The 95,490-nt window shown below is 70.7% G+C and carries 88 protein-coding genes and 1 pseudogene (1 of these 89 cut by a window edge); 47 read left to right on the top strand and 42 right to left on the bottom strand.

Translation table 11 applies throughout. The features are described 5' to 3' along the window. Positions 1–91: 91 nt before the first annotated feature. Together ACFWHU_RS28180 and ACFWHU_RS28175 are read right to left on the bottom strand one after the other, a co-directional pair. Complete coding sequence (locus ACFWHU_RS28180; RefSeq protein WP_387228202.1) at positions 92–2,368, bottom strand: tetratricopeptide repeat protein; 2,277 nt, start codon at positions 2,366–2,368, stop codon at positions 92–94. After that, positions 2,350–3,246 carry an oxygenase MpaB family protein gene (locus ACFWHU_RS28175; RefSeq protein ID WP_387228214.1) on the bottom strand — a complete coding sequence of 299 codons (897 nt, stop codon included), beginning with the start codon at positions 3,244–3,246 and terminating at the stop codon, positions 2,350–2,352. The genes ACFWHU_RS28180 and ACFWHU_RS28175 overlap by 19 nt, the downstream gene beginning before the upstream one ends. A 287-nt stretch (positions 3,247–3,533) precedes the next feature. Here ACFWHU_RS28175 and ACFWHU_RS28170 point away from each other — a divergent pair, with 287 nt between their 5' ends. Beyond that, the gene (locus ACFWHU_RS28170; RefSeq protein ID WP_387228200.1) at positions 3,534–5,087 is read left to right on the top strand and encodes an ATP-dependent DNA ligase; all 1,554 of its coding nucleotides are present in this window, start codon (positions 3,534–3,536) and stop codon (positions 5,085–5,087) included. Positions 5,088–5,136: 49 nt separating this feature from the next. Here ACFWHU_RS28170 and ACFWHU_RS28165 read toward each other — a convergent pair. The 6 genes and pseudogenes from ACFWHU_RS28165 to ACFWHU_RS28140 form a co-directional block, all read right to left on the bottom strand. Beyond that, positions 5,137–5,346: pseudogene (locus tag ACFWHU_RS28165) on the bottom strand (helix-turn-helix transcriptional regulator); the annotation flags it as partial. A gap of 31 nt (positions 5,347–5,377) precedes the next feature. Beyond that, the gene (locus tag ACFWHU_RS28160; protein WP_387228198.1) at positions 5,378–6,430 is read right to left on the bottom strand and encodes a phosphatidylinositol-specific phospholipase C domain-containing protein; all 1,053 of its coding nucleotides are present in this window, start codon (positions 6,428–6,430) and stop codon (positions 5,378–5,380) included. A gap of 184 nt (positions 6,431–6,614) precedes the next feature. Further along, entirely contained in the window at positions 6,615–8,549 is a 1,935-nt protein-coding gene (locus tag ACFWHU_RS28155) for an NAD-binding protein (protein WP_387228212.1), read from the bottom strand. Positions 8,550–8,701: 152 nt separating this feature from the next. Next, on the bottom strand, positions 8,702–9,922 hold the full coding sequence (locus ACFWHU_RS28150) for a methyltransferase (protein WP_387228196.1): 1,221 nt from the start codon (positions 9,920–9,922) through the stop codon (positions 8,702–8,704). Between the two features lie 65 nt (positions 9,923–9,987). Then, the gene (locus ACFWHU_RS28145) at positions 9,988–10,278 is read right to left on the bottom strand and encodes a hypothetical protein (protein WP_385799130.1); all 291 of its coding nucleotides are present in this window, start codon (positions 10,276–10,278) and stop codon (positions 9,988–9,990) included. 4 nt (positions 10,279–10,282) lie between these two features. After that, positions 10,283–11,020: a TetR/AcrR family transcriptional regulator gene (locus tag ACFWHU_RS28140; RefSeq protein WP_387228194.1), complete on the bottom strand. Its 738-nt coding sequence runs from the start codon at positions 11,018–11,020 to the stop codon at positions 10,283–10,285. A gap of 303 nt (positions 11,021–11,323) precedes the next feature. Between ACFWHU_RS28140 and ACFWHU_RS28135 the strand changes: the two genes are divergently transcribed. From ACFWHU_RS28135 to ACFWHU_RS28125, 3 genes are all read left to right on the top strand, one after another. After that, positions 11,324–11,977 (top strand): hypothetical protein, encoded by a 654-nt coding sequence (locus ACFWHU_RS28135; RefSeq protein ID WP_387228192.1) that lies wholly within the window; start codon positions 11,324–11,326, stop codon positions 11,975–11,977. A gap of 82 nt (positions 11,978–12,059) precedes the next feature. Then, positions 12,060–12,767: a class F sortase gene (locus ACFWHU_RS28130; protein WP_385799136.1), complete on the top strand. Its 708-nt coding sequence runs from the start codon at positions 12,060–12,062 to the stop codon at positions 12,765–12,767. A 59-nt stretch (positions 12,768–12,826) separates the two neighbouring features. Next, entirely contained in the window at positions 12,827–13,639 is an 813-nt protein-coding gene (locus ACFWHU_RS28125) for a GNAT family N-acetyltransferase (RefSeq protein ID WP_387228190.1), read from the top strand. A gap of 18 nt (positions 13,640–13,657) precedes the next feature. On the opposite strand, the gene ACFWHU_RS28120 is transcribed toward ACFWHU_RS28125, so the two are convergent. The 4 genes from ACFWHU_RS28120 to ACFWHU_RS28105 form a co-directional block, all read right to left on the bottom strand. Continuing rightward, positions 13,658–14,425 carry an ABC transporter permease subunit gene (locus ACFWHU_RS28120; protein WP_387228188.1) on the bottom strand — a complete coding sequence of 256 codons (768 nt, stop codon included), beginning with the start codon at positions 14,423–14,425 and terminating at the stop codon, positions 13,658–13,660. Next, positions 14,422–15,363 carry an ATP-binding cassette domain-containing protein gene (locus tag ACFWHU_RS28115; protein ID WP_387228185.1) on the bottom strand — a complete coding sequence of 314 codons (942 nt, stop codon included), beginning with the start codon at positions 15,361–15,363 and terminating at the stop codon, positions 14,422–14,424. Before ACFWHU_RS28115 ends, ACFWHU_RS28120 begins: the two co-directional genes overlap by 4 nt. Positions 15,364–15,459: 96 nt before the next feature. After that, positions 15,460–16,128 (bottom strand): response regulator, encoded by a 669-nt coding sequence (locus ACFWHU_RS28110; RefSeq protein WP_385799144.1) that lies wholly within the window; start codon positions 16,126–16,128, stop codon positions 15,460–15,462. After that, positions 16,125–17,345: a sensor histidine kinase gene (locus ACFWHU_RS28105; RefSeq protein WP_387228182.1), complete on the bottom strand. Its 1,221-nt coding sequence runs from the start codon at positions 17,343–17,345 to the stop codon at positions 16,125–16,127. The genes ACFWHU_RS28110 and ACFWHU_RS28105 overlap by 4 nt, the downstream gene beginning before the upstream one ends. A gap of 373 nt (positions 17,346–17,718) precedes the next feature. On the opposite strand from ACFWHU_RS28105, the gene ACFWHU_RS28100 reads away from it, so the two are divergent. Beyond that, positions 17,719–17,922: a cold-shock protein gene (locus tag ACFWHU_RS28100; protein WP_023543603.1), complete on the top strand. Its 204-nt coding sequence runs from the start codon at positions 17,719–17,721 to the stop codon at positions 17,920–17,922. Between the two features lie 377 nt (positions 17,923–18,299). Further along, entirely contained in the window at positions 18,300–19,829 is a 1,530-nt protein-coding gene (locus ACFWHU_RS28095; RefSeq protein WP_387228179.1) for a DEAD/DEAH box helicase, read from the top strand. Positions 19,830–19,920: 91 nt separating this feature from the next. Here the strand turns inward: ACFWHU_RS28095 and ACFWHU_RS28090 are convergent, their stop codons facing one another. Then, on the bottom strand, positions 19,921–20,223 hold the full coding sequence (locus ACFWHU_RS28090; RefSeq protein WP_385799150.1) for an SCO5918 family protein: 303 nt from the start codon (positions 20,221–20,223) through the stop codon (positions 19,921–19,923). A gap of 296 nt (positions 20,224–20,519) precedes the next feature. Between ACFWHU_RS28090 and ACFWHU_RS28085 the strand changes: the two genes are divergently transcribed. Next, positions 20,520–20,837 (top strand): hypothetical protein, encoded by a 318-nt coding sequence (locus ACFWHU_RS28085; RefSeq protein WP_359804935.1) that lies wholly within the window; start codon positions 20,520–20,522, stop codon positions 20,835–20,837. A 42-nt stretch (positions 20,838–20,879) separates the two neighbouring features. On the opposite strand, the gene ACFWHU_RS28080 is transcribed toward ACFWHU_RS28085, so the two are convergent. The 3 genes from ACFWHU_RS28080 to ACFWHU_RS28070 all read right to left on the bottom strand — a co-directional run bounded on the left by ACFWHU_RS28080 (position 20,880) and on the right by ACFWHU_RS28070 (position 24,916). Then, positions 20,880–21,524 carry an endonuclease gene (locus tag ACFWHU_RS28080; RefSeq protein WP_387228176.1) on the bottom strand — a complete coding sequence of 215 codons (645 nt, stop codon included), beginning with the start codon at positions 21,522–21,524 and terminating at the stop codon, positions 20,880–20,882. Beyond that, the gene (locus ACFWHU_RS28075) at positions 21,521–21,940 is read right to left on the bottom strand and encodes a hypothetical protein (RefSeq protein ID WP_387228174.1); all 420 of its coding nucleotides are present in this window, start codon (positions 21,938–21,940) and stop codon (positions 21,521–21,523) included. Before ACFWHU_RS28075 ends, ACFWHU_RS28080 begins: the two co-directional genes overlap by 4 nt. A gap of 288 nt (positions 21,941–22,228) precedes the next feature. Next, on the bottom strand, positions 22,229–24,916 hold the full coding sequence (locus tag ACFWHU_RS28070; RefSeq protein WP_387228172.1) for a SpoIIE family protein phosphatase: 2,688 nt from the start codon (positions 24,914–24,916) through the stop codon (positions 22,229–22,231). A gap of 234 nt (positions 24,917–25,150) precedes the next feature. On the opposite strand from ACFWHU_RS28070, the gene ACFWHU_RS28065 reads away from it, so the two are divergent. From ACFWHU_RS28065 to ACFWHU_RS28015, 11 genes are all read left to right on the top strand, one after another. Continuing rightward, positions 25,151–27,337, top strand: a complete 2,187-nt coding sequence (locus ACFWHU_RS28065; RefSeq protein ID WP_387228169.1) for a DUF6351 family protein — start codon at positions 25,151–25,153, stop codon at positions 27,335–27,337. After that, positions 27,334–28,221, top strand: a complete 888-nt coding sequence (locus tag ACFWHU_RS28060; RefSeq protein ID WP_385799158.1) for an SMP-30/gluconolactonase/LRE family protein — start codon at positions 27,334–27,336, stop codon at positions 28,219–28,221. Before ACFWHU_RS28065 ends, ACFWHU_RS28060 begins: the two co-directional genes overlap by 4 nt. Before the next feature lie 98 nt (positions 28,222–28,319). After that, positions 28,320–30,107 carry an ABC transporter ATP-binding protein gene (locus tag ACFWHU_RS28055; protein ID WP_387228166.1) on the top strand — a complete coding sequence of 596 codons (1,788 nt, stop codon included), beginning with the start codon at positions 28,320–28,322 and terminating at the stop codon, positions 30,105–30,107. 332 nt (positions 30,108–30,439) lie between these two features. Continuing rightward, positions 30,440–31,576, top strand: a complete 1,137-nt coding sequence (locus tag ACFWHU_RS28050; protein WP_385799162.1) for a substrate-binding domain-containing protein — start codon at positions 30,440–30,442, stop codon at positions 31,574–31,576. Then, positions 31,577–32,545 (top strand): ROK family protein, encoded by a 969-nt coding sequence (locus ACFWHU_RS28045; RefSeq protein ID WP_387228163.1) that lies wholly within the window; start codon positions 31,577–31,579, stop codon positions 32,543–32,545. Continuing rightward, entirely contained in the window at positions 32,542–33,360 is an 819-nt protein-coding gene (locus tag ACFWHU_RS28040) for an ATP-binding cassette domain-containing protein (protein WP_385799166.1), read from the top strand. Before ACFWHU_RS28045 ends, ACFWHU_RS28040 begins: the two co-directional genes overlap by 4 nt. Beyond that, positions 33,357–34,592: a sugar ABC transporter permease gene (locus ACFWHU_RS28035; RefSeq protein ID WP_387228160.1), complete on the top strand. Its 1,236-nt coding sequence runs from the start codon at positions 33,357–33,359 to the stop codon at positions 34,590–34,592. The genes ACFWHU_RS28040 and ACFWHU_RS28035 overlap by 4 nt, the downstream gene beginning before the upstream one ends. Then, positions 34,589–35,614, top strand: coding sequence for an SIS domain-containing protein (locus ACFWHU_RS28030; RefSeq protein WP_387228158.1), 1,026 nt, complete (start codon positions 34,589–34,591; stop codon positions 35,612–35,614). The genes ACFWHU_RS28035 and ACFWHU_RS28030 overlap by 4 nt, the downstream gene beginning before the upstream one ends. A gap of 100 nt (positions 35,615–35,714) precedes the next feature. Then, positions 35,715–36,557 carry a GntR family transcriptional regulator gene (locus ACFWHU_RS28025; protein WP_385799172.1) on the top strand — a complete coding sequence of 281 codons (843 nt, stop codon included), beginning with the start codon at positions 35,715–35,717 and terminating at the stop codon, positions 36,555–36,557. Further along, positions 36,554–37,651, top strand: a complete 1,098-nt coding sequence (gene nagA / locus ACFWHU_RS28020; RefSeq protein ID WP_387228155.1) for an N-acetylglucosamine-6-phosphate deacetylase — start codon at positions 36,554–36,556, stop codon at positions 37,649–37,651. Before ACFWHU_RS28025 ends, nagA begins: the two co-directional genes overlap by 4 nt. After that, a complete protein-coding gene (locus tag ACFWHU_RS28015; protein ID WP_387228153.1) occupies positions 37,648–38,328 on the top strand; it encodes an N-acetylmannosamine-6-phosphate 2-epimerase in 681 nt (226 codons plus the stop codon). The genes nagA and ACFWHU_RS28015 overlap by 4 nt, the downstream gene beginning before the upstream one ends. A gap of 68 nt (positions 38,329–38,396) precedes the next feature. On the opposite strand, the gene ACFWHU_RS28010 is transcribed toward ACFWHU_RS28015, so the two are convergent. Both ACFWHU_RS28010 and ACFWHU_RS28005 read right to left on the bottom strand, forming a co-directional pair. Further along, positions 38,397–39,275, bottom strand: a complete 879-nt coding sequence (locus ACFWHU_RS28010; protein WP_387228151.1) for an ABC transporter permease — start codon at positions 39,273–39,275, stop codon at positions 38,397–38,399. Then, positions 39,272–40,195: an ABC transporter ATP-binding protein gene (locus ACFWHU_RS28005; protein ID WP_385799180.1), complete on the bottom strand. Its 924-nt coding sequence runs from the start codon at positions 40,193–40,195 to the stop codon at positions 39,272–39,274. Before ACFWHU_RS28005 ends, ACFWHU_RS28010 begins: the two co-directional genes overlap by 4 nt. 133 nt (positions 40,196–40,328) lie before the next feature. On the opposite strand from ACFWHU_RS28005, the gene ACFWHU_RS28000 reads away from it, so the two are divergent. Together ACFWHU_RS28000 and ACFWHU_RS27995 are read left to right on the top strand one after the other, a co-directional pair. Further along, the gene (locus ACFWHU_RS28000; protein WP_385799182.1) at positions 40,329–41,552 is read left to right on the top strand and encodes a sensor histidine kinase; all 1,224 of its coding nucleotides are present in this window, start codon (positions 40,329–40,331) and stop codon (positions 41,550–41,552) included. A 53-nt stretch (positions 41,553–41,605) separates the two neighbouring features. Beyond that, entirely contained in the window at positions 41,606–42,280 is a 675-nt protein-coding gene (locus ACFWHU_RS27995) for a response regulator (RefSeq protein WP_385799184.1), read from the top strand. Here the strand turns inward: ACFWHU_RS27995 and ACFWHU_RS27990 are convergent. Continuing rightward, positions 42,240–42,860, bottom strand: a complete 621-nt coding sequence (locus ACFWHU_RS27990; protein WP_387228148.1) for a CGNR zinc finger domain-containing protein — start codon at positions 42,858–42,860, stop codon at positions 42,240–42,242. The two genes, ACFWHU_RS27995 and ACFWHU_RS27990, sit on opposite strands and share 41 nt — an antisense overlap. A gap of 38 nt (positions 42,861–42,898) precedes the next feature. On the opposite strand from ACFWHU_RS27990, the gene ACFWHU_RS27985 reads away from it, so the two are divergent. Next, the gene (locus ACFWHU_RS27985; protein ID WP_387228146.1) at positions 42,899–44,185 is read left to right on the top strand and encodes an MFS transporter; all 1,287 of its coding nucleotides are present in this window, start codon (positions 42,899–42,901) and stop codon (positions 44,183–44,185) included. Here the strand turns inward: ACFWHU_RS27985 and ACFWHU_RS27980 are convergent. Next, entirely contained in the window at positions 44,112–44,633 is a 522-nt protein-coding gene (locus tag ACFWHU_RS27980) for a hypothetical protein (RefSeq protein ID WP_387228144.1), read from the bottom strand. The two genes, ACFWHU_RS27985 and ACFWHU_RS27980, sit on opposite strands and share 74 nt — an antisense overlap. Before the next feature lie 121 nt (positions 44,634–44,754). Here ACFWHU_RS27980 and ACFWHU_RS27975 point away from each other — a divergent pair, with 121 nt between their 5' ends. The 3 genes from ACFWHU_RS27975 to ACFWHU_RS27965 all read left to right on the top strand — a co-directional run bounded on the left by ACFWHU_RS27975 (position 44,755) and on the right by ACFWHU_RS27965 (position 47,848). Continuing rightward, entirely contained in the window at positions 44,755–46,113 is a 1,359-nt protein-coding gene (locus ACFWHU_RS27975) for a BTAD domain-containing putative transcriptional regulator (RefSeq protein WP_387228142.1), read from the top strand. A 162-nt stretch (positions 46,114–46,275) separates the two neighbouring features. Beyond that, a complete protein-coding gene (gene ligD, locus ACFWHU_RS27970) occupies positions 46,276–47,283 on the top strand; it encodes a non-homologous end-joining DNA ligase (RefSeq protein ID WP_387228140.1) in 1,008 nt (335 codons plus the stop codon). 133 nt (positions 47,284–47,416) lie between these two features. Continuing rightward, positions 47,417–47,848: a VOC family protein gene (locus tag ACFWHU_RS27965; RefSeq protein WP_385799344.1), complete on the top strand. Its 432-nt coding sequence runs from the start codon at positions 47,417–47,419 to the stop codon at positions 47,846–47,848. Positions 47,849–47,900: 52 nt separating this feature from the next. Here the strand turns inward: ACFWHU_RS27965 and msrA are convergent, their stop codons facing one another. Continuing rightward, complete coding sequence (msrA, locus tag ACFWHU_RS27960; RefSeq protein WP_385799195.1) at positions 47,901–48,419, bottom strand: peptide-methionine (S)-S-oxide reductase MsrA; 519 nt, start codon at positions 48,417–48,419, stop codon at positions 47,901–47,903. A gap of 315 nt (positions 48,420–48,734) precedes the next feature. Continuing rightward, positions 48,735–49,553: an NADPH-dependent F420 reductase gene (locus ACFWHU_RS27955; protein ID WP_387228137.1), complete on the bottom strand. Its 819-nt coding sequence runs from the start codon at positions 49,551–49,553 to the stop codon at positions 48,735–48,737. 127 nt (positions 49,554–49,680) lie between these two features. On the opposite strand from ACFWHU_RS27955, the gene ACFWHU_RS27950 reads away from it, so the two are divergent. Next, positions 49,681–50,805, top strand: coding sequence for an acetate/propionate family kinase (locus ACFWHU_RS27950; protein WP_387228134.1), 1,125 nt, complete (start codon positions 49,681–49,683; stop codon positions 50,803–50,805). A 44-nt stretch (positions 50,806–50,849) separates the two neighbouring features. Here the strand turns inward: ACFWHU_RS27950 and aztA are convergent, their stop codons facing one another. After that, positions 50,850–51,551, bottom strand: coding sequence for a zinc ABC transporter ATP-binding protein AztA (gene aztA / locus ACFWHU_RS27945; protein WP_387228132.1), 702 nt, complete (start codon positions 51,549–51,551; stop codon positions 50,850–50,852). A 63-nt stretch (positions 51,552–51,614) separates the two neighbouring features. On the opposite strand from aztA, the gene aztB reads away from it, so the two are divergent. The 4 genes from aztB to aztD are packed head-to-tail and all read left to right on the top strand — an operon-like array spanning position 51,615 to position 55,958. Then, the gene (gene aztB / locus ACFWHU_RS27940) at positions 51,615–52,493 is read left to right on the top strand and encodes a zinc ABC transporter permease AztB (RefSeq protein ID WP_387228130.1); all 879 of its coding nucleotides are present in this window, start codon (positions 51,615–51,617) and stop codon (positions 52,491–52,493) included. Then, positions 52,490–53,734: a hypothetical protein gene (locus tag ACFWHU_RS27935; RefSeq protein WP_387228127.1), complete on the top strand. Its 1,245-nt coding sequence runs from the start codon at positions 52,490–52,492 to the stop codon at positions 53,732–53,734. The genes aztB and ACFWHU_RS27935 overlap by 4 nt, the downstream gene beginning before the upstream one ends. After that, positions 53,731–54,699, top strand: coding sequence for a zinc ABC transporter substrate-binding protein AztC (gene aztC / locus ACFWHU_RS27930; protein ID WP_387228125.1), 969 nt, complete (start codon positions 53,731–53,733; stop codon positions 54,697–54,699). The genes ACFWHU_RS27935 and aztC overlap by 4 nt, the downstream gene beginning before the upstream one ends. A gap of 50 nt (positions 54,700–54,749) precedes the next feature. Then, the gene (gene aztD, locus ACFWHU_RS27925) at positions 54,750–55,958 is read left to right on the top strand and encodes a zinc metallochaperone AztD (protein WP_387228123.1); all 1,209 of its coding nucleotides are present in this window, start codon (positions 54,750–54,752) and stop codon (positions 55,956–55,958) included. Between the two features lie 22 nt (positions 55,959–55,980). Here aztD and ACFWHU_RS27920 read toward each other — a convergent pair whose 3' ends face one another. From ACFWHU_RS27920 to ACFWHU_RS27905, 4 genes are all read right to left on the bottom strand, one after another. Then, complete coding sequence (locus ACFWHU_RS27920) at positions 55,981–56,478, bottom strand: hypothetical protein (protein ID WP_387228120.1); 498 nt, start codon at positions 56,476–56,478, stop codon at positions 55,981–55,983. Further along, positions 56,462–56,953 (bottom strand): RNA polymerase sigma factor, encoded by a 492-nt coding sequence (locus tag ACFWHU_RS27915; protein ID WP_385799211.1) that lies wholly within the window; start codon positions 56,951–56,953, stop codon positions 56,462–56,464. Before ACFWHU_RS27915 ends, ACFWHU_RS27920 begins: the two co-directional genes overlap by 17 nt. 107 nt (positions 56,954–57,060) lie before the next feature. Beyond that, on the bottom strand, positions 57,061–57,681 hold the full coding sequence (locus ACFWHU_RS27910; protein WP_387228117.1) for a class F sortase: 621 nt from the start codon (positions 57,679–57,681) through the stop codon (positions 57,061–57,063). Then, a complete protein-coding gene (locus ACFWHU_RS27905) occupies positions 57,678–58,040 on the bottom strand; it encodes a sortase-dependent protein (protein WP_387228115.1) in 363 nt (120 codons plus the stop codon). The genes ACFWHU_RS27910 and ACFWHU_RS27905 overlap by 4 nt, the downstream gene beginning before the upstream one ends. Before the next feature lie 163 nt (positions 58,041–58,203). Here ACFWHU_RS27905 and ACFWHU_RS27900 point away from each other — a divergent pair, with 163 nt between their 5' ends. From ACFWHU_RS27900 to ACFWHU_RS27890, 3 genes are all read left to right on the top strand, one after another. After that, positions 58,204–59,115 carry a hypothetical protein gene (locus ACFWHU_RS27900; RefSeq protein WP_385799217.1) on the top strand — a complete coding sequence of 304 codons (912 nt, stop codon included), beginning with the start codon at positions 58,204–58,206 and terminating at the stop codon, positions 59,113–59,115. Continuing rightward, complete coding sequence (locus ACFWHU_RS27895; RefSeq protein WP_387228113.1) at positions 59,112–59,873, top strand: hypothetical protein; 762 nt, start codon at positions 59,112–59,114, stop codon at positions 59,871–59,873. The genes ACFWHU_RS27900 and ACFWHU_RS27895 overlap by 4 nt, the downstream gene beginning before the upstream one ends. 171 nt (positions 59,874–60,044) lie before the next feature. Next, a complete protein-coding gene (locus ACFWHU_RS27890; protein WP_387228111.1) occupies positions 60,045–60,701 on the top strand; it encodes a maleylpyruvate isomerase family mycothiol-dependent enzyme in 657 nt (218 codons plus the stop codon). A 57-nt stretch (positions 60,702–60,758) separates the two neighbouring features. Here ACFWHU_RS27890 and dhaK read toward each other — a convergent pair whose 3' ends face one another. From dhaK to ACFWHU_RS27870, 4 genes are all read right to left on the bottom strand, one after another. Continuing rightward, positions 60,759–61,754, bottom strand: a complete 996-nt coding sequence (gene dhaK / locus ACFWHU_RS27885; RefSeq protein WP_385799223.1) for a dihydroxyacetone kinase subunit DhaK — start codon at positions 61,752–61,754, stop codon at positions 60,759–60,761. Positions 61,755–61,834: 80 nt separating this feature from the next. Next, positions 61,835–62,497 (bottom strand): dihydroxyacetone kinase subunit DhaL, encoded by a 663-nt coding sequence (gene dhaL, locus ACFWHU_RS27880; RefSeq protein ID WP_385799225.1) that lies wholly within the window; start codon positions 62,495–62,497, stop codon positions 61,835–61,837. A gap of 22 nt (positions 62,498–62,519) precedes the next feature. Further along, positions 62,520–63,359 carry an HAD-IA family hydrolase gene (locus ACFWHU_RS27875; protein WP_387228108.1) on the bottom strand — a complete coding sequence of 280 codons (840 nt, stop codon included), beginning with the start codon at positions 63,357–63,359 and terminating at the stop codon, positions 62,520–62,522. A 2-nt stretch (positions 63,360–63,361) separates the two neighbouring features. After that, a complete protein-coding gene (locus ACFWHU_RS27870; protein WP_385799229.1) occupies positions 63,362–64,222 on the bottom strand; it encodes a class II fructose-bisphosphate aldolase in 861 nt (286 codons plus the stop codon). A gap of 187 nt (positions 64,223–64,409) precedes the next feature. On the opposite strand from ACFWHU_RS27870, the gene ACFWHU_RS27865 reads away from it, so the two are divergent. Then, a complete protein-coding gene (locus ACFWHU_RS27865; RefSeq protein ID WP_387228106.1) occupies positions 64,410–64,997 on the top strand; it encodes a DUF4240 domain-containing protein in 588 nt (195 codons plus the stop codon). A gap of 203 nt (positions 64,998–65,200) precedes the next feature. Then, positions 65,201–65,530: a hypothetical protein gene (locus ACFWHU_RS27860; protein WP_385799231.1), complete on the top strand. Its 330-nt coding sequence runs from the start codon at positions 65,201–65,203 to the stop codon at positions 65,528–65,530. Positions 65,531–65,656: 126 nt separating this feature from the next. Here the strand turns inward: ACFWHU_RS27860 and ACFWHU_RS27855 are convergent, their stop codons facing one another. Continuing rightward, positions 65,657–66,676, bottom strand: a complete 1,020-nt coding sequence (locus ACFWHU_RS27855; protein WP_387228104.1) for a DUF4331 family protein — start codon at positions 66,674–66,676, stop codon at positions 65,657–65,659. A gap of 221 nt (positions 66,677–66,897) precedes the next feature. Here ACFWHU_RS27855 and ACFWHU_RS27850 point away from each other — a divergent pair, with 221 nt between their 5' ends. From ACFWHU_RS27850 to ACFWHU_RS27840, 3 genes are all read left to right on the top strand, one after another. Beyond that, entirely contained in the window at positions 66,898–67,446 is a 549-nt protein-coding gene (locus ACFWHU_RS27850) for a GNAT family N-acetyltransferase (RefSeq protein ID WP_387228102.1), read from the top strand. A 420-nt stretch (positions 67,447–67,866) separates the two neighbouring features. Further along, positions 67,867–68,298 (top strand): MerR family transcriptional regulator, encoded by a 432-nt coding sequence (locus tag ACFWHU_RS27845; protein ID WP_387228100.1) that lies wholly within the window; start codon positions 67,867–67,869, stop codon positions 68,296–68,298. A gap of 203 nt (positions 68,299–68,501) precedes the next feature. After that, positions 68,502–68,726, top strand: a complete 225-nt coding sequence (locus tag ACFWHU_RS27840; protein WP_385799238.1) for a hypothetical protein — start codon at positions 68,502–68,504, stop codon at positions 68,724–68,726. A 78-nt stretch (positions 68,727–68,804) separates the two neighbouring features. On the opposite strand, the gene ACFWHU_RS27835 is transcribed toward ACFWHU_RS27840, so the two are convergent. From ACFWHU_RS27835 to ACFWHU_RS27800, 8 genes are all read right to left on the bottom strand, one after another. Further along, the gene (locus tag ACFWHU_RS27835) at positions 68,805–69,899 is read right to left on the bottom strand and encodes a Gfo/Idh/MocA family oxidoreductase (protein ID WP_387228098.1); all 1,095 of its coding nucleotides are present in this window, start codon (positions 69,897–69,899) and stop codon (positions 68,805–68,807) included. Between the two features lie 15 nt (positions 69,900–69,914). Beyond that, positions 69,915–70,868, bottom strand: a complete 954-nt coding sequence (locus ACFWHU_RS27830) for an aldo/keto reductase (protein WP_385799242.1) — start codon at positions 70,866–70,868, stop codon at positions 69,915–69,917. Then, positions 70,865–72,076: a mandelate racemase/muconate lactonizing enzyme family protein gene (locus ACFWHU_RS27825; protein WP_387228095.1), complete on the bottom strand. Its 1,212-nt coding sequence runs from the start codon at positions 72,074–72,076 to the stop codon at positions 70,865–70,867. The genes ACFWHU_RS27830 and ACFWHU_RS27825 overlap by 4 nt, the downstream gene beginning before the upstream one ends. Beyond that, on the bottom strand, positions 72,073–72,915 hold the full coding sequence (locus ACFWHU_RS27820) for a carbohydrate ABC transporter permease (RefSeq protein WP_385799246.1): 843 nt from the start codon (positions 72,913–72,915) through the stop codon (positions 72,073–72,075). The genes ACFWHU_RS27825 and ACFWHU_RS27820 overlap by 4 nt, the downstream gene beginning before the upstream one ends. Further along, positions 72,912–73,796 (bottom strand): carbohydrate ABC transporter permease, encoded by an 885-nt coding sequence (locus ACFWHU_RS27815; protein ID WP_387228093.1) that lies wholly within the window; start codon positions 73,794–73,796, stop codon positions 72,912–72,914. Before ACFWHU_RS27815 ends, ACFWHU_RS27820 begins: the two co-directional genes overlap by 4 nt. Positions 73,797–73,816: 20 nt before the next feature. Continuing rightward, on the bottom strand, positions 73,817–75,109 hold the full coding sequence (locus ACFWHU_RS27810; protein ID WP_387228091.1) for an ABC transporter substrate-binding protein: 1,293 nt from the start codon (positions 75,107–75,109) through the stop codon (positions 73,817–73,819). 245 nt (positions 75,110–75,354) lie between these two features. Further along, positions 75,355–76,107 (bottom strand): GntR family transcriptional regulator, encoded by a 753-nt coding sequence (locus ACFWHU_RS27805; protein ID WP_385799252.1) that lies wholly within the window; start codon positions 76,105–76,107, stop codon positions 75,355–75,357. Positions 76,108–76,292: 185 nt separating this feature from the next. Beyond that, the gene (locus ACFWHU_RS27800) at positions 76,293–77,324 is read right to left on the bottom strand and encodes a LacI family DNA-binding transcriptional regulator (protein WP_387228089.1); all 1,032 of its coding nucleotides are present in this window, start codon (positions 77,322–77,324) and stop codon (positions 76,293–76,295) included. Between the two features lie 214 nt (positions 77,325–77,538). Between ACFWHU_RS27800 and ACFWHU_RS27795 the strand changes: the two genes are divergently transcribed. From ACFWHU_RS27795 to ACFWHU_RS27775, 5 genes are all read left to right on the top strand, one after another. Continuing rightward, entirely contained in the window at positions 77,539–78,489 is a 951-nt protein-coding gene (locus ACFWHU_RS27795) for a carbohydrate ABC transporter permease (RefSeq protein ID WP_387228087.1), read from the top strand. Next, entirely contained in the window at positions 78,486–79,307 is an 822-nt protein-coding gene (locus tag ACFWHU_RS27790) for a carbohydrate ABC transporter permease (RefSeq protein ID WP_385799258.1), read from the top strand. The genes ACFWHU_RS27795 and ACFWHU_RS27790 overlap by 4 nt, the downstream gene beginning before the upstream one ends. Continuing rightward, positions 79,304–82,069, top strand: coding sequence for a family 78 glycoside hydrolase catalytic domain (locus ACFWHU_RS27785; RefSeq protein ID WP_387228084.1), 2,766 nt, complete (start codon positions 79,304–79,306; stop codon positions 82,067–82,069). Before ACFWHU_RS27790 ends, ACFWHU_RS27785 begins: the two co-directional genes overlap by 4 nt. Continuing rightward, positions 82,066–83,325 (top strand): ABC transporter substrate-binding protein, encoded by a 1,260-nt coding sequence (locus ACFWHU_RS27780; protein ID WP_387228081.1) that lies wholly within the window; start codon positions 82,066–82,068, stop codon positions 83,323–83,325. The genes ACFWHU_RS27785 and ACFWHU_RS27780 overlap by 4 nt, the downstream gene beginning before the upstream one ends. Positions 83,326–83,439: 114 nt before the next feature. Beyond that, a complete protein-coding gene (locus ACFWHU_RS27775) occupies positions 83,440–86,649 on the top strand; it encodes a family 78 glycoside hydrolase catalytic domain (protein WP_387228079.1) in 3,210 nt (1,069 codons plus the stop codon). Between the two features lie 313 nt (positions 86,650–86,962). On the opposite strand, the gene ACFWHU_RS27770 is transcribed toward ACFWHU_RS27775, so the two are convergent. Then, complete coding sequence (locus ACFWHU_RS27770) at positions 86,963–87,823, bottom strand: SDR family NAD(P)-dependent oxidoreductase (RefSeq protein ID WP_387228077.1); 861 nt, start codon at positions 87,821–87,823, stop codon at positions 86,963–86,965. Between the two features lie 292 nt (positions 87,824–88,115). After that, positions 88,116–88,730 (bottom strand): TetR/AcrR family transcriptional regulator, encoded by a 615-nt coding sequence (locus ACFWHU_RS27765; RefSeq protein ID WP_385799268.1) that lies wholly within the window; start codon positions 88,728–88,730, stop codon positions 88,116–88,118. A gap of 282 nt (positions 88,731–89,012) precedes the next feature. Between ACFWHU_RS27765 and ACFWHU_RS27760 the strand changes: the two genes are divergently transcribed. The 5 genes from ACFWHU_RS27760 to ACFWHU_RS27740 form a co-directional block, all read left to right on the top strand. After that, a complete protein-coding gene (locus ACFWHU_RS27760; protein ID WP_387228073.1) occupies positions 89,013–90,035 on the top strand; it encodes an ArsR/SmtB family transcription factor in 1,023 nt (340 codons plus the stop codon). A gap of 141 nt (positions 90,036–90,176) precedes the next feature. After that, the gene (locus ACFWHU_RS27755) at positions 90,177–90,890 is read left to right on the top strand and encodes a C39 family peptidase (RefSeq protein ID WP_387228071.1); all 714 of its coding nucleotides are present in this window, start codon (positions 90,177–90,179) and stop codon (positions 90,888–90,890) included. 74 nt (positions 90,891–90,964) lie between these two features. Next, positions 90,965–91,954, top strand: a complete 990-nt coding sequence (locus tag ACFWHU_RS27750) for an alpha/beta hydrolase (protein ID WP_387228069.1) — start codon at positions 90,965–90,967, stop codon at positions 91,952–91,954. A gap of 33 nt (positions 91,955–91,987) precedes the next feature. After that, complete coding sequence (locus ACFWHU_RS27745; protein WP_387228067.1) at positions 91,988–93,112, top strand: DUF4185 domain-containing protein; 1,125 nt, start codon at positions 91,988–91,990, stop codon at positions 93,110–93,112. A gap of 287 nt (positions 93,113–93,399) precedes the next feature. Then, positions 93,400–95,490, top strand: the 5' portion of a protein-coding gene (locus tag ACFWHU_RS27740) for a tetratricopeptide repeat protein (RefSeq protein ID WP_387228065.1). 207 nt of this gene lie beyond the right edge of the window; only the first 2,091 of its 2,298 coding nucleotides appear in the window; it begins with the start codon at positions 93,400–93,402; its stop codon lies off the right edge, out of view.

Genomic DNA, 95,490 nt, shown 5'->3' with positions numbered 1-95,490 from the left:
CAGCAACGGCTCGATCACCGCCCAGGCGGCATCACAAATCTCCCCATCCCTCATGACCGGACCAACGATCCGATGATCGAAAAGACACCCCCTAGTGCCGCCCCGCCTCGCGACGTTGGCGCAGGGCCGCGACCCGGCGGTAGAGCTCGACCGCCTCGCCGCCCCTGCCGAGCTGTTCGAGGCAGTGCGCCTCGTCGTTGCGGCTCGCGAGCGCGTCGGGGTGGTCCTGGCCCAGGACGTGTTCGCGGGACTCCGCCACCCTGCGGTAGACCATGAGGGCGTCGGCCCAGCGACCCAGCCAGCCCAGGGCGACGGCGACCTCGCGGCGGCTGACGAGGGTGTCCGGGTGGTCGGGGCCCAGGACCCGCTCGCGGATCGCGCACACGTCGCGGGACTCCGCGAGGGCCTCCTCCCAGCGGGCGAGCCGGCCGAGGTTCACCCCCAGTCCGTGCCGGGCGCGCAGCGTCTCGGGGTCGGTGGGGCCCTGCACGCGGGCACGGTCGTCGACGAGACTCCGGTACAGCTCCAGGGCCTCGGCGCTGCGGCCGAGCCGCCCGAGGCTTATGCCGACCTCGTAGCGTGCCGCGAGGCTGTCGGGGTGGTCGCCGCCGAGCGCGTGGGCGCGGCCGACCGCGACGTCTCGGTACGTCTGGAGCGCTTCCGTCCAGCGGCCCAGCATGCCGAGCGCGTAGGCGACCTCGTAGAGCGTGACCAGCGTGTCGGGGTGAGTGGCGCCGAGGACCCTGGTGCGTGCCGTCGCCACCTCGTGCGCCATCCGGTACGAGTCCTCGATCCGCCCGAGGCGGCTGAGGTTGAAGGCGAGGTTGTGGCGGCAGCGCAGGGTGTCGGGGTGGTCGGGGCCCATGGTGCGCTCGCGGGAGGCGAGGACCGCCGCGTACACCTCGTGCGCCTCGAAGTGCCGGCCGAGCTGCCCCAGTACGTACGCCGTCTCCTGACGTGCCGCCAGGGTCTCCGGGTGGTCGGGCCCCAGCGCCCGTTCGCGGCCTTCCGTGACGCGGACGAACTCCCGCAGCGCGTCCGCCGTGCGGCCGGTCCGGCTGAGCGTGAAGCCGACCTCGTAACGGCTGCCGAGGGTGTCGGGGTGGTCGGGCCCCAGCGCGTGCTCGCGCTCGGCCGCGACCGCCCGGTGCACCTCACCCGCCTCGTCCCAGCGGCCGAGCCTGCCCAGACTGAGGCCGGCGCTGTGCCTGCTGTTGAGCACGGCGATCTGTTCCGGCGAGGGCGTCGGGCGCTCGGGGCGGGCGTACCCGCCTGAGACGGGCCCCGCCGGCCCCGACGGCGTGGTCCACTCGCCGGTGAGTCCCGCCGTGTGGTCCGGAGGTGTGGTCCGCAGGGCGGAGGAGCCGGTCGCCTTGTGGCCGATGGTCATGCCGTACGTCCACGAGGGCAGCCGCGAGCCCGGACCGCCGTGCGACGTCGAGCCGTCGACGGCCGGCGGGTGCGCGAGCACCGGCGGCAGCGCCGGCGGCCGGCCGTCCCTGCCCTCCCGGCCCGACATCGAACGGGCGGCGATGATCTGGTGCCGGAGCGCGGTGGCGTCCGACGGCCGCTCCTCCGGCGTCTTGGCGAGCAGATCGAGGACGATCCGGTCCAGGAATTCGGGCAGTTCGGAGCGGTGGCTCCGCAGCGGTGTGGGGATGGTGTCCCGGTGCCCGACCAGGACGGCCCACGCGTCGTCCTGGTCGAAGGGCGGCACGCCGGTGGCGATCTCGTAGAGCACACAGCCCAGCGAGTACAGATCGCTGCGGTGGTCTATCGGCCCGCCGCCGATCTGCTCGGGCGACATGTAGTGCGGCGTGCCCATGGCGATGCCCGTGCCGGTGAGCTTGGAGGTGAAGCCGATGTCGTGGCCGAGCCGGGCGATGCCGAAGTCGCAGATCTTCACCGCGCCGTCGGTCAGCCGCATGATGTTGGCGGGCTTCAAGTCCCGGTGCACGATGCCCTGTTCGTGCGTGTACGCGAGCGCGTCCGAGACCTGCTCGGCGATGTCGACGATGTCCGGCACCGCGAGCGGGCCCTGTCTGTTGTCCTCCAGGAGCTGGCTGAGGTTACGACCTTCGAGCAGCTCCATCACCAGATACAGCACGCCGTCGTGTTCGCCGAAGTCGTGGACGACGGTGACGCCCCGGTGCTGGAGGGCGGCGGCGACGCGCGCCTCGCGGCGGAACCGTTCGCGCAGCACCCGGGTGAAGGACTGATCCTGCTGCGGGCCGAGCGGCTTGAGGCATTTGACGGCGACGTGCCGGCCGAGCGACTCGTCCTGGGCCCGCCACACCTCGCCCATGCCACCGCGCCCGATCAGATCGAGCAGCCGGTACCGGCCCTGGATCAGACTCGTTTCCGCCATTGCCCGCTGTCGCCCCCGTCGCCTCGCTGCGCCCTCCCCGGCCCGTCCAGTATGGCCGCCCGTCTGCGGAGTTTGGCAGCCTGTCTCCTGAGTTTGCGTGGGGTGGGCCGGGTGTCGGGTCCGAGTCTGGCCATGGCGCCCCTGATGTGGCCCGGTGGGATGCGTCTGCGCAGCCGGCCGGGGACGGCGCGCAGAAGCCCTCCGGTGGCGACGAGCCGGCGGGTCACGCGCCGTGGGGCGGGGGCGTCCCTGCCGTACAACTCGTGGGCGTACGCGGGCAGTGAGTCGTACGCGAGGGCTGAGACGTGCCGCCACAGCACGGCGCGGGCCGGGACGAGCAGGGGGTGCACGGGCGGGCGGCGCAGGAAGTCGTCCACCTCCCGTGCCTCGGGCCCGGCGGCCAGCTCGGGCCTTACCCGTTCGAAGTACGCGGCGAGTTGGGCTCTGTTCGCGGGCACGCGCGCCGGGTCGAGGCCTACGAGGCGGGCGCCTTCGCGGTGTTCGTCGATGTAGAGATCGGCCTGGGCGTCGGTGATCGGGAAGCCGGAGCGGCGCAGGACGTGCAGGTAGGAGTCGACCTCGGCGCAGTGCACCCAGAGCAGCAGGTCCGGTTCGTCGACGCCGTAACGCTCCCCGGTCGCCGGGTCGGTGACCTTGATGCGGGTGTGGATGCGGCGGACGCGGGCGCCGGCCTTCTCGGCGGCTTCGGTGGTGCCGTAGCTGATGGTGGCGACGAAGTTCGCGGTCCTCCTCAGCCGTCCCCAGGCGTTCTTCTTGAAGTCGCTGTTCTGTATGACGCCGCGCACGGCGCGCGGGTGCAGGGCCTGGAGGTAGAGGGCGCGGACTCCGGCGATCCACATCATCGGGTCGCCGTGCATCTGCCAGGTGACGGAGTCGGGGCCGAAGAGGCCGGGGTCCGCGTGAGCGCGGGCGTCTCCTTGGGAGCGTGCTTCGGCCCGCACGTGGGCCTGGGCGCGGGCGTCGGCCTGGGTTCGGGCGTCGCGCTCCCCGTGGCTCACCGTGACTCACCCCTCCGCTGTCGACCCGACTGCCCAGGTTAGCCGCGTGCCCGCCGCCATCTGTCGGAGGGCGCGGCGTCGGCGCCCGGCACGGCGCCGGGCGCCGACGAGGGGCGCGCGGGCGCGAGGCGTTGCAGGATGGCCGCATGCTGCTGGCCACGCTCGCCCATGTCTCACGGGAGGTCGCCGCGACGTCGGCGCGCTCCCGCAAGATCGCCCTGCTGGCCGAACTGTTCGGCGCGGCCGAGCCCGCCGACGTACCGGTCGTCATCCCGTGGCTGGCGGGCCGGCTGCCCCAGGGACGGATCGGTGTCGGCCGCCACGCGCTGAAGGACCCCGCGCCGCCGGCGGAAACGGCCACGCTGACCGTCCGCGAGGCGGACGACGTGGTCACCGCGCTCGCCGCCCTCACCGGCCCCGGCTCGCAGAGCGAACGCAGAAGACTCGTCCAGGACCTGCTGGGCGCGGCGACCGAGGAGGAACAGCGGTTCCTGATCGCGCTGCTGTTCGGTGAGGTGCGCCAGGGCGCCCTGGACGCCGTCGCCGGGGAGGCGCTCGCGCAGGCGACACAGGCTCCTCCCGCCGCCGTACGGCGGGCCGTGATGCTGGCCGGGTCGCTCCAGAGCGTCGCAGAGCGGCTGCTGGCAGACGGCCCCGACGCGCTCGCCGAGTTCCGGCTGACGGTGGGCCGCCCCGTACTGCCGATGCTCGCGCAGACGGCGGGTGGCGTCACCGAGGCCGTGGTGCGGCTCGCGCCGTGCGGCGTGGAGGAGAAGCTGGACGGGATTCGCGTCCAGGTCCATCGGACGGGTGATGTCGTACGGGTCTACACCCGCACCCTCGACGACATCACCGACCGGCTGCCCGAGGTGACGGCCGCCGCGCTGGCGCTGGACGGTGACCGCTTCATCCTGGACGGCGAGGTCATCGCACTGGACACGGACGGCAGGCCCCGGGCGTTCCAGGAGGTCGCGGGGCGGGTCGGCTCCCGTACCGATGTCGGAGCGGCCGCCGCCGCCCTGCCTCTGTCGCCGGTCTTCTTCGACGTGCTCGCCGCCGACGGCGAGGACCTGCTCGACCTGTCGTACGCGGAGCGCCGTACGACGCTGGACCGGCTGGTCCCGGAGCCGATGCGGGTCCGGCGGGTGGTGGTGTCCGCGCCGGAGGGGGACGCCGCGCCCGACACCGAGGAGGCGGAGGCGTTCTGGCGCGCCACGCTGGACCGGGGCCACGAGGGTGTCGTGATCAAGGCGCTCGACACGCCGTACAGCGCGGGCCGGCGCGGCGCCGGATGGGTGAAGGTCAAACCGGTCCACACGCTGGATCTCGTGGTGCTGGCGGCCGAGTGGGGCCACGGCAGGCGCACGGGCAGGCTGTCCAATCTGCATCTGGGGGCCAGGCAGCCGGACGGGTCGTTCGTGATGCTCGGCAAGACCTTCAAGGGCCTGACGGACGTGATGCTGGAGTGGCAGACGGCGCGTCTGCGGGAGCTGGCCGTGGGCGACGACGGCTTCACGGTGCGGGTGCGTCCGGAGCTGGTGGTGGAGATCGCCTACGACGGGCTCCAGCGCTCGTCCCGCTACCCGGCGGGGGTGACGCTGCGGTTCGCGCGGGTGCTGCGTCACCGCGAGGACAAGCCGGCGTCACAGGCGGACACGCTGGAGACGGTGCTCGGCGGTCACCTCACGTCCGGCGGCTGAGGCCGGTCCCGGCCACCGGCCGCCGTGAATCGGCGCGTGCCGCGTCGGCTCACCCCGCGAGGTCCCTCGCCACCAGCGCGGCCTGTACGCGGTTGGAGACGCCCCACTCCGTGAGGATCCGGCTCACCTGCGCCTTCACCGTCGCCTCGCGCACCTGGAGCAGGTCCCCGATGTCCGCGTCGGTCATGCCGTCGGCGAGCGCCGCCAATACCTGGCGCTCCCTCGGGGTGAGCCGCTCCGCCGCCGCCCGCGCGGCCCGGGGGACCGCGCGGCCGGGCCCTCGGCCCCGTCTACTGCCCCGCGCCGCGCTCCACGACGGTGGCGAGCACGGACGGCAGCGGGTGCCAGTCCGACGACACGATGCTCGCGTGCCGCCCCGCCAGCAGCGTGACGCGGTCACGCGCCTGCGCCTCGGTCGGATTCGTGCCGTCGATGGCGGGCGCCACGGCGTGCGCGTCCGTCATGACCACCAGATAGTGCCGCTGGTCGTACCAGGCGGTGTCGAAGCCCTCGGCGGCGTAGGTGGACGCGGAGCCGTCGAAGACGACGAACCACGGCCGGAGCGAGGCGTCGGCGTACCGGGTGCGGGGGTCCCCGGCGGCGGCGCCGAGCACGGCGGGGAAGGCCGCCGCGTCGCCGAGCCGGCCGGCGGCGGCGAGGTCCCGCAGATGGGTGGCGTACTCGCGGTCGGTCCACAGGGTGTCGAGGGGGTTCTGCTGCTCGACGGTGCCGGGGATCAGCTCGAATATGAACTTCCCAGCGAGCGCGGAGCGCGCCGGCCAGCCGCGCTCGCGCACGGCGGTGTCGAGGTCCCCACTGCCGCCCACGAGGTCGGCGGGGCGGTAGACCGCGTCGCCGAGCGTGGAGGTCAGGAGCGCGTCGAGTGCGGCGGGGCCGCGTCCGCCCTTGCCCTGGAAACCGTCCTTCAGCTCGACCTTGACGAGGATCGGCCGGTGGCCGGGGTTGGCGTCGTGCCAGACCTTCATGTCCGCGAGACAGCCGGGCAGGCCCTGGTCGCGGGCCTTGGCGCGCAGTTCACCGGCGTTGGCGGCGTTCACGCAGTTGCTGTTGCTGCCGAGCGGGTTGCTGTGCGAGACCCGCCACGACGCGCCGAACACATTGGTCCACACGTCGAGTTCGAGCATCCCGGCACCGGAGTCCAGCACGTCGGCGAGATACGGGAAGGTCGTCTTCTCGTACGCGTTGTGGACCCCGACCCCGGTGGAAGAGGAGTACGGCAGTTGTTCGTCGGCGGCGGCGGTACTCGCCTGGCTCAGCGCGCCCACCAGGGCCAGCGTCCCGGCCGCGCCCGCGGCCACTGTCGTACGCATGAGTCTTCCCATGTTCCCGGCCTTCCCGTCATTCGAGTGAAGTGACGGGAACAGTAAGGCAGTTGGGTGACCGGCGGGGGGACGGAGGCTTACGTGACCCGGCACCGTCCGCAGTACGGCGGGAACAGACACATCCGGTGGCCGATATCCGCGCGAGCCCCGGTCGGGCGGGCACCGCGGATCCGCGAGACACGCCCTACGGCGCCGGGGGCCCGGGCCGGGTGGTGGCCTGGCGGCCCATCAGCTCGGCCAGTCCCCGCCGGGTGGCGGCCAGTACGACACGGTCCTGGGCGCGCAGCACATAGCCGGGGTCCAGATCCCACACCAGTCCGGCGGTCCGGTCCTCGTCGTGGTCGCGCCGGGTGTCCGCGAGATCGGGCAGCCGGTCCCCCGGCGCCGCCGTGTCCAGCGCGATGACCCGCCACGAGCCCGGCCTGAACACCTCGGCGACGGTGCGCCCCTGGAGCCTCGGGTGGCCGGCCACGTCGATGGCCGCGACCAGCAGCACCTTGCGCTCGACCGGGATCGCGCCGAGAATCTGACGCCCCATCATGGCGATGGCGAAGGCCGGGGCCGCGAGCGTGGAGACGCTGCGGCTGCGGGTCAGGGCGCGGGGGTGGGCGGCGCGCAGCGTCCGGTAGACGGCGGTGGCGAACTCGTCGTCGTACAGCCGCAGGGCGACCCGCAGGTCCGGTTTGACGGACCGTGCGTACAGGGCGGCTTCGAGGTTGGTGACGTCGATGCTGGTGAGGGCGAGCAGCGCGTGCGCCCGGTGCACCTTGGCCGCCTCCAGGACCCCCTCCTGCGTCACGTCGCCGACCACCGTCGGCACCCGCAGACTCCGGGCGAGGGCGATGCCACGGGCCTCGGGGTCCTCCTCCACGCAGACCACCGGGATGTCCAGTTCGCGCAGCCGTACCAGCACCCTGCTCCCGATCTTGCCGAGGCCGAGCAGCACGATGTGACCGGACAGTCCGCGGGGCGGCCTGCGCAGCGCCGACGCGTTGCGGAACGTGCCGAGCCCTTCGAGCACGGCGGCGAGCAGCACCGGCAGCAGCAGCAACCCGGCGACGCCCGACAGGAGTTGGATCAGCTGACGGTCCAGGTCCTCGCCGGTGGCGGGGTCTCCGATGGCGAACAGGTCGAGCAGGACGATGTACGTCGCGTGCAGCGGGTGGTCGTCGGTGGTGATCGCGGAGGCGACGGCCAGGGCCAGTACGGCGACGGCGATCCCCGCGAACGACCAGCGCAGCCGCCGGGAGAAGAGCGACCCCAGCGGGGCTCCGCGCCCGGTGGTCCGGCGGCGTGACAGCGGCTCACCCTCGTGGGAGACGGCCTCCAGGACCACGGTGCCCCGGCCGGTGGCCGCCGCCGTGGTGTCGTCGTCGGGCAGCAGCCGGGGGCCGTCGTTGCCGCTGCTGTCCGAACCCTCCGTGCCCGCAGGGTCGTTGGTCGTGGACGACAGCAGGGCGAGGGTGCACAGACCGGGGTCGGCGACCTCGCCGGGGCCCGGCGGATTGCGCTCCACGGCCCGCAGCATCAGCCCGTCGGCCCGGACGATCTTGCTGGTGCCGGCCACGGCGGTGGCCGCCAGCGCGGGAGCGGCGGTGTCGGCGTCGGAGAGCACGGTGGTGGACGCGTCGAGGGCGGCGATGTCCAGACCGGGGACGGCGACGGCCGCCGCCTGGTCGAGCAGTTCTTCGAGATGCTGGCCGAGTTTGCGGTTGTAGAGCCGGATGACGAGGCGCAGTTGGGGATTGAGCCGCCGGGCGGCGAGGGCTGTCCTGATGTTGACCTCGTCGTCGTCGTGGACGAGCGCGAGGGCCGCCGCCTCGGTCACTCCCGCTTCCACGAGGACATCAGTGTCTAGTTCCGCGGCCTCGATGAGCTGCGGGAGTCCGGGGTCGCCGGGCCGGCCGTCGGGACCGCCGGTGGTGGGGCCGTACGTCCGGGCCATGACCGCCGACATCCGGCCGATGAGGGCGGAGGCTCTGCCACGGCCGGTGAGCGGCGCGGGGTCCCTGCGTTCCGCGCGCACGGGCGGGACGACGAGGGTCACCTGCTCCCCGTAGACGTCACGCAGTTCACCGGCCAGCCGGTGGCCGAGCGCGTCGTCGCCGCACACGATCATGTGGCCGGGCTGCGAGCCGTGTTGTACCTGGGACGGAAGTTGCGGCAGTGACGTCACGGGCCCCAGTGTGCCGAACAGGCGGGCGGAAAAGGCAAGTTCCGGCCGGTCAGCCCCGGTGAGCCCGCATGATCTTCACCGGATCCGACGACCGGTCAGCGCCGGACCGCCCGCAGGACCACGAACTTCGGATCGCTCGCCACGACGTCGCAGTTGCCGAACAGCCGCCGCAGCTTGGTGTGGTAACCGAGATGTCTGTTGCCGACGACCCACAGCTCGCCGCCGGGCCGCAGCGCCTCGCGCGATCCGGTGAACATCCGGAAGGCCGTCGCGTCGGTGGTCGCCTGGTGGCTGTGGAACGGCGGATTGTTGAGTACGAGGTCGGCCGATCCGGCCGCCACGCTGGCCAGGCCGTCCCCGACGACGAACTCCGCCGGATTGCCGGTGCCGACGTTCTTGGCGTAGGTCGCCTCGGCGGACGCCACGGCCGAGAAGGACTCGTCGATGAACGTCACCCGGGCCTCCGGATTGGCCACGGCGACGGCCGTGCCGACGACGCCGTTCCCGCAGCCGAGGTCGACGACGTGCTGAGGACCACGGCGCGCGGGCAGATTGCGCAGGAAGAACCTCGTACCGATGTCGAGGCGTTCCGCGCAGAAGATCCCGGCGTGGTTGACGACGGTCAGACCCGAGCCGGTGCCGGCGCCTTCGGGGACGGTGTACGAGATCGGCCAGGGACCCGGCGTCGCGCGGAAGCGGGCGTGTTCGGCGGCCGGCGCGCAGAAGATCAGACGCGCCTTCTTCACCGCGAGCGAGGTGCGGGTCGGGCCGAGGATCTGCTCGAAGAGTTTCAGCGTGGAGGTGTGGATCTCGGTGACCTTGCCGGTGCCGACCACGACGGTCCCCCGGTGCACGGCCGGCGCCAGCCGGTGCAGTTGGTCCTCCAGGAGCGAGAGGCTCTTGGGCACCCGGACCAGCAGGACGTCGATCCGCTCGGGCGGTGTCTCCCGCGCCGACAGCAGCCGTACGGCGTCGGTGTCGATGCCGTTGCGGAGCAGGTTGGCGTGGGTCGCCCGCTGTGTGAGGTAGGAGTCGGTGATCTGTACGGGGCGGTGCGGGGCGAGCGCGGTGGCGAGCGCGCCCCACCGGTCCCCGACGACGACCACGTTGCCGGACAGATCCACGCCGGCGCCCACAGCCACGGCGGCCGCGGCGTCGTCCCCGTCAGCGGATCCGGCTTCGGCCTCGGCTTCGGCCTCGGCGAGATGCCGCAGCAGGTACTCGTCGGCCGCGTCCCAGGCCCGCAGCGTGTCGCGGGGCTGCTCGGGAAAGCGAGCAAGGTCGAGATCGCCCCAGGGCGTCGTCAAACGGTTCATCGTCCACCCAGGCTAACCGAGCGGCCGGAGCGCCCCGTCGGGGACGTAACCCGCTGAGCTGCCGTTCAGCCCTTCCCGCCGTCCCCGCGGTCCCGGTCCCCGTCTCCGGCCCGCGCGTCCCGCGCGTGCTCCCTGGCCATCTCGCGGGCCCGCTGTAGCGCGATCCTGGCCTGCCGCACGGTCAGCACGGCGGCGAACTCGGACCGTGCGATGTCGAGGACGACTTCGGCGTCGGCGGGCGGTTCCGGGTGGTTGCGCAGGGCGATGTCCGCGGCGGCCAGCGCGAGGATGTCGTCGTCGGGCGACGCGCCCGGCTGCGACATGGTCCGCATGACCTGGTGCCAGAGACCGCTCATGCTGTCACGCTCCCTCGTCCGCGCGGCCGGCACCGGCTCCCGGTGCCGTGGGGTGGCCGATCGTGCCGAGCACGTGCTGGGTCATCTCGTCCGCCACGAGCTCCCGTGGCACCGCTCCCCCGCTGCGGGCCCAGTGCGCCATCAGCTCGTTGATGGCGCCGATCAGGGCGACCATCGCCAGGGTGTAGTCGCGTGGCACCGCCTCGCCCCGGCCGACCGCACGGTCCGCCTCACCGATCAGGAAGTCCGTCCACAGGCTGCGCCAGACGACCCGGTGGTCCTCCACGGCGCGATTGACACCGATCACCTCGACGAAGGCGACCTGCGCGGAGGCGAGGTCGGCGGTCACCGCTCCGACGTACGCGCGGATCAGCGCGCCGATCCTGGTCCGGGTGTCGGCCGTCTCGATCGCGGGATCTCCCAGGACCGCGAGTGTCGCCTCCATGCCGGCCCGCGCGACCTGGTTGTGGAGAGCGATCAGCAGGGCTTCGCGTCCCTCGAACTCCTGGTAGAACGCGCGGATCGACACATGCGCGGTGGCGCAGATCCGTTCGATCGAGGTGCCCACGTAGCCGCGTGTCGTGAAGAGGTCGGTCGCGGTCGTCAGCAGCCGTTCACGGCGCTGTGCCTTGCGTATGTGTCCGGTGTCGAGTCCGGCCCCAGGGGCACCACCCGACCCGTCGCTGCCGTCCGTACCGTCCGTACCGTCCGTACCGCCCGCGGGGTCACCTGTTGGCTCCATCCGCTCTCCCCGAATCACGCAATGCCTGGCTCACGCCATGCGCCCATGGCGGAGTCACCGGTAAGAGTGCTTATCGAGCATGGCACGCGCGGTGCGCCCGCCGGCCGGGTTTCCGTGAATTTCCGGGGATCGTACGGCGCGTGACCCGCTGCCCGTCCGGTAGCCCAAGTGGCGGCGGCGACGGTCTCCCGGCGTGCGCTGACAAATCATCACTTCTAGCGTCGGGACAACTGTGCGGTGCGTCGGGCTTTCCCCGGCGTGCCGCATCCGACGATCACGGGACGATCAGGAGTGGGAGATCCGATGCGCAGGATAGCTACGGCCTCGGCGGCGATCGTGGGCGCCGCGGCTCTCGTTCTCGGGGCGGGGTGGCCCGCGGTCGCGGGCGACGAGGCCGAATTCGACTACAGCGTCTCCCCCGAGGCGATCGAACCCGGTGGCGAGGTGCAGATCCGGACCAAGGGTTGCCAGGTACCGACCGTGACCGTGTCGTCGGGGGTGTTCGCAACCGTCACCCTCAAGGAGGGCGAGGCGAAGTCGGCCAGGATCTTCGACGACGTGAAGGCGGAGGCGGAGTACGAGATCACCTTCGACTGCGGCGGTGCGATCCGCTCGTTGCCACTGATGATCAAACCGGGCAAGCCCGGTAAGCCGAGTAAACCCGGTAAGCCCGAGAAACCGGCCGAGTCGGGCAAGCCGCCGGGACCGTGGGAGTCGCCCCGGCCGGAGCACACGAAGCGCCCGGAGCACTCGCAACGCCCGGAACACCCTGAACAGCGGCCTCATGAGCCTCAGCCGCATGAGACCACCGCGCACAAGGGTGTGAAGGCCGGCATCGGCGGGAGGACCGACGGTGAACCGAACACGGCCGGGCTGGCGGTCGGAGCCGGGGTCATCGCGGTCGCGCTCGGCGGCGCTGTCCAGCTGGTCCGCCGCCGGTCGGTGAACGGCTCCTGACCACGTCCCCGCCCATGGATCCGGCCGTGCCTCGTCGCGCGGCCGGATGCACGGGCCCATCCCCGGCGCCGGACGGTGCGTGATGACGGAAACGGAAAGGCTCCGGGCCTCCCGGTGGTCCACGGTCGTACTGCTCCTGCTCGTCGGCATCTTCGTGGTGCGGATCAGCGCCGAGGGGCAGCTCGTGCTCCCGCCGCAGCCCGCCGCGGCGGGGTCCGTGGTGGCCGACGACGGGAGGGACGCCGGGCGGGACACGGGGAGGGAGAAGGACGCGGACGCGATGCCCCGGCCCGCCGGAGCGGCGGCGAGGGCCGCGCCTGCGCTGCCGGGCTCCACCGCGACCCGGATCCGCATCCCCTCGGTAAAGGTCGACGCGCCAATGACCCGGGTGTCGCTGGACGCCGCCGGCTGGATCGACGCGCCACCGACCGGCCGGCCCGAACTGGCGGGCCACTTCCAGGGATCGGTGACACCCGGCGAGCAGGGCACCTCGGTGATCGTGGGCCATGTCGACACCGCCCAAGGCCCCGCCGTCTTCTACGACTTGGGCCGACTCGCCAAGGACAGCCGCGTCGAGGTGACACGCGCCGACGGCACCACGGCCGTGTTCACCGTCTACGGCGTCGAGGCCTTCACCAAGCACGGCTTCCCGGCCGAGAGCGTCTACCGCGCGACGGGGGCGCCCGAACTGCGCCTGATCACCTGCGGCGGCCCGTTCAGCGAGAAGACCGGGTACCAGGGCAACGTGGTCGCCTTCGCCCGTCTCACCGAGACCCGTAAGGCGGCCTGACCGGCGACTGCGCGGCAAACCCTGTTGCGGCGCGGGCGGCGCCCCGCTGAAGTGGGCGGATGGACACTGAAGCGGTACGCGCGCTGTTCGACCGCCAGATGCGCAGGCAGGCCCCGGCCGACGGTCCCGGGGCCGTGGTCGAACGGGTGGGCGCCGTGGTCCGCCAGACGGCCACCGGACCCGACAGCGGCGCCGGATCCGGGGCGGAACCGGACGGCGGCTGGAACGGTGTCCTGTGGTCGGATCTGGACACGGAATCCGCGGATGCCGAGATCGCCCGGCAGATACGTCATTTCACGTCCCTCGGCCTCGAGTTCGAGTGGAAGGTCTACTCCCACGACGCGCCTCACGACCTGCCCCGACGGCTGGCGGCGGCCGGGTTCACGCCCGAGCCCCCGGAGACACTGATGGTCGCCGAGGCCGCCGGCCTGCCGCGTGATGTCGCGCTGCCCGAGGGGGTGCGGCTGATCGCGGTGACCGACGCGGCGGGTGTGGAGCTGATGGCCGAGGTCCACGAGCAGGCCTTCGGCACGGACCGTAGCCACACCCGTGAACGGCTGCTGGCCCAACTCGCCGCGGCGCCCGGCAGCGTCGCGGCAGGTGTCGCCATGGCCGGTGACGTGCCGGTGAGCGCGGCGCGGATGGAGCTGCCGCCGGGCACGGAGTTCGCCGGCCTGTGGGGCGGCGGCACCGTCCCCGCCTGGCGCGGCCGGGGTCTCTACCGCGCGCTGGTCGCCTTCCGTACGAGCCTGGCCGCCGAGCGGGGCTACCGCTACATGCAGGTCGACGCGTCGAGCCGGAGCCGCCCGATCCTGCGGCGGCTCGGCTTCGAGGAGCTGAGCACGACCACGCCGTACGTCTACACCCCCTGACCACGTTTGCCCCGGGTCTCAGACATCGCGCCGACGCAGCGCCCCGATCCCGATGAGCAGCAGCGCGAGCGTCGAGCCGGTGACCAGCCAGAGCGACGGCCAGGCCCCCAGACTGCCGACCGTCTCGGCCGTCGCGTCCGAGGTCTGCGTCAGTTTCTCCAGTGCGGCCGTCGGCGAGAGGCCCGCGATCCAGCGCCGCGCGTCGCCGAAGAGCGGGCCGAACAGGGACGGCAGGAGCAGCAGTCCGATGACGGTGGTGACGGCGCCGGCCGAGTGCCGTACGAGCGTGCCGACCGCCAGGCCCAGCAGACCGGCGACGGCGAAGGAGGCCGCGATCCCGAAGAGGGCCGGCAGCGGCTCGCCGGCCGCGTACCGGTCGGGGAGCAGCGCGTCTCCGACGAGGACGGCGAGCAAGCAGGAGACCAGAGCGGTCACGTACATCACGGCCGCGACGACGGCCGCCTTGGCGGCCATGACCGTGCCCCGGCGCGGGTTGGCGGCGAAGGTCGTACGGATGGTGCCACTGGCGTACTCGCCGGTGACGGTCGTCGCGCCGACGACGGCGGCGAGCATCTGCGCGACGACGGCCAGGGTGAGGCTGCCGCCGATGACCGTGTCGTCGTCCTGAAGACTGCCCGTGGCCGCGACGAACACCGCCCCGGCGACGGGGACGACGGCGGTCGCGAGCGTCGTCCACACCGTGGAACGCACGCTGCGGAATTTGATCCACTCGGCGGCGAGGGCCTGCCTAAATCCGGCCCGCGCGGTCGTCGTGTCCCCCGTCATCGGCCGGCCCCCGCCCCCGCCGTGGGCCCGCCGGCGCGGTACTCGGCGGAATCGCCCGCCAGCGCCGTGTAGACCTCTTCCAGCGTGGAGTGCGCCGGGGTGAGTTCATGGACGGCGAGTGCGTGGTCACGCACCAGATCACCGATGGCCGTCGCCGTCGCGTCGGCCCCCTCGACCCGCCAGCCGCCGCCGGGGTCGAGCCGGACGTCCCAGCCCCTTCTCTCCAGCAGCGCCCGCAGCTTCTCGGGTTCGGGTGAGCGTACGAGTGTGTGGGCCCGGGAGTTGGTGCGGATGAAGTCGCGCATCGTGGTGTCGGCGATGAGTCTGCCCCGGCCGATCACGATGAGATGGTCGGCGGTCAGCTCCATCTCGCTCATCAGATGGCTGGACAGGAAAACCGTACGGCCCTGCGCGGCAAGGGATTTCATCAGCCCGCGGATCCACCGGATGCCCTCGGTGTCAAGGCCGTTGACGGGTTCGTCGAGGATCAGCACCTCGGGATCACCGATCAGCGCGGCGGCGATCCCGAGCCGCTGGCCCATGCCGAGCGAGAAGCCCTTGGCGCGGGTGCGGGCCGTGTCGTCGGGCAGGCCGACGAGGTCGAGGACGTCGTCGACGCGGCTGTCCGGGATGCCGTTGCTCGCCGCGAGCGCGGCGAGGTGCCGGTGGGCGGAGCGCCCGCCGTGCACACCCTTGGCGTCCAGCAGCGAGCCGACGGTGCGCAGGGGCGCGGTGAGGTCCGCGTAGCGTCTGCCGCCGACGGTGACGCGGCCGCCGGTCGGTGTGTCGAGCCCGAGGATCAGCCGCATGGTGGTCGACTTGCCGGCTCCGTTCGGGCCGAGAAACCCGGTCACCCTGCCGGGCCGCACGGTGAACGACAGCCGGTCGACGACGTTCCTGCCGCCGTAGCGCTTGGTGAGTTCCGTTGCTTCGATCATGCCGTCGACGCTAGGGAGTGCGCTGCCCGTGGACATCCGCCGACCGGAGTCGGCCGCTACTCCGGCCGGAGTAGCGCGGCGCCACGGGCGGGGGTGTCAGCGCTCCCCAGCCCGCACCAGACCGGTCTCGTACGCGAGGACGACGAGCTGCGCCCTGTCACGTGCCCCGAGTTTGATCATGGCCCGGCTGACATGGGTCTTCGCGGTCAGCGGGCTCATGATCAGCTCGGTGCCGATCTCCGCGTTGCTGAGCCCGGCGGCGACCAGCGCCATCACCTCGCGCTCCCGGCCGGTGAGCTGGTCCAGCCGCTCCGCGCCCAGCGCCTCGGGCACCCGGAGTCGGACGAACTCCTCGACGACCGAGCGGGTGACGGCCGGCGCCAGCAGGCTCTGTCCGGCGGCGACGGTACGGATCGCCGCCCGCAGTTCGTCCGGCTCTATGTCCTTGAGGAGAAACCCCGCGGCGCCCCACCGCAGCGCCTCGAAGATGTACGAGTCGACCTGGTACGTCGTGAGCATCACGACCCGGACCTGGTCGAGGGCGCGGTCGGCGGCGATACGGCGGGTGGCCTCGATGCCGTCGATGCCCGGCATCCGGATGTCCATGAGGACGACGTCCGGCCGGGTGGTGCGCACCGCCTCCACCGCTCTGATGCCGTCGGCGGCCTCGGCGACCACCACGAGGTCGTCGGTCAGGTCGAGCAGGGCGCGGAAGCCCGCGCGTACGACGGTCTGGTCGTCGGCCAGCACCACGCGCACGGTCATGGCCGCTCCTCCCGCCGGTCGGGGCGCGGTCCGAGGGGCAGCCAGGCGCGTACGAGGAAGCCGCCGCCCGGCACCGGGCCGTACTCCACGTCGCCGCCGGCCGCCGCCGCGCGCTCGCGCATGCCGAGCAGTCCGAACCCGGCGCCCGGCCCGGCCCGTTCACCGTCCGCGCCCTCGGCGCGCCGTCCCCCGGCGGCCTCCCCGTCGTCCACGATCTCCACCGTGAGCCGGTCGTCGTGGCGGACGACGGAGACGGCGGCGCGCCGGGCGCCCGAGTGCCGCACGACATTGGTCAGGGCTTCCTGCACGATGCGGTGGACGGCGAGTTCGGCCATCGGAGGCAGCCCGTCCAGCTCTCCCTCCTGCCGCATCACCAACTCGACGCCGCCGCCCTCGAACCGTTCGGCGAGTTCGCCGAGCCGGCCGATCCCGGGCAGCGGGGCCGTCGGTTCGTCGTCGCTCTCACGCAGCACCGTGACCGTGGCCCGCAGTTCACGGACCGCTTCCCTGCCGGATTCACGCACCTGCCGCATCGCCTTCCTCGACACCTCCGGCCGTATGTCGAGCGCGTCCAGCGCCACGCCCGCCTGCACGGTCATCGCCGTCACCGTGTGGGCGACGATGTCGTGCAGTTCACGGGCGATACGTACGCGCTCCTCACGCACCCGTCGCGCCGCCTCCCGCTCGCGGTCCTCCTCCGCGCGGGCGGCCCTGGCCTCGTACGCGCGCAGCAACTCACGCCTCGTACGGACCACTTCACCCAGCAGCAGCGGGACGAGGGGCCAGATCATCTCCAGGAGGGGCAGACCCTGCGGATTGACCACGTCACGGCCCACCCGCAGCGCGACGGCGCCCGAGACGGCGGCGGCCACCATCCCGGTCCGTACCGTGCGCCGCCGGTCGCCGAGGACCGCCACGGTGTAGAGCGCCACGATCACCGGCAGATTCAGCAGCTCACCGATGTGCCCGTACAGCGCCCAGCCGGCGCAGGCGGCGCCCGTGATCACGGCGACTGCGACCGGCTCCCGGCGTCTGCGCACCAGCGCGAGCAGCGAGATCGCGAGCAGCAGCCAGGTGAACCAGTCGTCCTGCCGGTACTCGGGGTCGTTCACGGCGGCGTCGGACGCGGTGAACAGACCGACGCCCGCCGCCACCAGCAGGTCGGCGGCGAGCGGTGGCAGTTCTCCGGCGCGGGCGCGCAGGCGCTCGAAGGTCATCACCCGGTTCACACCCTGAACGCTAGGCGGCCCGGCCGGGGCGCGTATACGCCGCCGGGAGTAGCCACCGGGTGAAGAACCGGAGAATATTCCCGATCGCGGGTCCGGAAATTTCCTCCGGCGGCCCGGCCCATTTCCGGTGCGCCACCCGGGGCAGCCAAGACGTCCCGTACTCGATCGCATGCACCGTGCTACTGTGGACACCAGTTGCAGTTGTGGTTCCCGAAGACTTCAAGTGCTCTCGCCGACTTTGTGTGTCAGTGAGTGCGCTTTTGTATTTCCGGTGCTTTTCCGGACGGGGTAATCATCTAAAGGCGACGTGGGGTTCGCACAGTGCGGATCCCCGGGCAGCATTGCCCTGAAGGAGATCAAAATGGCTAGTGGCACCGTAAAGTGGTTCAACTCGGAAAAGGGTTTCGGCTTCATCGAGCAGGACGGTGGCGGCGCTGACGTCTTCGCCCACTACTCGAACATCGCCGCCCAGGGCTTCCGTGAGCTCCAGGAAGGCCAGAAGGTGAACTTCGACGTCACGCAGGGCCAGAAGGGCCCGCAGGCGGAGAACATCGTTCCCGCCTGACGCTGATGCGCGAGACGTAGCTGGGGCCCGCACCTTACGATGCGGGCTCCGGCTACGTTGCTTTTTCTCCCGGGGCCCGCCCGGTGCGCGTGACACCTTCGAGTGTGGCGCGGGACCAGGTTTCTCCTCGCCGTCCTGACGGCCGGCCGACAATTTTCACCGATGTCGGCCCCGCACCGGACTGCCGGGCCCCCGTACTCCGGCGACCTGTTCGCCTACGCTCGGTCGATTCCGAGCATTTTCCACGCGCCGGTTCCGGCGTTTCACGCCCCGGCGCGGCTCTGTTTTTGTTTTCCCCCGGCTCGTTCTTGCGATTCTTTGCGCGGTCATTCTGCCCAAGAGTTCCTCGATACGTGCCGCATCGAGAGAGGTTCAGCATGAACCGCACACCTCGCACGAACGACCGTTACTCGCGTACCCGCTCCGGAGGCTCCGGCGGTGGCGGCAGCCGCTTCCGTCCGCAGTCGTCGGGCTCGGGCCGCTCGGGTTCCTCCGGCCGGTCGGGGGGCGGCTACGGCCGTCGTCCCGCCGCCGTACAGGGCGAGTTCGCCCTGCCGGTCACCATCACTCCCGCCCTGCCCGCCGTGGCGACCTTCGCCGAGCTGGACATGCCGTCGCCGGTGATGACGGCGCTCACCGGCCTCGGTGTGACCGAGCCGTTCCCGATCCAGGCGGCGACGCTGCCGAACTCGATCGCGGGACGCGACGTCCTCGGCCGCGGTCGCACCGGCTCGGGCAAGACCCTCGCCTTCGGCCTGGCGCTCCTGGTGCGCACCGCCGGACAGCGCGCCCAGCCCAAGCAGCCGCTGGCGCTCGTTCTCGTACCCACCCGTGAGCTGGCCCAGCAGGTCACCGACGCGCTCACCCCCTACGCCCGTGCGCTGAAGCTGCGGCTCGCCACCGTCGTCGGCGGCATGTCGATCGGCCGACAGGCCGGCGCGCTGCGTGGCGGCGCCGAGGTCGTCGTCGCGACGCCCGGACGGCTGAAGGACCTCATCGAGCGCGGCGACTGCCGGCTGGACCGGGTCGCCATCACCGTCCTCGACGAGGCCGACCAGATGGCCGACATGGGCTTCATGCCGCAGGTCACCGAGCTGCTCGACCAGGTGCGGCCCGAGGGCCAGCGGATGCTGTTCTCGGCGACGCTGGACCGCAATGTCGACCTGCTGGTCCGCCGCTATCTGAACGACCCGGTGGTCCACTCCGTCGACGCCGCCGTCGGCACGGTCACCACCATGGAGCACCACGTCCTGCATGTGCAGAACGCCGACAAGTACGCGACCACCACGGAGATCGCGGCGCGTGACGGCCGGGTGCTGATGTTCCTCGACACCAAGCACGCCGTCGACCGGCTGACCGAGCACCTGCTGAACAGTGGCGTACGCGCCGCCGCGCTGCACGGTGGCAAGTCCCAGCCGCAGCGCACCCGGACCCTCTCCCGTTTCAAGACGGGTCATGTGACGGTCCTCGTGGCGACGAACGTCGCGGCGCGCGGCATTCACATCGACAATCTCGACCTCGTCGTGAACGTCGACCCGCCGAGCGATCACAAGGACTATCTGCACCGCGGCGGGCGTACCGCGCGTGCCGGGGAGTCGGGCAGCGTCGTCACGCTCGTCCTGCCCAACCAGCGTCGTGAGATGACACGGCTGATGGCCGACGCGGGGATCGTGCCGCAGGTCGCGCAGGTCCGTTCCGGCGAGGCGGAGCTGAGCCGGATCACCGGGGCCCAGGCGCCCTCGGGGGTGCCCGTGGTCATCTCCACGCCGGTCTCGGAGCGCGCCAAGAGCGGTTCGGGCAGCCGTGGCCGCCGTCCGTCCCAGGGCCGCAGGCCGTCGGGTAGCGGCGCTTCCCAGGGCCGCTCGGGCAGCGCGCGTCAGTCGTCGTCGCGCAGCTGGTCCGCGTAGGCGCGCGGATCCCACAGGTCCGCACCTACGGCAGGGGCCCCGTCACCGGTCGGTGACGGGGCCCCTGCCGTACGTCGTGTGTCCGCGCGTCTCAGCTCTGCGCGGGGGTGCCGAGCAGCGTCGACGCCGTCTCCAGTGGGCTGGGCTCCGCCGCCGGGGCGGGGACGGGGCGGCAGGTGAAGCCGAGACGGGTGAGGGCGCGGGTCACCTCGGAGGCGGAGAAGTCACGGCGGTCCTGGCGCGTGATCACCTCGCCGACCTGCTTCACCGGGTACGTACGGCGGCTGATCACGACCGACTCGCCGGTGATCGGTTCGGGCTTGATGCCCTTCATCGCCGCCTGCACCTCGCTCTTGACCAGGTCGAAGGGGAAGCGGGCGATGACGCAGCGCATAGTGCCTCGGCAAGGAGAAGGGGGATGCGGAGCCATCAGCATCCCACATGAAACCCGGACCGGGAACCGGCACGGCCCCCGCCCACGTGGGCCGATGTACACGGATTCATAAGGGCGGCCCGGATTCCGATTCCCGGAAATGGACCCGGAATCGCCGGTCGGCGGTGAATCCGCCGGGGAAATCCGGGCGGTGATCCTGATCCGGGAGGTGATCGCGGCGGAAAACCGGGCAGTCAGAGAATGAGGCGCGAAGCCTGACCCCGCACCCGCGGGGGCCGTCAACGCCAGGAGTTCGCATGACCGCGTACGTCATCACCGTCCCGGGCACTTTCCTGCGCACGCTCGACGCGGATTCCCGCGCGGCACTGCTGCGCGCGCTGCGGCCCGCGGACCCGCAGCACACGGCTCTGGGTGAGGCCGAGGACCTGGACATGCTGACGGTGAACGAGGGTGGCACCTTCAGCATCCGGCTGGAGATCGAGGCCGAGAACAAGCGGGGCGCCGAGACGGAGGCGAAACGAGTGGCGGGCGCCGCGCTCGACGAGGCCGGGTTCTCGCAGGACGAGGCGCCGCTGGGGTCGGCGTTCGTCACGGGCATCGACAGCGCGTACTGACACCGGCGACCGCCGGGTCCCGACCGGTCTTCCGGGGGCGGCTCAGCCGGCGGACGGGCTCAGCTCCTCGACGATGCCGTCGTCCAGTGAGGCGCGTACCAGCGCGGCGGCCAGGGCGGCGGGGCCCGCGTCCCCGGCGAGACGGGTGAGAGCCGCGGTGTCGGTCCCGAGGCCCAGTTGTTCGGCGCCGCGCAGCGCCTTGGTGTCGAAGTACGGCGCCACTTCGGGCCAGACGGCCTGCGCCTCGCGCAGGAAGATGTCCGCCCCGACGGGGCCGATCCCCGGCAGGTCCTGGAGCAGCCGGCGCAGCACCGCGATGTCACCGTCGGCCTCGGCGCGCATACGGCGCGGGTCGCCGTGCCACCGCCGGATCAACAGCTCGGCGCCGTCGCCGAGTCGGGTGGCGGTGCTCTCGTCGTAACGGCGGTAGCCGCCCCGGCCGAGGGCGTCGACACGCTGCTGCCAGGTCGCCTCGGTCATCCGGCGGGGGTTGCGCAGGCCCGCCTCGTCGAGGGCGCGCGCCGTGTTGACGGCCGTGCCGGCGCGGATGGGGGCGCTCAACAGGAGTGCGAGGAGCAGCAGTTGGTAGAGGGGCTGCGGTGTGTCACGCAGCCTGATGCCCGCTTCCCGGGCGTAGGTGCTGCCGTGGGAGCGGAGCAGGGCCTGTGCGACGTCGCGCCGGTTCATCGGAATCGCAGGGGGGTCGTGCGCGCGCCGCGCGGTGGGCCGGTGTTGGTGCGGCCGGCGGCTCGTGGGGTGCCGTAGGCGCGACGGCGGGCGGAGCGGCGCAGGGCTTCGGCGCGCGCTTTGGCGATGTCGGCGCGGGCGTGGGCGATGCGGATCTCCTCGGCGTGGGGGTCTTCCGCCCGGACGTCGTCGTTCGCGCCGGAGTCCGCGTCCGGCGAGTCGGAGTTCCGTGAGTCCGCCTCCGGCGAGTCCTCCCCCCGGGAATCCTTCGACGTGCCGTCCGTCTCTCCCTCGGCCGGCCGTGGCGCCTGGAGATGCGGCAACAGGATCTCCTCCATGCGTCCGAGCGCCACCATGACAAACAACATCAACACCGGAAACACCAGGGATATCAGTACGGTCGGCAGCAGCCCCATAACCCAGTCCCTTTCTCTTCCCGGCCGAAGCGGCGCCGGATTGAGCGGTGCCGGCCACGTACTCGCCGACCTGAGATGCGCATGGAACACGCGGGCATGCCGTTCACGGAGCCGTACTTCGCTCACGTATGCCGGACGGGTACCACGTCTGTTGGAGTTCACTCTGACGTGCCTGATTCGCACTCCCACGAAGCCTATGGGCTCCGAACGGACCTCGCTCGTCGGCTCCCGAACGGCCGAATCCGAGTTGACAGACCGCGTGGCCGTCCTGGCGCGGGCGGGGCTCCGTCACATGGCGGAATCGGCGCTGCCGAGGAGCTGTTCGGTCCAGATGACCTTGCCCTGGGAGCTGTAGCGGGTTCCCCAGCGCTCCGCGAACTGGGCGACGAGGAAGAGTCCGCGGCCCCCCTCGTCGGTGCCGGCGGCCTGCCGCAGATGCGGCGAGGTGCTGCTGTGGTCGGAGACCTCGCAGATCAGACTCCGGTCACGGATGATCCGTACCCGGATGGGCCCGGAGGCGTAGCGGATCGCGTTGGTGACCAGTTCGCTGAGGATCAGCTCGGTGGTGAACGCCTCTTCGTCCAGGCCCCACTCCGTCAGCTTGCGTGAGACGTCGGCCCGCAGCCTGCCCACCGCGGCGGGGTCGGCGGGAATCTCCCAGTCGCCGACATGGGCGCCGTCCAGCACGCGCGTGCGCGCGACCAGCAGGGCGGTGTCGTCGCGCGGGTGCTCGGGCAGCAGCGCCTGGAGGACCGCGTCGCACGCCTGGTCCGGGGTCCGGTCGGCCTGGGCGGCGAGCGTCAGGCGCAGCAGGTTCAGGCCCTCGTCGATGTCCCGGTGCCGGTCCTCGACGAGTCCGTCGGTGTACAGCGCCAGCATGCTGTTCTCCGGCAGATGGACCTCGAGGGTCTCGAAGGGCAGTCCGCCGAGCCCCAGCGGCGGGCCGCCGGGCACATCGGCGAACAGCGCCGTGCCGTCGTCGTGGATGACGACGGGCTGGAGGTGACCCGCCCGCGCCATGCTGCACTTCCCGGAGACCGGGTCGTAGATCGCGTACAGACAGGTGGCTCCGGTGACTCCGGCGTCCGCTCCGTCGACGGCCTCGTCCTGGTCGATGCGGGCCACCAGTTCGTCCAGGTGGAAGAGCAGTTCGTCGGGCGGCAGGTCCAGGGTCGAGAAGTTGTGGACCGCGGTGCGCAGCCGGCCCATGGTGGCGGCGGCGTGCAGACCGTGGCCGACGACGTCGCCCACGACGAGCGCCACCCGGGCGCCGGGCAGCGGGATGATGTCGAACCAGTCGCCGCCGACGCCGCCGAGCCCGCCGAGCCCGGCCTGGGCGGGCAGATACCGGTAGGCGACGTCGATGGCGTTCTGGTCGGGGAGGCCGCGCGGGAGCAGACTGCGCTGGAGTGTGACCGCCATGGTGTGCTCACGTGTGTAGCGGCGGGCGTTGTCGACGCTGATCGCGGCCCTGGCGACCATTTCCTCGGCGACGGACAGGTCCTCGCCCTCGAACGCCTCGGGCTGCGCGGACCGCCAGAAGGTGACGACGCCGAGGGTGACGCCACGCGCCCGCATCGGAACGGTGATCATCGAGTGGAAGCCCTCTTCCACGACCAGCTTCCTGGCGCGGGCGGGGTGCTGCTTGTGCCAGCCGGAGAACGCGGCGAGATCGGGGACCAGAATCGGCTCACCGTTCAGGACGGCGTCACTCACGGGAGTCGACGGGGGAAGGTGGATCAGCTCGCCGATCGGGTAGAGCGAGGTGTCCTCGTCCCGGCCGCTGGAGGCGGTGCGGCGCATGGCCATCACCACGGTGGTCGGCTCCTCCCCCCGCAGGACGGCCTCGACCACGTCGACGGTCACGAAGTCGGCGAAGTTGGCGGCGGCGAACTCCGTCAGCTCCTCGCAGGTGCGGACCACGTCCAGGGTCGTACCGACCTCCGTACCGGCCTCGTACAACAGGCTCAGGCGCCCCCGGGCCACGTCGGCCTTTCCGGTGAGCGCCTGGAGCTCGGTGGTGTCGCGCAGGGTGGTCACGCTGCCGGGCGGGCCGCCGTCCTGGTCGGTGGGCCGCTGGCTGATGGCGAGCAGCCGCTCGCCGACGGGGTGGACCTCGTCGGTCGCCGTCCGGCCGGAGGCCAGCAGCGCCGCGGTGTCCTGGTCGAGGCCCAGGTCGTCGAGCGAGCGGCCCTCGACGTCCGCCGGCAGGTCGAGGAGTCTGCGTGCCTCGTCGTTGGCGAGCAGCAGGCGGCCGTCGCCGCCCGCGATGAGCACCCCTTCGCGTACGGCGTGCAGAACCGCGTCGTGGTGCTCGTACATCCGGGTCATCTCGGCGGGTCCGAGCCCGCGTGTCTGGCGGCGCAGGCGTCTGCTGACCAGGGCCGTACCGCCCATGGTCAGGAGCAGCACACCGGCCGCGGAGCCGAACAGGAGCGGGAACTGGTCCTCCACGACCGCGCTCACGCGCTTGATGGTGATCCCCGCGGAGACCATCCCGATCACTTTGCCGCTCGCGTCGAAGACGGGGACGACGGCCTGGACGAGGGGCCCGATGGTGCCGACGATCTTCTCGGTGATGACACGCCCTTCGAGGGCGGGCTTCAGATTGCCGACGAATTTCTTGCCGACGCGGTCGGGAATCGGGTGGGTGTAGCGGATTCCGTCGGTGTTGAGCACGACGATGAAGTCGACGCCGGAGCGCTCCCTGGCCAGCTCGGCGGGTCTGCGCAGGACCTCGGCGGGGTTGGGGTTCTTCAGCGCCGCCTGGATGCCCGGGGAGTTCGCGAAGGTCTCGGCCACGGCGACGGAGCGGTTGCGCGCCTCGCGCTCGCTGTCGGTACGGCCCTGGAGCACGAGCGCGGCGGAAGCGGCGGCGACGAGCAGAACGACGATCGCCACCTGAAGGAGAAAGACCTGACCTGCGACTGTTCTCATCTTCAGAACCGAGCGCCGGCGGCCGTCGCGTCCGGGCATGCCCCCTTTCTACACCCGTCGCAAACGGTGGGCGAGCCGCGAAGTGCGGGGAGGCGGTCTTGACCCCGCACTCCGCCGGATGAACCATTCTGCGGGTCCGGGAGTGATGTGGAGTGACGTGAGTGTCCAGAGGAACGCCCACACGCATATGCGCGGGCGTGCAGGACGTGCAGGACGTGTACGTCGTGTCCACGGGCCGGTGGCTGCCGGTCCACAGAACATGGGGGTTCATCGGTGTCCCGTCGGTCCGTCCTCGCCACCGCGCTCGCCGCCGGCGCGCTGCTGCTGACCTGTCTGCCCAGTGCCGCCGCGGAGCGGCCCGGCGGCGACGAACGGCTGACCATCGACACGCTGTCGACCCGGCCCGACGTGGTCACCGGCGGTGATGTCCTCGTGCGTGTCGAGGTCCCGCGCCGCTTCGACCCCGACGACGTACGGATCACCCGCGACGGCACGGACGTCACGGACGCGTTCACGGCGGCCGGATCCGCGCCCGGGACCCTGACCGGCCTGGTGACGTCCCTGCGCGAGGGCCGCAACCGGATCGTCGCGACCGTCCCCGGCCGGCCCGGCGCCGGCGCGACGCTCCAGGTGCGCGACCACCCATCGGCCGGTCCGGTCATCAGCGGTCCGCACGAGCGGCCTTTCGTGTGCGGTACGAGTTCGTTCAAGCTGGTCGACGGCTCCACCCTCGGGCCGCCGCTGGACGAGGACTGCTCGATCGCGACCCGCGTCGACCACGCGTACCGCTCCACCGACGGGACCGTGAAACCCCTGGCCGATCCGGCGAACCGCCCGGCGGACCTCGCGACGACCACCACGAGCACCGGCGCGCGGGTGCCCTTCCTCATCCGTATCGAGACGGGCACGCTCAACCGGGGCGTCTACCAGATCTCCATGCTGGCCGACCCCGCCGCACCGGATCCGACCCGCGCGCGGCCGTCCGAGGGGTGGAACGGCCGGCTGATGTACACCTTCGGCGGCGGGTGCCGGGGCGGCTGGTACACCCAGGGCTCGGACACCGGCGGCGTACTCGACACCGAGATGCTCGGCCGCGGGTACGCCGTGGCCTCCTCGTCGCTCAACGTCTTCGGCAACAACTGCAACGACCTGCTGGCGTCCGAGACCACGATGATGGTCAAGGAGCACTTCGTGGAGCGGTACGGAGTCCCCCGCTTCACCATCGGCTGGGGATGTTCCGGCGGCTCGTACCAGAGCCATCAGACCGCCGACAACTACCCCGGTCTGCTCGACGGCATCATCGTCGGATGCAGCTTCCCCGACGTGACGTCGGCGACCAACACCACGCTGCTGGACTCCCGGCTGCTCGACCACTACTTCACCGTGAGCGCGCCGGACGAGTTCAGCGCCGAGCAGCAGACCGCGGTCGCCGGGTTCCGCGAGCGGGCGAGCATCCCGAATCTGAGCGACGGCGCGAAGCGCCTCGACCCGGACGCGGAGTTTCCCGCCGCGCTGCCCGCGGACCAGCGCTACGACGCGAGCGGCAATCCCGACGGGGCACGGGGCACGGTCTTCGACCACACCGTGAACGTGTACGGCACCGACCGGCGCACCGGCGCCGCGCTGCGCCCGCTGGACAACGTCGGTGTGCAGTACGGACTCGACGCGCTGAACGAGGGAGCGATCGACAAGCGGCAGTTCATCGACCTCAACTCCCGTGTCGGGGGCATCGACCGCGACGCCGAGTTCACCACGGGGCGTACGGCCGCGGACCGGACGGCGACCGAGGCTGCGTACGGCACGGGCCGCATCCTGTGGGGCGGCGCCGGTCTCGCCACCACCCCCGTCATCGACCACCGCTCCTACACCGACGACCTTCCCGGCGGCGACATACACATGGCGGTGCACGGGTACTCCACCCGCGCCCGGCTGATCGCGGCGAACGGTCACGCGGACAACCAGGTGATGCTCGCGGAGGACAACCGGCACGGCTTCAGCCTCAAGAGCCCCGCGCTGCGGTACGCCCTCACGGAGATGGACACCTGGCTGACCTCGCTGACGTCCGCCGGGGCGCGGGCGGACCGGACTGCGCGGGACGTCGTCGCGCACAAGCCGGCCGAGCTGACCGACGCGTGCTGGACCAGGGACGCGGAGCCCCGGAAGATCGAGCAGCGCCTGGCCTACGACAACCCCGGCGAGTGCGGCGCGCTCTATCCGGCCTTCCCGACACCGAGGCTGGTCGCCGGAGCACCGCTCGCGGACGATGTGATCGCGTGCCGGCGCAAGGCGGTGGACCCGGCCGACTACGAGGTGACCTTCACCGGCGCCGAACTCCGGCAGTTGCGGGCGGCGTTCCCCGGCGGGGTCTGCGACTGGAGCCGGAGCGGTCTGGGACAGCGTGGGCTCACGGCCCCCTGGCAGTCGGTGCAAGCGGCGGGCGAGAAGGGCGGGGAGCGATGACCGGGCCCCGGATCGAGGTCGCCGTACTGGCACAGGCGGAGTTGGGCGAGGGTCCCACCTGGGATCCGGCGACCGGCCGGCTGCTGTGGGTGGACATCCTCTCGGCGCGGATCCACACCTTCGACCCGGCCGACGGCCGCCGTACGGTCATGGCCACCGAGCAGCACGTCGGTGCCGCGCTCCCCCGGGCCGGCGGCGGGCTGGTGGTCAACCTCCGTGACGGCATCGGACTGTACGGCCCCGGCGGCGACTTCTCCTGGCTGGTGCGCGATCCGGTGCCGGGCCGGCGGGGCAACGACGCGGCCGTCGCGCCCGACGGCGCGCTCTGGGCGGGCAGCATGCGCTACGACGAGACGCCGGGCGGCGGGACGCTGATCCGGGTCGCGCCGGGCGCACTCGGCGCGCCGGGCGCGTCCGCGGGGACCGTCACCGACACACGGCCCGTCACCGTCGGCAACGGCACGGGCTGGAGCCCCGACGGCCGGACGATGTACTACATCGACACCCCCACCGGCCGTATCGACCGGTTCCGCGCCGACACGCACTCCCCCGGTGAACCCCTCGTCGACGAGGGCCCGTTGGCGACGATCGAGGCGGGCGCCGGACACCCGGACGGGCTGACCGTCGACGCGGAGGGCTGTGTCTGGGTCGCCCTGTGGGACGGCGCCGCGATCCGCCGCTACACACCGGACGGCGAGCTGGACCGCACCGTCGAACTGCCCGTTCTGCGCCCCACCTCCTGCGCCTTCGGCGGACCGGAGTTTCGCGACCTCTACATCACCACCGCCCGCGTCGGCGTCCGTGACCCGCACCCCCTCACCGGCTCGCTCCTCGTCCTGCCGGACGCGGGTCAGGGTGTCCCCGACACCCCGTTCGCGGGCTGAGGCGGGAGATCCGAGGCCCCCGCCACCGCCACCGCCACCCGGGAGCCGCGGGAGAGAAGGGGGTTGCACGCCCGTGAGGCGCGGGATTTGCTTGGCTCATGCAGCGACCGGTCTCCACCACCCCGTCGGCGGCGGCGCTCGACCACCGCTACCGGGGTGAGCATCCCGTACGGACCCTCGGCTATCTCTTCCGTCCCGACCGCCCCCGACTCGCGCTCGCCGTCCTCGCGTTCATCGGCAAGCACAGCCCGATCTGGCTGCTTCCGCTCATCACCGCCAACATCATCGACACCGTCGTGCAGCACGGCCCGGTCTCCGGAATCTGGATCAACGCGGGCGTCCTGCTCGTGGTCCTGCTGCTCAACTTCCCTCTGCATCTGCTCTATGTGCGCTGTCTGGCCGGGAGCGTACGGCGGGTGGGCATGGCCCTGCGCGACGCGCTGTGCCGCCGTATGCAGCAGCTCTCGATCGGCTACCACTCGCGGGTGAGCGCCGGTGTGCTCCAGGCCAAGGTGGTCAGGGACGTGGAGACGGTGGAGCAAATGGTGCAGCAGTCCTCGGACATGGGGCTGGCCGCCGTCATCACGCTCGTCGGCGGACTCGTCGTCATCGGTGTACGGGTGCCGTCCTTCCTCCCCGTCTTCCTGCTCGTCGTCCCCGCCGCCGGTTTCCTGATCGTGCGGCTGCGCGGGCGGCTCCAGAGCCACAACGCGGCGTTCCGCCACGAGGTCGAGCGCATGTCGTCGCGGGTCAGTGAGATGACGTCGCTGATCCCGATCACCCGCGCGCACGGTCTGGAGGGTGCGGCGATGGTCCGTATCGACGGCTCGCTGCGCGAGGTGCTCGCGGCCGGGGTACGGCTCGATCTGCTCAACGGGCGCTTCGGCGCGCTCGCCTGGATCCTGCTCAACTCCCTCGGTGTCGTATGTCTCGCGGGCTCGGCGCTCGTCGCGTACCACGGGCTGCTGCCCATCACGGCGGGCGACGTCGTCATGCTGAGCGCCTTCTTCACCACCCTGACCAGCTCCGTGGTCACCCTGCTCGGCCTCGCGCCCGTCATCAGCAAGGGACTTGAGTCCGTACGGTCGGCGGGCGAGGTCCTCCAGGCCCCGGACCTCGAGAGCAACGCGGGCAAGGAGCAGGTGGAGACGGTCGCCGGACGCATCGACTTCCAGGACGTCGGCTTCCGGTACGACGCCTCGCCCGGCACCGCCGTGGAGGGCTTCACCCTCTCCGCGCGCCCCGGCCAGACCATCGCCCTGGTCGGCGCGTCCGGCGCGGGCAAGTCGACCGTGCTCAACCTCCTCATCGGCTTCATCCGCCCCACCTCGGGACGCATCCTGCTGGACGGCAGGGACATGGCCGCCCTCGATCTGCGCAGCTACCGCCGCTTCCTGTCCGTCGTACCGCAGGAGTCGATCCTCTTCGAGGGCACGATCCGCGAGAACGTCACGTACGGGCTCGACGGCGCGGACGAGACCACCGTGCGCCGGGCGCTGCGCGACGCGAACGCCCTCGAATTCGTGGACCGTCTGCCGGACGGTCTCGACACCGTCGTCGGGGAGCGCGGCGCGCGCCTCTCCGGTGGGCAGAAGCAGCGGCTCGCGATAGCCCGCGCACTCATACGCGACCCCAGGGTGCTCGTCCTGGACGAGGCCACCTCCGCCCTCGACACCCGTTCGGAGTCGCTGGTGCAGGAGGCGCTGGCGCGGCTGGTCGACGGCCGTACGGTCTTCGTGGTCGCCCACCGGCTGTCGACGATCCGGGGCGCCGATCGCATCGTCGTCATGGAGGACGGCCGGATCGCCGAAGTGGGGACGCACGACGCGCTGATGACGCGTGGCGGGGTGTACGCCGGGCTCCAACCCGCGCACCGCGCCTCCTAGTTCCTGTCCGCGCCTCCTGTCCGCGGTTCCTGTCCGCGCCTCCTGTCCGCGGTTCCTGTCCGCCCGAGGTAGCGGGCCATCAGGTATACCACCGGTTCAGACCAGAAGTGGGCCGGAGTGATTCGCCGCAGCGTCGCAGCGGGAGTGAAAGCCGCTCCCGCTGCGACGCTTGCGCTTGGGCGGGTGAAGATTCCCTGGCCGGAGGCGGGTAATACCAGTGGTCTACTTCAGTTATCGAGCCGTGATACCAGAGGGTTGACCAGTGGTTGCCGCCAGTTCTAGCGTGCTCCACATCACCCCGCCACAAATGGCCCGAGGGAGACAAACCACTCATGAACGTCAATTCTCATTCACGTCGCAGACCCATGGCCGTCGTGGGCGTGGCCGCGGTCGGAGCACTCCTGCTGGCCTCCTGCGGACAGGGCGGATCCGAGGGATCGGGGGACACCTCCGGCAGCACCGCGGCCGGCAGCGCCGAGAAGAAGATCGTCGCCCTCCTGCTCCCGGAGAACGCGACCGCCCGGTACGAGGCACGGGACAAGCCGACCTTCGAGAAGCAGCTCACGGAGAGCTGCCCCGAGTGTCAGCTCCGCTACTACAACGCGGCCGGGGACGCCGGCAAGCAACTCAGCCAGGTCGAGTCGGCGTTGACCGCGGGTGCGAGCGTTCTGGTGATCGACCCCGTCGACTCCAACGCAGCCGGGGCCGCGGTCGCCAGCGCCCGTCAGCAGGGCGCGAAGGTCATGAGCTACGACCGCGTCATCTACAACGCGGGCGTGGACTACGCGGTGAAGTTCGACAACGTCCAGCAGGGCGCCGTCGGCATGCAGTCCCTTCTCGACAAGCTGAAGAAGGACGGCAAGACCTCCGGCAACGTCGTCATGATGAACGGCGACCCGGTCGACTCCGGCGCGAAGCCCGAGAAGGAAGGCGCGCACAGCGTCATCGACAAGTCCGGCTTCACCGTCGCCGCCGAGTACGACACCAAGGGCTGGTCGGCCGCCAACGCGCAGAACCAGATGCAGCAGGCCATCACCAAGCTGGGCGCGTCCAACATCGACGGCGTCTACGCGGGCAACGACGGCATGGCCACCGGTGTCGTCGCCGCGCTCAAGAGCGCGGGTGTCAAACCGATGCCGCCCGTCACGGGTCTGGACACACAACTCGACGCCATCCAGAACATGGTCGCCGGCGACCTGTACGAGAGCACGTATCTGCCGGTCGAGACCGAGGCCCAGATCGGCGCCAAGGCCGCCGCCGCGCTCGCCAAGGGCGAGAAGCCCTCCGCCGATCTGCTCAACGGCACGGTCGACGACGGCGCCCAGAAGGTGCCCGCCTATCTGCTCGAATCCATCGCCGTGACGATGGAGAACATGAAGGAGGTCCTGATCGACAGCGGTTATCTGACCGTCGATCAGATCTGCACGGCCGACTACGAGAAGGCGTGCGTCAAGGCGGGACTCCGCTAAGTGACCTCCCTCCCCACCGGTGATGCCGCCCAGTGCGTAGCAGTCGACCTGGGCGGTACCACGGTCCGTGCGGCGCTCGTCGACCGGAGCGGCGTCCTGACCGCCCGGCTCAAGGAGCCCGTCCGGCACGGCGCGGCGCACGAGCAGGTCGCGGACCTCATGACCCGGATCGCGGCCGGTACGGACGCCGTCTCGGCGGTCGTCGGCCTGCCCGGACGGGTGGACCACGTCCGGGGCCGTCTGCACGTGGCACGGAACCTGCCGTCCACCGACCTCGACCGGCTGTCGGCCGCGCACCTCTCCGAGGTCACCGGGCTGGCCGTCGAGCTGGCCGGTGACGCCGAACTGGCGGCGATCGGCGAGGCGTACTTCGGCGCCGGAGCCACCACCGCGACAACGGCCTATCTCACCCTCTCCACCGGGGTCGGCGCGGCGGCGGTGACCGACGGCCGTGTGCTGTCGGGGCGTCTGTCGGGGTTCCAGATCGGGTTCCTGCACCTGCTCGGCGCCGGACGCCCCATGATCGAGGACCTCGGTTCGGGACAGCGCGTACGCCGGGTCGCGCGTGAACTCGGCAGGGACGTCGACTACCGCACCCTGACCGAACTCGCCTCAGGAACCGGGACCACCGCCCAGGAGCGGCATGCCCGCGAGCTGGCGTCCGGCGCGCTCGCCGACATCGCCGACGCGGCGGCCGCGGCCGCGGTGCTCCTGTGCCATGTCGTCTCACCCGACGTGCTGGTGGTCGGCGGCGGGCTCGCCCGCGCGGCCGGCGCCCACCTGCTCGACGAGCTCGACCGCCGTATCCGCGACACCGCGGCCTCGTACGTCTCCTGGGACGTCGAGGTGCGGGCTGCCCTGTGCGGTGACGACGCCGGTCTCGCCGGCGCGGCCGCGTGGCACCTCGCCAAGCCGATCGTGGTCGCCGCCGCGGCGGACCAACGCGATTCGAAAGGAGACGGCCGATGACAGTGACCGTCGAAAGGGCGGGAGTCAGTCCGCCGCCCGTGCTCGAACTGGAGCACATCAGCAAGAGCTTCGGCGCCGTGAAGGCGCTCGGCGACGTCAGCATGAGCGTCGCCGCGGGAGAGGTCGTGGCACTCGTCGGCGACAACGGGGCGGGCAAGTCCACCCTGATCAAGACGATCTCCGGAGCCCACCCCCGCGACAGCGGCACCATGTCGGTGAACGGCGAGCAGGTGTCACCGCGCAAGCCCATCGACTCGACACGCCTCGGCATCGCGACGGTCTACCAGGACCTCGCGCTGTGCGACAACCTCGACATCGTCGCCAACCTGTTCCTCGGGCGCGAGAAGCACCACGGGGGCTTTCTGAGCGCGCTCGACATGGAGCAGGTCGCCGTCGGGCTGCTCAAGCGGCTCTCCGTCAGGATCAAGGACCTGCGTGCTCCCGTCTCGTCGCTTTCGGGCGGGCAGCGCCAGTCGGTCGCCATCGCGCGGTCCCTGCTCGGTGACCCGAGGCTGGTCATCCTGGACGAGCCCACCGCGGCCCTCGGCGTCGAGCAGACCGCCGAGGTGCTCGAACTCATCGAGCGGCTGCGCGCCGAGGGGCACGCCGTCCTGATGGTGAGCCACAACCTCGCCGACGTCTTCGACGTGGCGGACCGGATCGTCTGTCTGCGGCTCGGACGCAGCGTCAGCGAGTTCCCCGTCGAGGGGACCACCGAGGAGCAGGTCGTCGCCGCCATCACGGGCATCGCCGACAGCAGTGCCCACAAGCGCCGGAAGCTGCGCCGCGACCGGGCCGAGGAAGGAAGAGCGTGACCACGAACACCGCCACCGGCCGCCCCCAGCGCGGCGTCCTGGCACCCGGACCACCGTCGGAGGGGAACTGGGTACGGGAGCGCGTCCACCGCCTGCGCACAGGCGACTTCGGACCGCTGCCCGTCATCCTCGGCCTCGTCGTCATCTCGCTGGTCTTCCAGATCGCGAACGACCGGTTCCTCTCGCCGCAGAACCTCTCCAACCTGAGCCTTCAGATCGCCTCGACCGGCGTCATCGCGCTCGGCATCGTGTTCGTCCTGATCATCGGGGAGATCGACCTCTCCGCCGGATCGGTCAGCGGGATCACCTCCGCCACCATGGTCGTACTGAGCATCAACATGGGCTGGCCGCCGGTCCTCGCGATCGTCCTGGCCGTCGTGTTCGGCGCCGCGATCGGTCTGTTCCACGGGTTCATCTTCACCAAGCTCGGCGTTCCGTCGTTCGTACTGACCCTGGGCGGCCTGCTCGCCTGGCAGGGCGGCCAGCTCCTCGTACTCGGCAACCACGGCACGATCAACATCCCCTACGACGGCGCGATCGCCTCCCTCGCCAACACCACGCTCCCGGCGTGGATCGGCTACGTGATCGCCCTCGTCTACGCGACGGCGGCGTTCGGCAAGGCGTTCCGCACGTCCGCGCGGCGGCGCGAGCGCGGTCTATCCGTGCGACCGCTCAGCGGGAGCCTGGTACCCGCGTCCGTGATCACCGTGGTGATCCTCGCGGCGACCACCGTCTTCGCGCAGTGGCACGGCATACCCCTGTCGCTGATCATCTTCGTCGGACTCGTGGTGATCGTCGATGTGGTGCTGCGGGGTACGACGTTCGGCCGCAAGCTGTTCGCCGTCGGCGGCAACGCCGAGGCCGCCCGGCGCGCGGGCATCCAGGTCGGCACGGTCAAGGTCATCGCCTTCACGATCGCCTCGTCCCTCGCGGCCTTCGGCGGAGTGCTCGCCGCCTCGCGCCTGTTCGCGGTCAACCAGGCCAGCGGCGGCAGCGACATCCTGCTGAACGCGATCGCCGCCGCGGTCATCGGCGGCACAAGCCTGTTCGGCGGGCGCGGCACCGCCTACTCGGCACTGCTCGGCATGCTCGTCATCGGAGCGGTGTCCAACGGCATGGATCTGCTCAACCAGACCTCCGCCGTCAAGTACGTGATCACCGGCGCTGTACTCGTCGTCGCCGTCGTGATCGATTCCCTGGCACGACGAGGAAGGGCGGCCAGCGGCCGATGAGTGTCAACGCGTTTCTGCGACAGGGTTTCATCCCCTTCGAGGAGGGCGTACTGGACCAGACCGGCCGGCTCACCGAGGTCGCCCCAGTACTGCGCGAGCGGGCGCTCGCCACGGCCGGCGCCGCCGGCCGCCCCGCCCAGGTCACCTTCATCGGCATCGGCGCCAGCCTCGCGGCGCTCGCCGCGCCGGCCGCCCATCTGTCGGCACGCGGCATCCCGAGTGTCCGGCTCAACGCGGCGGAGGCGGGTCCGTTCGACGAGAACGCCACCCTCGTCGCGCTGTCGCAGTCGGGCCGCAGCCGCGAGACGGTCGACGTGTTGCGCGCGGCCTCGGGCCGCAAGCTCGCGGTCGTCAACGTCACCGACTCGCCGATGGCCGCCGCCGCCGACTCCGTACTCACACTCGGCGATCTGCCCGACAGTCTCGCCTCGACGGTCGGCTTCACCGCATCGGCGATGGCCGTGTCGATGCTCGCCGAGACCTGGACCGACGGCGAACCGTCCGCTTCCTGGCTCAGCCTGGGCGAGCGGCTGGCCGTGTTCATCGACTCGGCCTCCGCGCGGATCGAGGAGATCGCGGACCGGCTGTCGGCCGCGTCGATCATCGACCTGGTGGCGCCGGCCGACCAGTACGGCGGGGTCGAGGGCGGCGCGCTGCTGCTGCGCGAGGTGGTGCGGGTGCCCGCGGCGTCGTTCGAGACCCGGCAGTATCTGCACGGGCTGATGGAGTCGACGCACCCCTCGACCCTGCACATCGTCCTCGACGGTCCCGACGACGGGCAGATCGTCCGGGCCCTCGGCTCGCTCGGCCGTCAGATCGTCGAGCTGCGCACCGGCGCTCCTCCCGCCCACGGCGAGCGGACCCTGGTCGTGCCGATCGAGGCGCACGGCCCCCTGGAGATCCCGGTCTTCGTGGCGGCGCTGCTGCAACAGGTGGCGCTGCGCGCGGCGCGGGCGCGGGGCATCGACCCCGACGAGTTCCTCTTCCTCGACACCGGCACCAAGCTCGACGACGGCGAATAGCCGTCACCGGCCCGGCCGCCGGACGCCCGCCCCCGCACCGCACGGTGCGGGCCGCCGAATACGTCCATCCCCTTCGATTCCAACGGACACAATCGGGTCTATGTCTACTTCGCCAGCACTGCACCGCAAGGTTGCGCAGCACCTCAGGGAACGCATCGAATCGGGCGTCATCGCGCCCGGTTCGAGGATGCCCTCCGAGCGGGTTCTCGCCAATCAGTTCGACGTCAGCCGGGTCACCGTCCGCCACGCGCTGAAGGATCTGGAGATGGCCGGTCTGGTCAACGTCGTCGCCGGTGCCCGGTGGGTGCGGGCGGAGACACACGCGCCCATCTCGATGCTGCCCGGCGGGCCGGAGGCGGAGTCGATCGAGGAGGGCGCCACCGGGCTCGTGAGCTTCTCGGACCTCGCCGCGGCGAACGGTCTGACCTCCAGCTCCAAGGTGCTGAAGTGCCTGACCCGCGCGTGCTCGCTCGACGAGGCGGACCTGCTGGGTATCGCGCCGGGCGCTCCCGTCGTCGAACTGGCCCGGCTGCGGTATCTCGACGGCATCCCCACCCTGATCGACTTCTCGCTCATCCCGGAGGGGCCGGCGCCCGGGCTGGGCGAGCACGATTTCACGACCGCTTCCCTGTACTCCACGCTCGCGGAGCGGTACGGCCTGCACGCGGTCCGGGCCGACTGCGTCATCGAAGCGCGCGGCGCGACCGCCGAGATCGCCGAGAGGCTCGGCCTCCCTTCGGGCGATCCCGTACTGGAGATCGTCCAGACCACCTTCGACGAGAACCGCCGTGTCGTGCAGTGGTGCCGCAGCGTCTACCGCGGCGACCGCTATCGCTTCCGCGCCGCCCTGGAGGGCCAGGCCGGCCGCGCCCACCATCCCCAGACCGCGGCGGAACCGACCGGCCGCGGCGTCGTCCCCCATCTAGCGAGGTTGTATCCATGAGAGTTTCCGCACGCGGCGCCGTCATCGCCGGCGCCTGGGTGAAGGGCGACATCGAGGTCGACGACGGACGGCTGGTACGCGCCGGTCTGCCGTCGACCGGTACGGGGTACGTCCTGCCCGGCCTGGTGGACCTTCAGGTGAACGGGTACGGCGGGGTCGACTTCAACGCGGCGACGGCCGAGGAGTTCGAGCGGGCGTTCGCGGCGCTCACGCGGGACGGTGTGTTCCACGTACAGCCCACGGTCATCACCGACTCCGAGGACAACGTGGTCCGCCAGCTCCGCGTACTCGGCGAGCTGAAGCGATCTGCGCCGCGCGGCGCGAAGGTCGTCGGTGTGCACGCCGAGGGACCGTTCCTGTCCCCGAACCACCGCGGCGTGCACCGCCCCGAGTACCTCCGCGACCCCGACTTCGGCATCGTGCGGCGATTCCTCGACGCCGGGCCGCTGCGCACGATCACCGTCGCCCCCGAGCTGCCCGGCGCGCTGGAGCTGATCGCCCGGGCGGCCCGGGAAGGGGTGATCGTGCAGGCCGGGCACTCGGGCGCCGACACGGCGACCGCGTACGCGGGCTTCGACGCGGGCGCCCGCGCGGTCACGCACCTGTTCAACGGGATGATCGCGTTCAGCCACCGCGCCCCCGGTATCGCGGGCGCGACGCTCAACCGGGAGGAGGTCGCCATCCAGCTCATCGCCGACGACATCCATCTGGCGCGCGAGACCTCGCTGTTCGCGCTCAAGGCCGCCGAGCATCGCGTCATGCTCGTCACCGACGCGGCGTCCCCGGCGGGGGCGGGCGACGGTGTCTTCACCGTGGGCGGCTTCACGGTCGCCGTCACCGAAGGTGTTCCGCGGCTGCCCGACGGCACCCTCGCCGGCAGCACGGTGACGCTGTTGCAGCAGGTGCGGAAGCTGGTCGAGCACGACTGGCCCATCGACCGCGCGGTCAACCTGGCCAGCCGCGCGCCCGCCCGCTTCTACGGGCTCACCGGCGCGGGAGAGCTCACCCTCGGCGGACCGGCCGACCTGATCGTGACCGACGAGGACGTCGCCGTCGAGCGCGTCCTGGTGAACGGCGAGGAGTTCGCGGCGTGAACCTCATTCCCCGCGGGCTGATCGTCTCGCTCACCCCGTCACCGCAGTCGCCCTGGCGACATGTCGAGGATGTCGTGCGGCTCGCCGCCGCCGCGCAGGAGGGCGGCGCCGTCGCCGTGAAAGTGGACGGCCCGGACGCCGTACGCGCCGTGAAGCGCGCCGTCCCCGGCCTCCACCTGCTCGCCGTGAACATCGACGGCTCGCACGGCGGAGTCGTGCGCATCACGCCGACAACGGCCCACGCGGCCGCCCTCGTGGAGGCCGGCGCCGATGTCGTCGAACTGGAGGCGGACTCGGCGGCACGCCGCCACGACGGGCAGGACCTGTCCGAACTGATCGCGTCGTTCGTCGCGCTGGGCAGGCCGGTCAAGGCCGGTGTGCCGGGGATCGACGACGCGCGCACCGCCGTGGCGGCGGGTGCCGCGATGGTCAGCTCGTCGACCATGGGCTATCCCGCGAAGGCGAACACCGGCCCGCTGCCCGACCTCGGGCTCGTGGAGATCCTCGTGGCCGGCGCCGGGGTGCCGGTCGTCGCGGAGCGCGGCTACTCGACGCCGGACGGCGTGCGCGCGGCCGTCGCCGCGGGCGCGCACGCCGTCGTTGTCGGTTCCGCCATCGTCGACCCGGTCTGGCTGACCGCCCGTTTCGCCGGCGCGGCGTACGCCACGACTCCGTAGCCCGGCAGGTGAATCCGGCCGGGGCCCTGCCGGGGCTCCCGGCCGGTCCGCGTTCCGGACGGGCCGGATCAGGGCGCCGGGTCGCGGTGATGGACGGCGACGACGGCGATCACCACCGCGACGAGCGACCAGAGCCCGTACACGAGCCACGAGCCGGCGATCGTCGTCGGGTAGGCCACGGGGACCGGCGAGTCGCCCACCGTCACCAACTCGGCCCACGCGCCCTGGGGAAGGGCGTGCAGGAGCGAGGCCGTCGAGTGCCTGCCCTCGTTGAGAAGGGACGGCAGCACGAGAAGGAGAAGGGTGAGGCTGACGATTGTCGTCGCCGTGTGCCTGATCAGTGCCGCGAGGCTCATACCGATGAGCGCGCACACCGGCGCGAGCAGCGCGGACGCCGCCATGACGCGCGCCGCGCCCGGATAGTCGAAGGGCAGTCCGACATGCCGCCCGGACAGGATCGCCTGGGTCACGGCGAACGAGGTCACGGCCGCGACGGCGCCGAGGGCGGTGGTGACCGCCGTGACCACGACGGTCTTGGCCGCCAGCACCGAGCGCCGGGCCGGGACGGCGGCGAACGTCGTACGGATCTGTCCGGTGCCGTACTCCCCCACGACCGTCAGCGCGCCGATGCTCGCGGCGGCGAGCATGAGGACCATCGCGCCGCCGATGGTGAAGGCGTCACGCATGGCCCAGATCGGGACGAACAGCTCCCGGATCCCCTCGGGGTAGCCCGGCCAGTTGTTGTGGTCGGCGACGGCGGCGTTCGTGTTGATCGCGACGACGAGCAGCGCGCTCACCGCGAAGGCCCAGGGGGTCGAGCGGAGCGACCACATCTTGATCCACTCGGCGGCGGTCAAGTTGTGGAACCGGGGCCGGGGTTCGGGCCGGCCCGTGGCGGTCCCCGATGTGGTGGCCGTGGTGGTCTCTGTCGTCGCCGGTCCGGTCATCGTGTGTCCCCCGCGCCGTATTCGACGCTGTCGGCGGTGAGTTCCATGAACGCCTCCTCGAGCGAGGCGGAGCTGGTCGTCAACTCGTTGATCCTGATGCGGTGTCGGTGCGCGAGTTCCCCGATGCGCGCCGCGTCGGGGCCGGTCACCACGAGCGGTCCGCCGGCCGGCACCCCGGCCTCCGTCCGTACGTCCGCGCCTTCGGCCGTCAGCAGCGCCGTGAGCGCCGCGCCGTCCGGGGTCCGTACGGTCACGCTCGACCGGGTGCCACGGGCCGCGAAGTCCGTCACGCTCTCGGCGGCGATCAGCTCGCCACGGCCGATGACGACGAGATGGTCCGCCGTGTTCTCCATCTCGCTCATGAGATGGCTGGAGACGAACACGGTGCGCCCCTCGGCCGCGAGGCGCCGGAACAGCCCGCGTACCCACAACACGCCTTCCGGATCGAGGCCGTTGATCGGCTCGTCGAACAGCAGCACCGGTGGATCGCCGAGCAGCGCGGCGGCGATCCCGAGCCGCTGCTTCATCCCGAGCGAGAAGCCGCCGATACGGCGCCGGGCGGCGGCGGCCAGCCCCACCTCGTGCAGGACGTCGTCCACCCGTCGCTTCGGCAGTGCGTTGCTACGGGCGAGTGCGGACAGATGGGCACGGGCGGTGCGCCCGCCGTGGACGTCGTGGGCGTCGAGCAGGGCGCCGACGTGCCGCAGCCCGCGCGGGCGGTCCCGGAAGGAGCGGCCGTCGATGGTGGCGGCGCCGCAGGTGGGCCGGTCGAGGCCGATGAGCAGCCGCAGTGTGGTGCTCTTGCCCGCTCCGTTGGGTCCGAGGAATCCGGTGACCCGGCCTGGGCGGACGGTGAAGCTGAGGTCCTTGACGGCGGTGGTCCCGCCGTAGCGTTTGGTCAGTTCGTTGACTTCGATCACCCGGCCAACAGTGGCCGGGCACCGGCCCGTTCGGCATCGGGCCGGCGGCCACACCGGCGGTGGCGGGGGTGGCCCGTGGGCGTACGCCCGTCGGCCAATACCCCCGCGCGGGGGCGGCGGTTACGATCGGCCCATGTCGGCCACTTCGCTCTTTCCACAGCTCAGACCCCTTGACCGGATCTGGCGTCCGGTCGCGGCCTGGTGCGGGGGCGTCGCCTATCCGTTCGCTCTGCTGCTCGCGGTGCGGAGCGGTCCCGACAACTCCACCAGCCTGCGGTTCCTCCTGTGCGCCGTCGCCACCGTGCTTCCGGTGGCTCTGCTGCGGCGCCACCCGCTGCCCGCCACGGCGCTGATGCTGGCCGGCACCTTCGCCGTCTCGGCGCAGCGGCCTTCGTGGGAGGTGGTGTATCTGCTGGTGCTGGCGAACGATCTCGCCGTGCTGTCCGTCGTGGCCTCCCGTACCCGCCGTGTCGCGCTCGCCGCCGCCGTCCCGACGCTCCTCGTGCACATCGCGTCCGCCACCTACTTCACGTCCGGGTCGGACGTCTACATCCGCACGCTCGTCGTCCTCGCCCTGGCGCTGGTGGCCGCCTGGATGATCGGGGTGTCGATCCGCGAGCGCCGCGAGCACGCCGTGGAGCAGCGCACCCAGGTGGCGGCACAGGCCGTCGCCGCCGAACGGCTGCGGATCGCACGCGAGTTGCACGACATGATCGCCCACAGCATCGGTGTCATCGCCATCCAGGCGGGGGTGGGCAGCCGGGTGATCGGCACCCAGCCCGACGAGGCGCGCAAGGCCCTCGTCAGCATCGAGGCCACCAGCAGGGAGACGCTCGCGGGGCTGCGGCGGACGCTCGGGACCCTGCGCCGTACGGGACCGGACGCCGGTGCGGAGCCCGTATCCCTCGATCCCACGCCGGGGCTGGCCGACATCGGGCGACTGGCGGCGTCGACGTCGAAGGGCGCGGGGGTCGGGGTCGAGCTGCGGTGGCGTGGCGCGCGCCGGGAGATTCCGGCGGACATCGACCTGTCGGCGTACCGCATCGTCCAGGAGGCGGTCACCAATGTCGTACGCCACGCGGGGACCCGGTCGTGCCGGGTGACGGTCGGGTACGGGGCCGGGGAGGTGTCCGTCGAGGTCGTCGACGACGGGCGTGGCTGCGAGCCCGCCGACATCGACCGGTCCGGGGGCTGGGGTCTGGTCGGCATGCGGGAGCGGGTCGGGCTCCTGGGCGGCCGGCTGACCGCCGGGCCGCGCCCGGAGGGCGGGTTCCGCGTCGAGGCACGGCTGCCGGTGCCGGTCCCGGCACCGACCAGCGGGACTGAAGCGGGCGCGCGGACGGACGTGGTCCGGTGACGGGGGCGGGTGAGGGTACGGCGGACGGCGACAGGTACGGGGACGGGAACGGCGTGGCGGGAGGGCCCGCGGCTCCGGTCCGTGTCGTACTCGCCGACGACCAGCCGCTGATCCGCTCCGGGCTGCGCGTCCTGATCGCCGACCACCCCGACCTGGACGTCGTCGGGGAGGCCGGGACGGGCGCCCGGGCGGTCCAACTGGTCCGGGAGCTGCGGCCGGACGTCGTCGTGATGGACATCCGGATGCCCGGCATGGACGGTATCGAGGCGACGGGCCTGATCACCGCCGGTCCCGGGTCGGCGCGGGTCGTCGTCCTCACCACGTTCGACGACGACGAGTACGTCTACGCCGCGCTCCGTGCCGGGGCGAGCGGCTTCCTCATCAAGGACATGTCCCTCGAAGGCATCCTGTCGGCGATCCGGGTGGTCGCCGCCGGTGAGGCCCTCATCGCGCCGAGCGTCACCCGCCGGCTGATCGAGGAGTTCGCAGCCCGGCCCGAACCGGCCCCGCCCGCACGGGCGGTGACCGGCATCACGGGCCGGGAGCGTGAAGTGCTGGTCCTCGTCGGGCGCGGTATGTCCAACAAGGAGATCGCCGACCATCTCGTCATCAGCGTGGCGACCGCCAAGGCGCATGTGGCACGGCTGTTCAGCAAGCTCGACGCCCGCGACCGGGTCCAACTCGTCATCATGGCCTACGAGACGGGGCTGGTGACGCCGCCTCGGTGAGACCGGCCGCGCGGGCGCGGTGGGCGGCCACGCGTTCACGGGTGGCGCAGCGGCGTGAGCAGTAGCGGCGCGGCGGGCCGCTCCCCTGGGTGAGATGGACGTTGCGGCAGCTCGACGACGCGCAGACGCCGCCGGGCGGGCGCTGACGGTCCCAGACCAGGACGGTCAGCGCCAGACAGGAGGACGCGAGGAACCACTCGCCCCACGGCGCCTCGTCGGCGCTGTCGAGGTGCGGGTGCCAGGGGGTTGCACCGCCGTGCGAGGTGAGCCGGAGTGGGCCGGAGCCGCGTCCGAGGAGTCCGTTGAGCATGGTCGCGGCGAGGTCGACGTCGGTGGCGGCGAAGACCTCACGGAGCGCCGTCGCGGCGGCGCGCATCTCGGCGAGATCGCGAGCGGTCAGTTCGAGCCGCCCCTTCTCACCGTGTGCGCGCAGCACATCGGCGACCGCCTCCGGCGGCGCGCTCTCGTCGGCAAGGACGTTGACCAGCGCGGCCGTTCGCCGCGCGACGGTCTGTACGGAGTGACGGGTGGACCAGTCGTCGCCGGTCGTCGATGGGGACACCGGACGAATGTAACGCATCTGGCGCATGATTGAGTTACCTGAGTAACGTGACACGGATGAATCAGCGTGCCGCGTTGCGGTGGTACGGCGCCGGGGCCGCGGCGGCCCGCACCGGCGACGAGATGTCCGGGACCGCCCTGCTGCTGGCGGGTCTCGCGGTCACCGGATCGGCCGCCACCGCGTCCTCCCTGCTCGCCGCCCTCACCGTCTCGGCGGCGATCGGCGGCCCCGTCTTCGGAGCGCTCCTCGACAGGTCCGCCCGTCCCGGGCGGCTGCTCGCGGGCGCGCTGGCCGGATACGCGTCGGGGCTGGTGATCATCCTCGTGACGCTGGGCCGGGTGCCGGTCTTCGTCTCGGTCCTGGTCGCGCTGTGCGCGGGGCTCCTCGGACCCGCCCTGTCCGGCGGGTGGACCTCCCAACTGCCGCGCCTCGTCCCGTACGAGCGGCTGCCGCGCGCCAACGCGCTCGACGCGATGACGTTCAACGGAGCGAGCCTCGCGGGACCGGCGCTGGCCGGGGCGGTCGCGGGAGTGGCGGGCGCCCCCGCCGGAGTGGCGGTGGCGACGGCCCTGATCTGTCTGGCCCTTCCCTCGGCGCTCGCGCTGCCGACGCTCCGGACGCGAGCCGTACGATCCGTACGAGCGGCGCGACGGCCGAAGCGCGCGGGCAGACCCCCCATGGACGGCCCCTCCCCCGACCTGGCCACCACCCTCGCCACCGACGTGGCCGCCGGATTCCGCGCGATCGTACGGATCCGGCCGCTGGCCCGCGCGACGACGACCTCGGTGGTCTCCTGCGTGGGCCAGGGCATGCTGGTCGCCTGCGCCCCGCTGCTCGGCGCGCGCGTCTTCGGCTCACCCGCCCACGGCGCGCTCCTGCTCTCCGGTGTCGCCGTCGCGGCTCTCACCGCCAACGCCGTACTGTCCGCCCGCCCCCGCCCGGCGCGTCCCGACACGGTCGTCGCGTACGGTCCGCTCGTCATCGCCGGCGGACTCCTGCTCGCCGCGACCGGCCACCCGGTACCGGTCGTGGCGGCGGCGCTGCTCGTGGGGCTCGGTGAAGGGCCGCAGCTCACAGGGCTGTTCGCGATACGGCACCGGGAGGCCCCGGAGCGGCTGCGCGGCCAGATCTTCAACACGGGCGCGAGCCTCAAGATCACCGGATTCGCCCTGGGCGCGGGGGTCGCTGGTCCGCTCGCCACCTGGTCGCTGCCCGGCGCGCTTCTGACGGCGGCCGGTGTTCAAGCCCTCGCGACGCTGTGGTTCGTCGTCAGTCGATACGCGCGCAGAGGTCGTCGACCGAGCCGTGGACCATGGTCACGTCCTTGTAGCCGGCCGAGCTGATGTCCAGGGTGTACGCGCCGTCGATCAGATACACACCGCGCGCCAGACTGCCGCCGTTCTCGGCGACACCCACGAGCACCGGACCGAGCACGGACCAGAACTGTGAGCCGTCGGCACGGTGGTCCACGGCCGCCGTGCCGCTCGCGTCGGCGTCGTAGAAGGCGCCGGTGTCGGTGTTCGTGATCCGGACCACCAGGTCCCCCCGGTAGAGGACACGTTTCGGGGAGCCGTCCGGATGGGTCGTCACCACCCGCCGCACCACCTCGTCGACGACCGGCTCGGCGTGGATGGGGACGTCGCACCGCACACCGGCGGCCGCGTCCCACGGTGCGGAGGGTGCCGGCTCCCAGCCGCTGCGCACGGTGTCGGAAGCGGCGTGAGCCGGATGCGTCCCGGCCCCCAACAGCGGTGTGGTGAGGGCCAGTAGCGCTACGACGGTGCCTCGCACAGAGTTCTCCCCGGTGAAGTGGTGGTCAACGACCTGGGCACCAGCGTCCCGGCGGGCTCTGACCACATTCTCACCACGGCCGGTTGCCACCCCCGCCCACCCGACTACCCTTTGGTACGCCATGGAGTTCAAGCTGCTCGGACCGTTCGAGGCCCGTCACGAGGGCGCGCCGCTCCTGACGGACAGCCGCCGCCAGGAGCGTTGTCTGCTGTCGATCCTGCTGCTCGACGCGGGGCACGTCGTGACGACCGGCCGGCTCATCGATCTGCTGTGGGACGGGGAGGCGAACGCGTCGGCGCGCGGCACCGTCCACACGTACGTCGGCAGGCTGCGCGCCGCCCTGCGTACGGGACGCGGACCGCGCATCGAGACCCGGCACGACGGATATGTCCTGGAGGCGGACGGGTACGAGGTCGACGCCCGCGACTTCGTCCCGCTCGCCCGCGCCGCGGCCGACGCCACGGACCCCGCCGAGCGGATCCGTCTCGGCGACCGGGCCCTCGCGCTGTGGCGGGGCCCGCTGCTCGCCGATGTGGCCGGCGACCGGCTCCGCGAGCGGCTCGGCGGCCATCTGGACGCACTGCGGCTGTCCACCGTCGAACTGCGGGCCGAGACGCAGCTCTCGATGGGACTGCACGAACGCGTCGCGGCGGATCTGACGGACCTCGCCGACGAGCATCCCGAACGGGAGCGCATCGTCGCCGCCCGGATGACGGCCCTCTACCGCGCCGACCGCGCGGCCGAGGCCGTCCGGCTCTACGACGTCACCCGCCACGCGCTCTCCACCCGGCTCGGCGTCGAGCCGGGACCGGATCTGACGGCCCTTCACCAGCGCGTCCTGCGCCGCGATCCGTCCCTCGACCGGCCACCCGCTCCCCTCTACGCGGTACGGGTCCGCGACCGCTGGCTGCCGTGGAACACCAGCGGCCATCCGGCGCTGGAGTTCTGCAACACGTACGCGGGCTGGGGCGGTCCGGAGCTGCCCGGTTCGGAGTGGCTCCGCGACTACGCCGCGCTCGCGGTGTGGGCCGGCCATCTCGACCTCGCGGCGGACCATGTCGTCACCCGGCTGCTCGCGCGGGCGCGCCGCGAACCCGGCGAGGCGGCCGACGTACTCGCCGAGGCCCGTGAGTTCCGTGCGCGGCTGTACGCCTGTCTGACGGATCCGGCCGACACGGCGGCCTTCGAGGCGGTGGCGGGTGTGGCGGAAGCGGCGGCGAGGTCTTCGGTGTTCACCCGCGGCGGGGACAGTCTGGGCCGCTGGCACGTCTCCCCGTCGGCCGGCCTGCGTCTCCCCCTGTACGCGACGGCCCGCAGCGCCGCCGACCTGCTGGCGGATCCGCGCCGCCTCGTGGTGCGCGGCTGCCCCGGCGAGGAGTGCGGCTGGCTGTTCCTCGACAGTGGCGGCAGGCGCAGATGGTGCAGCCTGGCGACATGCGGTGCCTCGCGGCGGCTGCGGGACGGCTGCGCGACGGGCTGACCCCGTAACCACGTGCCGCCCCCCGCGTCCCCGCCGACCGCCCGGGGACGGCCTCTAACGGGTGATCGGCCCGGGTGACATGAGCACTCGGCGCTCCGTCACGGGGAGCCTTCTCCGAAAGCCGGTCGGTTGGTCGGACCCCACGGAGAGAGGCGAGGCGCGATGAGCAGCCTCCTGGACACGCTGCCCGAAGACGAGCGGAGCAGACTGAACCACACCCGCTCGGGCGCCCTCCTGGCGTCCACGCCGATGCTCGCCACCCTGACCGATCGACGGGTGTTCGGCGACGGCTGGATCTTCGAGCGCAAACTGGACGGTGTCCGGGTCCTCGCCGTACGGGACGCGTCGGGCGTACGGCTGCTGTCGCGCAGCGGACGACGGCTCAACGCCACGTATCCGGAGATCGTGGACGCCCTGGCCGCGCAGGAGTGCGAGGACTTCACCGTGGACGGCGAGGTCGTCGCGTTCACCCACGGCCGTACCGACTTCGCCCTGCTCCAGCAGCGCATGGGGATCAGCGACGCCCGCCGGGCCCGCGCCAGCGGGGTGGCCGTCACGTACTACCTGTTCGATCTGCTGCGGCTCGACGGCGCCGATCTCACGGCGATCACGCTGCGCTCACGCAAGTCGCTGCTGCGCAGAGCCCTGACGTACCGGGCTCCACTGCGCTTCACGCCGCACCGCAACGCGGGCGGTCAGGAGCTGCTGGACCGGGCGTGCGCCGACGGCTGGGAGGGGCTGATCGTGAAACGGGCCGCCGGCCGGTACGAGCCCCGGCGCTCGACGGGCTGGCTGAAGCTCAAGTGCGAGCAGGGGCAGGAGTTCGTCATCGGCGGCTACACGGAACCGTCCGGCTCCCGCGTCGGCTTCGGCGCGCTGCTCCTCGGTCACTACGAGGACGGGCGGCTGCGGTACGCGGGCAAGGTGGGGACGGGGTACGACCGGGCGACGCTGGTCGATCTGCGCCGGCGGCTCGACGAGGCGGCGGTGCCCGGGTCGCCGTTCGCGGACGCGGTCAAGGAGCGGGCTCCGCACTGGTCGGAGCCCCGGCTCGTCGCCCAGATCGCGTTCACCGAGTGGACGAGGGACGGAATGCTGCGCCATCCGCGTTTCCTGGGGCTGCGGGAGGACAAGGAGCCGAGGGACGTGGTGCGGGAGAGACCGGCCTGAGGGGGCGGCACGGGGGGCAGTACTCGTGGAGGGGACCGTACGCGCCATACGTACAGCCCCCGTGAACGGGACCGGACACGAGCCGGGACACGAGCCCGGCACCAGGACCGCGACGAAGGGCGGCGACACCTCCATGACCACCCCCGATACCCGCATACCGCGCTTCCACCTCGCGATGCCCGTCGACGACCTCGCCGCCGCGCGCCGCTTCTACGGCGACGTACTCGGTCTGGCGGAGGGCCGCAGCGCGGACACGTGGGTGGACTGGAATCTGCGTGGCCACCAGTTCGTGACGCATCTGGCGCCGCGCCGCGGCGAGGGCGTACGCAACGCGGTCGACGGGCACGACGTGCCGGTACCGCACTTCGGGCTGCTGCTGACTCCGCCCGAGTTCCACGACCTGGCGGACCGCCTCCGGGCCGCGGGCACGACGTTCGTCATCGAGCCCTACGTCCGTTTCGAGGGGCAGCCCGGCGAGCAGTGGACGATGTTCCTGCTCGATCCGGCGGGCAACGCGCTGGAGTTCAAGGCGTTCGCGGACGACGCGCAGGTGTTCGCCGTCTGACGGCCGGTGTCCGCCCGGTCGCCGGGCGGACACCGTCGTCGCGGAAGGTGCCCTATCGCTCGCTGCGGGCGGGAAGCTTCCAGCCCGGCCGCAGGAAGTGGCAGGTGTATCCGTCCGGGTAGCGGATCAGATAGTCCTGGTGCTCGGGCTCCGCCTCCCAGAAGTCGCCCGCCCCGGCCACCTCGGTGACGACCTTCCCCGGCCAGAGACCCGAGGCCTCCACGTCGGCGATGGTGTCCTCGGCGACCCGCTTCTGCTCGTCACCGATGTAGTAGATGGCCGACCGGTAGCTGAGGCCGATGTCGTTGCCCTGACGGTTGAGCGTCGTGGGGTCGTGGATCTGGAAGAAGTACTCCAGAATCTGGCGGTAGCTGGTCTTCTCGGGGTCGAAGACGATCTCGATGCCCTCGGCGTGCGTCCCGTGATTGCGGTACGTCGCGTTCGCGACGTCACCACCGGTGTAACCGACCCTGGTGGAGATCACCCCCGGCAGACCGCGAATCAGATCCTGCATGCCCCAGAAGCAGCCGCCCGCGAGGACCGCCTTCTCCGTAGCCGTATCTGTGCTCATGCTTTACTCCCTCCTCTGTCACACACGGTACTGCTCCGGCGGGGGCCGGCGGAGGTCGGCCAGGAGGTGGCCGGGCAGCCGCACCACGCGGCCGACCGCCCCCTCGGCCGAGCAGTTGGCCGCCGGGCGGGCCGCGTCTGTACTGCACCTGACGACCGTCACGCGCACGGGTCACGAGGCCGGTCGCGTGCGGCACCCGCAGGGTGCTGCGGGACGGCGTTGCGTTCGGGGCCCGCCGGGGGTCGCCCTGACGCGCCATCCGATGACGCCGTACGGCCCCGAGTCCCGTATCCGCCTTCCTTCGAAGCAGGCGTCTCAGGCGCTGTGCAGCCGCGCGTCCAGCTCGCCGGCGGACAGCTCCACACCGTAGAGGGGACTTCCCGCCTGGTGCTTGCGCCCTCCCCCGCCGAGGTGGCCCGCGTTCACCGGGTCGAAGCCGATGTCGCGGATCAGCCCCGCCACGACGGCCACGGCCTCCTCGTCGTCGCCGGAGATCGCGATGGCCAGGCGCGCAGGATCGCCCTTGGGGCGGCCCCGGTCGCGCAGGGTCTCCCAGTAGATGGAGTTGAACGCCTTGACCAGGTTGGAGTCCGTCGCGGCCCGTACCTTCTCGCTGGAGGTGGTGGAGTCGTCGTCCAGGTCGGGCTCGTGACCGTCGCGTTCCGGGTAGTAGTTGCCGGTGTCGATCACGACCTTGTCGCGCAGCTCGCTCAGGGGCAGGTCGCGGAGGTGCCCGTAGGGGACCGAAACGACGACCACCTGGCCGAACCGGCCGGCTTCCTCGGCGGTGACCGCCCGGATGGGGCCGTCGATGCCCGCGACCAGCTCCGCCAGCGTCTCCGGGCCGCGCGAGTTCGCGAGGGCGACCTCGTGGCCGATGCCGGCGAAGTGCCGGGCGAGCGTCGAGCCGATGCGGCCCGCTCCGATGATTCCGATACGCATGGTGCCTCTCCTGCCTCCGCGGTCGTGGGCCCGTCGCCCCGCCCGTACGGGTCGCTCGTACGGACTGCTCGTACGGGCTGCTCGTACCGGCCGCCCACACGTGGCGCTCGTACCGGTCGCTCGTACTGGTCGCCTCCATGGGTAGCCGAATGGCGGCTCTCCAAACTTGCCGGAAGGCGGGCCCGGACTCACCCTGAGGCTGCGGGCAACGCCCGATGCCGATGGAGAGCGCCCGTGCGTGGTTGCCGCGCGGGGCCCTCGTCGACACCGCCGTTCGGGCCCTGTCCGCCGAACGGGGGAGCTGAGAGGAAGGGCTGTCGTGGCCAGTCATGAACGTGACCCCGTGCTGGTGGCCGACGCGGGCTCGTCGAGCCTGCATCTGACCGTCTTCGCGAACGACGGCACGGCGCTCGCCTCGTACGACAACGCCTCCGCGCCCGGCGACAACATGTCCGGGCAGCTCCGGGACCTGCTCAGATACGCTCCGGCGCCCATGGCGGTGGGGCACCGGATCGTGCACGGCGGCCCCGATCTGCGGCAGCACACCCTGGTCGACGACCAGGTCCGGGACACCCTTCAGCTCACGGCCGACCTGGCGCCCTCCCATGTCCCGCCGGCCCTCCTCGTACTCGACGCGGCCCGTGAGCTGCTGCCCAACGTGCCGCACGTCGCCTGCTTCGACACCGTCTTCCACACCGGACTGCCCACGGCGGCCCGCGAGTTCGCCGTGCCCGAGACCTGGCGCGGCGAGTACGGCGTACGGCGCTACGGCTTCCACGGCCTGTCCTACGCGTGGGCGCTGAGCAGCACCGCCGCACTGCTCCGGCGGCGGCCCGAGAGCCTGCGGATCGTCATCGCCCATCTCGGCGGCGGCTGTTCGGCGTGCGCGGTGCGTGACGGCACGAGCGTGGACACCACGATGGGTTTCACCCCGCTGGACGGCCTCGTGATGAGCCGTCGCAGCGGCGCCGTCGACCCGGGCGCCCTGACGTGGCTCCAGACCCGGCACGGACTGTCCGCGCAGGACATCGAAGAGGCGCTCAACCACCGTTCGGGTCTGCTGGCTCTGTCCGGATCCTCCGGCGACACCCGCGACCTGGTGCGCGACCGCGCCGCGGGCGACGAGCGGGCCGCTCTGGCGCTGGAGGTCTTCACCCACCACTGCCGCCGCGGCATCGCCGCGATGGCCGCGTCCCTGGACCGTCTCGACGCGCTGGTCCTCACCGGCGAGATCGGCGAGGACCAGCCGGAGGTGCGCGAGGAGATCTGCGCCGGACTCGGCATCCTCGGCGTCACGGGCGGTCTGCTGGTGCCGCCGAGGGACGACGAGGTGCCCGCCCGTCTGGTCAGCCAGCCGGAAGCGGCGGTGCCTGTGGTCGTCGTGTCCACGGGGGAAGCTCGCCAGATCGACAAAGAGACCCGCATCCTCCTGCGCGACGCCTGAACCGGACCCCTCGGGCACGTCGGCGCTTCAGGCACGTCGGCCGGTCAGGCGCGTCGGGGCAGGCGCCAGACCTCCTCGACGACCCGGTCGGTCAGTGTCTCGGCGGGAGCGCCCTCCCCCCACAGGCGTCCCTCCTGAAGCAACAGGACATGTCCCGCCGTGCGGGCCGCCGTCAGGTCGTGCGTCGCCTGGACGACGGTGACGCCCTCCGCCGTGACCTCGGCCAGGACATCGGCGATCAGTCGCTCCGCGGCCGCGTCGAGGCCGGTGGTGGGCTCGTCCAGCAGAAGCAGATCGGCTTCCTGGGCCAACCCCTGTGCGACGAGCGCCCGTTGGCGCTGGCCGCCCGACACCTCTCCCAACTGCCGCTGCGCGAGCGAGGTGATGCCGAGCCGCTCCATGCTCCGCTCCACCACTTCCCGGTCGCGCCGCGACGGTCGCCGCCACAGCCCGCGCCGCCCCCACCGGCCCATCGCCACGGCGTCCCGCACGGTGAGCGGCAGAACGTCGGCGGCCCTGCTGCGTTGCACCACGAACGCCGCGCGTGCGCCGGTCCGGTGCTCCACCGTTCCCGCGGTCACGGGGATCACACCGGCCAGCACCCCGAGCAGTGTGGATTTCCCCGAACCGTTCGGGCCGACCACGGCCGTGGTGGTGAACGCCGGTATGCGCGCGGTGAGTTGATGCAGCACCGCGCGGTTGGCATAGCCGGCCGACACATCGTCGAGTCCTATTTGTCGTGGCATCCCCGGAGCACTCCAGCCATCTAGTTTGAAACGATAATCATTTTCATTGTAGTGTCCAGCTCCATGGAATGGCTGGTGGGTCCCTTCGAGGTGACCTTTGTGCAACGGGCCCTGTGGGGCGGCGTCCTCGTGTCGGTGATCTGTGCCCTGGCGGGCACCTGGATCGTGCTCAGGGGCATGGCGTTCCTCGGGGACGCCATGTCGCACGGCATGCTCCCCGGCATCGCGCTCGCCTCATTGCTGGGCGGCAACCTGCTCGTCGGCGCGGCGGTGAGCGCCGCGGTCATGGCCGCCGGGGTCAGCCTCGTCGGCCGCTCGCCACGGCTGTCCCAGGACACCAGCATCGGGCTGCTCTTCGTCGGGATGCTGGCGCTCGGCGTGATCATCGTCTCCGGTTCCGAATCGTTCGCCGTCGACCTGACCGGCTTCCTCTTCGGTGACGTACTGGCGGTCCGCCCGGTCGATCTGGCCTACCTCGGGGGCGCCTTGGGCGTCGCCCTGGTGATCTCCGTACTCGGACACCGCCCGTTCGTCGCGCTGGCCTTCGACGAACGCAAGGCGCACACGCTGGGGTTGAGACCGCGCGTCGCGCATACGGCGCTGCTGGCACTGCTCACCCTGGCGATCGTCGCGTCGTTCCACATCGTGGGCACGCTGCTGGTCTTCGGTCTGCTGATCGCGCCACCCGCGACGGTGCTCCCCTGGGCCCGGCGGATCCCGGCGGTGATGGCCGGGGCCGCCTGCCTCGGGTCGAGCGCGACGTTCCTCGGCCTGTTGCTCTCCTGGCACCTCGGCACCGCCGCCGGGGCGACGATCGCCGCGACCGCGGTCGTCCAGTTCCTGCTCTCCACCCTGACCGCCGGCCTTCACCACCGGTGGACGCGGCCCACCACCACCCCCACGGCCGACCGCCCGCACATGGAATACGGACATCCGTCATGACACTCAGGAAGATCCGGCCCACGACAGCCCTGTCCCGCGCCGCACTCGTCGGCTCGGTGCTGCTCATCGGCTCGGGACTGCTCGCGGGCTGCCAGCACGACAGCGGCCGACAGCCCGCCTCCGTACCCAAGTCCTCCTCGGCGCCCCATGGATACGTCGAGGGCGCCGAGGAGACCGCCGAGCAGCAGCCCCGTCTCGTGCTGGCCGACGCCGGCACCGGAGCGGTCGGCGTTCTCGACCTGATCACCGAGGACATCACGCCGTTGAAGCGGACCGACGGTGTACGGGGGCTGCGCGCCGACGGCCGGTTCGCCTATCTGCGTACCGGCAGCGCGACGCACGTCGTCGACACCGGCACCTGGATGGTGGATCACGGCGATCACGTGCACTACTACCGGGCCGGGATCCGCGATGTCGGCCCGATCGGCGCGGCCGACACCGCCCGGATACACAGCGACCCGGCCGTCACCGCGGTGTCCTCGGCGCGGGGCGCGGGCGAACTGTTCGACCGCAAGAGGCTGGAGAGCGGCACCGTCCCCCGGGGCCGGGCACTGCCCGGCACGGACGGCGGAGCGATCGTCCCCTACAAGGAGCATCTGCTGGTGGCGTCGGCCGGCGCCGGGCGGGACACCGTGGAGGTCCGTGACCGGGACGGGGCGAGGGTGGTCACCCTCGAGGAACCGTGCGCCGAGGCACGGGGCGAGGCCGTCACCCGGCGGGGAGCGGTGTTCGGCTGCGCCGACGGCGCTCTGCTGGTCAGCGAGGACAAGGGGACGTTCGGCGCGGAGAAGATCGCGTACGGCGAGGACGTGAGCGCCTCCGACCGCGCCGTCGACTTCCGCCACCGGGCGGGCAGCACCACCCTCGCGGCCAGGTCCGGCGACGAGGCGGTCTGGATCCTCGACGTCACCGACCGCGCGTGGACGCGGATCAGGACCGGTCCGGTCGTCGCCGCCAACACCGCCGGGGAAGGCGCTCCGCTGCTCGCGCTCGGCAGGGACGGCGCCCTCTCGGCGTACGACATCGCCACCGGGAAGCGCACGGTGCGCAAGGAACTCCTTACGAAGGAGGCCGCTTCGGGCACTGCTTCGGCCGTCATCGAGATCGACACCACGCGCGCGTACATCAACGACGCCGCCGCGAAGAAGGTCTACGAGATCGACTACAACGACCGGCTCCGGCTCGCCCGGACCTTCCCGCTCGGCTTCGCCCCGACGTACATGGTGGAGACCGGACGATGAAGCAGCCGACGTACCGGACGACGACCACCGCTCACGCCCCGGCCCGCCCCGTCCTCCTGCCGCTCGCCCTGGTCCTGCTCTGTGTGTCGGTGCTCGGTGTCGGTGGCTGTGCGGCGCGCGGTGACGACCGGCCCACCGTGGTCGTCACCACGAACATCCTCGGCGACATCACCCGCAACATCGTCGGCGACGAGGCCGACGTGACGGTGCTGATGCGGGCCGGCGCCGACCCGCACTCCTTCGGTGTCTCCGCCCCGCAGGCGGCCGCCGTCGAACAGGCCGATCTCGTCGTCCACAACGGACTCGGGCTGGAGGAGAACGTCCTGCGGCATGTGAAGGCCGCGAAGGAGGCCGGTGTCTCCACGCTGGCCGTCGGGGACGCCGTGAACCCGATCACCTACCGGTCCGGGGAGAGCGCGGACGAGCCCGACCCGCATTTCTGGACCGACCCCGAGCGGGTCCGCGAGGCCGTCGACCTCATCGCGGACGAGGTCGCCGAGAACGTGAAAGGTGTCGACAAGGAAGCCGTCGAGAGGAACGCGTCGGCGTACGGGGCGAAAATCGCCGCGCTCAGTTCCTGGATGCGGACGGCCTTCGACGAAATCCCCGAGGAACGACGCCAGTTGGTGACCAACCATCACGTCTTCGGATATCTGGCGCAGCGGTTCGGATTCCGGATCGTGGGCGCCGTCGTCCCGAGCGGCACGACCCTGGCTTCGCCGAGCGCGTCGGATCTCACGTCCCTGGCCACCGCCATCGAGAAGGCGGGCGTGAGAGCGATCTTCGCGGATTCCTCCCAGCCGGACCGGCTGGCCCAAGTCCTGAAACAGGAGACCGAGATCGACGTCGACGTCGTTCCGCTGTTCTCCGAATCCCTCACCGAGAAAGGAAAGGGCGCGGCCACCTATCTGGAAATGATGCGCGCCAACACCCGGTCCATCGCGACCGCTCTGAGCACCGAATAGCCACGCTGTCGCCCCTGATGAGCGACAGCCATGGAGAGGAGAACCACGTAATGAAGTACAGGAATGGAACACGCCAACGGGCGGCGGCCGCCCTCACCGTCCTGCTCGCGGCTTCCGTCACGCTCACCGCGTGCGGCGGCGACCCGTCCGGGTCCGCTGGCGAGAAGTCCGCGAAGTCCGCGAAGTCGCCGGGTACGTCGGCGAAGCCGGTCGAGGACCCGCTCGTCGTGACGTACGACGGCGGCCTCTACGTACTCGACGGGCAGACGCTGAAGGTCGCCGAGGACATCCCCCTGAAGGGGTTCAACCGGGTCAACCCGGCGGGCGACGACCGTCATGTGATGGTCTCGACCTCGACCGGCTTCCAGGTCATGGACGCGGTGGGCCGGCGGCTCACGGACGTCGGGTTCAAGGGCCCCAAGCCGGGCCATGTGGTGCACCACGCGGGCAGAACCGTCCTGTTCTCCGACGGCACCGGCGAGGTCACCGTCTTCGACCCCGAGGACCTCGGCGACACCCGGCCGAAGACCGAGACGTACGACTCCGCCGCCCCGCACCACGGGGTCGCCATCCGGCTGGCGAACGGCGAGTTGGTGACCACTCTCGGCACGGAGGAGAAGCGGGTCGGCATCACCGTGCTGGGCGCGGACCGCGAGGAGATCACGCGGAGCGAGAAGTGCCCCGGCGTCCACGGCGAGGCCACCGCGAAGGGCGAAGCGGTCGTCATCGGCTGCGAGGACGGCGTCCTTGTCTACAAGGACGGCGCGATCAAGAAGGTCGACAGCCCCACGGAGTACGGCAGGATCGGCAACCAGGCCGGATCGGAGGAGTCACCGGTCGTTCTCGGCGACTACAAGAAGGACAAGGACGCCGAGTTGGAGCGTCCGGAGCAGGTGTCGCTGATCGACACCGAGTCGGGCGAGATGCGGCTAGTCGACATCGGCACCAGCTACACCTTCCGTTCGCTGGCCCGGGGCCCGCACGGTGAGGCGCTCGTCCTCGGCACGGACGGCAAGATCCATGTCATGGACCCGCGGACGGGCAGGATCACCAAGAAGATCTCCGCCCTCGGTTCCTGGCAGGAGCCGCTGGACTGGCAGCAGCCTCGGCCGGCGCTGTTCGTACGCGGCCACACCGCGTACGTGTCCGACCCGTCGAGCAAGAAGCTCGTGTCGATCGACATCGAGTCCGGCGACCGGCTGGCCTCGACGCGACTGCCGCAGTCCCCGAACGAGGTGAGCGGTGTGAAGGGGCACTGACCGCCCCGTCGTGGCGCGGGCGCTACGGCTGTGCGGGCCCTGCGCCGTCGGGAGCGGCGGAGGGCTCGGCGGCGTCCCGGCCGGGGTCCTGGCTCGGGCCCTGGCTGGGGGTCACCATCGGCACACTGCTGGGGACGTCCGAGGGGGCGCGGCCCGTCGGTGTCGGTGCGCCTTCGGGCTCCCTCCGCTCGGACGGGTGGGGGCTGACGGGAACGGAGGACGGTTGCTCGGTGGGCACGGGCGACGAGCTGCTCGGGGGCGGCGGGGCGAGCGGCACCGTCGGGGCGGCGGGCGCACCGGATGTCGTCGCGAGATGGAGGGGCAGCGCGACGAGCGCGGCGGCGGCGCACGACAGCCCGACCCCGGCCGCGGTGCGGAGCACCCGGCGACGGGCGGCGCTCCGGCGGATCGCCTCGTACCGGTGCGGGGGTGGGACGAGCCGGTCGGAGGTGGGCCGCAGCAGGACGGCGAGGGGGTCGTCGGGCTCGAACTCGGGCCCGTCGTCAGGACGAGTGGTCAAGGCTTCTCCTCAGGTGGGCGCGGAGCAGTTCGCGGGCCGCGTGGAGGTCGGCCTTGACGGTCCCTTCCTTCCGCCCGGTCAGTTCGGACACCTCCCGGATCGGCATGTCAGCGTAGTAGTGCAACAGGATCGGGACGCGCAGCCGTTCGGGCAGTGACTGCACGAGCAGCCGTACCGAGGGGTCGGCCTGCTCGGTGTACGGGCTGACGGCCGCTTCGGACGTGACACGGCGTATCGCCTTGCGTTCGCGCTCCAGTTTGCGCCAGTGGTCCCGGACGATGTTGGCCGCGGTGACGTAGAGGAAGCCGCGGGGCTCCTGCACGGATGTCCAACGGGCCCAGAGTCTGGTGAACGCCTCCGAGGCGATCTCGTGGGCGGTCTCGTCGTCGTCGACGAGACGGCGGCACCAGCCGGCGAGGCGCGGGTAGAGGGCGGCGAACAGGTCGGACGCTGCCTTGTCGCGGGACCGTTTCAACGCTCTCCATGGTCGTGACCGCAGGTGTGGGGGCTGTTGGGGGCTCGTAGGGAAGGAGGCCGGGCCGGGGGCTCAGGTTCCGCCGGCCCGGCCTCCGATGTGGCGGGTCAGGGGCTCGCGGCCGTCAGCGTGGCGAAGACGATCACGTTGTCGAGGTAGCCGTCATCGGTGCGGGGGCCGCCGCAGGTGATGAGCCGCAGCTCCGGACGGTCCACGTCGCCGTACACGTCGTCCGCCGGGAAGTCCGCCTTGGCGACCTTCCGTACGGCGCTGACGGCGAACACCGCCGCCGTGCCGTTCTCCAGGCGCACGGTGACGCGGTCGCCCCGGCGCAGCCGCGCGAGGCGCCGGAAGACCCCGTCGCCGTAAGCGCCGACCGTGACATGGCCGGTGATCACCGACGGGCCGATCCGGCCCGGCGTCGGCGAGTGCCGGTACCAGCCGGCGCGGTCGTGTGCCGTGACCGGTGGCACCTCCATGCTGCCGTCAGGCGCCAGCCCGAGCCGTATGACGGGCGTGTCGACCCCGATGACCGGGATCCGCAGCCTCACCGGGACCGAACGCGCCAGCGCCTTCGCCCCGTTCACCTTCGTGGCGGGCGGCTCGGGCGGCGGCGTACCGCCGGAGCGGTCCGCGGTCGTGGTCCGGCCGGACTCGTTGCCGCCGCAGGCCACGAGCAGCGAGCCCAGCGCGGCGGTGGCGAAGGCACGCCTGGAGAGCGTGGTCACGCCCCGGTCGCCCGCCGACGGCGTACGACGACGAACGCCGCACCGCCCACGGCGAGGGCCGCGGCCCCGGCGCCGATCAGCGCACCGTCGGTCCCGGACTCGGCGGAGACCGGGGCCACTCCGGTGTCGGGCGCCCCCTTCGGTACGACGGCGACCTGGCCCGGGGCCGCCGGCGCCTGTGTCGGCTCGGCGCTCTCGGCCGGGGCAGGTGCGTCGGAGGGAGCCTCGGCGGGGGCCTCGGCGGTCGGGCGGGTGCTGGGGACGGCACTCGGGGTCGCGTCGTCGGCGAACGCGGGCACCGCGCCCGCCAGCACGGCGGTGCTCGCGAGTGCCATGGCACTGAGGACAGTTCGGCGCATGAGTCGCTCTCTTTCGTCGTCCGCCTGCCCGGGGACTCGGCGGGCGGGGCCAGTGATCGGAAGGAGAGACGAGGCGCCGCCGGACCGGGTTGTAAAGGAATGGCAAAGTCCGGCCCGGCGGCCAGCCCCTGCGGGTGTCCGCCTGTCGTGCTGTACTGACGAGATGAAGCGCAAGCACACGCCGGCGTTCGTCAGGACGCTCGCCGAGCGGCCGGGCAAGGCTTCCGACACCGGCCGCGCCGAGCGGGCCGAGCGAGTACGCACCAGGGTGCGGCTCATGATCGAGATCACCGCGCGGGCCGGGTCGTACCGAAAGGGTCTGGTGCAGGCCGCCGAGCGGCTCAGCCCCGAGGAAGCCGTGATCCTCGCCGATCTGGAAGCGCACGGGCTACAGGTACCGCAGTTGCGGGACGTACTGCGCGGCGGCCATGTGCTGGTGGACGATCCGCAGCTGTACGAGAGCTGGCGGTTCGCCAAGGGCAGCCATCCGAGGCTGTCCAGCCACCACCGCGACATCGACAAGGCCGTCTACCCCGACATCGGGATGCGCGGACACGTCGTACGGGAGAAGCTTCACGGTCGCACCGCACAGGGCACCTGGGTGCAGCTGGAGAAGACCCCGGCCGCGTTCGGCGGGCCCAAGCTGCCCCGTCCCAGTGATCTGCGGCATCTCATGGACTACGTGGTGTACAAGTTCACCGACAGCAATGTCGGGCCCTGGGGCCTGTCGCGGATGACCGAGCGGCGCCCGCTGTACCTCTCGCCGGTCCTGGCGGTGCCCACGTCCCTGACGCCCCCGATCGCGCGGTCGCTGACCCGGGCGCTGCGCCGGATCGAGGCGAACGACGACGTCACCGCCGTGTCCCAGGAGCTCGCGGACCGCTTCCCGCCGCCGGACCGGCCGGATCTGGCCGGTGAGCTGGGCCAGGCGCTGTCCGGTAGGGGCGGCCGGGGTCTGTTCGGCAACTCCGACGTCTGGGTGACGCAGACCCCGTCCAGTACCGCCGCCGCGGTTCTCCGTGAGAGTCGCGCGGCGCCTTCCACGGACGGATGGCCGGCAGGAGGTTTGTCATGAACGACGATCAGCGCGCCAACGCTTCAAAGGCGCAGCCGGGGCCCGGCGAGGCGTCCGTACCTCAAGGGCTGGTCACGGCCGTGGTGGATCTGGTGAACACCGGGCCGGTACTGCTCGGCGCGTACACCATCGCCGAACTCACCGCCGTGGACGCGATCGTGGACTTCCTGGAGGCCCGGCCCTCGGACGACGAACTCGCCGAGGCAGTACGCTCGTTGGCCGCACGCGAACTGCTCCTGGCGGGCTCCTCGGGCGAGGAGGTCCAAGTACGGGGAGACCTGGGCATCGCCGTGGCGTTCCAGCAGCGGGCCAGGAAGGTGCTCGACGCCCGTACGACCGGGACGGCCCCGGGCGAGCCATGGCGGATCCTGCTGCTCCCCCAGCCCGAGAAGATCTGCCTGATGGTCCGCATCGACGCGCTCGGCGTCCACCAGATCGGTCTGTACAAGCTCGACGAGGCGCTCCGTACGCTCACCGAGTGGCTACCCCGGGGCCCGTCGGCGGACACCGATCCGTCGATCGACGCCGACGCGGTGCTCACCGGGTCGGAGCGTTCCGCGCTGGTCACCGTCACCGAGTACACCGCGGTCGGATCGGCCGAGACGGCGGGCGCCAGCACCGACCTGATCCTGGCCCGTAACGAGGGGCGGCTGCACGTGCTGTCCCGGGACCCGAGGCAGCGGGAGAGGCTGGTGGCGGCCCCGGAGGGTGACAGGGAAGGTGTGCGCGACAGGCTGGTGGACCTCCTGGCCGCGTAGAAAACCTGCGGGCGCTGCTTTTCAGGCGCGGTTTTTCAGGATGTGGAAGAAAGCTCGGTCACGAGCGATGATTCTGCTTCAGGTCGGGAGTCCTCTTCCTGGACGCCCGGCCTGAACTCCGTTCCGGCTCCGGTGCGGCACAGAACGCGACCCGTGACAGGAGCCTCTCCCATGATCGATCCGGAACCGACAGCGGAATCCGGCCGGAAGACCGACGTCTGGCCCTTGATACACACCGAACGGGCGGCGCTGGCGGCCGATCTCGCGGACCTGACCGACGGGCGGTGGGCGACGACGTCCCTCTGCACCGAGCTGACCGTGCGCGAGGTGCTGGCGCACCTCACCGCGTCGGCGAACCTCAACGCCGTGCGCTGGCTGGCAGGCGTGATCCGCTGTCGGTTCGACTTCGACAAGATGGTGGCCATGCGGCTGGCCGAACATCTGGGTTCGAGTCCCGCCGAGACGCTCGAAAGGTTCCGGCTCTCGGTCCCGAGCACGACCAAGCCTCCCGTCCCCGCCATCGCCCTGCTCGGCGAGACGATCGTGCACGGCGAGGACATCCGGCGCCCGCTCGGCGTCCGCCACCCGTATCCGATCAGTACCCTCACGCTGATCGCCGAGTACTACCGGGGTACGGACCAGGTGGTCCTCGCCAAGGGCCGTATCGGCGGGCTTCGCCTCGTCGCGGACGACGGGCCGTTCACGACCGGCTCCGGCCCGCTCGTGTCCGGCAACACCGTGGCCCTGATCATGGCGATGACCGGGCGCGCGGCGTACTGCGACGACCTCGAGGGCGACGGTGTGGAGACTCTGCGCGGGCGCTGCTGACACCCACGGCTCCCCCGTGCTTCGAGGGACCGGGAAACACCTGCCGAGGAGGACCTGTCAGAACACCCGGATCGGGATCTCGGCGGGGTCGGTGAGCAGGTCGAAGATCTCGTCGTCCAGCCGGAGAAGTGTCACGGAGGCGCCCGCCATGTCGAGCGAGGTGCAGTACTCGCCCACGTAGCTGCGCCCGACCGTGATGCCGCGCTCGGCCAGCTGCTTGTGGGCCAGGCCGTACACCAGGTACAGCTCACCGATCGGTGTGCCGCCGAGGCCGTTCGCCATCAGTGCGACGCGGTCACCGGAGGCGAACGGCAGGTCGTCCACGACGGCGCTGACGAGCTCGCCCACCATGGCGTCCGCCGACCGGAGCTTCTCGCGCTTCCGGCCGGGTTCGCCGTGGATGCCCACGCCCATCTCGACGGCGTCCTCGGGCAGGTCGAACAGCGGCGACCCCTTGGCCGGCGGCGTGCAGGCGGTGAGCGCCATGCCCATGCTGCGGGTGACGGAATTGACCTTCTCGCCGATCCGGTACAGCTCGTCGAGGTCCGCGCCCCGTTCGGCCGCCGCTCCGACAGCCTTCATCACGAAGAAGTTGCCGGCCACCCCGCGCCGGCCGACGGTGTACGTCGAGTCCTGTACGGCCACGTCGTCGTCGATGAAGAGGGTACGGACGGTGACCCCGTCGGCCTGCGACAGCTCCTCGGCCATCTCGAACGCCATCCTGTCTCCGGTGTAGTTGTTGACCAGCAGCAGCACGCCCTTCGGGGACGCGACCAGCTTGACCGTCTCGTACACGAAGTCGGCTGGTGGCGCGGCGAACACGTCACCGGGGCAGGCGGCGTCGAGCATCCCCTTGCCGACGCTCATCACATGCGCCGGCTCGTGACCGGATCCGGATCCCTGCACGATGGCGACCTTGTTCTCCTGCGGGGCGTCGGCACGCATGATCAGGTTGTACTCGGGCACGTACTTCAGCGTGTCGGGGTTGGCCAGGGCCAAACCCTCCAGCATCTGCGCGACGTAGTCCTTCGGGTCGTTGACGAACTTCTTCATGCCGCAACTCCTCCTGGTCCTGCCGATCCCGGGTGCCGGGAGTCGGGAGTCGGTCCGGGCGCCCGGCCCGGTGTCTGCCGTCAGCCGCGTTCCTCCCACTCGGTGGCTACGCGCTCCGCCATGACCGCGATCGCCACCGCGCCCGGATCGGGCGAGCCGATGCTGCGCTCACCGGTGTAGCTCTGGCGGCCGCGTCTGGCCTGCATGGGGGTCGTCGCGTCGGCCGCGGCGCGGGCGGTCGTGGCCGCCAGGGCGGCGAGTTCCGCACCGCCGGCCTCCGGTCCGCCGTCGGCCAGCCGCCGATCCAGGGCGTCGGTCATCGGTATCAGCGCGTCCAGCAGCGTCTTGTCACCGATGTCGGACCTGCCTCGCGCCTTGATCCCCTCGGCGGCGGCCCGCAGCATGGCCACGGCATCCGCGCCGTTCAGCTCCGGCCTGTCCTTCACGGCCCCGGCGGCCCGCAGGAAGGCGGTGCCCCAGAGCGGGCCCGATGTGCCGCCCACCCGCTTGGAGATCACCAGAGCGACCTGCTTCAGGGTCTCGGCCGGCGTGTCCGAGGCGAGGTTGTCCCAGTCGCTGAGCACGATCTCGAAACCCCGAGCGAGCGAGTACCCGAAATCCCCGTCACCCGCGACGGCGTCGAGGTCGCCGAAGGCCTTTTCGTTGTCCACCGCGGTCCGGGCGATGGACCGGACGACGAAGGTGAGGTCGTCGGCGGGCGACGACGGCGATGGCGATGACATAGCTCTCCTGACTGCTGCGACGTCAGTGCGGCCGGGGATGGGGGCCGTCCACAGGTGGATCGGATGTCGTGGAGTCCGGGGCGCCGTCGGCGGAGGGCAGGACGGCCAGGTCCGCGAGCACCACGCGGGGCCCCGGCCGGACGCCGAGCGGATCGCTCAGCACATGGGTGACGGTCTCCTCCGGCGGCGGATCGCCGAGCGAGTCGACCACCAGGGAAGCGCCGGTGAAGTCCTCCTCACCGGTGTAGGCGCTGGTCGTGACGGCGCAGGCGAGCCCGGCGCCGAGCGCGGCCAGCATGCCGTTACGGCTGTCCTCGATCACGACGACGTCCGCCGGATTCAGGCCGAGCCGCCGCACGGCGAAGTCGTAGATGTCCGGGGCCGGCTTCTTCCGCTGGACCACGTCCCCGGCGAAAACGCTGAAGTGGGCGGCCAGTTCGGGCCCCATGGCGAGTTCGAGCACGCTGCGGACGGACGCCTCCGCGGAGGTGGACGCGACCGCGAGCGTCCACCCGGCCTCGTGCGCGGCGGCGGCGATCCGCCGCACGCCCGGCCGGGGCGGAACGCTTCCGCCCCGGATGATTCCGGTGTAGATCTCGGTCTTGCGCCGGTGCCAGCGGGCGACCTGCTCATCGAGCGCGGCCGGGTCGGAGGGCAGACCTCGGGCGGCGACGAACTCGGGGGTCAGCAGCGTCCGCATCCGCTCCTTGCCGCCGCCGACCTTCACCTTCCGCGCGTACTCCTCGTCGCTCCACCGCACGGACAGACCGAATTCCGCGAACGTCTCGTTGAAGGCGGGCAGATGCCCGTCGCGTTCGGTGTCGGCGAGGACACCGTCGCAGTCGAAGATGAGCGCGGGCATGGCTAGCCCGCCTTCCCGGCGCTGCCGAAGAGCCTCATCAGCGAACCGGCCATCTCGACGACGTCCTGACGGACGGCCCGGAAGAGCGACGGCGGGTCCCACTTCTGCCGCTCCGCCGCCGTCTGCAGGAAGGCGAGGTTCGACTTCATGTACGTCTCCTTGAGGGCCGTCGAGATGTTGACCTTCGCGCACCCCCGGGAGATCAGATCGTGGAACTGCTCGTCGGACAGTCCGCTGCCGCCGTGCAGCGCGATCGGCACCGGATACTCCGCGACCAGGTCGGAGACGCGCTGGGCGTCGAGAACCGGCGCCTGCTTGTACGACCCGTGAGCGTTTCCGATCGCCGGTGCGAAGACATCGACGTGCGTGGTCCGCAGGAACTCGAGCGCGACCGCGAGGGTCTGCTGCTCGGCGGCCTCGTCGCTGCCTATGCCGTCCTCCACGCCGGTGATCGACTCGATCTCGCCCTCGACCGCGGCCCCGTACGCGCGGGCCTCCTCGACGACCTCGACGGTCTGCCGCATGTTCTCCTCGACCGGCAGCTTGGACGCGTCGAAGAGGACCGAGTTCCAGCCGCGCCGGAGGCACTCGGTGATGACTTCGCGCTCCGGACAGTGATCCAGGTGCAGGGTGACCGGCACCTCGATACCGGCGGTCATCGAGGTCCACATGTCGTGGAGGACGTCGCTGCCGACGGATCTGACCGTCTTCACGGAGGTCTGCACGATCAGCGGCGACGCGTTCTCCACCGCGGCCGCCAGCACCGCCTCGAGAGTGAGGTCGTTGAACACGTTGATGGCCGGTACGGCGTAGCGCTCGTCGAAAGGCTTGGCCAGGATCTCGGTCAGCGGTGTCACACCCACAGCGCCTCCACGTCTCCAACCCCGCCCCTCCATTCCACGCCCGCACATCCGCCCCCGCCACTTTTGGGCCCGGTGCCCGACCGGGACCGAGCCGACAGCGGGGTCGGGCCCGTCCTCGAGGGTCGAGGGATCCCCCCGCCTTCTGCGACGGCGAGCGTTGTCAGAGGTGTCTGTCACAGTGCCCGACGTGGACATTGATTCCTTCTGGAAGCTCATCGAGCACAGCCGGGGTCGGGCGCGCGGCCGGGCCGGGCGCCTCGCCTGGCTGCGGGACGAGCTGGCGCGAAAGCCCATGGCGGAGATCGTGGGGTTCCAGGTGTGCCTCGATCGCCTGTGCGAGCAGGGGTTCACCTGGGAACTCTGGTGTGCCGCCGAGCGGATCTTCGGCGGCTGGTGCTCGGACGACAGCTTCTGCTACTTCCGCCTGTGGGTGGTCGGCCTGGGCCGCACCATGTTCGAACGGGCAGTGCGGGACCCGGACACACTGGCCGAAGCTCCTGAGGTCCTGCGCCTGGTGGGCCGGCCACGACGCTCTTGGGACGATGACTGGCCGGAGTGGGAGGAGCTGGACTACGTCGCGAACTACGCCCACGAACAGGTGACCGGGGTTCCTCACACCGATGTGTCCTTCTACAGAGCCGTGGCCGCAGGCCGGAGCGACGACGTCCTGGTTCGGAATCCGCTGGGAGTGCGTTGGGACGTACGGGACGAGCCCGAAGCGACGCGCAGGCTGCCGCGACTGAGCTCCCAGTTCCCGATCACGACGCAGCCCTGAGGCGCCCGCGTTGCTCATCGCCCCGGCGAGGGGCGCGACGTGGTGGGCACGATGCGGACGCTGGAGAGTCCGACGGGGTCGGACTCCCGCGTACTGGGGCATGAAAAGATCGGCGGATGGTGGCTTCAGGTGAGTTCTTCCTTGCCGGAGACGATGAGTCCGCAGGGCGGGTAGGCCCTCGCACGAGTCACGATTTTGCCGCCGTGCCTTGTGAAGGCATCTATCCGGATGACGCGGTTCCGAGGTGGGAGAGCCTGCTGACCGGCGCGGAGAGTCAGGTCCGGGACGTGGTGCCCATGGCCAACGACGGCTTCACCGTCTTCGCTGTTCCGGAGCCGCTGTCCACGGCTCTGGCCGGCGCGCGAAGCGATCAGCTCCGGGCCACGGCCGTCGCGTGGGCCGAGATCGCCTCCGAGCCGGGCGACGAGATTTCGCCGGACAAGGCGGTGGACCTCCTTGAGCGTCTGTCGGCCCTGGCGCGAAGTCGTACGGAGAACGGCCTGACCCTGTACTGCTGGTACTTCGCGCCCTGACCTCACCCCGCCGGTATGCTTGTGGCCGCAGAGCCCGGGCCGTACCGGGCAGGCGTGCACCGCCCGCTCGCACGCCTCGCCGTCTTCACCGGCGGTGGGTTCACCGGGCAGTTCCTGCTGGGTCCGTCAGGAGGTGGCCGCCGGGTGCGGGTTGCCGAGGTACGGGAAACGGTTCAGGGTGTCGGTGTGCGGGGTCAGACCGCTCGGCGGTGCCTCGTTCCTGGTGAGGAACGCGACGCGGATGTCGATGACGTCCTCGGTGAAGGTGCGGCCGTTGGGGTACGCGGCGGGCTTGGACGGGTCGAAGTGCAGCACGTCCGGCAGGATGCCGTGTTCGTCGAGCGCGGCGATCGCCTCTTCCCGCGTGTAGTTGCCGGTGTGGCCCAGCAGATGGACGAACTGGTCCGTCCACCGCGCCCGGTCGTTGACGGGCTCGGCGGCGTTGTACTCCTCCTTCGTGTCGTCGGTGTTGAAGAAGCTGCTCACCGACGGGTGCCCGGCCCGGTCCGCGTGTACGAGTTCACCGTCGCGCATGACGCTGCACCGGCCCCAGATGTGCAGCTCGGACTTGGGCGCCAGCTCCGCGGTGGGCAGTTCGACGGCCATGGAGAAGACGTTGGCCGTGCTGTTGGAGTCGACGCCGGTCCACGGGGACCGCCCGCTCAGATGCGGTGCGGTGAAGTTCCGCTTGCCGCTGGTGTCGAACAGCTTCTGGATGCCGTCGAAGTCGAAGAAGAACGCGTCACTGCGGCTGCCGGCGGCCACCTTGTAGTCACCGCTGACAACCACGTTGGCCTGGGTGTCGAAGGAGACGGCGGCATCCGACACGATCTTGGTACCGACGGCCTCGGGCTTGCGGGAGTCCGCGCCCGTTGCCATGTAGACGCTGTAGGTCTGCGAGCCGTCGGCCGCGGGCGGGCTGAAGACCCAGCTGAAGGCGACGTCGGTCAGGTAGTCGCCGTCGCTGTCGATGTTCAGGCGGTACACGGCGTCGGGGTGCAGGGCGTCCGCGTTGGGGTTGGCGTTGAGGATGAGAACGGTCCTGCTCGGATCGTCGTGTGCCCCGAAGGCGTACAGGTCGCACAGATCGAGGCGCTGGTCGCCGAGCGGCGCCCCAAGGCTGAGGCCGGTGAAGTGATTGGACATGGTCAGGCTTTCCTCTGCTCGCTCGCCAGGAGACCGCCGGAGCGCACGAACAGCCGTTCCGCCGCTCGTGAGGTGCGTCCGCACCCGGGCGGCGCAGCCAAGCTAGCCCGCCACGGCGGTCCGGCCGCCGAAGGCGAAAGCGCCGCCGTGAAATGGCGCTCGAATGGGCCACCGCCAGGGCGACGACCGGGCGACACGCCACCGGGTCCTAACATTGGCCCATGTCCAATACACCGTCACGGGTCGAACTGTGTCCGCTCACCCTCGCCGACCAGGACGAGTTCTGCTCGCTCGTGAGGGCCAGCGCCGAGCTCCACAAGGCGACGATGCAGCTGCCCGCGACCGCGGAGGCGTTCCAGGCCTGGATGCGCCGCTTCGAGGACGGCACCAACCGGGGCTATGTGATCCGCGTCCGGGAGACCGGTACGGCTGCCGGCATGGTCAACATCAACTCGATCATCCGGGGCCGCTATCAGGGCGCGTCCCTCGGCTACGCGGCTTTCGCCCCGTCCGCGGGGCAGGGGTACATGACCGACGGGCTCACCGTCGCCCTGCGGCACGCCTTCGACGACCTGCGGCTGCATCGGCTGGAGGCGAACATCCAGCCGGCGAACAAGGCGTCCTTGGCCTTGGTCCAGCGCCTGGGCTTTCGTTACGAAGGTCTGTCGCCCGCGTATCTCTACATCAACGGGGCCTGGCGCGACCACGAACGCTGGGCCTTCACCGCGCCGTCTCCCTGGACACCCGACCCCTCCCTTCCCGAGGTCTAGGACCCGTCCGGCGGATCTTCGGGGGCCCGGGACGCCTGGCACGGCACCAAGTCGCACCACCCGCGATACGAGAGCGCGCCGTACGGAACTTCCCGCGGCGCGGCCGTCACCCGGCCGTACCGGGAGTCGCCGGCCGAGCGGGTCCGCCGGGACCCGCGCTGCCCCGTCGTCGACACACTGGTGCCGGTGGCGTAGAAGCACACCATCGAGGGGCTGGTCATGGGCGACGTCTGACCCGACCCCGTCCCCGCCCAGGTTCCGGGACGGCGGCGAGCGTCGGTGGCCCGCGAGTTCTTCACGGGGCCGCGCGCCAATGGCGGGCCCCGACACGACTGCGGCGGGGCTGCCGCACACCGCCCTTCTCACGAGCGATAGTAGAAATCTGACAACGGGCTGCGGACCACCGGGACGAGAGACCGAATGATCATGGACAAGGACGAGAAGCACATCCGGATCGGCGAGGTCGCCGCGCGGACCGGACTGTCCCTGCGCACCATCCGGCACTACGAGGAGACCGGCCTCGTCGTCCCCTCCGCCCGGTCGCAGGGCGGACTCCGGCTCTTCGCCGAGAGCGACGTGCGGCGCCTCATGGTCGTGTGCCGGATGAAGCCGCTCGGTTTCACCCTCGACCAGGCACGTGACCTGCTCGACGCCACTGACCGCCTCGACGCCGACGGCGATCTCGACGCGAATGAACGCGTTGCACTGCTGGACCGCGTACGCCGGTACGAGCAGTCCGCCGCCCAACAGGTCGACAAGCTTCGCGTCCAGCTCGCCCGGGCCGAGGACTTCGGCGCCACCCTCCGCGCCCGGCTGCGACAGGACGCGGCTTCGGAAGCGAAGAATGTCTGAGCCGACCAAGACGACGGCCAAGCTTCGCACCGGGCTTCTCAGCGACCGCTGAGTCATCTTCTGCACGGAGATTCCGCCGGTTCGGACAGTGCGTACGGTCCGTCACTTCGCCAACTCACCGGCGTCATATAGACGGACGGCACGAGCGGATCGGCCACTCCACCCTCCGGGTGCTCGGGAGCCCCGACGCCTACGATGCCCCCGTGACCAACGAAAGCAGAGTTCCGGGATCACTGATCGATCTTCAGCGAGTGTCCAACGCGGCCGCAGAGGAGGCCCGGGCGCACGGTTCGTCGAGGGAGAACTGGCGGCCGTGGGTGGAAGCGGCGGCCGCGGCCGAGAACGCCGTCGCGGAACACGCGGCAGTCGCGGGCGTCAGCGTGGACGAGCTACGGTCGGCCGTCGAGCGGGCCGCGCGCGAGGCCTGACCGCCACCGGTGACCGCACCGCGTTCGAGGCCGGGACCCGGCCCTGCTCGTCGGCGCCGCCACCCACCCACGCCGGGCTCAAGAAGTAGCTGCTGGAGCAGTCCTGCGATTTGTACGCCCGTCTCCCACGTGCCGCGTCGTGGGGCCGACGTGTGGGGAGGTGCTCGCGGCCGTCTCGATGACGGACAGCGCTGCCACGGCATCGGCCGCGTCGACGGGCGCAGGCGTCTGGTTCGTGATCGCCGCCGCGACTCCGGCGTAGAAGGAAGGGTAATCCCCTGCCGCGACGGGGACCTGCTCCTCCCCCTCGGGGCCGCTGACGGTGATCATCCTGCTCATGTCGATTCCGTATCCGGCGTCGTTCGGCCGTTGCCCACCCATGAGCTGCGCTTCCTGAGGATCGAGCCCCCAGACCGTCGCGACGGCCCTTGAGCCCACGACGCGAAATCGCGGCCTGGGTGCGGGTGCCACCGCACTCATCCACAGCCGGCTGCGTACACCGCTTCCGTGGTGAAGCGTGACGAAGCTGTCGTCGTCGCTGACCGCACCCTGCCGACGCCGGTCGAGTTCCGCATGGACTTCCTCGACGGGGCCGAACAACTGGAGGCACTGATCGATGAGATGAGAGCCGAGGTCGTACAGGATGCCGCCACCCTCACCGGGTGGTGTGGTGTCCTTCCACGCCGTTCCCCGCTCCGGCTTCCACCACTCGAAGGCCGTCTCGAACTGGCGCACTTCTCCGAGGCGACCTGTGCGGATCATTTCCGAGATGGTCAGGAAGTCGCCGTCCCACCGCCGGTTCTGGAACACCGTCAGCAGCCGACCCGCCTCTTCGGCGGCCTGTACGAGGCTCCGCGCCTCACCGGCCCTGACCGTGACGGGCTTGTCGGTGACCACGTCCAGGCCGGCCGAGACAGCGCGCAGGGCCAGTGGCAGGTGGGTGCTGTTCGGGCTGCCGATGACGACGAGGTCGAGATCCGCCGCGGCGGCGAACAGGTCGTCGGGACCGGGCACGATTCTCGTGGATGGATACTCGGCTCTGGCCGCCGCCGCGCGAGCGGGGTCGGCGGTGACGATCATGCTGAGGTCGAAGGCGGGGTCGGCGGCGACGAGTGGTGCGTGGAAGACGCGTCCTGAGACGCCGAAGCCGATTACCGCTGTGCGGATGGGCATGTGGGCGCTCCGTCCTTACTGGGGGCCGAGGGTGGACGGAAGCGATGCCACGATCAGATCCACCTCGTCGAAGATTTCCTCGGGGATGGTCACGGTGGCGGCCGCGACGTTCTGCTCGATGCGTTCGGGGCGCGAGACGCCCACGACGGTACTGGCGATACGGGGATCCCGGACGGAGAACTGGACGGCGAGAGAGGCCAGGGACACGTCCGCCTCGGAACAGAGCGCCTCTATGCGGCGGATCGCTTCGAGCAACTCCTCGGGCGCCTCGCGATATCCGTAGCGCGTTGACGCGTGGGTGCCGGACGCGAGAATCCCGCCGCCGAACACCGCCGCGTTCACCACACCCATCCCCAGGTCGCACGCCTGGTCGATGAGGCGGCCGGCGTTGCGGTTCACCAGGGTCCACCGATTGTGGGTGAGCAGTACGTCGAAGATCCCGGTGGCGACGTACTGGGAAATGACCGACGTATCGCCACCGGCCACTCCGATGGCGTGTGCGACTCCGGTCTCCTTCAGTTCACGCAGTACCTCGACCGCTCCTCCGGGGCGCATGGCCTCCTCGAAGGTCGTGTTCTCAGGATCGTGGAGATATACGAGCGGGACGCGATGGAGGCCAAGTCGCTCAAGACTCCCGGCGATCGACCGGCGCATCTGCTCGCCGGAGAAGTCGCCCGTGTCGAGGTCACGTGTGATCTTGGTCGAGAGGAGATATCCGTCAGGCAGGCCACCGACTTGTGCGAGCGCGGCTCCGATGCGACGTTCCGACTCCCCACCGCTGTACGCGGCGGAGGTGTCCAGCGCTCGTACGGCTCCTGTGAGGGCGGCACGCGCGGTGGCGATGCCGCTCTCGGCCGACACCTCGTATCCGAAGTTCTTGGGCATCGAGCCCAGCGGCGCTCCGCCGATCGTCAGCGGTGTCACCTCCAGACCGGTGGCACCGACCGTCCTCAGTCCCGTGTTCGTCATCGCGCCGACACCGTCTTCCACTCGAAGAAGTCCTCCGCACCCGGTTCCAGATGCGCCGTCGCCAACTCACGGTCCAGCTCGATCCCCAGCCCGGGGGCGTCGCCGACCGTCACATGGCCGTTCACGACGATCGGGTTACCGAGCCCCGAGACCATCTGGTACCACCAGGGTTCGCGCGCCACCGGGTACTCGAACGCGATGAGGTTGTCCGGGAGCACCGCGCTGACCTGGATCAGCGCGGCGAGTCCCAACAGCCCGCTGCTGACTCCGTGCGGTGCGATCTGGATGCCGTAGAGGTCGGCGAATTCGGCGATCCATTTGAGCTCGGCGAGGCCGCCGACGTCTCCGGGGTCGGGGCCGATGACCCGGACGGCCCGGCGGTCGATCAGTTCGCGGAAGTTCTGGCGCAGATAGATCTGTTCGCCGGTGTGGGTGGGAATGATGGTTGATCCCGTGATCTCGCGGTAGCCGTCGACTTCGCCCCACGGCACGAAGTCGCCGGTCAGCAGGTCCTCGGCCCAAGCGATGTCGAAGGGTTCGAGCCGGCGCAGGACGGTGATCGCGTCGGAGACGGTCCACCCCGGTCCCATGTCCAGTGCGAGGCGCCGGTCCGGTCCCAGTACGTCCTTCATCGCCGCTACGCAGTCGACTATGTGGGCCAGCGCGTTGGGTGTCATCGGACCGCGGTTCGGATGCAGCGGCCCGGTGCGCAGCTCGTTGTACAGGAAATCGGGGGTGTTGGGCGCCATGAAACCGTGAAGTCCGACGCCTTCCTTGAAGATGCTGAAGCCCTCGGGCGCCGCGGCGCTGTACGCCATGGAATCCGCGTAGTGCTGCGGGGTGTGCCCTTCCAAAGGACGTCGCACCCCGCCGTTGTAGACACGGATCCGGTCGCGGACCTTTCCCCCGAGCAGTCGGTGAATGGGGAGTTCTGCGGCCTTGCCGGCGATGTCCCACAGGGCGATCTCGATGGCTGAGATCATCGCCCCCCACGGCTTGGATCCCCCCAGCCGGCGGATTCGGATCATGCAGCGTTCGACCTCGGTCGGATCGTGTCCGATGAGGAGTTCACGTGGTATCCCGAGCGTGGACACGACATTGGCCTTCGTGTATTCGACCTCGGCGAATCCGTCGATTCCTTCGTCGGTCACGACCCGTACGACGGGGCTCGCCCCGATACGAGCACAACGGATGTCCGTGATTCTCATCCCTTGACCGCTCCCCCCGTGAGACCGCCGATGAAGTGCCGTTGCAGCAGCACGAACAAGATGACGACCGGGACCGTCAGCACCACTGAGGCCGCCATGGTCGCTCCCCAGTCCACGTTGAACTCCGTGGCGAATTCGGTCAGTGCGACCGGCCCCGTGCGCGCGGCTGTCGAGGATGTCAGCACGGAGGCGAACAGGAACTCGTGCCAGGACTGCAGGAACGCGAACATCCCCGCGGCGACCAGTCCCGGAGAAATCACCGGGAGCGTGATGTAGGTGACGGCGTCGAGCCGGTTCCCTCCGTCGATCTGTGCCGCCTCCTCAAGTTCCACCGGTACCGCCGCGATCTGATTACGCAGCATCCAGGTCACCAGGGGGACGGTGATCACCAAGTGGGCCATGGCGACGCCGACCACCGAGTCGAGAAGATTCAGGGACTTGATGATCTGGTACAGGGGCAGCAACACCACTGTGAGCGGGACCACCTGACCGAGCAGAAGGAACAGCGCGAGCGGTCGCGCCGAGCGGAAACGGAAGCGCGCGAGGGCGTATCCGGCGCTGAAGCAGAAGATCAGGGTGGCGACCGCCGCGAGGAGTCCCACGATCAGTGAGTTCAGAAGTGCCCGCAGCGTATTCGAGCTGGTGAATACGGTGGCGTAGTTCTGCAACGTCCATGAGTCGGGGAGCAGATGGGCGTTGGCGGAGTAGATCTCCGAGGATCCCTTGAACGAGGTGAGAAGCATCACGGCAACCGGACCCAGACTCCACAGGAGAAGTGCGGCAAGCAGGAACCACACCCCGAACCCGGCCGCGATTCGCTTCGCGGATCGTCGACTCATGACTGCTCCTGAAGATCTGTGCGCATGGTCCGGGCGAACAGAACGGCGAGGACGGCCCCGATGGCGAGCTGCAGAATCGCGACCGCGTACACCAGAGAGTCATCACCGTTCTGGAATGCCTGGTACAGCAGGATGGGCAGGATCGTGGACGCGCCCGCGGGCCCTCCGCTGGTGGTGACCCAGATGATGGTGAAGGAGTTGAGCGCCCATATCGCCAGGTTCAGCGAGGCGATCGCGGTCGTGGTGCGGATGCTGGGAAGCGTGATGTACCAAAGAATCTTGAGGGAGGAGGCGCCGTCGAGGCGCGCCGCTTCATAGCGTTCCTCGGGAATACCGGCCAATGCGGCGGACACCATCAGGACGACGAACGGCGCTGTCACCCATATCTGGATGACCATGACCGACCACAGAACCATTGAGGGGTCCGACAGCCACTGGACGGGCTGCGAGACGATACCCAGGTCGATCAGATAGCGGTTGACCAGGCCGTAATCGGTGGACAGGCTCCAGCGCCAGATGGTCGCTCCGACAACGCCGGGGATGATCCAGGGCACCATGATCAAGCTGCGCCAGAGGCCGGTGAGCCGCAGTTGTTTCGCGCGGAGAACGATGCCACCGGCGTAGCCGATGATCATTGCCCCGATGGTGGCGCCGACTGTCCATTTGACTGTGTTGAACATGACTTGAGCAAAGTCGGGCGTCGCGAAAAGACGGGTGAGTCCGGAGCCGCCGTCGCCGACGACTCTGACCACGGTCGAGACGATCGGAATGACGAACATAAGGGCTGTGAGAACGAGCGCCGGAATCATCAGTCCGACCGGGCGCCCGGTGCGACGGCGAGACCTTGTCCGGGCCGCTGTTCTGGATTCTTCCGAACTCATCAGGTCACCTCGGGTCGATTTCATCGGCCCAGCGCCTTGTCGGCCTGAGCGACGATGTTCTTCGCCGCGGCGCTGCTCGACCGCTGCCCCAGTCCGACTTTCTGGATCTCGTTGTGCACGCCTGGGATGGTGGCTGTCCAGCGCGGATCGTCCGGAGCCGGTGTCGAGTGGTCGGTGAGTTGCCGAACGTACGGCTCGCGCAGTTCCGTCTGGAACTTGGCGTCCTTGAACGCGCTGAGCCGGGCGGGGAAAGTCAGCGTCAGAGCAGCCATGTTGGCCGGCTCACCGAGGAAGGCGACCAGTTTCTCCGCCGCGTCCTTGTGCTGGGCCTTGGCCGGCACGATGTAGGCCCACCCACTTCCCTGAGCGGTGCCGACCGCGCTCGTGTCCGGACCCGGCAACTCGGCGGTGGCGATGGGGGCTTTGTGCGTGACCGCGTCGTCCACGTCGAAAACCCCGCCTTGATACATCGCGACTCGTCCTTGCAGGAACAGTTCATGGATGGCGGTGTTGTCCAGTTCGAACGAGCTCGGGCTGGCCCAGCGTTCGGTGATGGATCCCCCGATGAGATCCAGGGCGTTCTTCACCGAGGGCTCGGTGAGTTTCGGTGCCCCGTTCTTGATCGTTGAGCCGTCGGAGATCGCGAAGTCCAGCAGGCGCAGGGTCAGGTCACTCGGGTCCCCCTGTATCGGCCAGGCGGTGCCGACGACATTGCCCTTGGTGAGCCTCTTGGCGTCTTCCTCGAATTCGGCCCAGGTTGTGGGCGGGGAGTCGATTCCGGCGGCTTCGAAGAGGTCGGGGTTGTAGATCAGTGCGTTCGTCGCCCAGCGATAGGGCACGGCGTAGGTCTTTCCCTGGGCGGTGAGCGAGTTGACAAGGCCGGGGGCGAAGTCGGACTTCGGCATCGAGGGTCCGTACTGGCCGCTGAGATCCGTCAACTGGCCTTTTGCGGCGTAGCCCTTGATGCGGGAGGTGGACTCGGTGATGACGTCGGGGACATCTCCGGAGTTCAACGCGACGGAGGTGCGATTCGCGACCGTGTCTCCTGTCGTCTTGACCAGATTCACGGTGGTACCGGGGTTTTCGTTCTCGTAGGTCGCGACCAGTTTGCGGGCCGCGTCGTAGTCCCAGTCCGGAACCCACCAGGTGACGGCATCCGCGTTCGAGGAATTGTTGGCGATGTTGTAGGTCACCGTGCCGGCCATGGCCAGGATCACCGCCGTGGTTGCCGCGATGAAGGCGGCCGTTCTGGGGAGGACTGCCATAGTCGGCTCCATTGCTCGAATCACACGGTCCAGTGCCTGGGTCGACATTGAACGCGAGAGCAATGATGTAAATGTAATTACAGGATGTCAACCCCTCGGGGCCTGCGATGTTGCCGCCCGGCGTCACCGTGCGATGGGGGTCCTGTTCGGCGGGACGCGTGGCCCGCCCGCACCGGGTTTCGTCCTTCCGCGCGTTCGCCCACGGCCGTGCGCTTCAACTGCGCGGAGTACGGGGGGAGTTCCTGGCGCGCGGCGGCCAGGGTCCGATAGGCCAGGTCAGGGAGGTCGGCCGGTCAGTCGGTCTGTCGGCGGACGTCGACCTCGAGGCGGCTGAGGTCTCCCCGGTGATGGCCGGTGAACCGCTCCAGCGGTCGTCCGGCCGCGTCGTAGGAGACGCTGCGCATGACGAGGACCGGAGCCCCGGCCGACAGGCCGAGTACGTCCGCCACCTCGCCGGCGGCCACGCCGGCCTCGATGAGGCGCCGAGCGTGATCGAAACGAACGCCGAACCGCTGCTCCAGCACTCCGAAAAGGGACAGATCATCCACATCGGCGGTGAGCAGCCCCTCCCCGACGGAGAGCGGGAACTGGGTGAGGGTCAGGGCCCACGGCGCGCCGTCGATCGAGCGGACGCGTTCCACCTCGACCACCATCTCGCCGACCTTGACCGCCAAGTCCTTGGCGACCGCGGCGGACGCCGGGACCAGGCCCTTGCGCCGCACAACCGTGTGATGGGTGCCCGATCCCGACTGGATGTCCTCGAAATAGCCGATCAGGGCGTGGCCGAGGACGCCCGGGGCGTGGGTGTCCGCGAGGAACGTGCCGCGTCCCCTCTCCCGGCGGATGACGCCCTCGTGCTCGAGTTCGCCCATGGCCTGACGGACGACGGTGCGTGAGACGTCGTACTGCTGACACAGCTCGAAATCGCCGGGGAGCCGATCGCCGGGCTCCAGCCCTCGGGACTGGATGTCCGCGAGGATGAGGTCCTTGAGCTGCGAGTAGAACGGCACCGCGGAGCGGCGATTGATGAGATCCCCGGCTGCCATGGGGGCAAGACTAGCGTGCGCCCGTTGCCCCGGAGTGACTCGACCACCTGGCCGAGCCCCGTCGCCACGTCACGCGTGAACCCGGACACGAGGTCTCTTCGGGTCCGCCGTCAGTGCATCAGCACCTGGTACTGGGGCGGCATGACCCAGACGAAGTTCCGCAGCCGCCGACCATCGCCCCGAACTCAGGTCGCCGGTGGTGCGGAGGTTCGGCGGACGACGAGGGATGGAGAGAGCTTGACCTGGGCCGATGGCTTGCCCCGGTCGGCGAGACGGCCAAGGAGGAGCCGAGCGGCCTCGGTGCCGATGTGTCGGCCGGCCTGATCGACGCTCGTGAGTGAGATGGGACCGAACGCGGCGAAGGTGGTGTTGTCGTAGCCGACGACGGAGATGTCGCCGGGGACGGAGACACCGGCCTCGTCCAGCGCTTCGAGGACACCCATCGCCACGATGTCGGCGCCGGCGAAGATGGCGGTCGGGCGGTCGGCCCTGGTGAGCAGCTGCTGGGTGCCTCGGTATCCGCCTTCCTGGGTGTAGGTGGTGGAGACGATGTCGTCCGCGAGGCCGTGCGCCCGCATCGACCGGCGGAAGCCCTCGGCACGCAGGGCGTTGGGCATTTCCACCATGCGGGCGGGGTCGGTCTCGGCGTGCTCGATGTGTGCGATTTGCCGGTGCCCGAGGCCGACGAGGTGGTCGACGACCAGCGCGGCGCCCGCGATGTCGTCGTCCGACACCGTGTCGTAGACGGCGGACTGCCCGTGGCGACCGACGACCACGGTCGGCACGGCGCGAGCCACCTGTTCCAGATGGGATCGCGAAGAGACCGGCGCGATCAGAACCAGCCCGTCCATACCCCGGTCGATCATGGCCTCGGTGACCCGCGCCTCCGCCGCCTCACCGTTGCAGCCCGGCCCCATCAGGACCTGATAGTCCGTTTCGTCCAGAGCCCCGGTCAGCCCGTCGAGGATTTCCGGGAAGAAGGGATTGCGGATGTCCGGCAGCATCACGCCGATGGTGTAGGTCTGACCGCGCATGCCCCTGGCCGCGGCGAAGGGCCGGTAGCCCAGTTCCGCTATCGCCTGGCGCACCTTGGCCCGCATCTTCGGACTGGTCCCGTACGCGTTGCGCAGGACCTTGGACACGGCGGTCGTGGACACCTCGGCGTGCCGGGCGACATCGACGATGGTGACGCGCCGGGGCTGCGCTGGCGGCTCCATGCAGGTTCCTCCTCTGGTCCCGCTGCCGTACAAGGCCCGGAGCAGGAAACGTTGCCCAGAGTCTAAAGGCTCTCCGTGGTGCCGTATCCACAGCGGATTTCCCGCATCGTGTCAGACATATTGACGCCGCCCTGGGCCACTCCTAGAGTCTGCCGCAACTTTTTGGGGAACGTTACCCATTGGATTGAATCGTTTTAAGAGAGCGGATCCCGCCGTGATCACTGCCCCTCCCGACCCGGTCTCCGATCCGGTGGCTTCCGTGCCCGCACAGCACCGTGTCCGCCCGTCGGTTCGGCGTCATATCGCGGCGCCGTGGTGGTTCGCCGCGCCCGCGATGCTGCTGTTCGCCTTCGTCGTCCTCGTGCCGAGTACGCGTGGCGTGTACTACGCCTTCACCGACTGGGACGGTCTCGACCCCGACTTCTCCTTCGTCGGCCTGGCCAACTTCGGCGCCATGTTCCGTGATCCCGACGCGGTGCAGGCGATCTGGCACACCCTGCTGATCGCCGTCGCGGTCACCGTCATCCAGAACGCGTTCGGGCTGCTGCTGGCGCTCGGGGTCAACAGCGTCATCAAGTCCCGCAATGTGCTGCGGGTGTTCCTCTTCGCGCCGGCCGTGGTCACGCCCATCGTCACCGCCTACCTGTGGCGCAACCTGCTCAGCCCCGACGGCGCGGTGAACAGTCTGCTCCGTGCGGTGGGACTGGCTTCCTGGGAGCAGGACTGGCTGGGCGACCCGGACATCGCCCTGTGGTCCGTCGTCGGTGTCGTCGTGTGGCAGTTCGGCGGCTACTCCATGGTCATTTTCCTCGCGGGACTGCAATCGGTGCCCAAGGAGATCTACGAGGCCGCCGACATCGACGGCGCGGGTCCCGTCCGGCGCTTCTGGTCCGTCACGCGTCCCCTGCTCGCTCCCGCGCTCACGATCAATCTGATGCTGTCGATCATCGGCGGGATCAAACTCTTCGACCAGGTGTACGCGCTGACGGGCGGCGGACCGGGCCACGCGACGGACACGCTGTCGACCCTGATCTACAAGGACGCCTTCACGCTCGGCGAGTTCGGCTACAGCATGGCCCTCGCGGTGGTGCTCACGATCATCGTGGCTGTCGCCTCGGCCGGTCAGTACTTCTTCCTGTCCCGCAACGAGAGGGCGTCCTCGTGAACCGCTACCGCCGACGCACGTTCGGGCTCGAACTGGTGATGATCACCGTTGCCCTGGTCGTGGGTTTTCCGCTGTACGTCCTGGTCAACCTGGCCGTCCGCGCTCCGTCGGACAACTCCTCTCCACTGCGGCCGACCACCTCCCCCACACTCGACAACTTCACCCAGGCCTGGCAGCAGGGCGGTCTCGGGGGCGCGCTGGCCAACAGCGTCCTGGTGACCGCGTGCAGCGTCTTCATCGTGCTGACCGTCTCGGCCTTCGCCGCGTACCCGCTGGCGCGTGCCACCGCACGCTGGTCACGGGGCATGTTCCTGCTGATCATGCTGGGCCTCGTGGTGCCGTTCCAGCTCGCCGCCCTGCCGCTGTACCAGACGATGCGGGATCTCGGTCTGCTCGGTACACCGTGGGCGCTGGTCCTCTTCTACTCCGGTCTTCAGGTCCCGTTCACCACCTTCCTCTACGTCGGCTTCCTGCGTGCCCTGCCGCGGGACTTCGAGGAGGCCGCGCTCATCGACGGATGCACACCGCTCAAGGGCTTCCTCTACGTGGTGTTCCCGATGCTCCGGCCGATCACGGTGACCGCGCTGGTACTCAACGCGGTCGCTGTGTGGAACGACTTCTTCACCCCGCTGCTGTATCTCAGCGGCAGCGCACAGCAGACCATGCCGGTCGCCATCGCCGGGTTCGTCGGCCAGTACGTCACGGACTGGAACCTCGTCTTCGCGGCACTGGTCATCAGCATCGTGCCGATCCTCGCCGTCTATTTCGCGCTGCAGCGCAGCATCATCAACGGCTTCGCCGGAGGGCTCAAGGGATGACACCGACCGCAGATCCTTCGCTGCTGGTCTACGGACCGCGGACCGAACAACTGCATGAGCCTCTTGGCGTCGGCGAGCAGCACCCGCGCCTGTCGTGGAAACTCCGGAGCGAGCGGCGGGGTGCCGCGCAGAGCGCGTACCGCATCACCGCCGCGGAGCGGGCCGACGACCTCGACACCTCCTCCCGCCTGTTGTGGGACAGCGGTCGGCGCGAATCCGGCGAGACGCTGCTCATACCGTGGAACGGCGCGGCGCTGCGGTCGGCCACGCGGTACCACTGGCGCGTCGAGGTCTGGGACGAGACGGGCGCCCCGGGCACGCCGGCGCAGACCTGGTTCGAGACCGGACTGCTCACCCATGACGACTGGCAGGCGGTGTGGGTGGGGCGCGATCCCCACAGTGCGCCGCCCGTGGAGCCGCCCGGGGACGAGGACCCGGACCCGTCGTGGGGCACTCCGCCGCTGTATCTGCGGCGGGAGTTCGAGCTGCGGGACACCCCGGTGCGGGCCCGTCTGTATGCCACCGCTCGGGGCGTGTACGAGCCCCGGCTCAACGGCTCACGAGTGGGCGATCTGGAGCTGGCGCCGGGCTGGACCGAGTACCACCGCCGCCTGCAGTACCAGAGTTACGACGTCACCACCCTGGTGCGCGAGGGCCGCAACGTGCTCGGCGCCATCGTGGCGCACGGCTGGTGGAGCGGCCATATCGGCTTCGACCCGCGCCGGGCCGCACACCACTACGGAGGCGAACCGGCCTATCTGGCGCAGCTCGTTGCCGAGTTCGCCGACGGTTCGCGTCAAGTCGTGGCCACCGACCCCGACTGGACCGAACATCCCGGCGCCATCCGCGCCGCGGACCTCCTCATGGGCCAGCATGTCGACGCCCGGTGCGAGATACCCGGCTGGGACACACCGGAAGCGGTGGCCGCCGGCCGGTGCCAGGTCGCGGTACTCGACCACGCCACCGGACCTCTGGTCGCAGAACCCGACCCTCCGGTACGGGTCACCCGCGGGGTGGCGGCGGTGGCCGTGCGTCAGCGCGGACCCGGCCGGTACATCGCCGACTTCGGGCAGAACCTGGTCGGCCGTGTGCGACTCACGGTCCGAGGCGCCGCCGCCGGTCGTCGGATCACCCTGCGGCACGCCGAGATCCTCGCGGACGGCGATCTGTACGTGGACAACCTGCGCCGCGCGCGGGCCATCGACACCTACGTCGCCGGCGGCGGTGAAGTCGAGGTCTTCGAACCGCAGTTCACCTTCCACGGCTTTCGCTACGTGGAGATCGACAACTACCCCGGTGACCTGCAACCCCGTGACGTGATGGCTCGCGTGCTGCACAACGACGTTCCACGGGCCGGCACCTTCGAGTGCTCCGACCCGATGATCAACCAGCTCCAGTCGAACATCGTCTGGGGACAGCGGGGCAACTTCGTCGCGGTGCCCACCGACTGCCCGCAGCGCGACGAGCGTCTCGGCTGGCTCGCGGACGCCCAGATCTTCGCTCCGACCGCCAGCCGCAATGCCGACGTCTCCACGTTCTTCGCCCGCTGGATGCGCGACGTGATCGACGGCCAGGACACCGACGGCGCCTTCCGCGACGTCGCACCCGCCGTCACCATCGACCGCGAGGCCGCCCCCGCATGGGGCGACGCCGGAGTGATCATCCCCTGGCACCTGTGGCGCATCTACGGTGACCGCCGGGCGCTGCGGCGGTCCTTCGGCGCGATGACCGCCTGGGTCGATCACATCCGGCGGCACAATCCCGACCTGCGATGGCGGCGCCGCACGGGCAACTCCTACGGCGACTGGCTTCAGATCGATGTCACCACGCCTCGCGACCTGCTGGCGACCGCGTACTTCGCCCGCAGTACCGAGATCGTCGTGCTCAGCGCCGAAGCGCTCGGACTGCCCGAAGTGGCCGCCGAATACCGGGCACTGCATGGCGGCATCCGTTCCGCGTTCATCGATTCCTTTGTGTCGGCCGACGGCCGTGTGGAGGGCGGCACCCAGACCGGCTATCTGCTGGCCCTGGCCTTCGGTCTGCTGCCGGAATCCCTGATACCGGCCGCGGTCGGTCACCTGGCCGCCGAGGTCGAGAGCCGCGGGACCCGCCTCACGACCGGCTTCGTGGGCACCGCGCTGCTGTGCCCGGTACTGGCGGAGCACGGCCGGACCGGCCTGGCCTACGCCTTGCTGCCCCAGGAGGAGTTCCCCTCCTGGGGACACTCCATCCGGCACGGCGCCACCACGATCTGGGAGCGCTGGGACGGCTGGACCGAGCAGAGCGGCTTCCAGTCCGCCGCGATGAACTCGTTCAACCACTACAGCCTGGGCAGCGTCGGCGACTGGCTCTTCGGCCGGGTCGCCGGCATCGACCAGACGCCCGGTTCGGTGGCCTACCGCGAACTGCTTCTGCGGCCCTTGCCCGGCGGGCGTCTCACCTGGGCGCGCGCCGAACAGGAGACGGCGCGGGGACGGGCCGAGTGCGGATGGGCGCTCGCCGACGGCCGGCTCACCATCACCGCCGTGGTCCCGCCCGGCGCGACAGCCCTTCTGGAAGTGCCCACCTCGGAACCGTCCGGCGTACGGGAAGGCGGCGAACCCGCGGCCATCCGGCCGGGAGTGCTCGCGGTCGAGCCGACGGACGCCGGAGCCCTGCTCCATCTGGCCTCCGGCCACTACGTCGTCAGTGCGGCGGCACCCGACACCCACACTCCGCCGGTCAGCAGCCGACCGGTCCTCTTCTCTCGGGAGACATCATGAGAACAACCAGACTGACGGCGTTGGTGGCCGCGTTGACGGCCGGTACCGTGCTGGCCGCGTGCAGCGGAGGCACCAACGCGGGCGGCAGCACCTCCAAGACCTTGACGATCGCCTCGGTCGACCAGGGATCCGTGGAGGACGTGGTCGCCGCGTTCGAGAAGGCCAATCCGGGCGTCGAGGTGCGCCTGACCACCAGCGGCGCCGACCAGTACCAGCAGCAGATCCGTACGAAACTGGCCTCCGGCACCGCACCGGATGTGATGTCGGTGTGGCCCGGCAACGGCAACCCCGGCGCCACCTATGTGTTGGCCGAACCCGGCTACCTGCTCGACCTGTCCGACCGGCCCTGGGCGCGGAAAATGCCCGCCGCGGTCAAATCCGTCGCCCAGTACGAGGGCAAGACGTACAACGCGGTCTTCGGCCTCAACGGTATCGGCGCCGTCTACAACCAGGACGCCCTGGACAAGGCGGGACTCACCCCACCGGGCACCTGGAGTGAACTCCTGGACTTCTGCCGCGAGGCAGCCGCCAAGAAGACCCCCGCCTTCGCCTTGGGCAACCAGGACAACTGGGTCACCCAGACCGTGCTCTACGCACTCGTCGCCACCACCGTCTACGGCCCCGACCGGAACTTCGACAAGAAGATGCAGGACGGTCGGGCCACCTTCGCCAAGTCCGCATGGACGACCGCACTGGCCAAGTACAAGGAGATGGAGAAGACCGGCTGCTTCCAGAAGAGCCCGCTCAGCACCAGCTACGAGGCCAGCCAGGAACTCACCGCAGGCGGGAAAACCCTGGGCATCGTCCAGGGCAACTGGATCGTGGCCCTGCTCAAGGGCACGAACCCGGACGGCAGGTTCACCCTCAAGGCCCTTCCCGCGAGCGACGATCCCGGCGGGTTCCTCATGCCTGCCGCGGCCGGCATGGGATACGGCGTCAACGCCAAGGCGAAGAACAAGGACCTCGCCCTGAAGTTCGTGGACTTCGTGATGTCTGACGACGGCATGAGCCTGTTCGCCGAGAAACAGGGCAGCCTGCCGACGCTCCCCGGCACCGGCCACACCTCGGACCCCGCACTCGCCGAACTCAGCACGTTCATCGACGAAGACAGAACCGTGCCGTTCATGGACCAGCTCTGGCCCAACCCCAAGGTGCAGCAGACCATGCTCAGCGGCCTCCAGGAGATGTTCAGCGGCCAGGCCGACGCCGACGACGTGCTCAAGGACATGGACACCGACTACCGGGCCGGAACCTGACCAACACGAACCCGCCTGAGCCCCTCCCCGGTACGCCCGGGTGGAGCGGTTCCGATCAGCCCCGGCCCGTGGGCGAAAACCACCGAACACCGAACACCGACCAAGGAGTTCAGCATGCCCGCAGAGCCGCGGAACGGCCTCAGCCGCAGACACCTCATCGGGATCCTCGTAGCAGGTGCGGCCGGTCTGGCGCTGCCCCTGGGAACGGGTGGCACGGCCGTCGCCCTCGACCACCGTGGCGCGACGGCGCCGACGACGGTCGGTCACCTCACCGTCAACGGCCGCGAGGACGAGCCTCTCGGCGTGGACGACACCGCACCGAGGCTGGGCTGGCGCGTGACGAGTGCCCAGAACGGGTGGGCGCAGAGCGCGTATCAGATACGGGCCGCGCACAGTGCTCCGGATCTCGGCCGCGGCCCCTACCTCTGGGACTCCGGAAAGGTCCGATCGGACGCCCAGACCGACATCCCGTGGCAGGGTCGCGCCCTGACGTCCCGACAGGAGGTGGTGTGGCAGGTGCGGGTGTGGGACAGCCGTGGCCGTGTGACGCCGTGGAGCCGGCCGTCTTCGTGGGAGATGGGGCTGCTGAGGCGCGGTGACTGGGGTGAGGCCCGGTGGATCGAGTACCCGTCCCGGAACATCAGCGATCCACTGCCTCTGTTCGCGCGCGCCTTCGAGGTCGAACACCGGCAGGCGGCGGGAGTCGTCAAGGCGCGGCTCTATCTCTCAGGAGTGGGACTGCACCTCGCACAGCTCAACGGCAAGGCCGTCACCGACGAGGTTCTCGCCCCCGGCAACTCCAACTACCAGCTCTCCACGGAGTACCGCGTGTACGACGTGACGCGCCTGGTGCGCCCCGGTGCCAACATCGTGGGCGTCGAGCTGGGGAACGGGACGGCGCTGGTGTCGCGCTCCGTCACCAATCCGGCCACCGGACGTACGGCTCCGTACAGTTGGTGGCAGAGCCAGGTGAAGGGCAGCGGGACCCTGTCCGCGCCGGCCGGGGCCGGGGACACCGTCGTCAAGGTGAGCGGTGTGACCGGCTACCACGTCGGTGGCACGGTCAACATCGACACGGGCGGCGGCGGAGAGCGGCTGGAGACACGCGAGATCACCGCGATAGGCACACCAGGCGCGGAGGGGACGGGCATCAGTTTCAAGCCCGCGCTCAAGGCCGCCCACACGGCCGACGCGGCGGTCTCCGGCTCGGGGAACCCGCTGGCGAGCACCGACCCCAGCGCGGGCGCCGCCGTGACGCCCCGGCTGATCGCCCGCCTGGAGATCACCAAGGCTGACGGTTCTGTGGACACGATCGTCAGCGACCGTTCGTGGCAGACCGCGTTCGGCCCGACGACGACCAACAACTGGTATTCCGGGACCGACTACGACGCGCGCCGCGAACAAGCCGGGTGGGCCGGGCCCGGGGCCGACCTCGGTGCGACGGCGAAGCGCCGCGACGGCTCGCCCACCGGATGGATCCGCGCGGGCATCGCGCCGCCCCCCAACCGGACGACGGAACTCGTCTGGCGTGCCGGCGAGCCGGTGCGAGTGGTCGACCGGATCCGCCCGGTCGGCCTCACCGAGCCCCGGCCCGGTGTGTGGGTCTTCGACTTCGGCCAGAACTTCGCCGGCTGGCCCGAACTCACCCTCGACCGGGCCGTACCCGCGGGCACCACAATCAAGATGCTGCCGGCGGAGTCACTCGCCGCCGACGGCACCGTCGACCAGGCGTCCATCATGGGCGGCGGCGCCGGGCGCGGAACCGACGTGTTCGCCGCGTACACCGCGCGCGGCGACCGCGACGGCGAGAGCTGGCACCCCGAGCTCAACTACTTCGGCATGCAGTGGGTCCAGGTCACCGGTCTTCCCGAGGGCTACCGGCCGAGCGTCAAGACGGTCACCGGCCTGCAACTCCACGCGGACACACCGGTGGCCGGCACCTTCACCACGTCCAACGCGCGGATCAACCGCATCCACCGGATGGCCCGCTACTCCGTCATGAGCAACATGATGTCCACGTTCACCGACTGCCCCGGCCGCGAGAAACTGGCCTATCCCGCCGACTACCTCCAGCCCTTCGGCTCGCTGCACCGCCACTTCGGCTACGCCGCCTACCTGCGCACGATGCAACGCCACCTCGCGGAGGGCCAGTCCAAAGCCGGGGACAACATCGGCAACGTCGCGCTGAAGGCCCCCGTCTACGACTGGGGCTACACCGGCAGGTTCGGCGACGAGATCAACTGGGGCAACGGGATCGTCCTGACGCCGTGGTACCTGTACGAGACGTACGGCGACACCCGGACGATGGCACGTCATTACCCCCAGATGCAGGCGTTCCTGACGTACATCAGAACGCGGAAGGCCGGTACGGGCGCGAACGCGTTCATCGTGGATGCCGCGCTGGCCGACTGGATAGCCGCCGAGACCACCTCGGGCCGGATCACCGGAACATGGGGATACCACCAGGTGGCCGACCGCATGGCGAAGATGGCCGCGCTGCTGGGACGGCACGCCGACGCGGACGAGTACCGCGCCCTGGCCGACCACATCAAGACAGCGTTCAACGACGCGTTCTTCAATACGACACTCGGCCGCTACACCAGCGAAGGCGACCTCGGCACCACCGGCGCGACACAGGCCGCCCAGGCACTCGCACTCGACGAAGGACTGGTACCCGACAGCGAGCGCGAGCGGGTCCTCGACGCACTCGTCGAACTCATCGAGAACTTCCACCCGTTCGGAGGCGGCCCGCACTTCGGCGGCGGCACCATCGGACTCGCCCCGACCGTACGAGCACTTACGGCCGCCGGCCGCGACGACGTGCTGTGGAAGGTCCTCCAGGAAGACACCCGGCCGAGCTACGGGTACTTCATGGCCCCCACCACGGCCAACCCCGAGGGCCTCACCACCATCCCCGAGCAGTGGGACATGGGGAACTCCAAGAACCACGTGATCCTGCTGCAGATCGAGGAGTGGTTCCACAGCGCACTCGTCGGCATCCGCCAGGCACCCGGCTCCGTCGGCTACCGCGAGCTCGTCATCGACCCGCGCGTCATCGGCGACCTCACCCACGCCGAAGGCAGTTACCGGACCCCGTACGGCGAGGCCAAGTCCAAGTGGTCGCTCAAGGGCAGCACCTTCCGCCTGACAGTCACCGTGCCGCCGAACACCACGGCCGAAGTGAGACTGCCCAACGGTGTCATCAGACCGTCCGAAGGCCCGGCCGGGGCCACACTTCAGGACGCCGAAGGGGACCGCCGCGTCTACACCGTTCGCTCCGGTACCTACAGCTTCACCGTACGAGACGTGCCCGGCGCACCGTAACCATCCGTCTCACGGCCGATGAACTCCCCTAGGGCCTGTCGTTGGATCGACGTCGTCACACCGAGGCCGCCTCCCGCCCCGGACGAGGTGAAGTCATCGACGGCCCGTAGCGAAACGTGCGGCCCGGCTCCCCGGCTCGAACCATCCGAGCCGGGGAGCCGGGCGTGGGGCGCCCGCTGGTCCGGGCCGTGCAAGCGCTCCAGCCCTGTGGCGGCGGCGAAGGCGCGCAGGGCATCGCTCAGCGAGCGCACCGTCCGTCACCCATGAGCCGCCCACGGCCCATCGGGAGGGCGTCACACGGTGCGACCGGTGCTCAGAATGGCTGTGTGCCGTGTTCGCGCATGTCGGCGGCGTAAGGTGCGACGCTGAGCACCCCACCGTCGACGGCGTGGACGCTGCCGGTGATGAAGCCGGCGTCGTCGGAGGCGACGAACGCGACGAACTTGGCGATGTCCTCCATCCGTCCCAGCCTGGGCGTCGCGTGGTGACGTTCCATCATGGCCAGCCACTGGGTACCGCTGAGGGCTTCGCGCGCGGGTTCCGCCATCGTGATGCCCGGCATGACGGCCACACTCCGGATGTTCTGCTTGCCGTAGCGGGCGGCGATGGAGCGCGTCATCGAATTGAGCCCGGCTTTCGAGGCTCCGTAGGCGAACCGGGTGGGCTCGCCGATCGCGCCCGAGCCGGAGGAGATGTTGATGACCACTCCTCCGCCGGTCTCGATCATGTGCGGAATGGCGTACTTGCATCCCAGCATCGGGCCTCGCAGATTCACGCCCATGGTGAGATCCCACAGGCCGGCGTCCATCGTCGTGAGGTCGTCGTCCTGCTGTGAGGCAGAGGTCGCCGCGGCGTTGTTCTGGAGGATGTCGAGCCGCCCGAATCGGGAGAGTGCCTCTTCGACCATGGCCCGTACGGCCTTCTCGTCCTGCACATCGGTTTCGATGCCGTGGGCTCGTCCCCCGGCGCGCGTGATCTCGGCGGCGCGCGCCTGAGCCGCTTCGCCGTTGATGTCGGCAAGCAGCACGGCGGCCCCGCGGTCGGCCAGCTCGGCGGCGCAGGCGGCGCCGATTCCGCCGCCCGCACCGGTGATGATTGCAACTTTGTTCCGCATGTGAGTGCCTTTCTGTGGTTCAGCCGAACACTCCGCCGCCATCGACGGGGAATGGTCCATGGGGGGGATGTAGCTCGCGTCCCGGCCGGCTGCCGTCCGTGGACCTCGCTACGTGCGACAAGGAGGCGTCGCGATCGCGAAATGAACTCTGGGTGTGCGGTGCCGGCCCCGTGGCAACCGTGGTCGCGGGGCGTGAGGGCATGCGGGGGTAGAGAGGTGGCTGTCAGGCCGTTTGCGGGCGCGGTGAGTTGTCCGCGGAGCGAGAAAAGTGGGAGAGGCGGGTGGCCGACCTCTGCGGGGAGAACATCCGGGCCGGGCCGTGGTCGGGCGTACCGGACCTCACTTCATGAGGTCACACGGTGGCAGGTTGTGGGTTGAGGGCGGGCAGGAGAACAGTGTCGAGAATGTTCTCCATCAGTTCCTGGGTGGCAGGAGTGCCGTACAGGACGCTCTGTGCGATCCACGGGCTGAGCAGTACCTGGTCGGTCAGGCCGATGGCGGGGTTGTCCGCGGCGATCTCTCCTCTGCGCACCGCCCGTTCCAGCAGCATGGCGAGATCGCTGCGGACTGGATGGAGAAGGATCTCCCGCACGAGTTCCATGAGGCCTTCCTGCTGCACGACGGCAGGCGGGACAGACGCGAAGGCGCCCTTGGCCGGGTCGTCGGCGACCAGAATCCGCACCACGGCCTTCAGATCCCCCCGCAAGCTGCCCGTGTCGATCTGTGCCAGATCGATGCCGCGGTCCTTCTCGTACGCCTTCCACGCGGTGACCACCAACCGGGGCTTGCTGTCCCACTGCCGGTAGAGCGTGGCGGTGCTGCACTTCGCCCGCTGCGCGACCGCCGCCATGGTGACGCGGTCATAACCAACCTCGGCAACCAGCTCCGCCGTCACCCGCAGCAGCTCCCGCTCTCGTTCCGGAGTGAGCTTGCGACGACGCGACACAGTTGCCGATTCCTCGGTCATAGCGCCTCCCGATCCGACATCCGTTGCTGACAGCAGAACCCTAACCGTCACACATATCGAAAATCAAATTTTCGAAAACTGCATTTCCGATAATTTGGAGGGTGACCCTGCCGTCGTCGTGCACGTGAAACGCGTCCGGGTGCGGCGGGCACGGAAGAGCGGACGGCGCGGCATACCCCGTCGCGGTGGCGGGTAGTGGCCTGTTCTCCGCCGGTGCTCGCACGGCGGACCGACGGCAGGGCTGCGGGTGCGTGGCCGACCTGGCCTTCCGATGGAGCGTCCATGCTGCGGATCCACTTCACGCCCCAGGACATGACGAGGGTCAGGGTGGCCCCGGGGCCGGACTTCATGTGGGAGATCACCAACAGCGTGCAGACCCTGCAACGGACGGACGGGGAAAGGGTTTTCGGCGCATGGCGCCGCTGGGCGAGGCCTCGGCTCCCGGAGGGCCGGCGCCTGCTCTCCCCGCTGCTGCCGCCCTACGGCTACTCCCCCGACTTCCTCACCCCCGGCTCCGGTGACCGCACCACGCTCCGGGCGGCCGTCGACACCCTGCTCGGAACACCACGGCCGAGGCTGCGGGCGGAGTTGGCCCGGCTTTCCAGGTCGACACGGTTGCCCGACTGGGCCGCTTCCCTGGCCGAAGGCGACACGGACGCGCTCACGCGGCTGGGAGACGCGCTCCACGCCTACCAGGCGGAGGCTCTCGTACCGCACTGGCGACACGTTCGCGCGGACCTGGAGGCCGACCGCGCGCTGCGGATGCGGCATCTGATGGACGGCGGCACAGAGGCACTGCTGTCGGGTTTCGGGCCCGACGTCCGGTGGCGGCCGCCCGTGCTGGAGGTCACCTACCCGGTCGACCAGTACCTGCGGCTGGACGGACGGGGACTCGTGCTCCAGCCGTCGTTCTTCTGCTGGCCCACCCCGACCACCCTGGCGGACGGTGAGCTGCCGCCCGTCCTGGTGCATCCCGTCCGCCACACGGCCGACTGGGTCGGGCCGGCGGGTACGGCGGGATCCCCGACGGGCCCCGGCCCCCTCGGCCGTCTCCTCGGGCAGACCCGTGCGGACCTGCTGCGGGCGTCCCGCACCGGCTGCTCCACCGTGGAGGCGGCCCGGATGCTCCAGGTGACCCACCCGGCCGTCAGCCAGCACATGAACGTCCTGCGCGCGGCGGGCCTGACCACCACCGTTCGCACGGCAGGTCGCGCCCTGCACACCGCGACCGCCGAGGGGCTTGCGCTGCTGGCCGCCGAGGACCGCCGCACCGGGCGCGGGCAGGGCGACCGACCGCACCCGTAAGCCTGGGCTTACAGCGCTTGTGCCCGCCGCCGTCGAACCACCACTCTGACTCGTGCCACCACCCCGGACACGGCCGGACGGGCCCCCACGCCCTCTCGCGCCAGTGTTTCCCGTACGGCCCCGACCCCCACAGGAGCCCTCATGCGCGCGAGACTTGCCTCCAGCACGGTCGCGGCCCTCACCCTCGGAGCACTTCTTCTCCCCGGCACCGCCCAGGCATCGCCCGCTCCCGCCGTCCCGGTCGTGGATGTGCGGGCCCATGACTCGGCGGCCGGTACGGCCCTCGCCTCCGGGTACGACGAGCCGGGGACCAAACTGCGGGTCGCCTCCGGACGCACGAGCAGTGCACGCTGGCTGGAGATCGACTACCAGGTCCAGGAGACCGGTTACTGGTGCGGTCCGGCGGCGACGCGCATCGCGCTCTCCGCCCGCACCGGCCCGCCGAGCCAGGGTGAACTGGCCGCACAGCTCGGCACGACCGAGGCGGGCACCGATCACATCGGCCAGGTCACCAACGTACTCAACGCCCGTCTCGGCGGGGGCTGGTACGAGACCAAAGAGATGCCGAACGACCCGCCCACCCAAGGGCAACGGGATCTCCTGTGGCACGACATCGTGTTCGACATCGACCGCGGCTATCCGCTGGTCGCCAACATCGTCGCCCCACCGGGCAACCAGCCTCCCGGCTACCCCCCGGACCAGACGATCTATCACTACTTCACCGTCTTCGGCTACGACGCGGTGGACCGCACCGTCCTCATCGCGGACCCCGCGTCCTTCGGTGGCAACCAGATCTACTGGATGTCCTTCGACCAGCTCGCCACCCTGATCCCTCCGAAGGGCTACTCCGCCTGACGGCGCCTGACTGCGCGGAGCGGGCACGACCGCCCCGCGACCCGGATCGCATTCCCCATGACCAGGAGGTCACGTTGAGCACGCACCGGCCCACCCGCAGAGGCGTCATGAAGGCCGCCGCCGGATTCACCGCGACGACCGCACTCGGTGCGGCAGGCGTTCTGGCGTCGGCATCCGCCGCCCACGCGGTCGGAGACGGATTCGGACTGCGCATCGTGGACCGCGACGAGCGCGATCCACGGATGCGGTACTTCCGCTTCGCGACCGACGCGATCGGCTGGAACCCCGCCGTCAACGTCCTGCTTCCGGACGGCTACCACTCCGGCGGGCGCAGGTACCCGGTCCTGTACCTGTTCCACGGAGGTGGTACCGGCCAGGACTTCATCACCTTCGACCGGATGGGCATCCGCGCCTGGACCGCCGGAAAGCCGCTCATCGTCGTGATGCCCGACGGCGGCCCCGCGGGCTGGTACTCCAACCCGGTCGGCTCCAACGTCGGCCCCCGCAACTGGGAGACCTTCCACATCGCCCAACTGCTCCCCTGGATCGACGCCAACTTCCGTACGTACGCCGAGTACGACGGCCGGGCGGTCTCCGGGTTCTCGATGGGCGGATTCGGCGCGCTGAAGTACGCGGCCAAGTACTACGGGCACTTCGCCTCGGTCAGCTCCCACTCGGGGCCGGCCAGCCTGCGCCGCGACGGCGGACTCGTCACCCACTGGGCCAACGTCTCCTCGGCGGCGGTGGAGCTGGGCGGCGCCACGGTCTACGGTGCGCCGCTGTGGGACGAGGCCCGGGTCAGCGCCGACAACCCGGTGCAGCGCGTCGAGAGCTACCGGAACAAGCGCGTCTTCCTGGCCGCCGGCACCAGCCCCGACCCGGTCAACTGGTTCGACACGGTCAACGAGACGCAAGTCCTCGCCGGGCAGCGGGAGTTCCGCGACCGCCTTGGCTCTGCGGGAATCCCGCACGAGTGGCACGAGGTCCCCGGCGGTCACTTCGTCCGCCCTGATCTCTTCCAGCGGGACCTGGACGGGATCGTCGCCCGCCTCCGCAAGGCCTGACACCTCGCCCGCCCCTGACCCCGGGAGTCCGTCATGCTCGAACCGCACCGGTCGCGACCCGCTCGGCACGGCGGAGAATCGGCCGGCTCCGGCCGCCCGTTCCTCGCGAGCCGTCGGTCGCTGCTGCGCTCCGCCGCGGTCGGGGGCCTCGCCGCGGCGGGCATCATCGCCGGTACTCCGGGGGCGGCCGCGGCGCCCCGGGTCACCGGTGCGAAGGTGCGTGACCTCACGGGGCCGGCCCTGACCGGGCGGTTCGCCGCGCCCTGGACGGACCTCGGCATCCCGGCGCTATGTCCCGACGGCTCGATGCTGTTCGTGTGCGGCGACACCTTCGACGGAGGGGGTGTCGGCGGGCCCGACTGGCGGTCGCCCGTGGGGTTGCGTTCGTCGAACGCCGCGCCGGCCTCGCTCGTCGTCGACGGCAGCGTGGGAGGCTCCCACGCCGTCGGTCTCGTCCCGGAGGGCCACGCGGGCGGCACCACCGCTCTTCCCTCCGACGTGTTCACCGTCGGGCCGACGATGTACATGCACCTGATGCGCGGGGTGATCCACGAGACCCATCACACGGACTTCTGGCGCTCCGACGACAACGGCGAGAGCTGGCAGTACCTGTGCCAGTGGCCGGGCGACCTGCACGGCGGCCAGTTCCAGCAGAAGACCTTCGCGGTCGCGGACGACGGGTACTGCTATGTGCTGTCGACGGCCTTCGACCGCGACGTGACCTCCGGTCTGCTGCTCCACCGGGTCCGCCAGGACGCTCCGGGGAACCCGGCGGCCTACGAACCGTGGGGGTACGCGGGCGGGACCTGGGCCTGGGGCAACCCACCGACGTCCGTGACGTCGCCTCGCCGCTGGGGCGAGATCTGCTTCCGGGCCATGGACGGTCTGTTCGCGCTCAGCTGGCTCAACATGAGCCCACTCGACATCCGTGCGCAGATCTTCGCGGCGCCGACCTCAAACCTGTTCACGACCCCCGAGCAGACCATGATCGTCCCCACGGTCCCCGGCCGGGAGACGGGCAACGCCGTGGCAAGTCCGTACGGCGGCTTCATCATCCCGGGATCCGACCTCCGGGACCTCCACATCACCGTCAGCCAGTGGTTCGACAACCAGAACTACCGGGTGATGCAGTACCGGGTGAACGGTCTGGCCCACTGAACCGCACGGCCGCGCCGAAGAGCCCGAACGCCCCTCACCACAAGACGGAGGCGACGCAGCTCCGGTGAACGGCATCCCCTGTGCACCCCGGAAGCCCGGCCCCTTGGGCCGGGCTTCCGGATTTTCGCCTGCGGACCGGCGGGCTCTTGAGACCATGGCATGTCGGTCGGCCGAACAGATTTCCGACGTCGAGGCGCAGTCGAGAGAGACCGCGCGTGGAGCCGGGAGATGCCATTGCCCAGATACGAGTTCTTACCCGCCCACGCCCCGGCCCGCGGTGCCGTCTGATGGATGTGCTGGCAGTGGTGGGAACGCTGTCGGGGGTCGCCGCGGTGGGGGTGGCCGCGTGGCAGGCGCGCGTTCAGGCCAGGGAGACGATCAGGCGTCGTCGCGCCGAGCCGGGCGTCGCACCGGGGATGTCGGTGGCACCGCCGACCGGCGCGGTGCCGGAACTGATACGCGGCCGGGACCAGGTGATGCGCCGGCTGAGGCGGTGGCTCCGTAAGCCGCCGGGAGCCGTGGTCGTACTCGCCGGAATGGGCGGTGCGGGGAAGTCGACCGCGGCGGCCGCTCTGGCTCGTCACGCCGCGCGGCCACGACAGACGGGACGCCGAGCCCGCCGGGTGTGGTGGGTCTGGGCCGCCGACCCCCTCAGCCTCGCGGCGGGGCTGGCCTCCGTGGCGAGACAACTGGACGCCGGGCCCGCGGACCTGGAGGCGATAGCCACCGGGGCCGCCGACGGCCCGGACCGCTTCTGGGAGCTACTGAGCAGGGCACCATCCGGCTGGTTGCTGATCTTCGACAACGCCGACTCCCCCGAGATCCTCGGCGGCTCGCGCACCGACGCCGTACGGAACGGCCTCCGGCAGGCGGGAGCGACCGGAGTGACAGGAACGGCTGGGAGCGACGGAACGGGCTGGGTGCGGCCGTCCCGCCGTGGGCTGACGATCGTGACCAGCCGTGACGCCGACCAGGAGACATGGGGCCGGCACGCCCTGGTGGTGCCGCTGGGGCGCCTCGGCGAGGCCGACGCCGCTCGGGCACTGCGGGATCTGGCGCCCGGTGCGGGGGACGAGGCCCAGGCGCGAGTACTCGCCCGGCGTCTGGGCGGACTGCCGCTGGCACTGCATCTGGCGGGACGGTACTTGAGGTCCACCGTCGTCCACTGCCCGACTTTCGCCGCCTACGCCGAGGCGCTCGACAGCGACGGAGGGCTGCGGCTGCTCGACAGCTCGGGGGCGTCCGACCGATCCGTCGTGACGCGGACCTGGGAGATCTCCCTCGACGACCTGGCCCGGGGCGGCGTACCCCAGGCGCGCACTCTGGTGCGCCTGCTGTCCTGCTACGCTGCCGACGCCTCGATCCCGCTGGATCTGCTCGACAGCCGTCGCCTCTCCTCGCTCTTCCCGCCGGAGCCGGCGGGCCGGGCCGCCGATCATCCGGACCTGCTGCTCGAGCACGGGCTGCGTGGGCTGGAAAGGGTCGGGCTGATCGACACCGGGTCGCCGGGACGGGAGCGGGCCCTCACGCTCCACCCGTTGGTGGTGGAGACGAATCGGCTCCACTTGCGGGAGATGCCCGCGCGATCCGCCGAACCGGACGCGGCCCTCGTACGACAGGTCGCCGTCGCACTCGTGGTCGGCGCCCTGTCAGGGCTGCGCGTCGACGAACCGGCCGACTGGCCGCGCTACCGGACGTTCGGCGTCCATCTGCACGCCCTGCTCGGCACCGCCGCGGACCACCTCGACCCGGACGGTCTGACCGCTCTCTTGCGATCGACCTGGGCGACGGTCCGGGCCCTGGACGCGAGCGGGGCGCACGACGTCGCCGAGACGCTGAACCGTGTCGCGCTCAACCACGTCCCCGGCCCGGACCACGAGGCCGGCCTCTGCCTGCGCCATCAGCTCGCCTGGAAACTGGCCACCCGGGGCGAGTTCACGGACGCCGAACTGATGTTCTCCGAAGTGGGCGAGCGGCGGGCGCGGTTACTCGGGGACGACCATCCCCAGACGCTGACCACCCGCCGCGAACTGGCCTGGGTCGCCGGCTGCCAGGAGCGGTGGGCGGAAGCGGAGGCACGCTACGACCTGGTTCTGGACGAACGCCGGCGGGTGCTGGGCGAGCAGCATCCCGACACGCTCCTCACCAGATTCGAACGGGGCTGGTCCATCGCGAACCAGGACCGGTTCGAAGAGGCGAGAACCGAGTTGGAGCTCGTCCTGCGGGACCGCGCCAGGCTGCTCGGAGAGGCGCACCACCGGACCGTGGGCACCCGCCACGAACTGGCCTGGATCGCGGCCAAGCAGGGGCGTCCGGCCGAGGCGGAGCGGCTCTACCGGCACGTGCTGGACGACCGCCGGCGGGCGCTCGGCGACGAG

The organism is Streptomyces sp. NPDC060366 (assembly GCF_042725135.1).
Taxonomy (GTDB): domain Bacteria; phylum Actinomycetota; class Actinomycetes; order Streptomycetales; family Streptomycetaceae; genus Streptomyces.
Note: the sequence above shows the minus strand (reverse complement) of the source record. Positions and strands in the feature narration are given on the sequence as shown.

Excerpts from the sequence above, each read along its gene's own strand:
- ACFWHU_RS28120 (WP_387228188.1), bottom strand. The coding sequence starts at position 14,425 with ATGACGGGGGACACGACGACCGCGCGGGCCGGATTTAGGCAGGCCCTC.
- ACFWHU_RS27890 (WP_387228111.1), top strand. The coding sequence starts at position 60,045 with ATGATCGATCCGGAACCGACAGCGGAATCCGGCCGGAAGACCGACGTC.
- ACFWHU_RS27845 (WP_387228100.1), top strand. The coding sequence starts at position 67,867 with ATGATCATGGACAAGGACGAGAAGCACATCCGGATCGGCGAGGTCGCC.
- ACFWHU_RS28030 (WP_387228158.1), top strand. The coding sequence starts at position 34,589 with ATGAGTGTCAACGCGTTTCTGCGACAGGGTTTCATCCCCTTCGAGGAG.
- ACFWHU_RS28070 (WP_387228172.1), bottom strand. The coding sequence starts at position 24,916 with ATGCCCGGACGCGACGGCCGCCGGCGCTCGGTTCTGAAGATGAGAACA.
- ACFWHU_RS27800 (WP_387228089.1), bottom strand. The coding sequence starts at position 77,324 with ATGGAGCCGCCAGCGCAGCCCCGGCGCGTCACCATCGTCGATGTCGCC.
- ACFWHU_RS27835 (WP_387228098.1), bottom strand. The coding sequence starts at position 69,899 with ATGCCCATCCGCACAGCGGTAATCGGCTTCGGCGTCTCAGGACGCGTC.
- ACFWHU_RS27775 (WP_387228079.1), top strand. The coding sequence starts at position 83,440 with ATGCCCGCAGAGCCGCGGAACGGCCTCAGCCGCAGACACCTCATCGGG.
- msrA (WP_385799195.1), bottom strand. The coding sequence starts at position 48,419 with ATGAGCACAGATACGGCTACGGAGAAGGCGGTCCTCGCGGGCGGCTGC.
- ACFWHU_RS27805 (WP_385799252.1), bottom strand. The coding sequence starts at position 76,107 with ATGGCAGCCGGGGATCTCATCAATCGCCGCTCCGCGGTGCCGTTCTAC.
- ACFWHU_RS28010 (WP_387228151.1), bottom strand. The coding sequence starts at position 39,275 with ATGACCGGACCGGCGACGACAGAGACCACCACGGCCACCACATCGGGG.
- ACFWHU_RS28000 (WP_385799182.1), top strand. The coding sequence starts at position 40,329 with ATGTCGGCCACTTCGCTCTTTCCACAGCTCAGACCCCTTGACCGGATC.
- ACFWHU_RS27780 (WP_387228081.1), top strand. The coding sequence starts at position 82,066 with ATGAGAACAACCAGACTGACGGCGTTGGTGGCCGCGTTGACGGCCGGT.
- ACFWHU_RS28155 (WP_387228212.1), bottom strand. The coding sequence starts at position 8,549 with ATGATCGTGTGCGGCGACGACGCGCTCGGCCACCGGCTGGCCGGTGAA.
- ACFWHU_RS27850 (WP_387228102.1), top strand. The coding sequence starts at position 66,898 with ATGTCCAATACACCGTCACGGGTCGAACTGTGTCCGCTCACCCTCGCC.
- ACFWHU_RS28140 (WP_387228194.1), bottom strand. The coding sequence starts at position 11,020 with ATGGAGCCAACAGGTGACCCCGCGGGCGGTACGGACGGTACGGACGGT.
- ACFWHU_RS28100 (WP_023543603.1), top strand. The coding sequence starts at position 17,719 with ATGGCTAGTGGCACCGTAAAGTGGTTCAACTCGGAAAAGGGTTTCGGC.
- aztD (WP_387228123.1), top strand. The coding sequence starts at position 54,750 with ATGAAGTACAGGAATGGAACACGCCAACGGGCGGCGGCCGCCCTCACC.
- ACFWHU_RS28150 (WP_387228196.1), bottom strand. The coding sequence starts at position 9,922 with ATGAACCGTTTGACGACGCCCTGGGGCGATCTCGACCTTGCTCGCTTT.
- ACFWHU_RS27815 (WP_387228093.1), bottom strand. The coding sequence starts at position 73,796 with ATGAGTTCGGAAGAATCCAGAACAGCGGCCCGGACAAGGTCTCGCCGT.
- ACFWHU_RS28105 (WP_387228182.1), bottom strand. The coding sequence starts at position 17,345 with ATGACCTTCGAGCGCCTGCGCGCCCGCGCCGGAGAACTGCCACCGCTC.
- ACFWHU_RS27875 (WP_387228108.1), bottom strand. The coding sequence starts at position 63,359 with ATGCCCGCGCTCATCTTCGACTGCGACGGTGTCCTCGCCGACACCGAA.
- ACFWHU_RS28025 (WP_385799172.1), top strand. The coding sequence starts at position 35,715 with ATGTCTACTTCGCCAGCACTGCACCGCAAGGTTGCGCAGCACCTCAGG.
- ACFWHU_RS28050 (WP_385799162.1), top strand. The coding sequence starts at position 30,440 with ATGAACGTCAATTCTCATTCACGTCGCAGACCCATGGCCGTCGTGGGC.
- ACFWHU_RS27975 (WP_387228142.1), top strand. The coding sequence starts at position 44,755 with ATGGAGTTCAAGCTGCTCGGACCGTTCGAGGCCCGTCACGAGGGCGCG.
- ACFWHU_RS28085 (WP_359804935.1), top strand. The coding sequence starts at position 20,520 with ATGACCGCGTACGTCATCACCGTCCCGGGCACTTTCCTGCGCACGCTC.
- aztC (WP_387228125.1), top strand. The coding sequence starts at position 53,731 with ATGAAGCAGCCGACGTACCGGACGACGACCACCGCTCACGCCCCGGCC.
- ACFWHU_RS27900 (WP_385799217.1), top strand. The coding sequence starts at position 58,204 with ATGAAGCGCAAGCACACGCCGGCGTTCGTCAGGACGCTCGCCGAGCGG.
- aztB (WP_387228130.1), top strand. The coding sequence starts at position 51,615 with ATGGAATGGCTGGTGGGTCCCTTCGAGGTGACCTTTGTGCAACGGGCC.
- dhaL (WP_385799225.1), bottom strand. The coding sequence starts at position 62,497 with ATGTCATCGCCATCGCCGTCGTCGCCCGCCGACGACCTCACCTTCGTC.
- ACFWHU_RS28125 (WP_387228190.1), top strand. The coding sequence starts at position 12,827 with ATGGACACTGAAGCGGTACGCGCGCTGTTCGACCGCCAGATGCGCAGG.
- ACFWHU_RS27825 (WP_387228095.1), bottom strand. The coding sequence starts at position 72,076 with ATGAGAATCACGGACATCCGTTGTGCTCGTATCGGGGCGAGCCCCGTC.
- ACFWHU_RS27810 (WP_387228091.1), bottom strand. The coding sequence starts at position 75,109 with ATGTCGACCCAGGCACTGGACCGTGTGATTCGAGCAATGGAGCCGACT.
- ACFWHU_RS27785 (WP_387228084.1), top strand. The coding sequence starts at position 79,304 with ATGACACCGACCGCAGATCCTTCGCTGCTGGTCTACGGACCGCGGACC.
- ACFWHU_RS27760 (WP_387228073.1), top strand. The coding sequence starts at position 89,013 with ATGCTGCGGATCCACTTCACGCCCCAGGACATGACGAGGGTCAGGGTG.
- aztA (WP_387228132.1), bottom strand. The coding sequence starts at position 51,551 with ATGCCACGACAAATAGGACTCGACGATGTGTCGGCCGGCTATGCCAAC.
- nagA (WP_387228155.1), top strand. The coding sequence starts at position 36,554 with ATGAGAGTTTCCGCACGCGGCGCCGTCATCGCCGGCGCCTGGGTGAAG.
- ACFWHU_RS28130 (WP_385799136.1), top strand. The coding sequence starts at position 12,060 with ATGACGGAAACGGAAAGGCTCCGGGCCTCCCGGTGGTCCACGGTCGTA.
- ligD (WP_387228140.1), top strand. The coding sequence starts at position 46,276 with ATGAGCAGCCTCCTGGACACGCTGCCCGAAGACGAGCGGAGCAGACTG.
- ACFWHU_RS27985 (WP_387228146.1), top strand. The coding sequence starts at position 42,899 with ATGAATCAGCGTGCCGCGTTGCGGTGGTACGGCGCCGGGGCCGCGGCG.
- ACFWHU_RS27905 (WP_387228115.1), bottom strand. The coding sequence starts at position 58,040 with ATGCGCCGAACTGTCCTCAGTGCCATGGCACTCGCGAGCACCGCCGTG.
- ACFWHU_RS27935 (WP_387228127.1), top strand. The coding sequence starts at position 52,490 with ATGACACTCAGGAAGATCCGGCCCACGACAGCCCTGTCCCGCGCCGCA.
- ACFWHU_RS28060 (WP_385799158.1), top strand. The coding sequence starts at position 27,334 with ATGACCGGGCCCCGGATCGAGGTCGCCGTACTGGCACAGGCGGAGTTG.
- ACFWHU_RS28080 (WP_387228176.1), bottom strand. The coding sequence starts at position 21,524 with ATGAACCGGCGCGACGTCGCACAGGCCCTGCTCCGCTCCCACGGCAGC.
- ACFWHU_RS28180 (WP_387228202.1), bottom strand. The coding sequence starts at position 2,368 with ATGGCGGAAACGAGTCTGATCCAGGGCCGGTACCGGCTGCTCGATCTG.
- ACFWHU_RS27855 (WP_387228104.1), bottom strand. The coding sequence starts at position 66,676 with ATGTCCAATCACTTCACCGGCCTCAGCCTTGGGGCGCCGCTCGGCGAC.
- ACFWHU_RS28145 (WP_385799130.1), bottom strand. The coding sequence starts at position 10,278 with ATGAGCGGTCTCTGGCACCAGGTCATGCGGACCATGTCGCAGCCGGGC.
- ACFWHU_RS28095 (WP_387228179.1), top strand. The coding sequence starts at position 18,300 with ATGAACCGCACACCTCGCACGAACGACCGTTACTCGCGTACCCGCTCC.
- ACFWHU_RS27895 (WP_387228113.1), top strand. The coding sequence starts at position 59,112 with ATGAACGACGATCAGCGCGCCAACGCTTCAAAGGCGCAGCCGGGGCCC.
- ACFWHU_RS27820 (WP_385799246.1), bottom strand. The coding sequence starts at position 72,915 with ATGAGTCGACGATCCGCGAAGCGAATCGCGGCCGGGTTCGGGGTGTGG.
- ACFWHU_RS28090 (WP_385799150.1), bottom strand. The coding sequence starts at position 20,223 with ATGCGCTGCGTCATCGCCCGCTTCCCCTTCGACCTGGTCAAGAGCGAG.
- ACFWHU_RS27755 (WP_387228071.1), top strand. The coding sequence starts at position 90,177 with ATGCGCGCGAGACTTGCCTCCAGCACGGTCGCGGCCCTCACCCTCGGA.
- ACFWHU_RS28110 (WP_385799144.1), bottom strand. The coding sequence starts at position 16,128 with ATGACCGTGCGCGTGGTGCTGGCCGACGACCAGACCGTCGTACGCGCG.
- ACFWHU_RS28135 (WP_387228192.1), top strand. The coding sequence starts at position 11,324 with ATGCGCAGGATAGCTACGGCCTCGGCGGCGATCGTGGGCGCCGCGGCT.
- ACFWHU_RS27830 (WP_385799242.1), bottom strand. The coding sequence starts at position 70,868 with ATGACGAACACGGGACTGAGGACGGTCGGTGCCACCGGTCTGGAGGTG.
- ACFWHU_RS28115 (WP_387228185.1), bottom strand. The coding sequence starts at position 15,363 with ATGATCGAAGCAACGGAACTCACCAAGCGCTACGGCGGCAGGAACGTC.
- ACFWHU_RS27990 (WP_387228148.1), bottom strand. The coding sequence starts at position 42,860 with ATGCGTTACATTCGTCCGGTGTCCCCATCGACGACCGGCGACGACTGG.
- ACFWHU_RS27770 (WP_387228077.1), bottom strand. The coding sequence starts at position 87,823 with ATGGACCATTCCCCGTCGATGGCGGCGGAGTGTTCGGCTGAACCACAG.
- ACFWHU_RS27765 (WP_385799268.1), bottom strand. The coding sequence starts at position 88,730 with ATGACCGAGGAATCGGCAACTGTGTCGCGTCGTCGCAAGCTCACTCCG.
- dhaK (WP_385799223.1), bottom strand. The coding sequence starts at position 61,754 with ATGAAGAAGTTCGTCAACGACCCGAAGGACTACGTCGCGCAGATGCTG.
- ACFWHU_RS28160 (WP_387228198.1), bottom strand. The coding sequence starts at position 6,430 with ATGGGAAGACTCATGCGTACGACAGTGGCCGCGGGCGCGGCCGGGACG.
- ACFWHU_RS28055 (WP_387228166.1), top strand. The coding sequence starts at position 28,320 with ATGCAGCGACCGGTCTCCACCACCCCGTCGGCGGCGGCGCTCGACCAC.
- ACFWHU_RS28170 (WP_387228200.1), top strand. The coding sequence starts at position 3,534 with ATGCTGCTGGCCACGCTCGCCCATGTCTCACGGGAGGTCGCCGCGACG.
- ACFWHU_RS28175 (WP_387228214.1), bottom strand. The coding sequence starts at position 3,246 with ATGCACGGCGACCCGATGATGTGGATCGCCGGAGTCCGCGCCCTCTAC.
- ACFWHU_RS27745 (WP_387228067.1), top strand. The coding sequence starts at position 91,988 with ATGCTCGAACCGCACCGGTCGCGACCCGCTCGGCACGGCGGAGAATCG.
- ACFWHU_RS28040 (WP_385799166.1), top strand. The coding sequence starts at position 32,542 with ATGACAGTGACCGTCGAAAGGGCGGGAGTCAGTCCGCCGCCCGTGCTC.
- ACFWHU_RS28075 (WP_387228174.1), bottom strand. The coding sequence starts at position 21,940 with ATGGGGCTGCTGCCGACCGTACTGATATCCCTGGTGTTTCCGGTGTTG.
- ACFWHU_RS27965 (WP_385799344.1), top strand. The coding sequence starts at position 47,417 with ATGACCACCCCCGATACCCGCATACCGCGCTTCCACCTCGCGATGCCC.